General features: G+C 69.1%; 99 protein-coding genes, 1 tRNA gene and 2 pseudogenes (2 of these 102 running past the window's edge). 62 read left to right on the plus strand and 40 right to left on the minus strand.

Annotated features, from left to right (window positions below):
* Positions 1 to 1037, plus strand: the 3' portion of a protein-coding gene (gene guaA / locus HGG74_RS03905; protein ID WP_168485192.1) for a glutamine-hydrolyzing GMP synthase. 529 nt of this gene lie to the left of the window's left edge; 1037 of the gene's 1566 nt are visible here — the last part of the coding sequence; its start codon lies off the left edge, out of view; its stop codon occupies positions 1035 to 1037.
* Positions 1038 to 1134: 97 nt separating this feature from the next.
* Positions 1135 to 5298, plus strand: a complete 4164-nt coding sequence (locus HGG74_RS03910; RefSeq protein WP_168485025.1) for a DUF4011 domain-containing protein — start codon at positions 1135 to 1137, stop codon at positions 5296 to 5298.
* A gap of 8 nt (positions 5299 to 5306) precedes the next feature.
* Here HGG74_RS03910 and cpaB read toward each other — a convergent pair whose 3' ends face one another.
* From cpaB to HGG74_RS03925, 3 genes are all read right to left on the minus strand, one after another.
* A complete protein-coding gene (gene cpaB, locus HGG74_RS03915) occupies positions 5307 to 5972 on the minus strand; it encodes a Flp pilus assembly protein CpaB (RefSeq protein ID WP_168485026.1) in 666 nt (221 codons plus the stop codon).
* Positions 5973 to 6163: 191 nt separating this feature from the next.
* A complete protein-coding gene (locus HGG74_RS03920) occupies positions 6164 to 6445 on the minus strand; it encodes an FmdB family zinc ribbon protein (protein WP_168485027.1) in 282 nt (93 codons plus the stop codon).
* 105 nt (positions 6446 to 6550) lie between these two features.
* The gene (locus tag HGG74_RS03925) at positions 6551 to 7180 is read right to left on the minus strand and encodes a 5-formyltetrahydrofolate cyclo-ligase (protein WP_168485028.1); all 630 of its coding nucleotides are present in this window, start codon (positions 7178 to 7180) and stop codon (positions 6551 to 6553) included.
* A 138-nt stretch (positions 7181 to 7318) separates the two neighbouring features.
* Here HGG74_RS03925 and galU point away from each other — a divergent pair, with 138 nt between their 5' ends.
* The 3 genes from galU to HGG74_RS03940 all read left to right on the plus strand — a co-directional run bounded on the left by galU (position 7319) and on the right by HGG74_RS03940 (position 9883).
* Positions 7319 to 8221, plus strand: a complete 903-nt coding sequence (gene galU / locus HGG74_RS03930; protein ID WP_168485029.1) for a UTP--glucose-1-phosphate uridylyltransferase GalU — start codon at positions 7319 to 7321, stop codon at positions 8219 to 8221.
* Between the two features lie 11 nt (positions 8222 to 8232).
* Positions 8233 to 8871 (plus strand): GNAT family N-acetyltransferase, encoded by a 639-nt coding sequence (locus tag HGG74_RS03935; RefSeq protein ID WP_205761263.1) that lies wholly within the window; start codon positions 8233 to 8235, stop codon positions 8869 to 8871.
* 262 nt (positions 8872 to 9133) lie between these two features.
* Complete coding sequence (locus tag HGG74_RS03940) at positions 9134 to 9883, plus strand: hypothetical protein (protein WP_168485030.1); 750 nt, start codon at positions 9134 to 9136, stop codon at positions 9881 to 9883.
* A 43-nt stretch (positions 9884 to 9926) separates the two neighbouring features.
* Here HGG74_RS03940 and HGG74_RS03945 read toward each other — a convergent pair whose 3' ends face one another.
* Positions 9927 to 11645: a tetratricopeptide repeat protein gene (locus tag HGG74_RS03945; RefSeq protein ID WP_168485031.1), complete on the minus strand. Its 1719-nt coding sequence runs from the start codon at positions 11643 to 11645 to the stop codon at positions 9927 to 9929.
* A 289-nt stretch (positions 11646 to 11934) separates the two neighbouring features.
* Between HGG74_RS03945 and HGG74_RS03950 the strand changes: the two genes are divergently transcribed.
* The 7 genes from HGG74_RS03950 to HGG74_RS03980 all read left to right on the plus strand — a co-directional run bounded on the left by HGG74_RS03950 (position 11935) and on the right by HGG74_RS03980 (position 18253).
* Positions 11935 to 12363 carry an NUDIX hydrolase gene (locus tag HGG74_RS03950; protein ID WP_205761265.1) on the plus strand — a complete coding sequence of 143 codons (429 nt, stop codon included), beginning with the start codon at positions 11935 to 11937 and terminating at the stop codon, positions 12361 to 12363.
* A gap of 242 nt (positions 12364 to 12605) precedes the next feature.
* Positions 12606 to 13667 carry an ABC transporter ATP-binding protein gene (locus HGG74_RS03955; RefSeq protein WP_168485195.1) on the plus strand — a complete coding sequence of 354 codons (1062 nt, stop codon included), beginning with the start codon at positions 12606 to 12608 and terminating at the stop codon, positions 13665 to 13667.
* Positions 13667 to 14377, plus strand: coding sequence for an ABC transporter permease (locus HGG74_RS03960; protein ID WP_168485032.1), 711 nt, complete (start codon positions 13667 to 13669; stop codon positions 14375 to 14377). Before HGG74_RS03955 ends, HGG74_RS03960 begins: the two co-directional genes overlap by 1 nt.
* Positions 14374 to 15093: an ABC transporter permease gene (locus HGG74_RS03965; protein ID WP_168485033.1), complete on the plus strand. Its 720-nt coding sequence runs from the start codon at positions 14374 to 14376 to the stop codon at positions 15091 to 15093. The genes HGG74_RS03960 and HGG74_RS03965 overlap by 4 nt, the downstream gene beginning before the upstream one ends.
* Positions 15094 to 15103: 10 nt before the next feature.
* Positions 15104 to 16090, plus strand: a complete 987-nt coding sequence (locus tag HGG74_RS03970; protein WP_168485034.1) for an ABC transporter substrate-binding protein — start codon at positions 15104 to 15106, stop codon at positions 16088 to 16090.
* 46 nt (positions 16091 to 16136) lie between these two features.
* Entirely contained in the window at positions 16137 to 17351 is a 1215-nt protein-coding gene (locus tag HGG74_RS03975) for a pyridoxal phosphate-dependent aminotransferase (RefSeq protein ID WP_168485035.1), read from the plus strand.
* 50 nt (positions 17352 to 17401) lie between these two features.
* Positions 17402 to 18253: a PPK2 family polyphosphate kinase gene (locus tag HGG74_RS03980; RefSeq protein ID WP_168485036.1), complete on the plus strand. Its 852-nt coding sequence runs from the start codon at positions 17402 to 17404 to the stop codon at positions 18251 to 18253.
* Between the two features lie 27 nt (positions 18254 to 18280).
* Here HGG74_RS03980 and HGG74_RS03985 read toward each other — a convergent pair whose 3' ends face one another.
* A complete protein-coding gene (locus HGG74_RS03985; protein WP_168485037.1) occupies positions 18281 to 18529 on the minus strand; it encodes an exodeoxyribonuclease VII small subunit in 249 nt (82 codons plus the stop codon).
* Between the two features lie 98 nt (positions 18530 to 18627).
* Positions 18628 to 19908 (minus strand): exodeoxyribonuclease VII large subunit, encoded by a 1281-nt coding sequence (gene xseA, locus HGG74_RS03990; protein ID WP_168485038.1) that lies wholly within the window; start codon positions 19906 to 19908, stop codon positions 18628 to 18630.
* Positions 19909 to 20134: 226 nt separating this feature from the next.
* Here xseA and HGG74_RS03995 point away from each other — a divergent pair, with 226 nt between their 5' ends.
* Positions 20135 to 20968 (plus strand): hypothetical protein, encoded by an 834-nt coding sequence (locus HGG74_RS03995; RefSeq protein WP_168485039.1) that lies wholly within the window; start codon positions 20135 to 20137, stop codon positions 20966 to 20968.
* A gap of 9 nt (positions 20969 to 20977) precedes the next feature.
* Complete coding sequence (locus HGG74_RS04000; protein ID WP_168485040.1) at positions 20978 to 22063, plus strand: 4-hydroxy-3-methylbut-2-enyl diphosphate reductase; 1086 nt, start codon at positions 20978 to 20980, stop codon at positions 22061 to 22063.
* 9 nt (positions 22064 to 22072) lie between these two features.
* Here the strand turns inward: HGG74_RS04000 and HGG74_RS04005 are convergent, their stop codons facing one another.
* On the minus strand, positions 22073 to 23320 hold the full coding sequence (locus tag HGG74_RS04005; RefSeq protein WP_168485041.1) for a DNA recombination protein RmuC: 1248 nt from the start codon (positions 23318 to 23320) through the stop codon (positions 22073 to 22075).
* Between the two features lie 99 nt (positions 23321 to 23419).
* Between HGG74_RS04005 and ychF the strand changes: the two genes are divergently transcribed.
* Complete coding sequence (gene ychF / locus HGG74_RS04010; protein WP_168485042.1) at positions 23420 to 24505, plus strand: redox-regulated ATPase YchF; 1086 nt, start codon at positions 23420 to 23422, stop codon at positions 24503 to 24505.
* Positions 24506 to 24628: 123 nt separating this feature from the next.
* On the opposite strand, the pseudogene HGG74_RS04015 reads toward ychF, so the two are convergent.
* Positions 24629 to 25179: pseudogene (locus HGG74_RS04015) on the minus strand (protein kinase family protein).
* Positions 25179 to 25727: pseudogene (locus tag HGG74_RS04020) on the minus strand (Rv2134c family protein). The pseudogenes HGG74_RS04015 and HGG74_RS04020 overlap by 1 nt, the downstream one beginning before the upstream one ends.
* Before the next feature lie 430 nt (positions 25728 to 26157).
* Here HGG74_RS04020 and HGG74_RS04025 point away from each other — a divergent pair.
* Positions 26158 to 26607 carry a rhodanese-like domain-containing protein gene (locus HGG74_RS04025; RefSeq protein ID WP_312856727.1) on the plus strand — a complete coding sequence of 150 codons (450 nt, stop codon included), beginning with the start codon at positions 26158 to 26160 and terminating at the stop codon, positions 26605 to 26607.
* Between the two features lie 14 nt (positions 26608 to 26621).
* Here HGG74_RS04025 and HGG74_RS04030 read toward each other — a convergent pair whose 3' ends face one another.
* On the minus strand, positions 26622 to 26945 hold the full coding sequence (locus HGG74_RS04030) for a hypothetical protein (protein ID WP_168485043.1): 324 nt from the start codon (positions 26943 to 26945) through the stop codon (positions 26622 to 26624).
* A gap of 249 nt (positions 26946 to 27194) precedes the next feature.
* Complete coding sequence (gene arfB / locus HGG74_RS04035) at positions 27195 to 27635, minus strand: alternative ribosome rescue aminoacyl-tRNA hydrolase ArfB (protein ID WP_168485044.1); 441 nt, start codon at positions 27633 to 27635, stop codon at positions 27195 to 27197.
* Between the two features lie 330 nt (positions 27636 to 27965).
* Here arfB and fdh point away from each other — a divergent pair, with 330 nt between their 5' ends.
* From fdh to nrfD, 3 genes are read left to right on the plus strand one after another with little or no spacing between them, the layout of a single operon-like run.
* Positions 27966 to 31262 (plus strand): formate dehydrogenase, encoded by a 3297-nt coding sequence (gene fdh, locus HGG74_RS04045; RefSeq protein ID WP_246262610.1) that lies wholly within the window; start codon positions 27966 to 27968, stop codon positions 31260 to 31262.
* A complete protein-coding gene (locus HGG74_RS04050; RefSeq protein ID WP_168485047.1) occupies positions 31263 to 32258 on the plus strand; it encodes a 4Fe-4S dicluster domain-containing protein in 996 nt (331 codons plus the stop codon). It abuts the gene before it with no gap.
* Complete coding sequence (nrfD, locus tag HGG74_RS04055) at positions 32255 to 33337, plus strand: NrfD/PsrC family molybdoenzyme membrane anchor subunit (protein WP_168485048.1); 1083 nt, start codon at positions 32255 to 32257, stop codon at positions 33335 to 33337. The genes HGG74_RS04050 and nrfD overlap by 4 nt, the downstream gene beginning before the upstream one ends.
* Positions 33338 to 33411: 74 nt before the next feature.
* Here nrfD and selD read toward each other — a convergent pair whose 3' ends face one another.
* Positions 33412 to 34425 (minus strand): selenide, water dikinase SelD, encoded by a 1014-nt coding sequence (gene selD, locus HGG74_RS04060; protein WP_168485049.1) that lies wholly within the window; start codon positions 34423 to 34425, stop codon positions 33412 to 33414.
* A gap of 99 nt (positions 34426 to 34524) precedes the next feature.
* Here selD and HGG74_RS04065 point away from each other — a divergent pair.
* The 7 genes from HGG74_RS04065 (at position 34525) to HGG74_RS04095 (ending at position 43308) form a co-directional block, all read left to right on the plus strand.
* Positions 34525 to 34619, plus strand: a tRNA-Sec gene (locus HGG74_RS04065).
* 36 nt (positions 34620 to 34655) lie between these two features.
* Positions 34656 to 35981 carry an L-seryl-tRNA(Sec) selenium transferase gene (gene selA, locus HGG74_RS04070; protein ID WP_168485050.1) on the plus strand — a complete coding sequence of 442 codons (1326 nt, stop codon included), beginning with the start codon at positions 34656 to 34658 and terminating at the stop codon, positions 35979 to 35981.
* A 2-nt stretch (positions 35982 to 35983) separates the two neighbouring features.
* Positions 35984 to 37771 carry a selenocysteine-specific translation elongation factor gene (gene selB, locus HGG74_RS04075; protein WP_168485051.1) on the plus strand — a complete coding sequence of 596 codons (1788 nt, stop codon included), beginning with the start codon at positions 35984 to 35986 and terminating at the stop codon, positions 37769 to 37771.
* 146 nt (positions 37772 to 37917) lie between these two features.
* The gene (locus HGG74_RS04080; RefSeq protein WP_168485052.1) at positions 37918 to 38382 is read left to right on the plus strand and encodes a VOC family protein; all 465 of its coding nucleotides are present in this window, start codon (positions 37918 to 37920) and stop codon (positions 38380 to 38382) included.
* Positions 38383 to 38666: 284 nt separating this feature from the next.
* A complete protein-coding gene (locus HGG74_RS04085) occupies positions 38667 to 40469 on the plus strand; it encodes an ABC transporter family substrate-binding protein (RefSeq protein WP_168485053.1) in 1803 nt (600 codons plus the stop codon).
* A gap of 197 nt (positions 40470 to 40666) precedes the next feature.
* Positions 40667 to 42202, plus strand: a complete 1536-nt coding sequence (locus HGG74_RS04090; protein ID WP_168485054.1) for an ABC transporter permease — start codon at positions 40667 to 40669, stop codon at positions 42200 to 42202.
* Positions 42199 to 43308: an ABC transporter permease gene (locus HGG74_RS04095; protein ID WP_168485055.1), complete on the plus strand. Its 1110-nt coding sequence runs from the start codon at positions 42199 to 42201 to the stop codon at positions 43306 to 43308. Before HGG74_RS04090 ends, HGG74_RS04095 begins: the two co-directional genes overlap by 4 nt.
* A 10-nt stretch (positions 43309 to 43318) precedes the next feature.
* Here HGG74_RS04095 and HGG74_RS04100 read toward each other — a convergent pair whose 3' ends face one another.
* The gene (locus HGG74_RS04100) at positions 43319 to 43933 is read right to left on the minus strand and encodes a PH domain-containing protein (RefSeq protein WP_168485056.1); all 615 of its coding nucleotides are present in this window, start codon (positions 43931 to 43933) and stop codon (positions 43319 to 43321) included.
* 68 nt (positions 43934 to 44001) lie between these two features.
* On the opposite strand from HGG74_RS04100, the gene HGG74_RS04105 reads away from it, so the two are divergent.
* The 3 genes from HGG74_RS04105 (at position 44002) to HGG74_RS04115 (ending at position 48476) form a co-directional block, all read left to right on the plus strand.
* Positions 44002 to 45852 (plus strand): ABC transporter ATP-binding protein, encoded by a 1851-nt coding sequence (locus HGG74_RS04105; RefSeq protein ID WP_168485057.1) that lies wholly within the window; start codon positions 44002 to 44004, stop codon positions 45850 to 45852.
* A 159-nt stretch (positions 45853 to 46011) separates the two neighbouring features.
* Complete coding sequence (gene typA / locus HGG74_RS04110) at positions 46012 to 47934, plus strand: translational GTPase TypA (RefSeq protein ID WP_168485058.1); 1923 nt, start codon at positions 46012 to 46014, stop codon at positions 47932 to 47934.
* A 62-nt stretch (positions 47935 to 47996) separates the two neighbouring features.
* Positions 47997 to 48476, plus strand: a complete 480-nt coding sequence (locus tag HGG74_RS04115) for a hypothetical protein (protein WP_168485059.1) — start codon at positions 47997 to 47999, stop codon at positions 48474 to 48476.
* A 53-nt stretch (positions 48477 to 48529) separates the two neighbouring features.
* On the opposite strand, the gene HGG74_RS04120 is transcribed toward HGG74_RS04115, so the two are convergent.
* A complete protein-coding gene (locus HGG74_RS04120) occupies positions 48530 to 48757 on the minus strand; it encodes a putative acetyltransferase (protein ID WP_168485060.1) in 228 nt (75 codons plus the stop codon).
* An 89-nt stretch (positions 48758 to 48846) separates the two neighbouring features.
* Here HGG74_RS04120 and fdxA point away from each other — a divergent pair, with 89 nt between their 5' ends.
* The 3 genes from fdxA (at position 48847) to HGG74_RS04135 (ending at position 51767) form a co-directional block, all read left to right on the plus strand.
* Positions 48847 to 49170 carry a ferredoxin gene (fdxA, locus tag HGG74_RS04125; RefSeq protein ID WP_168485061.1) on the plus strand — a complete coding sequence of 108 codons (324 nt, stop codon included), beginning with the start codon at positions 48847 to 48849 and terminating at the stop codon, positions 49168 to 49170.
* A gap of 2 nt (positions 49171 to 49172) precedes the next feature.
* A complete protein-coding gene (gene dapC, locus HGG74_RS04130; RefSeq protein ID WP_168485062.1) occupies positions 49173 to 50300 on the plus strand; it encodes a succinyldiaminopimelate transaminase in 1128 nt (375 codons plus the stop codon).
* 183 nt (positions 50301 to 50483) lie between these two features.
* Positions 50484 to 51767: a citrate synthase gene (locus HGG74_RS04135; RefSeq protein ID WP_168485063.1), complete on the plus strand. Its 1284-nt coding sequence runs from the start codon at positions 50484 to 50486 to the stop codon at positions 51765 to 51767.
* A gap of 94 nt (positions 51768 to 51861) precedes the next feature.
* Here HGG74_RS04135 and galE read toward each other — a convergent pair whose 3' ends face one another.
* Positions 51862 to 52875 (minus strand): UDP-glucose 4-epimerase GalE, encoded by a 1014-nt coding sequence (gene galE, locus HGG74_RS04140; RefSeq protein ID WP_168485064.1) that lies wholly within the window; start codon positions 52873 to 52875, stop codon positions 51862 to 51864.
* A gap of 161 nt (positions 52876 to 53036) precedes the next feature.
* Here galE and HGG74_RS04145 point away from each other — a divergent pair, with 161 nt between their 5' ends.
* The gene (locus HGG74_RS04145; protein WP_168485065.1) at positions 53037 to 53648 is read left to right on the plus strand and encodes a hypothetical protein; all 612 of its coding nucleotides are present in this window, start codon (positions 53037 to 53039) and stop codon (positions 53646 to 53648) included.
* A 49-nt stretch (positions 53649 to 53697) separates the two neighbouring features.
* On the opposite strand, the gene HGG74_RS04150 is transcribed toward HGG74_RS04145, so the two are convergent.
* Entirely contained in the window at positions 53698 to 54558 is an 861-nt protein-coding gene (locus HGG74_RS04150; protein WP_168485066.1) for a hypothetical protein, read from the minus strand.
* Positions 54559 to 54564: 6 nt separating this feature from the next.
* The gene (gene dapD, locus HGG74_RS04155; protein WP_168485067.1) at positions 54565 to 55536 is read right to left on the minus strand and encodes a 2,3,4,5-tetrahydropyridine-2,6-dicarboxylate N-succinyltransferase; all 972 of its coding nucleotides are present in this window, start codon (positions 55534 to 55536) and stop codon (positions 54565 to 54567) included.
* Between the two features lie 69 nt (positions 55537 to 55605).
* Between dapD and dapE the strand changes: the two genes are divergently transcribed.
* Positions 55606 to 56697: a succinyl-diaminopimelate desuccinylase gene (gene dapE / locus HGG74_RS04160; RefSeq protein WP_168485068.1), complete on the plus strand. Its 1092-nt coding sequence runs from the start codon at positions 55606 to 55608 to the stop codon at positions 56695 to 56697.
* A gap of 56 nt (positions 56698 to 56753) precedes the next feature.
* Here the strand turns inward: dapE and HGG74_RS04165 are convergent, their stop codons facing one another.
* The 4 genes from HGG74_RS04165 to HGG74_RS04180 all read right to left on the minus strand — a co-directional run bounded on the left by HGG74_RS04165 (position 56754) and on the right by HGG74_RS04180 (position 60153).
* A complete protein-coding gene (locus tag HGG74_RS04165) occupies positions 56754 to 57653 on the minus strand; it encodes an amino acid ABC transporter permease (RefSeq protein ID WP_168485069.1) in 900 nt (299 codons plus the stop codon).
* Positions 57650 to 58324: an amino acid ABC transporter permease gene (locus HGG74_RS04170; protein WP_168485070.1), complete on the minus strand. Its 675-nt coding sequence runs from the start codon at positions 58322 to 58324 to the stop codon at positions 57650 to 57652. The genes HGG74_RS04165 and HGG74_RS04170 overlap by 4 nt, the downstream gene beginning before the upstream one ends.
* A 96-nt stretch (positions 58325 to 58420) precedes the next feature.
* Complete coding sequence (locus HGG74_RS04175; RefSeq protein ID WP_168485071.1) at positions 58421 to 59281, minus strand: glutamate ABC transporter substrate-binding protein; 861 nt, start codon at positions 59279 to 59281, stop codon at positions 58421 to 58423.
* A gap of 116 nt (positions 59282 to 59397) precedes the next feature.
* Positions 59398 to 60153 carry an amino acid ABC transporter ATP-binding protein gene (locus HGG74_RS04180; RefSeq protein ID WP_376766116.1) on the minus strand — a complete coding sequence of 252 codons (756 nt, stop codon included), beginning with the start codon at positions 60151 to 60153 and terminating at the stop codon, positions 59398 to 59400.
* A gap of 123 nt (positions 60154 to 60276) precedes the next feature.
* Here HGG74_RS04180 and HGG74_RS04185 point away from each other — a divergent pair, with 123 nt between their 5' ends.
* From HGG74_RS04185 to HGG74_RS04205, 5 genes are all read left to right on the plus strand, one after another.
* Positions 60277 to 61059 carry an LOG family protein gene (locus tag HGG74_RS04185; protein WP_168485072.1) on the plus strand — a complete coding sequence of 261 codons (783 nt, stop codon included), beginning with the start codon at positions 60277 to 60279 and terminating at the stop codon, positions 61057 to 61059.
* Positions 61060 to 61269: 210 nt separating this feature from the next.
* On the plus strand, positions 61270 to 61704 hold the full coding sequence (locus tag HGG74_RS04190; RefSeq protein WP_168485073.1) for a DivIVA domain-containing protein: 435 nt from the start codon (positions 61270 to 61272) through the stop codon (positions 61702 to 61704).
* On the plus strand, positions 61701 to 62936 hold the full coding sequence (locus HGG74_RS04195) for a putative hexosyltransferase (protein ID WP_168485074.1): 1236 nt from the start codon (positions 61701 to 61703) through the stop codon (positions 62934 to 62936). The genes HGG74_RS04190 and HGG74_RS04195 overlap by 4 nt, the downstream gene beginning before the upstream one ends.
* Positions 62937 to 63133: 197 nt before the next feature.
* A complete protein-coding gene (locus HGG74_RS04200; RefSeq protein ID WP_168485075.1) occupies positions 63134 to 63301 on the plus strand; it encodes a DUF3117 domain-containing protein in 168 nt (55 codons plus the stop codon).
* 12 nt (positions 63302 to 63313) lie between these two features.
* Positions 63314 to 64942 (plus strand): leucyl aminopeptidase family protein, encoded by a 1629-nt coding sequence (locus tag HGG74_RS04205; protein ID WP_312856728.1) that lies wholly within the window; start codon positions 63314 to 63316, stop codon positions 64940 to 64942.
* A gap of 2 nt (positions 64943 to 64944) precedes the next feature.
* Here HGG74_RS04205 and HGG74_RS04210 read toward each other — a convergent pair whose 3' ends face one another.
* Positions 64945 to 65577, minus strand: a complete 633-nt coding sequence (locus HGG74_RS04210; RefSeq protein ID WP_168485076.1) for an O-methyltransferase — start codon at positions 65575 to 65577, stop codon at positions 64945 to 64947.
* Positions 65578 to 65927: 350 nt separating this feature from the next.
* Here HGG74_RS04210 and sigE point away from each other — a divergent pair, with 350 nt between their 5' ends.
* From sigE to HGG74_RS04225, 3 genes are read left to right on the plus strand one after another with little or no spacing between them, the layout of a single operon-like run.
* The gene (gene sigE / locus HGG74_RS04215) at positions 65928 to 66542 is read left to right on the plus strand and encodes an RNA polymerase sigma factor SigE (RefSeq protein WP_168485077.1); all 615 of its coding nucleotides are present in this window, start codon (positions 65928 to 65930) and stop codon (positions 66540 to 66542) included.
* Positions 66543 to 66550: 8 nt separating this feature from the next.
* Positions 66551 to 67540: an anti-sigma factor family protein gene (locus HGG74_RS04220; RefSeq protein WP_168485078.1), complete on the plus strand. Its 990-nt coding sequence runs from the start codon at positions 66551 to 66553 to the stop codon at positions 67538 to 67540.
* A 14-nt stretch (positions 67541 to 67554) separates the two neighbouring features.
* The gene (locus HGG74_RS04225; protein ID WP_168485079.1) at positions 67555 to 67932 is read left to right on the plus strand and encodes a sec-independent translocase; all 378 of its coding nucleotides are present in this window, start codon (positions 67555 to 67557) and stop codon (positions 67930 to 67932) included.
* A gap of 12 nt (positions 67933 to 67944) precedes the next feature.
* On the opposite strand, the gene HGG74_RS04230 is transcribed toward HGG74_RS04225, so the two are convergent.
* Genes HGG74_RS04230 through HGG74_RS04240 form a run of 3 tightly spaced genes read right to left on the minus strand, consistent with a single transcriptional unit; the run spans position 67945 to position 70987 of the window.
* Positions 67945 to 69069 carry an Mrp/NBP35 family ATP-binding protein gene (locus HGG74_RS04230; RefSeq protein ID WP_312856729.1) on the minus strand — a complete coding sequence of 375 codons (1125 nt, stop codon included), beginning with the start codon at positions 69067 to 69069 and terminating at the stop codon, positions 67945 to 67947.
* A gap of 3 nt (positions 69070 to 69072) precedes the next feature.
* Positions 69073 to 69708: a DUF1003 domain-containing protein gene (locus tag HGG74_RS04235; protein ID WP_168485080.1), complete on the minus strand. Its 636-nt coding sequence runs from the start codon at positions 69706 to 69708 to the stop codon at positions 69073 to 69075.
* On the minus strand, positions 69701 to 70987 hold the full coding sequence (locus tag HGG74_RS04240) for a magnesium transporter MgtE N-terminal domain-containing protein (RefSeq protein WP_168485081.1): 1287 nt from the start codon (positions 70985 to 70987) through the stop codon (positions 69701 to 69703). The genes HGG74_RS04235 and HGG74_RS04240 overlap by 8 nt, the downstream gene beginning before the upstream one ends.
* A gap of 151 nt (positions 70988 to 71138) precedes the next feature.
* Between HGG74_RS04240 and HGG74_RS04245 the strand changes: the two genes are divergently transcribed.
* On the plus strand, positions 71139 to 71939 hold the full coding sequence (locus HGG74_RS04245) for a YflT domain-containing protein (protein ID WP_168485082.1): 801 nt from the start codon (positions 71139 to 71141) through the stop codon (positions 71937 to 71939).
* Between the two features lie 83 nt (positions 71940 to 72022).
* Here HGG74_RS04245 and HGG74_RS04250 read toward each other — a convergent pair whose 3' ends face one another.
* On the minus strand, positions 72023 to 73579 hold the full coding sequence (locus HGG74_RS04250) for an aminopeptidase P family protein (RefSeq protein WP_168485083.1): 1557 nt from the start codon (positions 73577 to 73579) through the stop codon (positions 72023 to 72025).
* Positions 73580 to 73614: 35 nt separating this feature from the next.
* Between HGG74_RS04250 and HGG74_RS04255 the strand changes: the two genes are divergently transcribed.
* Positions 73615 to 74481 carry a PHP domain-containing protein gene (locus HGG74_RS04255; protein WP_168485084.1) on the plus strand — a complete coding sequence of 289 codons (867 nt, stop codon included), beginning with the start codon at positions 73615 to 73617 and terminating at the stop codon, positions 74479 to 74481.
* Positions 74482 to 74681: 200 nt separating this feature from the next.
* Here the strand turns inward: HGG74_RS04255 and HGG74_RS04260 are convergent, their stop codons facing one another.
* The 3 genes from HGG74_RS04260 to HGG74_RS04270 form a co-directional block, all read right to left on the minus strand.
* Complete coding sequence (locus HGG74_RS04260) at positions 74682 to 75599, minus strand: DNA-methyltransferase (protein WP_168485085.1); 918 nt, start codon at positions 75597 to 75599, stop codon at positions 74682 to 74684.
* Complete coding sequence (locus HGG74_RS04265) at positions 75600 to 77264, minus strand: DEAD/DEAH box helicase (protein ID WP_246262611.1); 1665 nt, start codon at positions 77262 to 77264, stop codon at positions 75600 to 75602.
* Positions 77265 to 77558: 294 nt separating this feature from the next.
* Positions 77559 to 79043, minus strand: a complete 1485-nt coding sequence (locus tag HGG74_RS04270; RefSeq protein WP_168485087.1) for an RNB domain-containing ribonuclease — start codon at positions 79041 to 79043, stop codon at positions 77559 to 77561.
* 209 nt (positions 79044 to 79252) lie between these two features.
* Between HGG74_RS04270 and HGG74_RS04275 the strand changes: the two genes are divergently transcribed.
* Complete coding sequence (locus HGG74_RS04275) at positions 79253 to 79588, plus strand: 4a-hydroxytetrahydrobiopterin dehydratase (protein ID WP_168485088.1); 336 nt, start codon at positions 79253 to 79255, stop codon at positions 79586 to 79588.
* Positions 79589 to 79602: 14 nt separating this feature from the next.
* On the opposite strand, the gene HGG74_RS04280 is transcribed toward HGG74_RS04275, so the two are convergent.
* The 3 genes from HGG74_RS04280 to HGG74_RS04290 are packed head-to-tail and all read right to left on the minus strand — an operon-like array spanning position 79603 to position 80887.
* Positions 79603 to 79902: a hypothetical protein gene (locus tag HGG74_RS04280; RefSeq protein ID WP_168485089.1), complete on the minus strand. Its 300-nt coding sequence runs from the start codon at positions 79900 to 79902 to the stop codon at positions 79603 to 79605.
* A gap of 29 nt (positions 79903 to 79931) precedes the next feature.
* Positions 79932 to 80156 carry a DUF3107 domain-containing protein gene (locus tag HGG74_RS04285; RefSeq protein WP_168485090.1) on the minus strand — a complete coding sequence of 75 codons (225 nt, stop codon included), beginning with the start codon at positions 80154 to 80156 and terminating at the stop codon, positions 79932 to 79934.
* Positions 80157 to 80212: 56 nt separating this feature from the next.
* On the minus strand, positions 80213 to 80887 hold the full coding sequence (locus tag HGG74_RS04290) for a TetR/AcrR family transcriptional regulator (RefSeq protein ID WP_168485091.1): 675 nt from the start codon (positions 80885 to 80887) through the stop codon (positions 80213 to 80215).
* 131 nt (positions 80888 to 81018) lie between these two features.
* Between HGG74_RS04290 and moeB the strand changes: the two genes are divergently transcribed.
* A complete protein-coding gene (gene moeB, locus HGG74_RS04295) occupies positions 81019 to 82221 on the plus strand; it encodes a molybdopterin-synthase adenylyltransferase MoeB (RefSeq protein ID WP_168485092.1) in 1203 nt (400 codons plus the stop codon).
* A 115-nt stretch (positions 82222 to 82336) separates the two neighbouring features.
* Here the strand turns inward: moeB and HGG74_RS04300 are convergent, their stop codons facing one another.
* Positions 82337 to 83668 (minus strand): glutamyl-tRNA reductase, encoded by a 1332-nt coding sequence (locus tag HGG74_RS04300; protein ID WP_168485093.1) that lies wholly within the window; start codon positions 83666 to 83668, stop codon positions 82337 to 82339.
* 189 nt (positions 83669 to 83857) lie between these two features.
* On the opposite strand from HGG74_RS04300, the gene hemE reads away from it, so the two are divergent.
* The 8 genes from hemE (at position 83858) to hemL (ending at position 92907) form a co-directional block, all read left to right on the plus strand.
* Positions 83858 to 84919 carry a uroporphyrinogen decarboxylase gene (gene hemE / locus HGG74_RS04305; RefSeq protein WP_168485094.1) on the plus strand — a complete coding sequence of 354 codons (1062 nt, stop codon included), beginning with the start codon at positions 83858 to 83860 and terminating at the stop codon, positions 84917 to 84919.
* 2 nt (positions 84920 to 84921) lie between these two features.
* Positions 84922 to 86481, plus strand: coding sequence for a protoporphyrinogen oxidase (gene hemG / locus HGG74_RS04310; protein ID WP_168485095.1), 1560 nt, complete (start codon positions 84922 to 84924; stop codon positions 86479 to 86481).
* Positions 86482 to 86570: 89 nt separating this feature from the next.
* The gene (gene hemQ, locus HGG74_RS04315) at positions 86571 to 87266 is read left to right on the plus strand and encodes a hydrogen peroxide-dependent heme synthase (protein WP_168485096.1); all 696 of its coding nucleotides are present in this window, start codon (positions 86571 to 86573) and stop codon (positions 87264 to 87266) included.
* Between the two features lie 68 nt (positions 87267 to 87334).
* Positions 87335 to 88495 carry a ferrochelatase gene (locus HGG74_RS04320; protein WP_168485200.1) on the plus strand — a complete coding sequence of 387 codons (1161 nt, stop codon included), beginning with the start codon at positions 87335 to 87337 and terminating at the stop codon, positions 88493 to 88495.
* Positions 88492 to 89487 carry a hydroxymethylbilane synthase gene (gene hemC, locus HGG74_RS04325; protein WP_168485097.1) on the plus strand — a complete coding sequence of 332 codons (996 nt, stop codon included), beginning with the start codon at positions 88492 to 88494 and terminating at the stop codon, positions 89485 to 89487. The genes HGG74_RS04320 and hemC overlap by 4 nt, the downstream gene beginning before the upstream one ends.
* Positions 89488 to 89489: 2 nt before the next feature.
* A complete protein-coding gene (locus HGG74_RS04330; protein WP_168485098.1) occupies positions 89490 to 90449 on the plus strand; it encodes a uroporphyrinogen-III synthase in 960 nt (319 codons plus the stop codon).
* A gap of 64 nt (positions 90450 to 90513) precedes the next feature.
* Complete coding sequence (gene hemB / locus HGG74_RS04335) at positions 90514 to 91491, plus strand: porphobilinogen synthase (RefSeq protein WP_168485099.1); 978 nt, start codon at positions 90514 to 90516, stop codon at positions 91489 to 91491.
* Positions 91492 to 91566: 75 nt separating this feature from the next.
* Positions 91567 to 92907, plus strand: coding sequence for a glutamate-1-semialdehyde 2,1-aminomutase (gene hemL / locus HGG74_RS04340; RefSeq protein ID WP_168485100.1), 1341 nt, complete (start codon positions 91567 to 91569; stop codon positions 92905 to 92907).
* Between the two features lie 228 nt (positions 92908 to 93135).
* Here the strand turns inward: hemL and HGG74_RS04345 are convergent, their stop codons facing one another.
* From HGG74_RS04345 to HGG74_RS04360, 4 genes are all read right to left on the minus strand, one after another.
* The gene (locus HGG74_RS04345) at positions 93136 to 93975 is read right to left on the minus strand and encodes a MetQ/NlpA family ABC transporter substrate-binding protein (RefSeq protein WP_168485101.1); all 840 of its coding nucleotides are present in this window, start codon (positions 93973 to 93975) and stop codon (positions 93136 to 93138) included.
* A 159-nt stretch (positions 93976 to 94134) separates the two neighbouring features.
* Positions 94135 to 94878, minus strand: coding sequence for a methionine ABC transporter permease (locus tag HGG74_RS04350; protein WP_168485102.1), 744 nt, complete (start codon positions 94876 to 94878; stop codon positions 94135 to 94137).
* Positions 94875 to 95867: a methionine ABC transporter ATP-binding protein gene (locus HGG74_RS04355; protein WP_168485103.1), complete on the minus strand. Its 993-nt coding sequence runs from the start codon at positions 95865 to 95867 to the stop codon at positions 94875 to 94877. The genes HGG74_RS04350 and HGG74_RS04355 overlap by 4 nt, the downstream gene beginning before the upstream one ends.
* Before the next feature lie 79 nt (positions 95868 to 95946).
* Positions 95947 to 96651: a 3'-5' exonuclease gene (locus tag HGG74_RS04360; protein ID WP_168485104.1), complete on the minus strand. Its 705-nt coding sequence runs from the start codon at positions 96649 to 96651 to the stop codon at positions 95947 to 95949.
* 78 nt (positions 96652 to 96729) lie between these two features.
* Between HGG74_RS04360 and HGG74_RS04365 the strand changes: the two genes are divergently transcribed.
* From HGG74_RS04365 to HGG74_RS04375, 3 genes are read left to right on the plus strand one after another with little or no spacing between them, the layout of a single operon-like run.
* The gene (locus HGG74_RS04365) at positions 96730 to 97128 is read left to right on the plus strand and encodes an MGMT family protein (RefSeq protein ID WP_168485105.1); all 399 of its coding nucleotides are present in this window, start codon (positions 96730 to 96732) and stop codon (positions 97126 to 97128) included.
* Complete coding sequence (locus HGG74_RS04370) at positions 97125 to 100388, plus strand: ATP-dependent helicase (protein WP_376766117.1); 3264 nt, start codon at positions 97125 to 97127, stop codon at positions 100386 to 100388. Before HGG74_RS04365 ends, HGG74_RS04370 begins: the two co-directional genes overlap by 4 nt.
* Positions 100385 to 103774, plus strand: a complete 3390-nt coding sequence (locus HGG74_RS04375; RefSeq protein WP_168485106.1) for an ATP-dependent helicase — start codon at positions 100385 to 100387, stop codon at positions 103772 to 103774. The genes HGG74_RS04370 and HGG74_RS04375 overlap by 4 nt, the downstream gene beginning before the upstream one ends.
* Positions 103775 to 103892: 118 nt before the next feature.
* On the opposite strand, the gene HGG74_RS04380 is transcribed toward HGG74_RS04375, so the two are convergent.
* Positions 103893 to 105266 (minus strand): macrolide 2'-phosphotransferase, encoded by a 1374-nt coding sequence (locus HGG74_RS04380; RefSeq protein WP_168485107.1) that lies wholly within the window; start codon positions 105264 to 105266, stop codon positions 103893 to 103895.
* A 116-nt stretch (positions 105267 to 105382) separates the two neighbouring features.
* On the opposite strand from HGG74_RS04380, the gene nudC reads away from it, so the two are divergent.
* Both nudC and HGG74_RS04390 read left to right on the plus strand, forming a co-directional pair.
* Positions 105383 to 106345, plus strand: a complete 963-nt coding sequence (gene nudC, locus HGG74_RS04385) for an NAD(+) diphosphatase (protein WP_246262612.1) — start codon at positions 105383 to 105385, stop codon at positions 106343 to 106345.
* A 2-nt stretch (positions 106346 to 106347) separates the two neighbouring features.
* Complete coding sequence (locus HGG74_RS04390) at positions 106348 to 108480, plus strand: ATP-dependent DNA helicase UvrD2 (RefSeq protein ID WP_168485108.1); 2133 nt, start codon at positions 106348 to 106350, stop codon at positions 108478 to 108480.
* A gap of 36 nt (positions 108481 to 108516) precedes the next feature.
* Here the strand turns inward: HGG74_RS04390 and HGG74_RS04395 are convergent, their stop codons facing one another.
* A complete protein-coding gene (locus HGG74_RS04395) occupies positions 108517 to 109578 on the minus strand; it encodes a TOMM precursor leader peptide-binding protein (protein ID WP_168485109.1) in 1062 nt (353 codons plus the stop codon).
* A 237-nt stretch (positions 109579 to 109815) separates the two neighbouring features.
* Here HGG74_RS04395 and HGG74_RS04400 point away from each other — a divergent pair, with 237 nt between their 5' ends.
* Positions 109816 to 110448 carry a M48 metallopeptidase family protein gene (locus HGG74_RS04400; protein WP_312856731.1) on the plus strand — a complete coding sequence of 211 codons (633 nt, stop codon included), beginning with the start codon at positions 109816 to 109818 and terminating at the stop codon, positions 110446 to 110448.
* 2 nt (positions 110449 to 110450) lie between these two features.
* Here HGG74_RS04400 and HGG74_RS04405 read toward each other — a convergent pair whose 3' ends face one another.
* Positions 110451 to 111950 (minus strand): zinc-dependent metalloprotease, encoded by a 1500-nt coding sequence (locus tag HGG74_RS04405; protein WP_168485111.1) that lies wholly within the window; start codon positions 111948 to 111950, stop codon positions 110451 to 110453.
* A gap of 309 nt (positions 111951 to 112259) precedes the next feature.
* Here HGG74_RS04405 and HGG74_RS04410 point away from each other — a divergent pair, with 309 nt between their 5' ends.
* Both HGG74_RS04410 and HGG74_RS04415 read left to right on the plus strand, forming a co-directional pair.
* Positions 112260 to 113354 (plus strand): YlbL family protein, encoded by a 1095-nt coding sequence (locus HGG74_RS04410; RefSeq protein ID WP_246262613.1) that lies wholly within the window; start codon positions 112260 to 112262, stop codon positions 113352 to 113354.
* Between the two features lie 239 nt (positions 113355 to 113593).
* Positions 113594 to 114484, plus strand: the beginning of a protein-coding gene (locus tag HGG74_RS04415) for a UPF0182 family membrane protein (protein ID WP_168485204.1). The gene runs 2055 nt beyond the window's last position; only the first 891 of its 2946 coding nucleotides appear in the window; the start codon lies at positions 113594 to 113596; the stop codon falls past the right edge of the window.

Here is a 114484-nt window from a genome sequence, read left to right on the forward strand (position 1 = left end):
TCTTCGGCCAGACGGTGCTGGAGAACTTCCTGTTCAAGGGCGCCAAGCTGGAGCCGAACTGGACCACCGGCAACATCGTGGAGGAGCAGGTCGAGCGCATCCGCGCCCAGATCGGCAGCTCCCGGGTCATCTGCGGGCTCTCCGGCGGCGTGGATTCCGCCGTCGCTGCGGCCCTGGTGCAGCGGGCCGTCGGTGACCAGCTCACCTGTGTCTTCGTGGACCACGGGCTGCTGCGCGAGGGCGAGGCCGAGCAGGTCGAGCGCGATTTCGTGGCGGCCACCGGCGTCAAGCTGCACGTGGCCAACGAGCAGGAGCGCTTCCTGAAGGCCCTGGCCGGGGTCACCGATCCGGAGATCAAGCGCAAGATCATCGGCCGCGAGTTTATCCGTGCCTTCGAGGCCGCGGAGAAGGCTGTCCTGGCCGAGGCCGCTGCCGAGGGCGGACAGGTGAAGTTCCTGGTCCAGGGCACCCTCTACCCGGATGTGGTCGAGTCCGGCGGCGGCGAGGGTGCGGCGAACATCAAGAGCCACCACAACGTGGGCGGCCTGCCCGAGGATCTGCAGTTCGAACTGGTGGAGCCGCTGCGCACGCTGTTCAAGGACGAGGTGCGCGCCGTGGGCGCGCAGCTGGGACTGCCGGCGGAAATTGTCGGCCGCCAGCCGTTCCCGGGGCCCGGGCTGGGCATCCGGATCATCGGTGAGGTGACCGAGGACCGCCTGGCGCTGCTGCGCAAGGCCGACGCGATCGCCCGCGCCGAGCTGACCGCTGCCGGGCTCGACAACGAGGTCTGGCAGATGCCGGTAGTGCTGCTGGCCGACGTGCGCAGCGTGGGCGTGCAGGGCGACGGGCGGACCTACGGCCACCCGATCGTGCTGCGCCCGGTTTCCTCCGAGGACGCCATGACCGCCGACTGGTCCCGGCTGCCGTACGAGCTGCTGGCCCGCATTTCCAACCGGATCACCAACGAGGTCGACGGCGTCAACCGCGTGGTGCTCGACGTGACGAGCAAGCCCCCGGGCACCATCGAGTGGGAGTAGCCGGTCGGGAGACCGCAGCTGTGCGGGGCCGGGCAATTTGGCCCCGCCAGTGTTGCGGTCTCCCGATTGGCATTTGCGATCGGCTAGTTTGAAAGACATGCCTATCTGGTCGAGGTTCTTATCCGCGAGTGACGAAAAGGGGGCTGCCGTGCCGGATCCACAGGGCGGGGTCGCCGAGGATGCCCTGACACCCTGGCTTAGGCAGCTCGGCCGCTATGCCGGCTCCGATACGCTCCTGCAGTTCGCCCCGACGCCGACCAACAGCATCGACCTTACGCACGCCCACCCGTCCGGGCTCACCCAGCTGCTGACCACCCGGCGCACCCGCCTGTCCACGCTGCTGCGCGAGCCTGGCCAGTATGCGGCGGCGATGAAGACCGCCCGCAGGCTCCGGGCCAAGATCCTTGAACTGGGCGCCGAACGCGGTATCGACGTCGGCTATCTGGCCGCCGGCACGGCCACCTGGCGGGTCGCCGGTGCCGGACGTTCCGAGGCGCTCACCGCGCCGGTCATGCTGGCGCCCGTGGCGCTGACCGTGCGCCCGAGCCAGGATGACTACGAACTGCAGCTGACCGAACGGGCCAGGCTCAACCCCGCCCTGGTCCGGCATTTGAAGACCGAGCAGGGCCTGGTCTTCGACGCCGGCGCGGTGGCGCGGCTGGCCTACAGTACCGCGCGCTTCGACCCGCATCCGGTGCTCGAGCGCCTGCGCCAGCTCACCGCCGGCGTGCGCGGGATGAACATCGAGCACCACCTGCTGGTGTCCACCTTCGCCGACCTGGCCGATGTTTCCGAGGCAGTGGGCCGGCGGTCGGACCATCCCGTGCTCAACGCCCTGATCGCCGCCGACCTTGACCCCGAAGGCCCCGGCCAGGTTCCGGCACCGGAAGTGAAGCTCCCGCCGCTCGACGAGCGCGCCCCGGAGGATGAGTTCCTGGTCCTGGACGCCGATGCCGCCCAGCAGGACGTGCTGGATCTGGTCCAGGCCGGCCATTCCCTGGTGGTTTCCGCGCCGCCGGGTACCGGCCAGACCCAGACGGCCATCAACGCCGCGGCAGCGCTGGCCCGCGAAGGCAGGAATGTCCTGGTGGTCGCCGAGCGGCGGGCGACCCTGAACCAGTTCGTCCAGCAGCTGGATGCGCTCAAGCTCGGTTCCCTCGTGCTGCAGCTGAATGCGAACATCACCAGCACGCAGCTGCGGGACCAGCTGATCCGGGCCATCTCGCGCAACGAGAAGGCAACCAAGCCGGAGCTGCAGAAGCTGCACGACACCCTGTCCGAGCACCGCCACAAGCTGCTGGACCATGTGAAGTCCCTGCACAACGTCCGCCGGCGCTGGAACTGCTCCCCGTACCAGGCCATGCAGTCCCTGGCCGGGCTCACCGCCCTGGACCCGGCCCCGGCGACGACCGTGCGGCTGAAGCGCTCGGTCCTGGACAGCATCCGGGACCGCGCCGAACTCGCCGGGCGGCTGCAGCGCGCCGCCGAGCTCGGCAGCTTCAGCAAGGCCTCCACGACCAGCCCCTGGTACGGTTCCAAGCTGCTCAACCGCAAGGAAACCGAGGACGCGCACCAGCTGGCCGTGGACCTGGAGCGGGATCTTCCGAAGCTGCGCGAGCGGATGGCCACCGTGGCCGAGCACTCCCAGATTGCCCTGGGTTCCACCTTCGCGCAGTGGGGTGAACAGCTTGAGCTGCTGGTGGCCGTGCGCGAAAGCCTGGACAAGTTCACCCCGGATATCTTCGACCGTCCGGTCACGGACCTGATTTCGGCCACCGCCCCGTCCATCTGGCGCCGCGAGCGGGGGATCGAGATGAGCTCTATCACCCGGTCGCGCCTGCGCCGGGTAGCCAAGGAGTACGTCCGCCCCGGGGTGCATATTGCCGACCTGCACGAGTCCCTGGCCCAGGTGCAGGTGCAGCGCGCCAAGTGGAGCGACTACGCGACGACGCAGCGCCATCCGTCGGTCCCGACAGGCCTCGCCGACCTGAACAGCTTCTACCGGAACGTGCACCGGAAGCTGCGCAAGCTCTCCGGGGTACTGGCGGCGCAGCCTCCCGGGCAGTCGCTGGCGGAACTGGAGTACGAAGTCCTGCTCGAGCGCCTGAAGACGCTGGTCAAGGACAAGCAGACTTTGGTGACCCTGCCCGAACGCACGCTGCTGCTGGAGCAAATGCGCGGGCACGGCCTGGGCGAACTGCTTGATGACCTGGCGGCCCGGGAAGTCGGCGCCGACCGCGTGGGCCCGGAACTGGAACTGGCCTGGTGGCAGTCGACCCTCGAAGCCATGATCAGCGGCGACGACTACCTGGCGATGACCGACGGCACCAACCTGCGCAAGATCGAGGCCGTGTACCGGCTGGCCGACAATGCGCACGTCGCCTCCGGCGCGGCCCGGCTGCGGTGGGAACTGGCCGAGAACTGGCGGCGCTCGATCCGGAAGCATGCGGCGGCCGCAGAAGGCCTGAAGGCCCTGCTGAAGACCGGCGAGCCGACCCTGAAGACCCTGTCCGAACAGTCCGGGGCACTGGTCCCGGCGGTGATGCCGGTGTGGGCCGCCTCGCCGCTGGTGCTGTCCTCGGTGCTGCCCGACGACAGGACCTTCGATACCGTCATCATCCTGGACGCCGAGTCCATGAGCCTGCAGTCCGCCATCGGTGCGATCATCCGCGGGCAGCAGGTCGTTGCCTTTGGCGACGGCCGCCTGGCCGGGCCCCGGCCCTTCGAAGTCAACGTGGACCTGCCCCGCGCCCAGCAGGCCGGACCGGACGAGCCCGGGGAAGCGCTGACCAGTGCCTTCGACGCACTGGCCAGGGTCCTGCCGGTGAAGGCCCTGACCACCGCCTACCGGGCAGTGGACCTGGAGCTGACCAAGTACCTCAGTGCGGAATTCTACGACGGCGCCCTGACCCGCCTGCCGTCCGCGGCCGCGATCACCGGGACCAAAGCACTGACCGTGGAATACATCGAGGACGGAACCGGGCTTCCCGGTGCCGGCCACGAGGCGGTGGAGAGCGTTCCGGCGGAAATCGGCAGGGTGGTGGAGCTGGTCTTCGAGCACGCCCGCCTGCGGCCGGGCCGCTCGCTGGCCGTCATCACCGCGAACGCCCGGCATGCGGCCAAGGTAGCTGACGCCGTCCGGCAGCAGCTGGCCGCAGCCCCGGACGCCGCGGCGTTCTTTAGTCCCGGCCCGGAGTCCTTCCAGGTGGTTCCGGTGGAGCGGGCCGCCGGCCTGGTCCGCGACGACGTTGTGTTTTCCCTCGGTTACGGACGCACCCCGCACGGCCGGGCCGTCCACGATTTTGGTCCCATCTCCGGGCCCCAGGGCCGCAGTTACTTCCTGGCAGCCATGACCCGTGCCCGCCGGACCCTGCATGTGCTCACCTGTTTCCAGCCCGGCGACCTTGATCCCACCCGCCTGGGTAACGGTGCGGTGGATTTCTACCGTCTGATCAAGCAGGGACTGGGCAGTTCCTCCGGCTTCGCAAGCCTGCCGTCCCCGGGGTTCGACGACGCTCTCGTGTCCGATCTGGTGGAACGGGTGCGTGTCCGCGGGGCGCGGGTGCGCGACCGCTACGAAGGCGCCATCGACATCGTCGCCGCGCCGCTGCTGCCGGAGGAGGACCCGGCCCTGCCCGTGGCCCTGAATTCCGACGGCACCCGGCAGTACCTGCAGATGTCGGTCCGGGACCGCAGCCGCCTCAGGCCGCAGTTCCTTGAGCGGCTTGGCTGGCGGCCGCTGACGCTGTGGACCATCGAAGTGTTCACTGACCCCGATAAGTGCGCCGATCTGATTGGAGGCTACTTGGGACTGAACGAACCCGGCAGGACGGGCGAAGCCGCCCCGGCGCGGCCGGAAGCACGCGGACCGGCAGCCGGCGCGGTGTCCGGCCGGGTGTCCGCGGAGCGTCCGCCCGAGGCACCGGCAGCGGCCTCCGTCCGGGACGCCGGTGCAGCGGCCGGGCGGCCGGCAGAAGCCGGGACCGGGGAAGCTGCCGGGACGGGTGCCGCCGAAGCCGCGGCACAGGACGAAGCCGCGGCACAGGACGAAGCTGAGGCACCGGAGCAGCCCGGCGCCCCGGCAGAGTCTCCGGACGCGGTTCCTGCCGGACAGGAAACCGGGCGGCGGGCCAAGTATTCGCTGCAGGCCGGGAGCGTGATTCCGTCCCGGGCTGCCGAGGATGACCCGCGCTCCTGGGGCGACGCGGGCGATGACCGCGATGCGTGGCTGAAGGAGCAGCGGCCGCCGCACTGGGGCTGAGCAGCGGCTCACCCGACCAGTACCAGGAACACTTGGCCCCTGCTGGAGGATCCGGCCAGGGCGGTGGCTTCGGCCGGAGATGCCGCGACGACCACCAGTCCTTCCGGCGACGTGCCGCCGAGCAGATCCCCGGCGCCGGCGCCGCCGTCGGCCTTCCAGAGCACCGCAACACTGCGGGCCAGCACCGTCGAGGCGGCAGGTTGCTCAAGGCCGTTGCCGCTGCTGAGCACGATATCCACGAGCTGGCCGGGGGCCACCAGCTGGACCGTGGAGGGGTCGGCCGGACGGACCGGCACGGCGACGGTGCCGGGCGGGCTGCCGGCGAGCAGGCCCGGGCCTACCAGGGATGTATCCAGCACCGGGGAGCCTGCCCGCAGGGCCGATGCCAGCCGCTGGCCGACCAGCCCGTCACGCACGGCAGAGGAGCCGGGAGGACCGGCGGAACCAGGGTACGGCTGCACGTCCAAATGGCCGGGGGCCAGAACCGTCCCGGCCGGCAGGTCGCCGCTGGCGACCACAACGGGGACTGTGGACAGCGGCGCAGGGGTCAGGGCCTGGACGGTCAAGCCGGCCGCGGCGCACAGCAGCAGCGCCGCCAGCAGCCGGTAATGCCGGCGCACCAGTCGCCTGAGGAGTGGGAGCGGGCCTGCCCGGCCCGCGGTCTGTACCTGCATGCAGCCACCCTAGGTGCCGCCACTGGCCGGCATGAAGCGGAGGCGGTCCGCCTGTGGACAGACCCGGGCCCGGACCCCCGGTGGAGGAAGGGAAGTAAGGTACCGGAGCCGCCAAGAGTCCCCGCGTTAAGCGGGCACAGCAGGCCTCCCCGCCTGCGGAGCGTGCGGGGAGGCCTGCTGCAATGGCGGTGCTAGCTGGCCGCGGCTGTGGGGGCAGGAGCCGCAGCCGCCGGGGCGGCAGCAGGTGCGGCGGGCGCCTCGGGCTTGGCAGCCGGAACCGTGCTGGTGCTCTTGGAATCGCGCGAATCGGTCCGGTAGAAACCGGAGCCCTTGAACACTACGCCGACGCTGTTGAACTTCTTGCGCAGGGCGCCGCTGCACTGCGGGCAGACGGTCAGCGAGTCATCGCTGAAGGACTGCTGGATATCGAAAGCATGGCCGCAGTCTTTGCAGGCGTAGGCATAGGTTGGCACTGTGGATCCTCCTCGACACTGATCCTCAAAACGATCACCGGGGGCCGCCCGGACCAGCCGCATGGCTGGCACTCTGCGACCCCGAGTGCTAATTCTACACTGTTTCTACTCGGCCCTGCCGGAATTTCTGCTGCCGAACCATGTCCAGCCCTCATCGGTGACCGCGCCGTCCAGCGGAACATCCAGCGGTGTGGATTCGAAACTGCCGGCGGGGACAAGCTCGTGCCGGTAAACCACGGCCACTGTCCGCGGCCGCGTTTCCGCGGCGGCGAGGGCCCCGAGGAAGCGGTCGTAGTACCCGCCGCCCTGGCCGAGCCGGTTGCCGGCGCCGTCGATGGCCAGCCCGGGGGCGAGGATCAGCGGCACGCGCGCCATGACCGACGCATCGAAACGTTCGCCGACGGGCTCATCCACCCACGCCCGGGGGCTGCGCACCAGTGGTACCCCCTCGTACCACCGGGTCCAGCTCAGCTGGTAGTCCGGTTCGCAGACCGGGACGACCACCTCATAGCCGGCCTCGGCCAGCCTGGGCAGCAGGACCGCCGTCGACGGCTCGGACCCCACGGAAAGATAGGCGGCCACCGTGGCACCAGGCTCGATCCCCAGGCCCGGCAGGGCCGGAACGACGACGTCGGCCAGGGCCGCGGCGGCGGCATGCCGTGCCGGCGCGTCCAGTGCAGCCCGCTGCTGCCGGAAGCGGGTGCGCGCCGTTTCCTTGTCCATTTGTGCTGTCATGCCATGTCCTCCCCGTCGCGGATCCGTCTCCGGAACACCTTCGAACCCATTCGACCACGGGGGTCCGGGCTGGAACCAATGCCGCGGAAAATACCCGGAACCGGGGAATCGGCGGAGCCCATGGGTACTCTTAGGTGTATGAAAACTGGACAAACCGTACGCAAGGCAGTCATTCCGGCTGCAGGACTGGGTACCCGTTTCCTCCCCGCCACCAAGGCGATGCCGAAGGAAATGCTCCCCCTGGTGGACAAGCCGGCCATCCAGTATGTGGTGGAGGAGGCCGTGCGGGCGGGCATCGACGACATCCTCATGATCACCGGACGCAACAAGCGCCCGCTGGAGGACCACTTCGACCGCGTGCCGTTCATGGAGCAGACGCTGGAGGAAAAGGGCGACTTCGACAAGCTGGCTGCGGTCCGGGAGGCCTCGTCGCTGGCGGACATCCATTACCTGCGGCAGGGAGACCCCAAGGGGCTCGGCCATGCGGTGCTGCGCGGCCGGCAGCATGTCGGCAACGAGCCGTTCGCGGTCCTGCTCGGCGACGACCTCATCGACCAGCAGGACGAACTGCTCACGGCGATGATGCAGGTCCAGGCGCAGACGGGCGGTTCCGTGGTCGCGCTCATGGAAGTGAATCCTTCCGAGATCAGCGCCTACGGCTGCGCCGACATTTCCCCGGCCGATGGCGGCGGCTTCGTCCGGATCAACGAACTGGTGGAGAAGCCATCCGCTGAGGAGGCCCCGTCCAATCTCGCCGTGATCGGCCGCTACGTCCTGCATCCGGCGGTCTTCGACGTGCTGGAACAGACACCGCCCGGACGCGGCGGCGAGATCCAGCTCACCGACGCCCTGCAGACCCTGGCTGCCCGGGACGGGGAAGGCGGCGGAGTGTACGGCGTGGTCTTCCGCGGCCGCCGCTTCGATACAGGCGACAAGCTCAGCTACCTCAAGGCCGTGGTGACCATTGCTGCCGAGCGTGAGGATATCGGCGAGGAATTGCGCCTGTGGCTGAAGGAATTCACCGCCGGCTCCGCTGACTGAACCAGGCCGCAATGGTGCTGGGTTCGGACTTCTGGCCGGTCACTATTGAATGCGGCGACCTGGTGCTTCGTCCCATCTCGCGCCGGGACAAGCGCGAGTGGGCGGAAGTCCGGCAGCTGAACGCCCAGTGGCTGGCGCCATGGGAAGCATCCAACCCGCTGCCCGGAGGCCGGCTGCCCTCCTTTGGCGAGATGGTGCATTCGCTCAATCAGCAGGCTCGCCAGGCCACTGCACTGCCCTGGCTGATCACCGAGCGCCGGCCCGGACTGGCCAAACCTGCCCTCGTGGGCCAGCTGACCGTTTCCGGGATCGTCTGGGGCTCGGCCATGATGGCGACCCTCGGCTACTGGGTCGACCGGCGCTGCGCCGGCCGGGGGATTGCCCCGACCGCCGTCGCCATGGCCACGGACCACTGCTTCGCCGTCCTGGGCCTGCACCGGATGGAAATCAACATCCGGCCGGAAAACGGCCCCAGCCTGCGGGTGGTCGAGAAGCTGGGGTTCCGCTCCGAGTGCCTGCGGCCGCGCTACCTGCATATCAACGGTGAATGGGCGGACCACCGAAGCTTCGCGCTGACGGCCGAGGAGGTGCCGGACGGGCTGCTGGCCCGCTGGCTGCGCGAGGGCGACCAGTCGGCCAAGGCACCATAGCAAGCAGCTGTAACATTCCCGTTATCCGACACGCCGTGGTGAATGCAGCTTCGTTACCGAAGCGGCTTCTACGGTTTGGAGAATGGACATCCAGAGCTCAGTGATCTTTGCGGTCATCATTGGGCTTTGGCTTGCCTGGGTAGCGCCGTACGTACTTCGCTTTCAGTTGGAAGCAGCCCCGGCCGAAGCAGCCGCAGGCCGGAGATCCTTACTCGAATCTGTACCCGCCGGCGGGCACACCGCCGGCTTCCAGGGGATGATCATGGACAACACAGCCCGTTCCGCGCACTCCGGACTCGCAGGGCCGGCAGTCCCGCTTGCCGCGCCCGAGGGAGCCTCGGTGTTCCGGATCAGATGGGGCCGGACCGTCCTCGCCTTGGTCGGAACCATGGCTGCCGCAGCGTTCGTGACCGGCACGCTGCTGGCGCTGTTCGGTGCGCTTCCGGCCGGTGTGCCCCTGGTGGCCCTGCTGGTGGTTGCCATCGTCGTCGCGACCCTGCGCGGCCTGGCCGTGCGGGACCGCAGGCTCCGGGCCAGGGCCCGCGCCGAGCGGGCCCTGGCCGAACCGGTGGAGCCGGAGGCGGAACCGGAGCGGCCGGCACGGCCGCGGGAAACCGTGCTCTTCAATGCTGACGCTGCCGCCGGCGGAGAGTCAGCGGCGGAACGGCCGGCCGCGCTGTCGGCCGAACAGCTGCGCGCCGAGGCACTGAAGGTCGCCGCCGAGGCCGACCGCAGGGCTGCCGTTTCCGGGCCGGGCACGGGAAGCGCCTGGCAGCCCGTCGAGCTGCCGAAGCCGACCTACGTCGACGCCGCGAAGGCCGAACGTCCGGCGCCCGAGCCGCTGCCGGCTCCCGAAGTCAAGAAGCCGACCGCCAAGACCTACCTCAAGCAGGATCCCGCGCTCAAGCCGGCCGCCGCGGCGGCGGAAACGCCGGCTGCGCAGGCTGCCCCGGCCCGTCCGCAGACGGCCAAGCTGAATCTGGACGCCGTCCTGCAGCGCCGCCGCGCCTGACGCTCCCAGGGGACATGGCCAGTCCGGCTGCTGCGGCGCGCGATCAGCCGTCGGCAGCTTCCTGGGCTGCCCGCCTGGCCCGGTCAGCCGCGCGCTTGCGGCCCAGCTCATCCAGCGCACCGGCCAGTCCAAGGTTCGCCGCGACCACCAGGGGCCTGCTGATTTCCGGCTGGTCCAGCACCATCCGGAAAATGGTTACCGCCGCCGAAGTCTGCCCGGTTTCGGCCAGCACGTGGGCGGCGAAGAGTTCGGCATTGCAGGCCGACCCCGGATCGTCCGCAGCGGCATACAGATCTGCAGCATGCAGGGCCGCGGCCACCGCGGCCTGGCCGCGCTCCAGCGCCCACAGGGCCCGGGCCCGGGTATCGCAGTAGTCGGCTTCATGCCAGCTGGCCCCGTACTCGCGTGCGAGCCGGATGGCCTCATCCAGCTGGGCCAGCCCGTCCGGATCCCCGGCCTCGCAGAGGGCATGGCCCAGGGCATGCAGGGCCTGGGGCAGGACGGTGTCGTCGTCCTTCGCCTTGCGTGCCGCGGCCACCGCAGCCTCCAGGCATACGATGGCATCGCTGCCGCGGTTCTCGCGGGACAGCAGCGTGCCGATGGCCAGCAGCGCCCGCGACGCTTCGGCATACTCTCCGGCCGCGTTGAATTCCGAGACGGCGTGGCGCCAGCATTCCAGCGCATCCGCGCTGCGCCCCCTGTGGCGGTGCGCATGGCCCAGGCTCATCAGGGTCCGGGCAATATCGGATGGACCCGAATTGGCGCGTTCCTGGCGTTCGAGCAGCTTCTCCAGCACTTCCCGGGCCAGTTCGTATTCCTCGGCCTCGAGCAGTTGGTTGCCCAGCGCGAGCCTCAAGGTCAGCTCCTCATGGACCTCGCCGCGCTCTGCCTGCTGGACGGCCACCCGCCAGGCCAGCACGGAGGTGCCTCCGTCGCCGGCTGCCGCAGAAAGCCGGGCGACGAGGACGGCGGCCGAGACGGCGCCCTTGCGCGCCCCGCAGGCGGCATAGAGCTCCAAGGCCGTGAGCGCGTAGTCCAAGGCCTGGTCGTCATGCTCCCCGCTGCCGGCGGCCAGGTTTGCCTTCAGCAGCCACATGGAGGCCAGCAGCGCACGGTTGGCCGGCAGGGACAGCAACCGGTCCGCCGTCGCGATGGCCCGGCGCGGGTGGTCGGTCACCACGTAGGTGTGCGCCAGGTACATCAGCGCCCCCGAGAGGCTGTCGGGCCGCCGGCCGGCGGCATAGCCCTGGACCGCCTGTTCCAGCAGTTTCAGCGCCTGCGGCTTGGTGCCGGTCCTGGAACGGGCGACGGCGACAGCGAGCTGCAGGTCCGCCAGGACTCCCGGCGGGGCCTTGGCCTCGGCCAGCTGCTCGAGGGCTGCCTCCAGCAGCGGCAGGTCCCTTTCCGTTGCCTCGCGGAACAGCAGGGTACCCAGGTCTTCTTCCACCGAGGCCTGCATCTCCTGCCCGGTTTCGCGCAGCAGCCGGATCCGTGCCGTCAGATAGCCGTCGGCATCGCTGTGCCTGCCGGCCAGCTGGCTGACGGCAATCAGTACAGAGTACAGCGCCAGGACCGTGTCGGTGTCGGCGCCGGCGGCACGTTCAAGCCCGGCACGGGCGAAGAACAGGGCACCCAGGTTGTCTTCGGCATAGGCAGCTTCGTAGGCGCGGTCCAGGCAGTCCCGGGCGCTGGCCGGAATGGTGCCGGGGTCGGGGGCAGCGGCGGTAAGGACTTCCCGGAGCCGGACCTCGGTATCAGGCATGGCGGTATCCCGCCCCTCCGGGGCCGTGTGCCCCCGGAGCGCAACTTGGCCTGGTCCCCATGGTTTCAGTTCTAGCCCTCAGCTCGGTGCCGTGCAATTAGCAGTTTTTCGTGCGGCCGGGGATGCTTTCTGGCGCGGATCCGTCCGCCGGTCTTGACACGTCGGACTATTTTATGCCGAATCAGCCCTGATGTGGCGTTCCGCCTTGACAGAAGACGAAAAGAAAAGCCCTGGCTGCCCCCGCACCGGGCCCTCCGGCCGCTTCCTGCCCGGTCCGTATGCTGGTTCCATGGACTTTGACACCAGGGTGGGCGCCTACGGCGTCATCATCCAGGACAACGCGCTGCTGCTGACCCGCTGGACCGAGTCCGGCGTCCCGCGCTGGACGCTGCCGGGCGGAGGCCTGGAACTGGGCGAGGACGCCGCAGCCGGTGCCGTGCGCGAAATCTATGAGGAAACCGGCTACACCGCCAACCTCAGCCGGCTGCTGGGCGTGGACAGCAAGCACATCCCGGCCGAACACAGGCTTCGCGGCACGCGGCCGCTGCACGCCCTGCGGGTCATCTACGAGGCCAGCATTACCGGCGGGGAACTGACGCACGAACTCAACGGCTCCACCGACGAGGCCCGCTGGGTGCCGCTCGACGAGGTGCCGTCACTGGAGCGCCTGGACCTGGTGGATGTCGGGCTGCGCCTCTATTTCGCCCGCCTGCCCTGAACCGGAGTCCCGACCGCCCGGCAAGCCGGCCGCGGCGGCTGCGGTCAGGGACCACCGGGGCCGCAGGCGCCGGCCGCCCGGGACCTGCCGCGGCACCGGGCCAGTGGCTAGACTCGGTTCAGAAGATGGCCCGGCACAGCGCCGCCGCAGACTCCGACGGAAGGCACCGCACCATGACCGAGTCCCCACCGGTGTCTGCGGCGACCGGGTCCGCCGCCGGCGGCACGGACAGCGCCGGACCCATGGTGCGCTTCAGCAACGTCTCGAAACGGTACGGCGGCGGGCACCTGGCAGTGGCCAGCCTGGACCTGGACATCGACCGCGGCGCGGTCACCGTCTTCGTCGGCCCCTCCGGCTGCGGCAAGACCACTTCTCTGCGGATGATTAACCGGATGGTGGAGCCGGACACCGGGACTGTCCTGGTGGACGGCACCGACGTCTCCCGGCGCCCCGCCGCGGCCCTGCGCCGCACCATGGGCTACGTGATGCAGTCCGGCGGCCTGCTGCCGCACCGCACGGTGCTGGACAACATCGCCACGGTGCCCCGGCTCAACGGCGTGCCCAAGGCACAGGCCCGGCGCCGGGCCCAGGAACTGCTCGACGTCGTCGGCCTGGACCAGGAGCTGGGCCGGCGCTATCCGGCCCAGCTCTCCGGCGGCCAGCAGCAGCGCGTGGGGGTGGCCCGCGCGCTCGCGGCGGACCCGCCGATCCTGCTGATGGACGAGCCGTTCAGTGCGGTGGACCCGGTGGTCCGGGCCGAGCTGCAGCAGGAACTGCTCCGGCTGCAGCGGCAGCTGGCCAAGACGATCGTGTTCGTGACCCACGATATCGACGAGGCCATGGTGCTCGGGGACAAAGTGGCGGTTTTCGCGTCCGGCGGCCGGCTGGCCCAGTACGCGCCGCCGGCCGAAATCCTGCGCGCGCCGGTGGATGACTTCGTGGCCGCCTTCGTCGGCCGGGACCGCGGCTTCCGCGCGCTCGGCTTCGAGTCCGCAGACGGGCTCCAGTTGGAACCGGCGGTCACGGTGCGGGCAGGGGAACCGGCCGGCGGTGCAGGCTGGCGGCTGCTGGTCGACGACGACGGCCGTCCGGCCGGCTGGCTGCCGCCCGGGGCGCGGGACCGACGGGGCATGGTCACCGGCGGATCCCTCTTTGTCCTGGGGTCCAGCCTGCGGCTGGCACTGGACTCGGCGCTCTCCTCTCCTTCGGGCAAGGGCGTAGCCGTGGACGCCGCCGGCACGGTAGCCGGGCTGGTGGACGCGGAGGCGGTGCTTCGGCTGATCGACGCGGGCCGGACCGGCTGATGCAGTGGTTCCTGGACAATGTCCCCTTCGTGGCGGAACTGGCCTGGCTGCACCTGTACCAGTCCGTGCTGCCGCTGCTGCTGGGCCTGGCCGTGTCCCTGCCGCTGGGCTGGCTGGCCTGGCGCGTCCGTCCCGTCCGCGGCGTGGTCCTCTCCGTCAGTTCGGTGCTCTACACGATTCCCTCGCTGGCCCTGTTCGTGATCCTGCCGGTGGTGCTGGGCACGCAGATCCTGGACACGGCCAACCTGATTGTGGCGCTGACTCTGTATGCCGTGGCACTGCTGGTGCGTTCGGTGGTGGACGCGCTCAACTCCATTGACGACGGCGTGCGCCAGTCGGCCCAGGCCCTGGGCTACCGCCCGCTGCGGCGCTTCCTCACCGTCGAGCTGCCGCTGGCACTGCCGGTGCTGTTCGCCGGCCTGCGCGTGGTGTCGGTGAGCAATATTTCCCTTGCCAGCGTCGGCGCGGTGATCGGGATCCGGAACCTGGGCGTGCTGTTCACCGACGGGTTGGTGCGCTCGTTCCTGGCCGAAATCCTCGTCGGGATCATCATGACGCTGGTCCTGGCACTGGTGATGGATGCAGTGCTGGTGCTCACCGAACGTCTGCTGACGCCCTGGCTGCGGCACAACCGCGGCCGGCAGGCCGTCCGTCCGTTCCGGGCCCGTCCCGTACGGCCGGATGCCGCGGAAGCGGCGGTGCTGCCATGAACCTGCTGGAACAGGTTGCCGCCTGGTTCGCGGACCCGGCCCACTGGGCCGGGCCCGAAGGGGTGCCGGCCCGGCTGGGCGAGCACCTGTATTACAGCGCGCTGACACTGGGGCTCGCCGCGGCCGTTGCGGTTCCGCTGGGCCTGTACGTGGGACACACCGGCCGGGGACGGGTCGCCGCCATCGCGGCGGCCGGCGCGTTGCGGGCCCTGCCCACGCTCGGGCTGCTGACCCTGTTCGTGATTCTGCTGGGCATCGGGTTGATGCCGCCGGTCTATGCCCTGGTCATCCTTACCATCCCCCCGCTGCTGGCTGGAACCTATGCCGGTATTGCCGCGGTGGACCGCCAGCTGGTGGACGCAGCCCGGGGACTGGGGATGACCGAATGGCAGATCCTGACCAAGGTCGAACTGCCCAACGCGCTGCCGGTGCTGCTGGGCGGGATCCGCGCCGCCGTCCTGCAGGTCATCGCCACCGTGGCCGTCGTCGCCTACATTAATCTCGGCGGGCTCGGCCGGTTCCTGATCGATGGGTTGGCGGTGCGCGACCCGGTCCGCCTGGTCGCCGGGGCCATCCTGATTGCGGTCCTGGCGCTGGCCGTGGACGGTTTGCTCGCCCTGGTCCAGCGGTTCGCGCTCCCGCCCGGACTGAAGACGTCCCGGTCCGGCCGGGACCGTGAAGCCATCGAAGCCGGCCCCCTGGCGCCGGCAGGTTAAGGAGAACCCTATGAAGAACGCGGTCCTTCACCGCTCCCGCCTGCAGGCCGCCGGCCGGCGGACCTTGGCCCTGCCGGCAGCACTGGCTGCGGCCACGTCGCTGGCACTGGCACTGGCCGGCTGCGGTGCGAATTCGAATCCGCTCGAGGACACCTCCTCGCAGCCGGCAGCCGGCGGCACCGCGCAGGCCCCGCTGGTGGTCGGCTCCAGCGGCAGCACCGAGAGCCAGACGATCGCCGAGATCTATGCAGGCGCGCTGCGTTCGGCCGGCTTCGAGGTGGAGACCAAGCCGGGCATCGGTTCCCGCGAGGTCTATGTCAAGGCCGTGGAGGAAGGGTCCGTGGACATCATCCCCGACTACAGCGGCAACCTGCTGCTGCACCTGGACGGCAACGCCACCGCCGCCTCGGCACCGGATGTGCTGGCGGCCCTGCCTGCCGCACTTCCCGAGGGGCTTAAGGTACTGGAGGCCGCGCCGGCCGAAAGCAAGGACGCGATGGTCGTGACCAAGGCCACCGCGGAAAAGTACCAGCTGTCCTCGATCGAGGACATGGCCAAGGTCTGCGGCGAATTGACCATTGGGGCCAATCCCGAATTCCGGGAGCGTGAGTACGGCCTGCCGGGCCTGGAGGCCAAGTACAACTGCGTGCCCAAGGACTTCGAGCCGATCAACGACTACGGCGGTCCCGCCACCCTCAAGGCCCTGCTCACGGACCAGATCCAGGTGGCCGACATCTACACCACCACCCCGTCCATCGAGGACAATGACCTGGTGGTCCTGGAAGACCCGAAGAACCTGTTCATCGCCCAGCAGGTCCTGCCCCTGGTCAAGGCGGACGCAGTAAGCCAGGACGCTGCCGCGGTGCTGGACAAGGTGTCGGCCGAACTGAGGACGGAGGATCTGGTCGATCTGAACCGGCAGGTCAGCGGGGACGAGAAGCGCAGCCCCGCGGACGCTGCCGCAGACTGGCTGGAGGCGGAAGGATTCGGGGCCTAGGCCGCGCCATCCGGAGCCGCCGGGACGGATATGGGAAACTGTGTAGATGGTTCAGTTCAAGCAGTCCAACAAGCTCCACAATGTCCTCTACGACATCCGCGGGCCGCTGCTTGAACATGCCCAGCGGATGGAGGCCGAAGGCCACCGCATCCTCAAGCTGAACATCGGCAACCCGGCCCCCTTCGGGTTCGAGGCCCCGGACGCCATCCTGGTGGACATGATCCGCAACCTGCCTACGGCCCAGGGCTACAGCGATTCCCGCGGCATCTTCTCCGCCCGCACCGCCGTCTCGCAGTACTACCAGACCCGCGGCATCCAGGACATCGGCGTCGACGACGTCTATCTGGGCAACGGGGTCAGCGAGCTGATCACGCTGAGCCTGCAGGCCCTGCTCAACAACGGGGACGAGGTGCTCATCCCGGCCCCGGACTACCCGCTCTGGACCGCCTCCGTCTCCCTGGCCGGCGGCCACCCGATCCACTACCAGTGCGTGGAGGAAGAAGGGTGGCTGCCGGACCTGGAAGACATCGAGCGCAACATCACGCCCAATACCAAGGGCCTGGTGATCATCAACCCCAACAATCCCACCGGCGCGGTATACCCGCGGCACATTCTCGAGGACATGCTGGAGCTGGCACGCCGGCACAACCTGGTGGTCTTCTCCGACGAAATCTACGAGAAGATCCTCTACGACGACGCCGTGCACATCAACAGCGCGCTGCTCTCCGACGACGTCCTGACCCTGACCTTCAGCGGCCTGTCCAAGGCCTACCGGGTGTGCGGCTTCCGCAGCGGCTGGATGGCCATCTCCGGGCCGAAGCATCTGGCAGCGGACTACATCGAGGGCATCAACCTGCTGACCAACATGCGCCTGTGCGCCAATGTGCCGGCCCAGCACGCCATCCAGACCGCGCTCGGCGGCTACCAGAGCATCAACGACCTGATCCTGCCGGGCGGGCGCCTGCTCGAACAGCGCAACCTGGCCTACAAGCTGCTCAACGAGATTCCGGGGGTGAGCACCCAGCAGGCCCGGGGCGCGCTCTACCTGTTCCCGAAGCTGGATCCGGAAATCTACCCGATCGCCGACGACGAGGCCTTTGCGCTGGACCTGCTCAAGCAGCAAAAGATCCTGATCTCCCACGGACGGGCCTTCAACTGGGGCAAGCCGGACCATTTCCGGCTCGTCACCCTGCCCAATGTGGAGCAGCTGGAGGAGGCCATCGGCCGCATCGCCGAGTTCCTGGAGGGCCAGCGGGCTTAGAATCCGTCCAGAAGCGGCCGTCCGGCCGCCCGGACAGGAGGACAGCCAGCATGCTTGACACGGGTTTTATCCACAGTCCGCACCAGATCCTCAGGGTGGGGGAGGGCTTTGACCTGGCCGCCGTCGATCCGGACTCCACGCCAGGGTTCGCAGGCACCAAGCAGGACGGCAGCCGGCTGCTCGCCGCCTGCGACGGGCAGCTCTCCCAGCTGCAGGAACGGCTCTTCGCCGCCTCCCGGTCCGGTGCACAGGACTCGGTGCTGCTGATCCTGCAGGGCATGGACACCTCCGGCAAGGGCGGGATCGTCAGGCACGTGATCGGCGCCGTCGACCCGCAGGGGGTCAAGCACCATGCCTTCAAGCAGCCGGCGGGCGAGGAACAGATGCACGACTTCCTGTGGCGGGTGGCCGTGCAGCTGCCCGGGTACGGCATGATCGGCTGCTTTGACCGGTCCCACTATGAGGACGTGCTCGTCCACCGGGTCCGCGGATTGAGCCCGGCCGCGGAAATCGAGGCCCGCTACGACAGGATCAACGGCTTCGAATCGCGCCTGGCCGGCGGCGGCATGCGCATCGTCAAGGTCATGCTGCACATCAGCCGGGAGGAAGGCCGGGCCCGGCTGCAGGAACGGCTGGACCGGCCGGACAAGTACTGGAAGTACAGCCCCGGCGATGTCGACGAGCGCCGGCTCTGGGACGAGTACATGCAGGCCTACCAGATTGCGCTCGAGCGCACCTCCACGGAGCACGCCCCGTGGTTCGTGGTGCCGGCGAACAGGAAGTGGTACGCCCGCCTGGCCGTCCAGCAGCTGCTGCTGCACGCCCTGCAGCAGGTTGGCCCGCAGTGGCCCGGCCCGCACTTCGACGTCGAGGTGGAGAAGCAGCGCCTGGCCGGCTCATGATCGGCCCCGGCCGGTAATTCGGAGCCCTTAGCTGCCGGGCTGTTCCTGGGCCGGACGCGCAGCCTCCAGCCGCTGGCGGGCGCCTTCGAGCCAGGCCTCGCAGCGCGCGGCCAGGGCCTCGCCGCGTTCCCACAGCGCCAGGGATTCTTCCAGGCTGGCGCCGCCGGTTTCCAGCGCGGTGACGACGGCGACCAGCGCCTCCCTGGCCTGCTCGTAGCTCATCGCTGCGATGTCGGCGTTGGCGGCGCTGCCGCCGGAGACTGGCTGTTCACTCATGGTTCCTCGGTTTCCGCCGCGTCCGCGGCCTTTTTAGTGGTTCGTCAGCGACTGGTGTGCTGGCTGCGGCGTCCGCAGTTTCGGGCAGCCGGCCGGACTCAGGGAACGACGTCGGCGGCCAGTTCGCCGGCCGCCACGCGTACCCGCAGCCGGGTTCCCGGCGGGGCATCCTGCGGGTCGCGCAGCACCGCGCCGCCGGGTACCTGGACGACGGCATAGCCGCGGTCCAAGGTGTTCTGCGGCGAGAGCGCGCGGACCTGCGCGCGCAGGTGAGCGATCCGGTCCCGGTCCCGGTCGACGGCGGCCCGGATGCAGCCGTAGGCGCGGGTGGAAAGTCGCTGCAGGTCGTCGGCACGGGCCTGGAGCATGCCCTGCGGGTTGGCCAGCACCGGCCTCGAGCGCATGGCGGCCAGCCGTTCGCTCTCGTGCCGGAGCATGGTTTCCACGCTGCGGGCCAGCAGGGCCCGCGCCCGGGCAATGCGGTCCAGCTCTTCGCCCACGTCCGGCACGATCCGTTTGGCGGCGTCGGTCGGCGTGGAGGCCCGCAGGTCGGCGACCTCGTCGAGCAGCGGGCGGTCCGCCTCATGGCCAATGGCGCTGACCACGGGGGTCTGCGCGGCGGCCACGGCGCGGACGAGGTCCTCGCTGCTGAAGGGCAGCAGGTCCTCCAGCGAGCCGCCGCCGCGGGCAATGACGATGACGTCCACCTCCGGCATGGCATCCAGTTCGGCCAGGGCCTGCATCACCTGGGCCACTGCGCTGACTCCCTGCACGGCCACTTCGCGCACTTCGAAGGCCACCGCCGGCCAGCGCAGCGAGGCATTGCGCATGACGTCCTTTTTGGCGTCCGAATCCCGGCCGGTGATCAAGCCGATCCGGTGCGGCAGCATCGGCAGCGGCTTCTTGCGCGCATCCGCGAACAGCCCCTCGGCGGCCAGGGCCTGGCGCAGCCGCTCCAGCCGCGCCAGCAGGTCACCCAGCCCCACGGGGCGGATGTCGCGGGTCTGCATGGAGAGCCTGCCGGTCTTGATATACAGGTCCGGCTTGATCTGGGCGACCACGCGGGAGCCCGGCTGCAGCGGCACGTCCAGGCGGGACATGACGCTGCCCCAGGCGACCAGGCTGAAGGAGGCTTCGGCATCCGTATCCCGCAGGGTCAGGTAGGTGACGCTGTTGCGGCGGTTCAGCTCGATGATCTGGCCTTCCACCCAGGTGGGCGGGACCCTGTCGATATGCGCCTTCAGCTTCTCCGAGAGCAGGCGCAGCGGCCAGGGATTCTCCGGCGAGGTGTCCGCGGCCGTCGGCGGAAGCGTGGTGCGCTGGGCCGGAGCCTCGGCGATTCCGGTCCCGTTTCCGGGCCATGGCTGGTCCTGGCTCATACAGGTCCCTTTCCGCCGCTGCCGGCAGTACTGCCCTCCGTCCGGTCCCCGCCCCGGTCTGTGCGGCCGGAGATGTGGTGCTGAACGATGGAAGCAGGTCGGCATATGTTCAAAGGTTCCATTCATTCTTACCAGCTGTGTCGGACAAACCGGATCTGGCCTATCGTGCTCTGGAGGGCGGGCGCGCCGCCCCGGCTCCGAACAGGCACACGGAAAGGACCAATCCATGCGCAGCCTCATCGCCGCCGCTCTGGGGCTCGTGGCCATCCTGCTGGCAGCCGCCGCGCTGCCGTCAGCGTGGCTGGAGCGGAACGTTTTCCGCGAGGCAGGCTGGGTTTCCCTGGCGGCGCCGATGGCCGAGGATCCGCAGTTCCGTTCGGCGCTCTCGGCCGCCGTGGTCGAGGATTTGGACGGCCGGCTGGACCTGCCGCCCGGATTCGAGTCCCTGGCCGTGCCCGTGATCGAACGGGCAGCGGACAGGCTGGCGGAGCTGGACGGCTTTGACCAGGCCTGGGAGGAGTCCCTGGCCGCCTCCCACCGCCTGAGCCTGCAGGACCGGCAGCACCCCGGCCTGGCCGTGGAACTGGCCCCGCTGGCCGACCTGGCCGCCCGCGACGTCGAGCAGTCGCTGGGCATCGAGGTGCCGGACGCCGGGAACATGGTGGTCCAGACCGGTGGCCCTGCGATCAACAGGTATGTGGCCGTGGCCGGACAGGCTGCCGCGGCATGGCCCTGGCTGGCCGCCGGTGCAGTGGTAACCGCCGCCGGGGCGGTGCTGGCGGCCCGGCGCCGGGCCGCGGCAGCCTTCTGGCTGGGCCTGAGTGCTGTTGCCGCAGGAGCCGTGCTGTGGCTGGCGGCCGGAAACCTGCCGGTGCTGGCCCGCCAGGTTTCCGCCGATGCCTTGGCGGACGCCTTTGCCGGCAGGCTGGCAGAACTGGCCATGCAGGACTTCCAGCCGTGGGCTGCCGCACTGGCCGTGGCCGGACTCGCCGCCGCGGCGGCCGGCCTGCTGCTCCTCCTGGTCGGGCGCCGGACCGGAGGCCCCGGTCCGAGCCGATAACATGGAGGTATGAGTAGTACCGCCGTGTCCGTTCCCATGCCCACCGTGCCGCGCAAGCGGCGCAGCCCGGAAGAGATCGCCGCGGCGGCCCCCGTGGCCGGGCCCCGCCGGGTGCTGCTGGCGGCCCCGCGCGGCTACTGTGCCGGCGTGGACCGGGCGGTGATCGCAGTGGAAAAGGCGCTGGAGCATTACGGCGCCCCGGTATATGTGCGCAAGCAGATCGTCCACAACCGCCACGTCGTCAGCACCTTGGAGGAGCGCGGGGCGATCTTCGTCGAGGAGACCGACGAGGTCCCCGAGGGCGAGTTGGTGATCTTCTCGGCACACGGCGTCTCGCCCGCCGTCGTCCGCTCCGCCGAGGAGCGCGGGCTGCGGACCATCGACGCGACCTGCCCGCTGGTGACGAAGGTCCACCGTGAAGCCGTCCGCTTCGCCAAGGACGACTACGAGATCCTGCTCATCGGGCACGAGGGCCATGAAGAGGTCGAAGGCACTTACGGCGAGGCTCCGGAGCACACGCAGATCGTCAACAACCCCGACGAGGCGGACACCATCCAGGTGCGCGACCCGGACAAGCTGATCTGGCTGTCGCAGACCACGCTGTCCGTCGACGAGACCATGGAGATCGTCCGACGGCTGCGCGAGCGGTTCCCGAACCTGCAGGACCCGCCCAGCGACGACATCTGCTACGCCACCTCCAACCGGCAGGCGGCGATCAAGAAGATCGCCCCGCAGGCGGACCTGGTGATCGTGGTCGGTTCGGCCAACTCCTCCAATTCCGTCCGGCTGGTGGAGGTCGCCCTGGAGTACGGCGCGAAGGCCTCCTACCGGGTGGACTTTGCCAGCCAGGTGGACGAGTCCTGGTTCGAAGGCGTCGCCACCGTCGGCGTGACCTCCGGGGCCTCGGTGCCCGAGGTGCTGGTGCGCGACGTGCTGTCGCTGCTGGCCCAGTACGGCTATGACCAGGTGGACGAGGTGGTCACCGCCGAGGAGGACATCCTCTTCTCGCTGCCGAAGGAGCTGCGCGCAACCCTGAAGGAGAAGGGCGACTCCTCGCGCGGTCTCGGCGGCCGGGGCGCCCGCCCCGCCCGCTAAGGCGTTCAATCAGGCGGACCGCTCGTGCAGCGACTCCTCCGGTCCGTCCGCCATCCCGGCAATGAGTTCGGGGGCCGCCAGCAGCCGCGGCGTGGTCTCCAGCGGCTCCGGTGCCTTGGCATTGTCCAGCGAGGTGGGATCGAAGGCGTTGATCCGGCGCGCAGTCGGGAGCACGCGGGACTCCAGCGTGCCCACGAACGCGTTGTACTTTTCCACCGACCCCTTCAGCGAACTGCCCAGCTTGGCCACATGCTCCCCGAGCGTGCCCAGACGTTCGTAGAGCTGACGGGAGAGGTCGAAGATCTCCCGGGCGTTGGCTGTCAGCAGGTCCTGGCGCCAGGCGAAGGCCACTGACTTGAGCGCCGCCAGCAGCGACACGGGGGAGACCAGGCCCACATTGCGGGCGAAGGCATAGTCCAGCAGGCCCGGATCGGCCTGCAGGGCCGCCGCGAGCATGGATTCGGCGGGCAGGAAGCACAGCACCAGCTCCGGTGAACCGGCGGTGGCGTCCCAGTACTTTTTGTTGGCCAGCGCGTCCACGTGCGCCTTGACGGCCTTCGCATGGTCGGCCAGCAGCCGCGCCCGCTCCGGCGAACTCCCGCCCGTCTCGGCAGCGGTGTCCAGCGGCAGTTCGTTGGCCTGCAGATAGGCCCGCAGTGGTACCTTCGCGTCGACTACCAGTTCCTTGCCGCCGGGAAGGTGCACCAGCATGTCCGGCCGGAAGGTGCGGTCCCCGCCGGCCAGGTGCACCTGTTCGGCGAAGTCCACGTGGGCGAGCATTCCTGCCGCCTCCACCACGCGGCGCAGCTGGACCTCGCCCCACTGCCCCCGGGCGGAACTGGACTGCATTGCTGCCGCCAGGGTACGGGTCGAGCGCAGCAGTGCCTCGTCCGAGGCCTGGGCCGCACGCAGCTGCTCGGCCAGCTGGCCGAACTGTTCCACCCGGTCCCGTTCCAGCAGGCCCACCTGGTTCTGCACCTGCCTCAGCTTCTCGCCCACCGGGGCGAGCGCGCGCAGCACCGCATTGTCCCGGTCCTCCAGCACGCTGAGCTCACGGTTCTGCCGTGCCAGCAGCCGGCTTTCGGCCTCGGCCGCCGCCAGCCGCGCCGCCGCCTCGCCCAACCGGTCCCCGGCATCGTCGAGCTCGGCGGTCAGGGCCGCCACCCGGCGGCGGTAGGGCACGGCGGCAGCGGCCGCTCCCGCGGCCAGGCCGACAACGAGCAGCAGCAGCGACAGCACGATCGCAAAGGCATCCATGCCTCCACCATGCCAGCCGGACCCGACAAAATCCGGCAGCTTCCGGTCCGTGCCGGACGAATCGTGGCGCCGGCTGATCCAGCGGTATCCTTGAATACCGTGGCTCTTACTATTGGCATCGTCGGACTGCCCAACGTCGGCAAATCAACCCTCTTCAATGCACTGACCCGCAACCAGGTCCTGGCCGCGAACTACCCGTTCGCCACCATCGAGCCGAACGTGGGCGTCGTGCCGCTGCCGGACCCCCGGCTGGACCGGCTGGCCGAAATCTTCGGCTCGGCGCGCATCCTGCCGGCCACCGTCTCCTTCGTGGACATCGCCGGGATCGTCCGCGGCGCCTCCGAAGGCGAAGGCCTGGGCAACCAGTTCCTGGCCAATATCCGCGAGGCCCAGGCCATCGCCCAGGTCATCCGGGTCTTCGACGACCCGGACGTGGTCCATGTCGAGGGCAAGGTGGACCCGCGCTCGGATATGGAGACGATCCACACCGAGCTCATCCTGGCCGACCTGCAGACGCTGGAGAAGGCGCTGCCGCGGGTGGAGAAGGAAGTGAAGATCAAGAAGCGCGAGGCGGCCGAGCTGGCCGCCCTGCAGGCCGCCCAGGCGGTGCTCGAACGCGGCGAGACCATCTTCGCTGCGGCGGCCAGCGGCGAGCTGGACCTGGAGCACCTGCGTGAGCTGAACCTGCTCACGGCCAAGCCGTTCATCTACGTCTTCAACGCCGACGACTCCGTGCTGGGCGATCCGGCGAAGCAGGAGGAACTGCGTGCCATGGTGGCCCCGGCGGACTGCGTCTTCCTCGATGCCAAGCTCGAGGCGGACCTCGTGGAGCTGTCCGAGGAGGAAGCCCGCGAAATGCTGGAGATGAACGGGCAGAAGGAGTCCGGCCTGGACCAGCTGGCGCGCGTCGGCTTCCACACCCTGGGCCTGCAGACCTACCTGACCGCCGGACCCAAGGAAGCCCGCGCCTGGACCATCAACCAGGGCGACACTGCCCCGCAGGCAGCCGGAGTGATCCACTCGGATTTCCAGCGCGGCTTCATCAAGGCCGAAGTGGTGTCCTTTGCGGACCTGTCCGAGGCCGGATCCATGGCCGAAGCGAAGGCACGCGGCAAGGTGCGCATCGAGGGCAAGGACTACGTGATGGCCGACGGCGACGTCGTGGAGTTCCGCTTCAACGTATAGTTCCTGACCCCGGAGACCCATTGCGATGGCCGCCAAGAGCACATGTTCTTGGCGGCCATGCGCTTTTACGGCCACCCGTTGCCAAGTCGAAATGATGCCGGCCCCATTTTGCTTCATAACGAATTAGAACAGCGCCCAAGGCACCGCAGACATCTCACCGCTCGGAGGAGGAAACCGCCCGGCCAAGCGCAACCCGGCACAGCGCGCGGCGAGCGATGCGATTTCTTCGACGGCGGGCAAGCCCGCCAGGTTCTGCCCAGCCCGCCGTGCAGTCCTTCGCTGACAGGGTCTATGCCGTCGCGTTCCTCGGCGGTTGGAGCGTCTCCCAGCCATCCCCACAGCACCGTGGGCAGCTTGTGGTCACGGTGAAAAGTCAGCCCATGGTCCACGCCGTGCCGGTGTCCGTCCGTCATGGCAGGAATGTGATCGCCTTGACCATCGCACAGCCAGGTCTGCGGTACGACGTCCCAGCCGGAGGCCTGCGAGACCAGATAGGCGGCCGCCTGCCGGTGAGCCAGGGTGCCGTGGGGAAAATCCCGCAGCGGACTTTCGCCTGCTATCGGCTTATAGACGACCGTCACGTCGCCGATGCTGCCCGGAAATGTCGCGTTTGAAGCCGTCGTGATGCGGCCGGTGAGCGTCAGCTCGGCGGTCACCAGGTCCGGCGCTGGCATCAGGCCTCGGGAAGGGTGCAGGTGTGCCCGTCGGCGTCTATGGGGTAACCGCAGAGCGGGCACGTCGGACGTCCGGCGCCCACAATCTCACGGGTGCGCTTGGCGAATGCGCGGGCGGTGCCCACCGGCATTCGCACCAGCAGCATTTCGGCCGCGTCAGCCCCGCCCTCATCAAGCGATTCGTCGTCGGCATCGACCTCGGTGATGGCGTAGGCCTCTTACACGACCTGCGCCGTCGTCGGGTCCCAACCTAAGCTCATGGAGCCGGTGCGGAACTGCTCTTGAACTGGCTCGAGCTGGTCATTGTCGACAAGTTCAATGGGAATGCTCGTGGGAACGCTGAAGGGGTTGCCCTCAATGGTGATGAGCTGGTCGAGAATTTCGTCGATCTTCTCCGCGAGCAGAGCTGACTGCTGCTTCTCCAGGGCAATACTCACGATCTGCGTCCCCGCACGCACCTGCAAATAGAACGTACGCGCCCCGGGAAGGCCAATGGTGCCAACGACGACCCGATCAGGCCAGGCATACTCGTGAACACGTGTAGGCATGTGAGTATTTTAGGCGCATGAGGTTCAGGGCGCCTGTCAGGTTATTCGGTTACAGAACGTGGTGGAGTTCCGCTTCAACGTATAGCCGCGTCCGGCTTGAGCTATGGCTCGCGTCCGCTGAACTGCGGACGCGTTGGGGCACACCGGTCCGTGTGATCGGTGTGCCCCAACGCTTTATGCGCACAAGTGCAGGCTGTCGTCCTCTTCGGCCGTTCCCATGAGTCCCTCTTAGCGGGAGTGCCCATGGGAAGTTCGGGCTTCGAGGGCAATGGAGTCACCAAAGAACCTTAGGTGGCGGTGCCCAACCTGGAGTCTCGATCGCATCTCCCGTTGACCTGACTCCCTCCAACCCTTGAAATTGACGACCAAAGTAGCTCATCATTTCGCTTCATAGTGGAACGACCGATCAGCAGGCAAAGCGAGGAAAACGGTGAAGCAGTGCCATATCTCCGACGACGGCGCCGCGACCTGCCAACGCAGCTTAGATCACCGCGATTCCCCCGGGACTCTTACGATCAACCAATTACTACTTGAGAGCCGCATCGGGCTCGAGCGTGTTCACGCTTCGGATCTTGAGCGGGAGATGGCAGCGGGCGCACTTGTTGTTGACACACGGCCGGTCGATCAGCGGGAACGCGACGGTGATCTTCCGGGAGCGGTCGTCATTGACCGGAACGTTCTCGAGTGGCGGCTCGATCCTTCCAGCCCCCACCGGCTCCCGATCGCTGGCGACCCCGCTCGGCGGATTGTGGTCGTCTGCAATGAGGGCTACAGCTCCAGCCTCGCTGCACACACCCTGCAACGGCTGGGGCTGACCCGTGCGACCGACCTTATCGGCGGTTTCCAAGCCTGGGCAGCACTGCGCAAGCAGTCCGGCTAAATAACTTGCCTGCGCTAGCTGTACTCAGACAGCAGGTCGGCTCCGAGGATCTTGAATGTGCTCCCGACATGGCCTAGTGGAATCGAGCCGCTTTCTGACTGTGGTTCGCCATCTCTCTTGGCTTGCGCCCACTTCTTCAAAAGCTTTTTGTCCGGAGGCGAAGTGATCTCGACGATGCCGCGGCGTCCCTTCGCGCCCGCACTGGCCCAAGCGGCATCAGGTTTCTTGTTGCCCGCGCCTGCGTCCGCGAGGTGGATGTCGACTCCGAGGACGGCCTCCATGATGAGGAACGCGATCTCTTCCTCATGGCGGGCCTTGGCTCCGACTGCATTGCTCATTCTTGAACTGTAGTGAGGCTCGAACGCCGAACTACTGGCGTGCACGCTCAAGCAGCTGTGCAGATGTTGAGGGACTTGTCTGGAAGACCGAGATGTGCCGCTATTCAAATTTAAGTGGGATTCCGACGGACGAACCACTGATGAGCGCCGACCACTGATCGCCGCGACAGGTTGGTATGTGCGGCGACGTGGGTGGAGTTCAGGTTTAGCGTCTGAGCGAGAGCCCGGCGATCCGCGCAAGCAGGCAGGTCATTCGGGCCATGGGGGCCTGCGGTTGCGCTTGGTCTCGGAGCGCCTAGATTTTCCTTCGAGCCGACGACGTCGCGAGCCATTCGTTGGCCGGCTTGATCGCCGGACGACGGGGGGAACTACTGCATCTCGCAGGACTGCGGCGAGGCGTTGCCTCGCCGCAGTCCTGTTACGCCGCTGGGAGCGGTGCTCGGAGGCGCTGATGGTAAGCATCGTGCCCGAGAGTCTCTCGGCGAGCCGGCAGAGGGCGCGTTCGCGTTGGACCTCGCTCAGGGCTGTTGTCGTGCCTAGGTCGAGACTCAGTTGCACACGTGAGTCGGCGGTGTTGACGCTCTGGCCGCCAGGGCCGGAGGATCGGGAGAATTGCTCGACCAGCTCTCCCGCCGGTACCCGGAGGCCGCGGGGCGCGCCGGGTCCCGGGGGCACATTCAGGTCGTCCACACGATTATTGTCCCGCAACGCCGACGCGGGTGCCGCGATCAGTACCGGTCGGAAGCAGCCAAAGCTGGATGCCAGGCTTCGCACATGACAGTGTGTACGAACCCAAGGTTGCCCGGCTACGGAACGTGGTGGAGTTCCGCTTCAACGTCTATGTTTTTCTTACGATGAGGGGCTGCTCCCGCAGGTAATGCTGCGGGGGCAGCCCCTCGTCTTTTGCCTAAAAGTTGAACGAACACCGCAACTTGAGCCGCCTGTACATCCACGTCGAAAGCTTGATGAAACGCGTGCGCCCCCTATTGCCGGGGAGGGGCGATGGGCTATGGTGGGCGCATGTCGCGGTTCAGCTTCCTAGGATGGCCGGTGGTGCGGCAATTCCGGTCGGGCGATCCACTCGGCCGCGGCGAAGCCGTGACCTCGCCGAGGACCCGCGCGATCACGCCGCGGACGACAACTGCGGACCGGGTGGTTCAGAGCGTCTGCCCCTACTGCGCCGTCGGATGCGGCCAGCGTGTCTTTGTCAAGGACGAAAAGGTCGTCCAAATCGAAGGGGACCCGGATTCACCAATTTCCCGGGGGAGGCTCTGCCCCAAAGGATCGGCCAGCGAGCAACTGGTCAACGCGCCCGGCAGGCAGACAAAGGTGCTTTATCGGGCACCCTACGCCAAGGACTGGCAGCAGTTGGACCTGGACACCGCCATCGAGATGGTGGCGGACAGATTCCTCGAGGCGCGCCGGAACAAGTGGCAGCAGACCGATGGGCAGGGCCGGCCGCTGCGCCGCACCATGGGCATTGCCGGCCTGGGCGGGGCAACGCTGGACAATGAAGAGAACTACCTGATCAAGAAGCTCTTCACCGCCGCCGGCGCCATCCAGCTGGAGAACCAGGCCCGCATTTGACACTCCGCCACGGTTCCCAGTTTGGGAACCTCATTTGGGCGGGGCGGCGCCACACAACCGCTCCAGGACATGGCCAATGCCGACTGCATCGTCATCCAGGGCTCGAACATGGCCGAATGCCATCCCGTGGGCTACCAGTGGGTGACGGAGGCCAGGGCGCGGGGCGCGAAGGTCATCCATGTTGACCCGCGGTTCACCCGCACCAGCGCGGTGGCCGACAAGCATGTGCCCATCCGCGCCGGATCGGACGTCGTGCTGCTTGGCGCCCTGATCAACTATGTGATCAGCAACGAGCTGTGGTTCAAGGAGTATGTGCTCGCCTACACCAACGCGGCGACGCTGGTCGGCGAAGACTTCCGTGACACCGAGGACCTGGACGGACTGTTCTCCGGATACGACCCCGGGACCGGGCAGTACGACCTGACTTCCTGGGCCTATGAGCGGAAGGAGGGGGCGGAAGCAACCGGCGGGTACGAGCACGGCGCCGATACCGCGGCGCGGGCGGCGGGCCACCAGTACGGCAGCGGCGGCCCGCCGATAGGAAACCCCCGGTTCGAACAGGACCGCACGCTGGAGCATCCGCGGAGCGTGTTCCAGATCCTCAAGCGGCACTATGCGCGCTACACCCCGGAGATGGTCCGCGAGGCCTGCGGCATTTCCCCCGAGGACTTCGACTATCTGGCCCGGACGATCACGGAGAACTCCGGAAGGGACCGGACCACGTGCTTCGCGTACGCCGTCGGATGGACGCAGCACACCCTGGGCGCCCAATTCATCCGGACCGCGGCGATCCTGCAACTGCTGCTGGGCAATGTGGGACGGCCCGGCGGGGGCGTCATGGCGCTGCGCGGCCATGCCAGCATCCAGGGTTCCACCGACATCCCGACCCTGTTCAACCTGCTGCCCGGCTATCTCCCGATGCCCAACGCCGGGATGGAGACCCTGCAGCAGTACCTGGATGCCATCGCCTCGCCGACCCAGAAGGGATACTGGGCGGCTGCCGACACCTACACCATCAGTCTGCTCAAGGCCTGGTGGGGCGACGCGGCCAACGAGGACTCGGAATGGGGCTACCAGTACCTGCCCCGGATCACCGGCGCCCACGGCACGTATGAGACGGTCATGAGCATGCTCGATGACGAGGTCGAGGGCTACTTCCTCTTCGGCCAGAACCCTGCCGTCGGTTCGGCCCACGGGCGCATGCAGCGGCTGGGCATGTCCCACCTGAAATGGCTGGTCGTGCGGGACCTGAACCTGATCGAATCGGCGACGTGGTGGAAGGATGGTCCGGAGATCGCCTCGGGCGAACTCAAGACCGAAGACATAGCCACCGAAGTCTTCTTCCTGCCCGCAGCCACCCATGTGGAGAAAGCCGGTTCCTTCACGCAGACGCAGCGGATGCTCCAATGGCGCCACCAGGCGGTCCGGCCGCCGGGCGATTGCCAGAGCGAACTGGAGTTCTTCTATGAACTGGGCAAACGCATCCGCGCGAAGCTTGCGGATTCGACCGATGAGCGGGACCGGCCGCTGCTGGACCTGACGTGGGACTATCCCGTCGATGAGCACGGCGAGCCCGACGCCGAGGCGGTGCTCGCGGAAATCAACGGCAGGCATCTGACCGGGCCGCAGGCCGGCCGGCCTCTTTCGTCCTACACGGAAATGCGCGCCGACGGGTCGACGTCGGGCGGGTGCTGGATCTACACCGGAGTCTACGCGGACGGTATCAACCATGCCGCTGATCGGAAACCGCAGCAGGAGCAAGGCCTGGTCGCCCCCGAATGGGGCTGGGTGTGGCCCTCGAACCGCAGGATTCTCTACAACCGGGCATCGGCGGACCCGGACGGCAAACCGTGGAGCGAACGCAAGAAGTACATTTGGTGGGACCCGGAGCAGAACCGGTGGACCGGAGATGACGTGCCGGACTTCCCCGTGGACCTCGCACCGGGGACTCCTTCGGATCTCGACGCCGGCGGGGCCGCGGCGCTCGCCGGCGACGATCCGTTCATCATGCAATCGGACGGCAAGGGATGGCTGTTCGCGCCGAAGGGCATGGTGGACGGACCCCTGCCAACGCACTACGAGCCCCAGGAGTCCCCGGTCGCCAACCCGCTCTACCGGCAGCAGCAGAACCCTGCCCGGCTGACCTATCCGCGCGCGGACAACCTCAGCGCGCCCAGCGCAGGCGAGCCCGGTTCCGAGGTCTACCCGTACGTGTTCACCACGTACCGCCTGACCGAGCATCACACGGCCGGTGGGATGAGCCGATGGCTGCCCTACCTCTCCGAACTCCAACCGGAACTGTTCTGCGAAGTGTCTCCGGAACTGGCAGCTGAACGAGGACTGGAACCCTACGGGTGGGCCACCATCATCTCGCCCCGGTCGGCGATCGAGGCCAGAGTGCTGGTGACCGAACGGGTGAAACCGCTGGTCGTGAGCGGGCGGACCTTCCACCAGATCGGGTTGCCCTACCACTGGGGCGTCGGGCAGGACGCCGTGGTTTCCGGCGACGCGGTCAACGACCTGCTCGGCGTGACACTCGATCCGAACGTGCAGATCCAGGAGTCCAAGGCCGGGTCGTGCGACATCATCCCGGGGCGGCGGCCGCGTGGCGCCGCGCTCCTCTCGCTGATCGCCGAATACCAGACCCGTGCGGGGGTAACACCGGAGACCGGCAACCAGAAGCTCACCGGTCCCGGCCGGGCATCAGGCCATGAGACGAAGGAGAACTGAATGAACCGGCTGACCGAATCTCCGGACCATTTCAGGCACACCGGGCATCCTCGGAAGGGCTTCTTCACCGATACCTCGATCTGTATCGGGTGCAAGGCCTGCGAGGTCGCCTGCAAGGAATGGAACCGCAACCCCCACGACTCGGAATACGAACTGCTCGAGTCTTCCTATGACAACACCGGGTCTCTCGGAGCGGACACCTGGCGCCACGTCGCGTTCATCGAGCAGGACCGGGAGCAGATCGGCCGGGCCCGCGAATCCGGTCGGGCTCTTGTCAGTCTTGGCATGCCCAGCGTCGGCCCACCGGGGCAGGATCAGGCGTCGAACCTGGCCGGTGCGGACACAACGCCGCCGGACACCCCCGACTTCCGGTGGCTCATGTCCTCCGATGTGTGCAAGCACTGCACCAACGCCGGGTGCCTCGACGTCTGTCCCACCGGTGCCTTGTTCCGCACGGAGCACGGAACCGTCGTCGTGCAGGACGATGTGTGCAACGGCTGCGGAACCTGCGTGGCGGGGTGCCCGTTCGGGGTGATCGAGCGGCGCCGCGACGGCACGGCAGGGCCGAAGACCGAGCGCGACTTCACTCCGGGGGAACAGGCCCCGACGCACAACGTCGGCGTCGCCCAGAAGTGCACCTTGTGCTACGACCGGATCGTTGACGGCCAGACGCCCGCGTGCGCCCAGACGTGCCCCACGACGTCGATCAAATACGGCGAGCGCGAGGACATGGTAGCCACCGCGAGGGAACGGGTGGCCGAGCTGCATGCGCAGGGGCTGACCGAGGCACGACTCTACGGAGCCAATGATTCCGACGGCGTCGGCGGCACCGGGTCCGTCTTCCTGCTGCTGGACGAACCGGAGGTGTACGGGCTGCCGCCGGACCCCCGGGTGCCCACAGCAGACCTGCCGCGCATGTTCAAGCGGGCGGGCATTGCCGCCGCCGGCATGCTGGCCGCCGCCACCGCGGCCTTCCTGGCTGGAGGCCGGGCTTGACGGTCTCCGACTTCGACGACTACCGCCCGGCCGAACCGCCGCGGCGGCGCAAGCGGGGCGGCAAGCGCCGTCGCGCCGGCGGGGGCGAGGGCCGCGGCGAAGTGCCGGTGGTCCCCGAGGCGGAATTCACTTCCTATTACGGCCGGCCGGTCGTCAAGCCGCCGCCGTGGGGAGACCCGATAGCCGTCTACCTCTTCCTGGGGGGAGTGGCCGGCGGCTCGGCGCTGCTCGGTGTCGGCGGGCAGATGACCGGCAAGCCGATACTGTGCCGCAACAGCCGCCTGGCTGCGCTCGCTGCCATCGGGGTGGGAGCTGTGGCGCTGGTGGAGGACCTGGGCCGCCCCGAGCGGTTCCTCAACATGCTGCGCACCATCAAGCCCACATCGCCGATGAGCCTGGGCTCGTGGATTCTGACGGCCTTCAGCGCCGGTGCCGGAGTCTCAGCGGTTTCCGAGATCGACCGTATGACCGGCTCGCGACTGCCGCTCGGGCCGCTGCGCCGGCTGCTGCGGGGGCTTGAGGGGCCGGCGGGGGTGGAAGCCGCCGTGTTCGCGGCCCCGTTGTCCGCCTACACCGCGGTCCTGCTGTCGGACACCGCGAATCCAACGTGGAACGCCGCGCGGGAGGATCTGCCCTTCGTCTTCGTCAGTTCTGCCAGTCTCGCCGCGGCGGGCCTGGCCATGATCACCACCCCGGTCAAGGAGACCGGGCCGGCCCGGGCACTGGCGGTGCTCGGAGTCGCCGGCGAGTTGATCGCGACCCGGTTCATGGAGAAGAACATGGACCCGGTCGCGGCCGAGCCCCTGCACCTGGACGGGCCGGGGCGGATGCTCGCCTGGAGTGAACGGCTGGCCATCGCCGGCGGCATCGGCGCGCTGGTCGGCGGCCGGCACAGGCTTACCGCGGCAATATCGGGGGCGGTGCTGCTCGGCGCCTCGGCCCTGACCCGGTTCGGGATCCTGCGCGCCGGCATCCGCTCCGCTGAAAATCCCCGTTACACGATTGAACCGCAGAAGAACCGGCTCGCCGCACGCCGCCGGGCAGGCATCATCCACGATTCGATCACGACCACCGAATGAGCCGGCCAGCGGCCGCCCAGCTAGCGCCGAGGGTCCCGCCGCGAGCGAAGCGAGCGGTGCGAAGGCGCGACGCGCTAGCGCACCTCGATTCCCGGGCCCTCGGTCGTGTGTCCCACGACGGGGTGCCCGGGCAGTTCGCCCACCACGAGCAAGCCGCCGGAGGTCTGGGCATCGGCGAGCATCAGCAGGTCCTCCTCGGAAACCCCCGGCCCCGGCCGCAGATGGGGACGGACCCATTCCAGATTGCGCCGCGTTCCCCCGGAGATGAAGCCGTCCCGCAGCGCTTCGCGGGCGCCGGAGACCAGGGGCACCGCGCTTCGGTCGATGACCGCGCCGACGCCGGATGCCCGGCACATCTTGTACAGATGGCCCAGCAGGCCGAAACCGGTGACATCTGTTGCGGCCCGGAGACCGCGCTGCACGGCTGCCTCGGCGGCCTCGCGGTTCAACTGCACCATCGTCGCGATGGCCTCGGCGAAGACCTCGCCGGTTTGCTTGTGCCGGTTGTTCAGCAAGCCCAGGCCGATTGGCTTGGTCAGCGTGAGCGGCAGCCCGGGCCGGGCAGCATCGTTGCGAAGCAGCTTGCCGGGGTCGGCGACGCCGGTCACCGCCATTCCGTATTTGGGCTCCGGGTCATCGACTGAGTGCCCTCCCGTCACCGGGCAGCCAGCTTCGGCGGCCACTGCCAGCCCGCCGCGCAGAACCTCGGCCAGCAACTCCATCGGCAGTACGTCCCGCGGCCAGCCGACAAGATTGATGGCGCTGACGGGACGTCCGCCCATGGCATAGATATCGGAAATGGCGTTCGCTGCCGCGATCCGGCCCCAGTCGTAGGCGTCATCGACCACTGGAGTGAAGAAATCCGCCGTCGAGAGCACCGCGAGGTCGTCGCCGACCAGCACGGCCGAGGCATCATCACCGTCGTCGAGCCCCACCAGAACGTCCGGGTGGGTCTGTCCGGCCAGGCCACGGACAGCATCCTCGAGCTCCCCGGGGGGAATCTTGCAGGCGCATCCTCCGCCATGCGCATAGCCGGTGAGCCGGACCGCTCCGGACTGTTCTTGATTTACGGCCATGATCCCGTCCATGGCCCTCAGTCTAGGAGCCGAGGGCCCCGCTGCGAAGCGAAGCGAGCAGCGGCAGGCGACGACGACGCTAGGAAAGTCGGGCAGTGTTAGCATCCTTTTGGAGGCGTCCGGGTCCTGGTGGGCCCCCCGGTCTTCAAAACCGGTGAGGCCGAGTAGCTCGGTCTGGCGGGTTCGATTCCCGTCCGCCTCCGCCAACTGCCGCAGCTGAAGGCGATCCCCAAAGGAGGGCCGTGGGCACAAACGACCCGCGCAGACTTATTCCGCGCACGGATCGGCTGCTCGCACACCCGGAGCTTCGACGCGCCCGGGGGCGCCTCGGCGATGAGGTGATCCGCTCCATCGTCCAGGACATCCAGGACCAGGCACGCTCCGGCGAGCTCGCGCCCGAGGACGTCGAACCGGAGATCCTGGCCGCGGTATCATCCCGCGCGGCCACATCATTGCGGCCGGTGCTCAACGCCACCGGCGTCATCGTGCACACCAATCTGGGACGTGCCCCGCTGTCGGAGTCCGCCCGGCGGGCCTTGCTCACGGCGGCCGGTTATGTCGACGTCGAAATGGACTTGCCGTCCGGGACGCGCTCCCGGCGCGGGGCCGGAGCGCGTCAGGCACTGATGCGGACCTGTCCCGCTGCCGAGGACGCGCTGGCAGTGAACAACGGCGCGGCCGCCCTGCTACTGGCCACCACCGCCCTGGCCGGAACCGGCGAGGTGGTCGTCAGCCGCGGGGAGCTTGTCGAAATTGGCGCGGGCTTCAGGCTTCCCGAACTGATCGAATCGACCGGTGCCCGTTTGCGGGAAGTGGGCACCACCAACCGGACGCACCTGAGCGACTACGAGTCCGCCATAGGGGCACAGACCGGCTGTCTGCTCAAGGTCCACCCGAGCAATTTCCGGATCAGCGGCTTCACCTCCGGCGTCGGCGTGAGTGAACTCCGGTCTCTGGCCGATGAACATGATGTCCCCTTGGTGGTGGACCTGGGCAGCGGTCTGCTCGCCCCGGACCCCGTGCTGCCCGAGGAACCCGATGTCGCAAGTGCGCTGGTATCCGGTGCCGACGTCGTCATTGCCAGCGGTGACAAACTCCTGGGCGGCCCGCAGGCGGGGCTCCTGCTGGGCCGCGCCGAAGTGATTGCCAGGCTGGCGCGCCATCCGCTGGCCCGGGCGCTGCGGGCGGACAAACTGGCGCTGGCCGCGCTGGAAGCGACCGTCTCCGGGGAGGCTCCGCCGGTGACCGCCGCCCTGCACGCCGACCCGGTGCGGCTCCGCGGGCGCACCGAGGCGCTCGCGGAGGCCGTGGGCTGCGCCGTCGTCGAGCACGACGGCAGGGTCGGGGGTGGGGGAGCGCCAGGCGTGCCGCTGCCCGGTTGGGCCGTCCGGCTCCCCGAGGGCGCGGCCCGGTTGCTGCGCACGGGCAGTCCGGCGGTGCTGCCCCGGGTCCACGGCGGCGCCTGCCTGGTGGATCTGCGGTGCATCCCGGAGGACGAGGATGAACGGCTGGCCGACGCTGTGCGGGCAGCCCTGGCGCACCAACCGCTCGGAACCGAAGGCAGCTGAAGATGTTCGTGGTGGCCACCGCCGGGCATGTCGATCACGGCAAGAGCACCCTGGTGCGCGCGCTGACCGGGATGGAGCCCGACCGGTGGGCCGAGGAGCGCCGCCGCGGACTGACGATTGACTTGGGGTTCGCGTGGACCAGGCTGGCATCGGGCCGGGATGTGGCGTTCGTGGACGTCCCCGGGCATGAACGGTTCCTCGGCAACATGCTGGCCGGGCTGGGGCCGGCGCCCGCCGTGTGTTTCGTCGTCGCCGCCGACGAAGGCTGGCAGGCCCAGTCCAGCGACCATCGCGACGCCGTCGCAGCCCTGGGGATCAGCCACGGGATCGTGGTGCTGACCCGCAGCGACCGCGCACCCGGCGGCGCTGGCGAGGTACTCGCGCGGGTGCGGGCCGAACTTGCGGGCACCGGGTTGCGCGACGCGCCGGCCGTCGCCGTGTCCGCGGTCGACGGGACCGGGCTCGACGAGCTGCGCAGTGCACTGGATGACATGCTGGCGTCCTTGCCCGCGCCGGAGCCGGACGCCCGCGTCCGGTTGTGGATCGACCGGTCGTTCACCATCAGCGGCGCCGGAACGGTGGTGACCGGAACCTTGACGGCCGGCACGCTCGCCCAGGGCGACCGTTTGCTGCTCGTCGGCCACGCCGGCGCCAGACCGGTGTCGGTTCGGGCCCTGCACAGCTGCAACCTGGCCGCTGGCTCCATCGGCCCCACCAGCCGTGTCGCGGTCAACCTCCGGTCCGGGCCGTCCGCAGACGCCATCCACCGCGGCGACGTTCTCCTCGCCGAGGACAGCTGGCCGGTGGTGGACACCGTCGACGTCCGGCGCACCATGGGTGCCTCTTTCGCAGACGCGCCCGGGCAGCTGCTCGTCCACATCGGCAGCGCCGCCGTGCCGGGCCGGATGCGCCCGTTCGGTGCGGACCACGCCCGCCTGACCCTCGACCGTCCGGTTCCCCTCGAACTGGGCGACCGTCTGGTGCTGCGGGCGACCGGTAGCCGGTCGGTCCTGGCCGGGGCGCAGATTCTCGACGTCGAACCGCCCGCGCTCGACCGCCGCGGCGACAGCAGCCGGCGGGCCGCAGTCCTCGCAGCCATGTCGCCCCGCGGGGACGCACTGGCGGAAGTGGCTCGCCGGGGCGCGGTCCGTGTCGAACAATTGCGCCGGATGGGGGTTTCCGGTCTGGCCCGGGTGCCCGACGGGGTGAGGGTTTTCGGCGAGTGGTGGGTGCACGAACCGGTCTTCGACGCGTGGCGACGGCGGCTGCGCAGCGCCGTGGAGCAACTCGGCGAGCAGGACCCGCTGGCGGCCGGGCTCTCCCGCGGAGCCGCCATGGACCTGATCGGACCGGCTGGCGGCGCGCTGTTGGAAGCGGTCGTCCGGGAATCGGGACTGGAGTACCGTGCGGGCTTCATCAATCTCCCAGGGCAGCGCCAGGACCTCGGCGCGGCCGAGGCCGGGATCGGCGCGCTGGAGAAACGGCTGAAGATTGCGCCGTTCGCCGCCCCCGAAGCCCACGACCTGACCGCCCTCGGCCTGGGCGCCCGCGAACTGGCGGCAGCTGAGCGCAGCGGCCGTCTGCTGAGGCTCGGCGACGGCGTCGTCCTGCTGCCGCGGGCACCTGCCCTGGCCATGCGCGAGCTCGCCGCCTTGCCACAGCCGTTCACAACCAGTGAGGCGCGTAAGGCGTTGGGCACCACCCGGCGGGTCGCGATCCCGCTACTGGAGTACCTCGACAGCCGAGGGTGGACCCGGCGACTCGACGCGACCCGGCGCACCATCGCCTGAGGTTGGAAGCGGGGACGGGCGCGGTGATGGCACTTCTCCGCTGCGGAACGCAGTCGGGTTCCGGTTCAATGTCCAGCGCTAATGACGCGGCGCGTGGCCGGCAGGGGGCTTCTGTTCTGCACTCCCGGCTCGTTAGCATGTCGCGCATGGCCATCAAACTTGAGAACGTCGGTATCGCCGTTCGCGACCTCGACGCAACGATCGCCTTTTTCACCGACCTCGGTCTTACGGTTGTCGGCCGTGACACGGTCAGCGGAGAGTGGACCGACACCGCTGTCGGACTTGACTGCAACCACGCCAACATCGCGATGCTCCAGACCCCGGACGGTCACGGTCGACTCGAGCTCTTCGAATACATCCACCCTGAAGCGATCGAGACGGAACCCACCCGCCCCAACGAGATTGGCATGCACCGCGTCGCCTTCTCGGTCGATGATTTGGACAAGGCCCTTGAGATAGCCGCGAAACATGGCTGCCGTCCGCTTCGCGGCGTGGCGACCTATGAGGACCTCTACAGGCTCACATACGTCCGCGGTCCCAGCGGCATCATCGTGATGCTCGCTGAGGAACTGAAGGGAGAAATGACGGCTGATCGGCCGTCCTCTGGCTGAGGGGGAGTTCGCCCGTCGCTGGCGGGGCATGGACAAGGTCATGGTGTCCTCGACCATGACGGGCGAAGAGCTCACTTCGGACTGGTTTTTCGTTGCAGCTGCATAACGATCCGTTTTTGAAACGACCCTTTGATACCCGCTGGTTCCTGCCGGGGGCTACTCTCTTAGGCATGTGAGGCGCGCCACTGGCGGCAGGCCGCCGGCCGGCAGCTACTATGAAGGCGAGCCAGTCCTTCCGCGCAAGCGTTTGGGACACTTTCTACACTCATGATCAAGGAGGCGGAATGCGTTTCGGACGTACTTCCAAGGCTATTGGTGTCGCGGCGGCAGCAGTCCTGGCATTGAGCGCCTGCGCAACTGCCGGAGGTGGTTCCGAGGAAACCGGGACAGCCGGCGGTTCCCAAGCCGGCGGGTCCATCAGCGTTGCTGAAACCAATGCGTTCAGCTCGTTCAATTCGGAGTCCGCCCAGGGCAATGTCGATATCAACGGCAAGATCGCCTACATGACGCGCGGCGGTTTCTACCATATCGACAACGAGCTTAACGTCGTCCGGAATGAAGAGTTCGGCACCTACGAGAAAGTCTCCGACGATCCGCTGGTCGTGAAGTACACCGTCAACGAAGGCGTCACCTGGTCCGACGGCACGCCCGTCGACGCCGGTGACCTGCTGCTGACCTGGCTCATCGAATCGGGCTACGCGAACGACGCCAAGACCAACGAGGATGGCAAAGTCACCAGCGGAACCTCCTACTTCGACTACGCCGGCGACACCAGCGGCCTGGCCCTCACCGACCAGCCCGAGGTTGGCGACGACGGGCGCTCGATCACGCTGACCTATTCCAAGCCCTATGCCGACTGGGAAATCGCCTTCGGCGGCCTGAGCGACGGCGGCATCGGCGCGCCGGCCCATGTGGTGGCCGAAAAGGCGGGCCTGGCCGACGAACAGGCCCTGGTCGACCTCATCCAAGGCCTGAAGCGCGGCGACCCCGACAGCCCCGCTGAGGCGAACGATCAGCTGCAGAAGGTCGCCGATTTCTGGAACACCGGCTTCGATACCAAGTCCCTGCCCAGCGACACCTCGCTCTATCTCTCCAGCGGCCCGTTCGTCGTCGACAGCATCACTCCCGACCAGTCCATCACCTTGGTACGCAACGACTCCTATACCTGGGGGCCGGATCCGAAGGTCGACGAAATTACCGTCCGCTTCATCGGCGCTGCCCCCGACCAGGTGCAGGCGCTCAAGAACGGCGAGGTGGACATCATCGCCCCGCAGCCCTCGGCGGACACCGTCGAGCTGCTTCAGGCCATCGACGGCGTGAACGTGGACGTCGACGACCAGCTGGCCTACGACCACATCGACCTGAACTACTCGGGCGTCTTCGCCGACCCGGACGTCCGCCAGGCGTTCATGAAGGTGGTGCCCCGCCAGGCGATCGTGGACCGCATCGTCAAGCCGCTGAAGGACGACGCTGCTCCGCTGAACTCGCAGTTCTTCGTGCCTGCCCAGGATGCCTACGCCGAATCGGCGGAGAACAACGGTTCCTCCGCCTACGACAAGGTGGATATCGACGGCGCCCGGCAGCTGCTGGACGGCCGTGAGCCCGAGGTCCGGATCATGTACAACAAGGACAACCCCAACCGCGCCGACGCCTATGCGCTGATCCAGGAGTCCGCCGAGAAGGCCGGGTTCAAGATCGTCGACGGCGGCCTGGGCGCCTCCGACTGGAGCGCAGCGCTGGGTGACGGCACCTACGACGCCACCATCTTCGGCTGGACCAACCCCGGCGTGGGCGTCTCGGGCGTTCCGCAGATCTTCAAGACCGGCGCCGGCTCCAACTTCAATGGCTTCTCCAACAAAAAAGCCGACGAACTGATGGACGAGCTGATCGTCACCACCGACAAGGCCAAGCAGGACGAGATCATCATGCAGATCGACAAGATCGTGTGGGATTCCTACTACGGCCTGCCGCTCTTCCAGTCCGTGGGCCTGGACGCCTACAACAGCAACCGCATCGAGGGCGTGAAGTACCAGCCCAACCAGACCGGTGTCTTCTGGAACTTCTGGGAGTGGGGGGTCAAGGAGTAGGGCACGGGCAGGCCGCAGGCACACTCCGTTCCGTACCGGAGGACCCAATGATTCCCTGAACCGCAAGGCAAGGCGCCGGGACCGCGAGCACCATGGTCCCGGCGCCTTGCGCCATCCCGGCCCGATGCAACCTGCTCTACCTTCGCGGCCCTGCCGGATCCGGCGGTTCCGCACAGAACCGATTGGGGTCATAGACCATGCTGACCTATATCGCGCGGCGGCTGGTGACCGCCGTCCTGATCCTCCTCGGAGCGTCGTTCGTCGTTTACCAGCTGACAGCGCTCTCCGGCGACCCCCTGCATGACCTGCGGGCGTCCAATGCTCCGAACAAGGACCAGCTCATCCAGCAGCGGATCGACCTGCTGAACCTGGACGTTCCCGCACCGGTGCGCTACTTCCAGTGGCTGGGCGGGGCCGTCCGGTGCGTCATCCCCACCCAGTGCGACCTGGGCTATGCCATCAACGGCCAGCCGGTCACCGAAGCCCTGGGCCGGGCGATGGGCATGACCATCCTGCTGGTCAGCGCTGCCGCGGTGCTGGCCATCGTCATCGGCGTTGCCCTCGGCATTGTGACCGCGCTGCGCCAGTACAGCACGCTGGACTACGGTGTGACGTTCATGGCCTTCCTGTTCTTCTCCCTGCCGGTGTTCTGGGTCGCGGTCCTGCTCAAGGAATTTGCCGCCATCGGCTTCAACAACTTCCTGCGCGACCCGCACATCCCCCTGCAGACCATCCTGCTCATCGGCCTGGTCAGCGCCGTCGTCTGGTTTGTCTGTGCCGCCGGCACGCTGCCGCGCCGGTTCGGCGCAGCCGCCATCGGTTTCGTGCTGGCCGCCGCGGTGATGTGGGTCCTCTCGGCCACCGGCTGGTTCGCTACCCCGGGACTGGGGCTGGCGGTCATCGCGCTGACCGGCACCGCCATCGCCTTCGGCACCACCCTGCTGGCTGCCGGCCTGAGGAACCGCCGGGCCCTCTATGCGGCGCTGGCCAGTGCCGGCGCCGGCGTCGTCCTGTACTTTCCCATCCAGCCGCTGCTGGCGCAGGCCACGGGGCTGATGATCTTCCTGCTGGCCGTGGCCACCGTGCTGGCCGGCCTGGCCGCCGGCTACCTGATGGGCGGCTACGACCGCCGCCAGAACATGTCCGCGGCCGCGATCACCGCCTTCCTGACCGGCGGGCTTATCCTGCTGGACAGGTACATGCAGGCCTGGCCCGCCTACATGGACAATTCGCGCATCAACGGCCGCCCGATCGCCACCATCGGATCCCAGACCCCGAACCTGCGGGGCGATTTCTGGATCCACGGCCTCGATACGTTCACCCACCTGCTGCTGCCCACCATTGCGCTGCTGCTGATCTCGCTGGCCTCCTACAGCCGCTACGCCCGCTCCTCCATGCTCGAGATCATGAACATGGACTACATCCGCACCGCGCGGGCCAAAGGCCTGAGCGAGCGCACCGTGGTGATGCGCCACGCCTTCCGGAACGCGCTGATTCCGATCGCCACCATCGTGGCCTTCGACATCGGCGGCCTGATCGGCGGTGCAGTGATCACGGAGAACGTCTTCGCCTTCGCCGGTATGGGGCAGCTGTTCATCAAGTCGCTGGAGCGGGTCGATCCCAATCCGGTGATGGGCGTCTTCCTGGTCACGGGCATCGTGGCCCTGGTGTTCAACCTGATCGCGGACCTGGTCTACTCCGCGCTGGATCCGCGGGTAAGGGTAAAGGCATGACAACCACCACGAAGACAGTCAAGGCGCTGAAGCCGGGGAAGGCGCCGAAGGTGTCCCGGCCGGGCAAGGCCGGCAGGGCCGCTGCGCGTCGGCAGGCCGGGCTGAGCCAGGGCCAGCTGGTCCGCAGGCGATTCCTGGGCAATACCGCGGCCGTCGCCAGCCTCGTGCTGTTCGTCCTGATCCTGGTGCTCGCCTACAGCGCCGGCGGGTTCCTCGGCCTGCCCGGCTGGTGGAAGTACACGCACAACGAGGTCACCGATGTGCTCAACGGCGGGGTGCCGACGCTGCAGCTGCTCCCGTTCAGCCTCGGCGAGCACCCCTTCGGCCAGGACCGGCTGGGCCGCGACACCTTCGCGCAGACCATGCGCGGGGTCCAGATCTCCGTGGCCGTCATGGCCATCATCGGCCTGGTCGGCGGGTTCATCGGGGTCGTCATCGGCGCCGCTGCCGGCTACTTCCGCGGCTGGGTGGAGACGCTGCTGATGCGGCTGACGGACATCGTGATCATCATCCCGCTGATCATCCTGGCCGCGGTGCTGGGCCAGGTGGCCAGCCGGAGCGTGCCGGCCGGCGTGCAGCCGTACTTCCTCGGGCTCTTCGTCGGCACGGTGGTCTGGACCGGGCTGGCCCGGCTGGTGCGCGCCGAGTTCCTCTCGCTGCGCGAGCGCGAGTTCGTCGACGCCGCGCGGATCGCCGGGGCCTCCAGTGCGCGGATCATTTTCAAGCACATCCTGCCCAACGCGGTCGGCGTCATCATCGTCAGCGTCACGCTGAGCATGTCCGCGGCCATCCTGCTCGAAACCAGCCTGTCCTACATCGGCATGGGCGTGAAGGCCCCGGACGTGTCCCTGGGGTTGCTGATCAGCCAGAACCAGGAGGCCTTCTCGACCCGGCCCTGGCTGTTCTGGTGGCCGGGCCTGTTCATTGTGGCCATCTGCCTGTGCGTGAATTTCATTGGCGACGGCCTGCGCGACGCCTTCGACCCGCGGCAGAAGAAGTTCAATGCCCGGCGGGCCAAGGAGGCACCGGTGCCCCCGGCTGCCGTTGGGTCCGGCCACCCCGGCAGCGGCCGGGATCTGGCCGGCACGGACGGCAGCGATGACTAGGGCCGTCCCGTCACAGCAGGAGCGCGCCGGCGGCCAGCACCACGGCCACGGTAACCGGGAGCCAGTTTGGCCGCACGGTCACCGCGGCGGTGCCGGCGGCGCCGGCGTCGACCGTGCCGCCGTCGAGCAGCTCGCTCCAGCGTTTGCGCACCAGGTAGGCGGCGGCGCCCGAGTCGGAGTTGGACAGGTCGCCCGGCCGGATGGAGCCGGCCGGGCCGTAGGTGGTCTCGGGCAGGCCGGCGGCGTGTTCGGCCCTCGCCCGGTGGACGCCGAAAATTCCCGGCGCCGGTGCCGCCCAGGCCGAATACTTCCGCCGTACTGTGACCAGCGTCAGGGCATACCGGGTGTCCACGGTGACCAGGGCCTCCCACGGGACCGTGATGGTGGCCAGCGGATTGCGCAGCGTCACCTCCATTTCCCCGACGACGACGGCGGGGTACCACGCCAGCCACCACGCCAGGTACGCCAGGACCAGCCAGGGCACGGACGCCGGCAGCCCGGCTGCCCCGTAGGTGGCGGCGGACACGACCAGGCCGATGGCCGCCAGCAGCCACACGCTGCCGGTCAGCCAGGGTGCCGAGCGCGGGCGGAAGATCGTGCGTGCTTCAGGTCGGGGGGCAGTCATGCCTCCATCGTTTCAGGATTCTCGTACCGGGGGCATGGCCGGTACCAGGTGGAAGGAAATGTGCAGCCATGAGCGAGCTCTTCGACGATGCCGGTCCCGCAGCTCCGCCCCTGGCCGGCACCGGGCCGGCCCCGGTGCTGGAAGTCCGCGGCCTGTGCGTGGATTTCGGAGTGGACAAGGAATGGGTGCCGGCAGCAATCGACCTGGACTATGAGGTGAACGCCGGCGAGGTGCTGGCCATCGTAGGGGAGTCCGGATCAGGCAAGAGCGCCAGCTCCATGGCGCTGCTGGGCCTGCTGCCGTCCAACAGCCGCGTGCGCGGCAGCGTGAAGCTCAACGGCCGGGAAATCCTGCACCTGAGCCCGGCCAAGCTCCGCCAGCTGCGCGGCAACGACGTGGCCGTGATCTTCCAGGAGCCAATGACGGCGATGAATCCCGTCTACACCATCGGCTTCCAGATCGTGGAGACCATCCGGCTGCACCGCGCAGTTTCCCCCGGGGCGGCCAGGGACCATGCCCTGCGGCTGCTGGAGCTGGTGGAAATGCCGGATCCGGAAAAGGCCTTCCGGTCCTATCCGCACCAGCTCTCCGGCGGCCAGCGGCAGCGGGCCATGATCGCCCAGTCCCTCTCCTGCGACCCCAAGCTGCTCATTGCCGACGAACCGACCACCGCCCTGGACGTGACGGTGCAGGCCGAAATCCTCGACCTGATGCGCAACCTGCGCACCAAGCTGGACAGCGCCATCGTGCTCATCACCCATGACATGGGCGTGGTGGCGGACCTGGCCGACCGGATCGCGGTAATGCGCCGCGGCCGCATCGTGGAAAACGGCACGTCCCTGCAGATCTTCAACAACCCGCAGCACGAATACACCCGGGCGCTGCTGGCAGCGGTACCGCACCTGGGCACTGCCAAGGACGGCGGCAGCGTCGGCGGCGGTGCCGGCGGCGGGGAAGTGGATATCAATGCGGCGCTGGCGGCGGCCACCGGCGCCAGCTTGGAGGCAGTGGATGGGGCCGAACTGCTCCGCCGGGAACAGGAGAACGCCGAGGCCCTGGCCCATGCGGGCCCGGACAGGCCGGCGGGCGCACCCGTCCTGGAACTGTCCGGCGTCGCCATCGAGTACCCGAAGCAGGGCCGGGTGCCCGCCTTCCGCGCGGTGGAGGGGGCGAGCCTGGCCATCCACGAGGGCCAGGTCCTGGGCCTCGTCGGCGAATCCGGGTCGGGCAAGACCACCATCGGCCGCGCCGCCGTCGGGCTGCTGCCGGTGGCGGAGGGATCACTGAAGGTAGCCGGGCTGGAAATCGCCGGCGCGAAGCGCCGGCAGCTGCAGGCCCTGCGCCGGCAGGTGGGGATGGTGTTCCAGGACCCTTCTTCTTCACTGAATCCCCGGCTGCCCATTGGCGAGAGCATTGGCGAGCCCATGTACCTGGCCGGCATGGCCAAGGGGGCGGCGCTGCAGCAGCGGATCGAGACGCTGCTGGACCAGGTGGAGCTGCCGCGGTCCTACCGCAACCGGTATCCGCACGAGCTCTCCGGCGGGCAGAAGCAGCGCGTGGGGATTGCCCGGGCCCTGTCGCTGCGGCCCAAGCTGATGGTGGCGGACGAGCCTACCTCGGCGCTGGACGTGTCGGTGCAGGCTACGGTGCTCCAGCTGTTCCGGAACCTGCAGCAGGAACTGGGTTTTGCCTGCCTGTTCGTCACCCACGACCTGGCGGTGATCGACGTCCTGGCCGACCATATCTGCGTGATGCGCCGCGGCCGGATTGTGGAGCAGGGCACCCGTGACCAGATCCTGCGCAACCCACAGGAGCCGTACACCCGGCGGCTGCTGGCGGCCGTGCCGCTGCCGGACCCGGAAAAGCAGCGCGAACGCCGCGAACTGCGTTCCCAGCTGCTGGCCGCGGAGTCTTCCTGACCCCTGGGGGACCCGGGCCCGGGACCCTTTTAGGTCAATTGCGGGGCGCGGCCGTAGAATGGAGTGCCTACCCGCATCCGGGAGGCGCTGGCAGACTGCATTCGAGTCACCACCCGCAGGCCCCAGGAACCCAAGCAAACCACGGAAGAGTAATACCGCATGTCTGAAATGACCGCGTCGACGCAGAGCGCCGTCCGCAGCGACCTTCGCAATGTCGCTATCGTTGCCCACGTCGACCACGGTAAGACCACGCTGGTTGACGCCATGCTGCGCCAGACCGGCGCCTTCTCCACCCACGGCGAGGTGGAAGAGCGCGTCATGGACTCCGGCGACCTGGAGCGCGAAAAGGGCATCACCATCCTCGCCAAGAACACCACCGTGTTCTACTCCGGTCCCTCCGCCAACGGCGGGAACATCACCATCAACGTGATCGACACCCCCGGCCACGCCGACTTCGGCGGCGAGGTCGAGCGCGGCCTGTCGATGGTCGACGGCGTGGTGCTGCTGGTGGACGCCTCGGAGGGTCCGCTGCCGCAGACCCGCTTCGTGCTGCGCAAGGCGCTGGCAGCCAAGCTGCCGGTGATCCTGGTGGTCAACAAGACGGACCGCCCCGACGCCCGCATCGACGGCGTCGTCGCCGATTCCATGGACCTGCTGCTGGGCCTGGCCTCGGACCTGGCCGACGAGGTGCCTGACCTGGACCTGGACAGCGTGCTCGATGTCCCGGTGGTCTACGCCTCCGGCCGCGAAGGCCGTGCCTCCCTGGACCAGCCGGCCGACGGCACCGTACCGGACAGCGAGAACCTGGAGCCGCTGTTCAGCACCATCCTCGAGCACATCCCGGCTCCGTCCTTCGACGAGGGCGAAGTGCTGCAGGCGCATGTGACCAACCTCGACGCTTCTCCGTTCCTGGGCCGCCTGGCCCTGCTGCGCATTTTCAACGGCACCCTGCGCAAGGGCCAGCAGGTGGCCTGGGCCCGCCAGGACGGGCAGCTCAAGACCGTCAAGATCACCGAACTGCTGGCCACCAAGGGCTTGGAGCGGGTGCCGGCCGAATCCGCCGGCCCGGGCGAAATCGTCGCCGTCGCCGGCATCGAGGACATCATGATCGGCGAGACGCTCACCGACGTCGAGAACCCCAAGCCGCTGCCGCTGATCACCGTGGACGACCCGGCGATCTCCATGACCGTGGGCATCAACACCTCGCCGCTGGCCGGCAAGGTCAAGGGGGCCAAGGTCACCGCCCGCCAGGTCAAGGACCGGCTGGACAAGGAACTGATCGGCAACGTGTCGCTGAAGGTCCTGCCGACCGAACGCCCGGACGCCTGGGAGGTGCAGGGCCGCGGCGAGCTGGCCCTGGCCATCCTGGTCGAGCAGATGCGCCGCGAAGGCTTCGAGCTGACCGTGGGCAAGCCTCAGGTGGTTACCAAGAAGATCGACGGCAAGCTCCACGAGCCGATCGAGCACATGACCATCGACGTTCCGGAGGAATTCCTCGGCGCCGTCACCCAGCTGATGGCTTCGCGCAAGGGCCGCATGACCAACATGGCCAACCACGGCACCGGCTGGGTCAGGATGGAGTTCACCGTCCCCGCCCGCGGCCTGATCGGTTTCCGCACCAGGTTCCTGACCGAAACCCGCGGCGCCGGCATTGCCTCCTCCTACGCCGGCGGCTACGAGCCGTGGGCCGGGGAGATCGAGTACCGCACCAACGGCTCGCTGGTCGCCGACCGTGCCGGGGTGGCCACCCCGTTTGCCATGATCAACCTGCAGGAGCGCGGGACCTTCTTCATCGAGCCCACCTCCGAGGTGTACGAGGGCATGATCGTCGGCGAGAACTCCCGCGCCGACGACATGGACGTGAACATCACCAAGGAAAAGAAGCTCACCAACATGCGTTCCTCCACCGCGGACACCTTCGAGGGCCTGACCCCGCCGAAGAAGCTGACCCTGGAGGAGTGCCTGGAGTTCGCCCGCGAGGACGAGTGCGTGGAGATCACCCCGGAGGCCATCCGCATCCGCAAGGTGATCCTGGACGCCAACGAGCGCCTGAAGGCCAACCGCGCCCGCGCCAAAGCCTGATCTCCTCCCTGCGTTCGAAACAAGTTTCGGCCGCGGGTCCCTCGGAGATTAGGCTGGAAGCCATGAGCGAACAGAGGCAGCCTGCCGGATATGGAGCCGGCGGGCTGCCTCCGGCCGTTAACCCGGCCGGACGGCACCGGCACCGTACCCGCGCAGGACTGGGTACCGCCGTCGTCAGCGGTATGGTCGCCGCGGTGCTCGGCACCAGCCTGCACGGCCGGGTGCTGTACCTGGACGGCGCCGGCTACCCCTGGGGAGCGGTGGCGGCGCTGGTCTTTGCCGTAGCCCTGCTGGTCTGGGCCGGGGTGAGGGCGCGCAACGTGCTCATGAGCGGTGTCGCAGGCATGGTGGCCTATGTGCTGGTGGGGCTGATGGTCACCGGCATGGGCCAGGAACCGCTGATCATCACCGATACCACGGCGGAACCGGAGCTCACCGTGGCAGTGGCCGGCCGGATCTGGGTCGTGGGACTGGCTGCCGCCACGGTGGCGGCCATCGCCGTCTGCGCCTGGGCGCTGAAGCCGGGCCGCGCACTGCGGTAGCCCGGCCTGCCTGCGCCCGCCGTGGCAGTTCCGGGCGGACGGGCGGACGGAGGTCAGTGCCGGCCGGCAGCCCGGCGCGGCGGTGCGGGGGGAACCTGCTTGGCCGCGACTACCTGCGCCAGCGGCACGGTGACGTCGCCGCGGCGGGTGCGCACCACGCAGTCGGCCGGACCAGCATGTACCAGTTCCCCGAGGGCATCGGTGAAACCTCCCTCGATCCGGTAACGGACCACTACGCGGGTGCCCGGAGGCAGGTCACAGAGCAGCGCGGAAGGTCTCATCTCTTCATGGTACGTTCGTCCGCTCCGACTGCGGGATAATGGGGGAGGCGCCGCCGGCGGCGCAGAACGCTGAGGAAAGGTACAGGTCCGTGACGTACGTAATCGCGCAGCCATGCGTGGACGTGAAAGACAAGGCATGTATTGAAGAGTGCCCCGTTGATTGCATCTACGAAGGCGAACGCTCCCTCTACATCCATCCGGATGAGTGCGTTGACTGCGGTGCCTGCGAACCCGTCTGTCCGGTGGAGGCCATCTACTACGAGGATGACGTCCCCGAAGAATGGGCAGATTACTACAAGGCCAACGTGGAGTTCTTCGATGACCTGGGGTCCCCGGGCGGTGCCGCCAAAGTCGGCAATACCGGCAAGGACCACCCGATCATCGCCACCTTGCCGCCGCAGAACCAGGACTGAGGATGAGGGAGTTCGGCCTGCAGCTGCCCGACTATCCGTGGAATGCCATGCAGCCCTTTGCCCTGAAGGCATCCCGGCACCCCGGTGGCGTGGTCAACCTGTCCATCGGGACACCCGTTGACCCCACCCCGGAAGTGGTCCAGGAGGCACTGAAGGCGGCAGCGGATGCCCCCGGCTACCCGACCACCCACGGCACGCCGGCACTGCGCGAGGCCATCGCCGCCTGGTACGACCGGCGGCGCGGCGTCCCGGACCTGGATCCGGAGGCGATTATGCCCACCGTCGGTTCCAAGGAGCTGGTCGCCTGGCTGCCGCTGCTGCTGGGCCTGGGCGCCGGCGACGTCGTCGTCCGCCCGCGGGTGGCCTACCCGACCTACGACATCGGCGCGCAGCTGGCCGGGGCCCGGCCGGTGGCTGCCGACGACCTGGATGAGCTGGACCCGGACGTGCGGGCCAAGGTCCGCCTGGTCTGGGTGAATTCGCCGGCCAACCCCACCGGCAGCGTCCGCGGCCAGGACTCCCTGCGCCGGATCGTGGAGCAGGCCAGGCAGCTCGGCGCCGTGGTGGCCTCGGACGAGTGCTATGCGGAACTGGGCTGGGGCCCGTGGGATCCGGCCCGGGGCGGCGAAACCGTGCCTGGCGTGCTGGACCCCAAGGTCGCCCAGGGCAGCCACGAGGGGCTGCTCTCCGTCTATTCGCTGAGCAAGCAGTCCAACCTTGCCGGCTACCGGGCGGCTTTCGTCGCCGGCGACGAAGCGCTCATGGCCAACCTGGTCAACAGCCGCAAGCATGCCGGCATGATCGTTCCGTATCCGGTCCAGGCCGCGATGGCTGCTGCCCTGGCCGATGACGCCCATGTACAGGCGCAGAAGGACCTTTACCGCGCCCGGCGCGAGCGCCTGCTGCCGGCGCTGGAGAAGTTCGGCCTGCAGATCCGCGACTCCGAAGCGGGGCTGTACCTGTGGGGTACCGCGGGGGAGGACACCTGGGCCACGGTGGACCGTTTCGCGGAGCAGGGAATCGTTGTCGGACCGGGCGTTTTCTACGGCGAGCACGGCCAGGGCTTCGTCCGCGTGGCCCTGACCGGCACCGACGAGCGCATCGACGCTGCAGCGGAACGGTTGGGCTGAGCCGGCCGCGTCCGGCGGCGGTACAGGCACCGGGGGATCCCTCGTCCGTGACCTGATGGTGACTTACCGATTAGTTAACTTGCACGGGATGCGGGTAGCGTTTTACCGAGTGTGCACGGGCCGCGGCTCCGATCGGGCCGCTGCGTGCGCAGTTGGTTTCGAACACCTCCTGAAGGGGATTCAATGACTGAGCAAACCGGTGCCACCCTGCACTACCCGGGCGGCACACTGGAACTCCCGCGGCTGAAGGCGGCCGAAGGCAACGACGGCTACGACGTTTCGAAGCTGCTGAAGCAGACCGGTGCGGTCACGTTCGACCCCGGGTTCATGAACACCGCGGCCACCGCTTCGGCCATCACCTACATCGACGGCGACGCCGGCGTGCTGCGCTACCGCGGCTACCCGATCGAGCAGCTGGCCGAGCACTCCAACTTCCTTGAGGTGTCCTACCTGCTGATCTACGGCAACCTGCCGACGCCGTCCGAACTGGAGGCTTTCGACCACCGGATCCGCCGCCACACCCTGCTGCACGAGGAGCTCAAGGGCTTCTTCAACGGCTTCCCGCGCGACGCCCACCCGATGCCGGTGCTGTCATCCGCCGTGAGCGCCCTGTCGACCTTCTACCAGGACTCGCTGGACCCCTTCGACGACGAGCAGGTGGAGCTGTCCACCATCCGTCTGATGGCCAAGCTGCCGGTCATCGCCGCCTACGCGCACAAGAAGTCGATCGGCCAGGCGCTGCTGTACCCGGACAACTCCATGAACCTGGTGGAGAACTTCCTGCGCCTGAGCTTCGGCCTGGCCGCCGAGCCGTACGAGCTGGACCCGACGGTGGTCAAGGCGCTGGACCTGCTGCTGATCCTGCACGCGGACCACGAGCAGAACTGCTCGACTTCCACCGTCCGCCTCGTGGGCAGCTCCAACGCGAACATGTTCGCCTCCATCTCCGCCGGCATCAATGCGCTCTTCGGCCCGCTGCACGGTGGCGCCAACGAGGCAGTGCTGAACATGCTCCGCCAGATCCAGGCCACCGGCCAGACGCCGGAGCAGTTCATGGAGAAGGTGAAGAACAAGGAAGAGGGTGTCCGCCTGATGGGCTTCGGGCACCGGGTCTACAAGAACTACGATCCGCGCGCCCGCCTGGTCAAGTACACCGCCCACGAAATCCTGGACAAGCTCGGCGGCAACGACGAGCTGCTGGACATTGCCCTGCGCCTGGAGGAAAAGGCCCTGGCGGACGACTACTTCATCGAGCGCAAGCTGTACCCGAACGTGGACTTCTACACCGGCCTGATCTACAAGGCCATGGGCTTCCCGGAAAAGATGTTCACGGTCCTTTTCGCCATCGGCCGCCTGCCGGGGTGGATTGCCCAGTGGCGCGAGATGATCAAGGACCCGCAGACCAAGATCGGCCGCCCGCGCCAGCTGTACGTTGGCGAGCACGAGCGCAACTACCCGGTCCGCTAGCGGCACGTCCCGCCGTCCCCGCAGGACGACGACGGCGGAACGCCCCGGATGCACGAAGGCCCCGGAGGATTCCGGGGCCTTCGTGCATCCGTGGTCAGTCCGCGTAGCCGTTGGGGTTGTTCTTCTGCCAGCGCCAGTGGTCCGCGCACATCGTGTCCAGGTCCCGCGTGGCCGCCCAGCCCAGCTCCGCCAGTGCCGCGGACGGGTCCGCATAGCTGACGGCCGCGTCCCCCGGCCGCCGGTCGGCCAGCTCGTAGGGGACCGGCGCTCCGCAGGCCCGGCCGAAGGCGGCGAGCACCTCCAGCACGGAGGAACCCTTGCCGGTGCCCAGATTCCAGCGGCCCACGCCCGGATGGGCCACGATGTATTCCAGGGCGGCCAGGTGCCCGGCGGCCAGGTCCACCACATGGATGTAGTCGCGCACGCCAGTGCCGTCCGGGGTGGGGTAGTCGCTGCCGAAGACGCGGACCTTCTCGCGCCGCCCGACGGCCACCTGGGCCACGAACGGCAGCAGGTTGTTCGGCACGCCCGTCGGATCCTCGCCGATCCGGCCGGAGGCGTGGGCACCCACCGGGTTGAAGTACCGCAGCAGTGCGATCCGCCAGCGGCTGTCCGCGGCCCCCAGATCGGACAGGATGTCCTCGATCTGTTCCTTGGTCCGCCCGTAGGGATTGGTGGCATCCAGCGGCATCTTCTCAGTCAGCGGCACCTCTTCGGAGGCACCGTACACGGTGGCCGAGGAACTGAACACCAGGGTGCGCACCTCGTGCGCTTCCATGCAGCGCAGCAGGTTCAGCGTCCCGCCGACGTTGTTGTGGTAGTAGCGCAGCGGCTGGGACACCGATTCACCCACGGCCTTCAGCCCCGCGAAGTGGATCACTGCTTCCACCTGTTCCGCCGCGAATACCGCGTCCAGCGCGGCTTCGTCGAGCAGGTCGACCTGGTGGAAACGCGCCGTCCTGCCGGCCAGCTCCTCCACCCGGCGCAGCGCTTCAATGCTGGAGTTGGACAGATTGTCCACAACGACGACGTCGTGGCCGGCTTCGAGCAGGGCAAGCGTGGTGTGGGAACCGATGTAGCCGGTTCCCCCGGTGACCAATATTTTCATGATTCCCAGCCTATCTGCCGAGGGCCCCGCCCCGAGCGTAGCGAGGGGTGGGAGGCAGACAGGCGCTGTCGTCAGGCAGCCGCCGGCAACTGTAGCTGCCCCCGGCGGCAAGGACTACAGTGGATCTATCACCGCACTGGCGCGAAAGGACTCCTGCGACCATGCATCAGACCGGCGGACCGGGCTGGCGGATTACCGCCGATACGTCCGGGCAAATGCTCATCGCCTTGTATCTGAAAGACGTGGCCGGGTTGGCAGGAGCCGGAACTCCGGCGCTGTGCCCCGCCAGGCCCGAGGTGCGCCTGGCGGATCCGCGCCAGCTCACCGCCCACGTGGGCGGGCTGCCGGCGCTGCGGACCCAGTGGGAGCAGTGGTGGTCCCTGCTGCTGGCCGAGGACCGGAAAACCATGTCCGCCCTGGCACCGCCGTCGTTCCCCGCCTTCGCGGACAGCCCGGCACTCCAGAAGCTGCTCCAGGCCCACTTCGGCGCGGCCATGACCTGGGCGCGTGAGCGGATCAGCGACTACAACCTCCTGGCCCAGGAACGCGAAGCCAACGGGCGGGACAAGCTCATCGGCCAGCTGGTCCAGGACCGGGAAATGGAACTGGGCCGCGGCGCCCGCAGCTTCGAGCTGAAGCTGATCGAGCTGCCGCTGAGCGAGCCGCGCGCCTGGTACGTGGAGCCTGACCGGGTGCTGCTGTGCCAGACACTGCTCGACGACGAGCAGGACTTCCGCAGCTACATCCAGCCGATCATCGAACTGCTGGTTTAGCGCGCCGCACCTTCCCACTGCTCGCAAGCTCGCAGCAGGGCCCGCGGTGCTAGCTGCCGGCCGCGGGCTGGCCGGCGAGCGTAATGACCACGCTTCCGTTTTCCACGTCCGCCGGTTCCCAGCCACCGGACCGGTTCCAGCCCATGCCCGCGTAGGACACGGCATCAATGTGGAGCTCATCGGCTGTGGCCACGGCCCACTGCGCCACTGCCCAGCCGGTCGTACCCCCGGCAGCGACCGCCAAGGTGCGGCCGCCGGCCTCGGCCTCCAGCCCCGGGTGCGAGGCGGCCAAATGCGCCTGCACCGCAGCAGGATCGCCGGCTGCCGAAGCCCGCTTGAGCACGCAGTCCAGCGCGGCAGGGGAGTGCCCGGTCAGGGCCGAGGCGAAGGCTTTGCCCTCGGCTTCATGATCGGCGTAGGCATCGGGATAGGCGCTGCGCTGGACCCGCTGGGCGGCCTCGGTGACAGCCATCTCCTCATAGCCGTCGACCTTCTCCAGCTCGGCGTAGAACCTGTTGGCCGCATAGACCGGGTCCATGACTTCCGCTTCGGTGCCCCAGCCCTGCGACGGGCGCTGCTGGAACAGCCCCCGCGAGTCCGGCCCCGCTTTGTCGCCATGGTCCAGATTGCGCAGCTTGGACTCCTGGATGGCAGTAGCCAGCGCAATCGAGGCGGCCCGTGCGGGCAGGCCGCGCTGGACGGCGATGCCTGTGATCAGGGCGGCATTGGCCGCTTGGTCGGGAGCCAGATCGTAGTTTTCGGCACCGGCGGAGGCGGTGCAGCGCTCACGGACCAAGGTCTGCGACTGCTCAAGATACTGCGTGGCCGCATAGGTTCCCCCGGCGGCCAGCACGAGGCACAGCGGCAGCGCGATGACGCCGCGCCGCCGCCGTGCCGGTACCACTGCCATTAGCGGCTAGTTGGCGTGCAGGGCCGCATTCAGCTCGACGGTCTGGCCCTGGCGCGCCAGGGCCTCGACGACGCCGGTGGCGGAGTTGCGGCGGAAGAGCAGGTTGGACACGCCCGACAGTTCCACCGCCTTGACCTGGCGGGTCTCGCTGCCGGAGGCATCCGCCAGGGACACCCGGGTACCTGCGGTGACGTACAGCCCGGCCTCGACTACGCAGTCGTCCCCGATGCTGATGCCCACGCCGGAATTGGCCCCGAGCAGCACACGCTCGCCGATGGTGATGCGTTCCTTGCCGCCGCCGGAGAGGGTGCCCATGATCGAGGCGCCGCCGCCGACGTCGGAGCCGTCACCCACCACGACGCCGGCGGAAATGCGGCCTTCGACCATGGAGGTGCCCAGAGTTCCGGCATTGAAATTGACGAAGCCTTCGTGCATGACGGTGGTGCCGGCTGCCAGGTGGGCGCCGAGCCGGACCCGGTCGGCGTCGGCAATCCGCACGCCTGAGGGAATGACGTAGTCCACCATCCGCGGGAACTTGTCCACGCCGTAGACGGTGACCGGGCCGCGGGGGCGCAGCCGCAGGCGGACCGTCTCGAAGTCATCGGCCGCGCACGGGCCGTGGTTGGTCCACACCACGTTGGCCAGCAGACCGAAGATGCCGTCCATATTCATCGTGTTGGGGGCGGTGAGCCGGTGGGAGAGCAGGTGCAGGCGCAGGTAGGCATCGGCGGTGTCTGCCGGCGGGGCATCGAGGTCGATGCTCCGGCTGACGACCTCCTGCCGGGTGCCGCGGGCACTGTCCTCGCCCTCGGCGGCCAGGGTGGCCAATTCGGCCGCGGTGCCGTCCTCGGCGGGCGCGGTGCCTAGCCCCGGATTCGGATACCAGACATCGAGGATGGTGCCGTTCGCGGCAACGGTGGCCAGGCCGGTGCCGTAGGCGGTACGGGAACGTGCGTCAGCGGTGGTGCTCTCAGTCATGCGCTCCAGTCTAATGCCAGTGGCCGGGTGACCCGCCGCGAACGGGGAGGCACTGGGTACCCTAGGGGGGTGACTATTTCCCTGCCGCGCCTGGACCTGCACGTCGACGTCGCCGAGCTGGCCGCCGCCTTGATCGACATCGAGAGCGTTTCCGGCCACGAGACGGTCCTGGCCGACGCCGTCGAAACCGCGCTGCGTTCCCTGGGGCACTTGACGGTGCTCCGGGACGGGGACGCCGTCATTGCCCGGACCAGCCTCGGCCGGGCCGAACGGGTCATCCTGGCCGGCCACCTGGATACAGTGCCGCTGCCGACGGCGCCGCATGCGCGGGGTACGGTGCCGTCCAGCTGGCAGGACGGAACGCTCTACGGCCGGGGGGCCACCGACATGAAGGGCGGCGTCGCCGTGCAGCTGGCGCTGGCCGCCGCACTGGCCCGACCCACCCGGGATGTCACCTATGTCTTCTACGACCATGAGGAAGTCGAGGCCTCGCTCAGCGGCCTGGGCCGGCTGGTCCGCAACCACCCTGAACAGCTGCAGGGAGACTTTGCCATCCTGCTGGAGCCGACGGACGGCACCGTGGAGGGCGGTTGCAACGGCACCATCCGGCTTGAGGCGAGCACCGTGGGAAAGGCGGCGCACTCGGCCAGGGCCTGGATGGGGCAGAACGCCATCCACGCCGCGGCCGAGATCCTGGTCCGGCTCCGCGACCACGAGCCGGCCACCGTCACCGTGGACGGGCTGGACTACCGCGAGAGCCTCAATGCCGTGAAGATCCGTGGTGGCACCGCCGGCAACGTGATTCCGGACCACGCCGTGGTCGAAATCAACTACCGCTTCGCCCCGGACAAGACCCCGGACGACGCCGAGGCCTACGTCCGTGAGCTGCTCGAAGGATTCGCCGTCGTCCGCACGGACGCCGCAGCCGGCGCCCGGCCGGGCCTGGAACATCCGGCCGCGGCGGACTTCATCCGCGCCGTTGGCGCGGCTCCGAAGCCCAAGTACGGCTGGACCGACGTCGCCCGCTTCAGCGAGCTGGGCATCCCGGCGGTGAACTTCGGCCCCGGCGACGCGCTGCTGGCGCACACCGACAACGAACATGTCAGCGCCGACGCCATCCGCACCTGCCTGGCCGCACTGCGCACCTGGCTGACCAGCTAGCCGCGGGAAGGTGCGCCGCGCTGGCTCGCACTAAGCCGGCTCCCAGTCGCTCCGGCTCAGGGCCGCTTTGCGGGTTCCGCCGTGTCCTCGCCCGGCAGCAGGTTTGGAGTCGGCGAGACCTGGGCGGTCCGGCTGGCCGTCCGGGAGCTGAGGTACCGGGAAAGCCGGTGGGCCAGCGCGGTCAGGGCGAAGTTGATCACGATGAAGATCAGCGCGGTGACCAGCAGCGCGGGCACCATGTTGCCCTCGGCCGAGCCGAGCCTGCGGCCTTCGTTGAGCAGCTCGACGTAGGTGATGATTGCGCCGAGCGCCGAATCCTTCAGGATCACCACGAACTGGCTCAGCAGCGCAGGCAGCATAGCCACCAGTGCCTGCGGGATTTCGACATTGCGCAGGGACTGCTGGCGGGTCATCCCGATGGCCAGGGCCGCCTCGCGCTGGCCCTTGGGCAGCGAGTGCACGCCGGAACGGACCAGTTCCGCGATGACCGCGCCGTTGTAGAGCGTCAGTGCGGTGACGACGGCGATGAAGGGGACATCCTGGGGCGGGAAGATGCGCACATTGGCCAGGCCGATCCACAAAAAGATCATCATCAGCAGGACCGGCACCGCGCGGAAGAACTCCACGACGATCGAACAGAACCAGCGCAGCGGCGCCAGGTGGGAGAGCCTGCCTACCCCGAAGAGGAACCCGAAGACCACCGAGGTGACGATGGCTACGGCCGCAGCCCTGAGCGTGGCCATCAGCCCGGGCAGCATGAAGTTCAGCCAGGTATCGGCCTGCAGGAACGGGGACCACTTGCCGGCGTCGAGCTGGCCCTGTTCGGCGAAGCGGATCAGGACCACGGCCAGGATTGCCGCGACAAGCAGGATGCCGACGACATTCGCGATCAGGATCCGCCGCCGGGCACGCGGTCCCGGTGCATCGAACAGGACTGTCTGCCTGTGCGCACTCATCGCGCCACCGCCAGTTTCTTCGACAGCCAGGTTGTGGCCAGGCCGATTGGGATCACGATGATGACGAAGCCCACCGCGAAGATCAGGAAGATCAGCAGGGCGATGTCCCCGTTGAACTCGAGCATGGTCCGCATCAGCCCCGACGTTTCGGCTACGGAACCGGCCGTTGCCACCGTGGAGTTCTTGGTCAGCGCGATCAGCACGTTGCCCAGCGGCGCAACGGCCCCGCGCAGCGCCTGCGGCAGGATGATCAGCCAGGCGGCCGGAAAGAAGCTCAGTCCGATCGCCCGGGCCGCCTCTGCCTGGCCCAGGGGCACCGTGTTGACGCCGCTGCGGATGGCCTCGCAGACGAAGGCCGCGTGGTAGACGGTCAGCCCCACGATGGCCAGCATGAAGAAATTCAGGTTGAAGTTCTCGTTCAGCTGTACCTGCAGCTGGCTGTAGAGGCCCAGCACGCCGAAGACGATGATGATGGTCAGGGGCGTGTTCCGGAAAATGTTGACATACGAGGCGCCGACCCATTGGAAGCTCGGTACCGGGGAAATGCGCATCAGGGCCAGGATGGTCCCGAGGACAAAGGACCCCAGTGCCGCCCAGAAGGTCAGCTGGATATTCGCCCAGAACGCTCCCAGGATGTCGTAGTCCTGGAAAAGCGAGAGGAAGCGATCCACGAGTCACCTCTTCCGCGTTGATGGTGGTCCGGCTGGGTCCGGGAGGAAGCCGGGGGCCTGGTGGCTCCGGATTCCTCCCGGACGGTGCCGGGTTGGCTAGGCGCAGGGCGCAGGAGTGGGGGGATTCAGCTCCGCATTGGGCTCGTAGCCGGTGCCCTCGGTGTTCTTGGCCAGCGCGTCCTTCCATGCGCTCTCATCGATCATCTTCGTGATCGCGGCATTGATGTCCTCGCACAGCTCGCTGCCCTTGGGCAGGCCCACGCCGTAGTTCTCCTCGGAGAACGTGTTGCCGACCACCTTGAACTTGCCGGAGTAGGCAGGCTGGGCCGCCAGGCCGGCGAGGATGATGTCGTCGGTGGTGACTGCGTCGATCTGGCCGCCCTCCATGGCCGTGACGCACTCGGCGTAGCCCGGCTGCTCGAGCAGGTTCACCCCGGAGGCGAACTCTTCCTTGACGCGCTGGGCGGATGTGGAGCCGGTGACCGAACACAGGTTCTTGCCGTTGAGGCTGTCCGGGCCGGTGATGTCGGTGCTGTCGGCCGGCACCAGCAGGTCCTGGCCCGCCACGAAGTACGGGCCGGCGAAGTCCACGACTTCCTTCCGCGTGTCGGTGATGGAATAGGTGGCGAAGATCATGTCCACCTGGCCGTTCTGCAGCATCGTCTCGCGCTGTGCGGACGGGGCCGAGACCCATTCGATCTGGTCCTCGCTGTACCCCAGCTCGTTGGCCACGTACTTGGCCACGTCGACGTCGAAGCCGGTGTAGTTGTCGCCGTCCTTGAAGCCGAGCCCGGGCTGGTCGAACTTGATGCCGATCCGGATGCTCTCCCCGGCGGCGCCGGTTCCTTGCGTCCCTCCGCCGCCGGCGCCTCCGCCGCCTCCGTCTCCTCCACAGGCCGAAAGAGCCAGCGCGGCGATGGCGGCCGTGGCAGCCAGAGCGATGCGGGGTTTTCGCATATTTCCTCCTCGCGTGGTGGTTCCTCCGGTTGAAGAACCTTGGTTGGTCTGTTCGGGGGAGCAGGGCAGCCGGTCCTCGCGGGCGCGTCTGCGGCGCACTGTGACGGCCCCGCTCCCTAGTGCTCCAGGATCTTGCCGAGGAAGTCCTTCGCCCGCTCGCTGCGCGGATTGGTGAAGAATTCCTCCGGGGTGGCCTGCTCGACGATCTGGCCGTCGGCCATGAAGATGACCCGGTCGGCAGCCTTGCGGGCAAAACCCATTTCGTGGGTGATGACGATCATGGTCATGCCTTCCCTGGCCAGTTCGACCATCGTGTCCAGCACCTCGTTGATCATTTCCGGATCCAGCGCGGAGGTGGGCTCGTCGAAGAGCATGACTTTGGGTTTCATGGCCAGGGCGCGCGCGATGGCCACGCGCTGCTGCTGGCCGCCGGAGAGCTGGGCGGGCAGTTTCTGTGCCTGGTTGGCGACGCCGACGCGTTCCAGCAGCCCCATGGCCAGGTCCTTGGCAGCATCCGGCTTCATTTTCTTGACCTTGACCGGGCCGAGCGTGACGTTTTCCAGGATTGACTTGTGGGCGAAGAGGTTGAAGGACTGGAAGACCATGCCCACGTCCGCGCGCAGTGCGGCCAGCCCCTTGCCCTCGGACGGCAGCCGCTTGCCGTCGATGAGGATTTCACCGGTGTCGATGGTTTCCAGCCGGTTGATGGCCCGGCACAGAGTCGACTTGCCGGAACCGGACGGGCCGATGACGACGACGACCTCTCCCTTGGTCACTTCCAGGTTGATGTTCTGCAGCACGTGCAGGGCACCAAAGTGCTTGTTGACGTTCTTCAGCTCCACCAGCGGGCGGACTGCCGGTTCAGTTGCCATGGACTGAATCTAGCGAGGACTGGACCCGGGCACCATCCCCCGCGGTGGCTGCGGGCGGCAATCGTGACTCAAGCGCAACCTGCCCTGCGTGGCTCAACTTGCGGCGGTGAGTAGCCTTGGGACATGAGTAATCAGTCAGGAATACCGCTGCCGTCCGAGCTGCCGACGGCGCTGAAGACGCGGTACAAGGGTGCGGTGGAACTGCGCCGTGCACAGGCGGACATTCCGCAGGCTGACCAGTATCTGCTCGATACCCGTGACCAGGCCGGCTTCACGCATACCGATCCGTGGCGGGTGCTGCGGATCCAAAGTGAGTTCGTGGAAGGGTTTGGCACGCTGGCTGACCTGGGTCCGGCCATCAGTGTGTTCGGATCGGCCAGGACCAAGCGCGGCACCGAGCATTATGCGATCGCCGAGGCAGTAGGCAGGTTGCTGGTCCAGTGCAACTTCGCGGTGATCACCGGCGGCGGGCCGGGCTCCATGGAGGCGGCCAACAAGGGTGCCAGCGAGGCCGGAGGCCTGTCGGTAGGGCTCGGGATCGAGCTGCCGTTCGAGCAGGGGCTCAATGAGTGGGTCGATCTGGGCATCAACTTCCGCTACTTCTTCGCGCGCAAGACGATGTTCGTCAAGTATGCACAGGGCTTCGTGGTGCTGCCCGGCGGACTGGGCACCATGGACGAACTCTTCGAAGCGATGGTGCTGGTCCAGACCGAAAAGGTCACTTCGTTCCCGATCGTCCTGGTCGGCACGGCCTTTTGGACGCCGCTGATGGACTGGGTGCGCTCTACGCTGCTGGGTGAGGGCATGATTTCCGAACGGGACTTGTCCCTGGTGCATGTGGTGGACTCCGCGGAGGAAGCAGTCGAGAAGATCGTCGCCGGCGTCGGCTCCCTGCCCCGCCCGTGAAGGGCACCGCGGGACCGCCCCAATAGTGGGTTCCGGGGGTCCCCGCGTAAGAGAACGGCCAGGGCTCCCCGTGCGCGAAGCGTGCGGGGTGGCCGTGAACGGGAGCCGGCACATGGGGAGGAACCCAAAATAGAGTGGGTTCCGAGGGGTCCCCGCGTGGCGGCGGAGCCGGCACATGGGGAGGAACCCAATCTCTGGCACGATGGTTCCGTGAGCTTTTTCCTTGTCTTCCTCGCCATAGCCGTTGCCGGCGTTGCCGCGGCAGCGGCTGTGGGCAAGCTGCCGGGAAGGTTCCAGTGGCTGCTTGAGGGACGGGGCCGCGGTGCCTTGCCGCCGGCCGCCCCCGTACCGGCGCCCGACGCCCCCGAGGCTGACTGGCGGCGCGGCCAGGTGGCGGCACTGGAAGGATTGAGCGAGCATGAAGCGAGGCTGCCGGCGGTCCTGCTGCCGGAGCACCCGCGGTCCGAGGACATTGACAGCATCAGGTTTTCGACGGCGTTGCGCGGCTACCGGATGGACCAGGTGGACCAGGTGCTGGATGCCCTGCGCGCCGAATTGGCCGCCAAGGAGGCCCTGATCCGGACGCTGGCCAGGTCCGGAAACGGTTCCGGCAGGCATGCTGCGGTGGAGGAACAGGGGCAATGACCGGAACCGGACAGCGTCCGGCTGGCCTGCACGCGCTGCTGGCCTCCGGCGTGCAGGACTGGCGGCTGCGTGCTGCCCGCTGGCCCTGGTGGGTGCAGGTGTGCGGCATCTATGCGCTGGCCAGGGTTTTCTCCCTGCTGGTTTTCACTGCTGTAGCCAGACAGCAGGGCCCGAGCCCGTGGGGTCCGGCGCGGCCGGATTACCTGGACTTCATCGGGATCTGGGACAGCGCCTGGTATGAGCGGATCTACCGCGAGGGGTATCCGGACCAGGTGCCGCGCGGTCCCGACGGGCGGGCGCTGGAAAACCAATGGGCCTTCTATGCGCTGTTCCCGGCCCTGGTCCGGGCAGCGAATGCCCTCACCGGGCTGGAATGGCGCATACTGGCTCCGCTGCTGGCCACGGCCGCAGGATTTGCGGCCGTGCTGCTGGCCTACAAGCTCTTCCGGCAGTTCGCCGGGCACCCCGCGGCCCTCTGGGGCGTGGTCTTCGTTTCGTCCTTTCCGGTCTCGCCCATCCTCCAGGTGCCCTATGCCGAGTCTTTGAACCTGGCACTGCTGGCCGCCGGCCTGTACCTGATGGTGCGGGGCCGCTACTTGGCAGCCCTGCCCGTCGTCGTGCTGATGTGCCTGTCCCGCCCGGTCGGGGTGCCTTTCGCGGCAATGGCGGGCCTGTATCTGCTGTGGCGGATCCACCGGCGCGGACGGAATCCACTGCCGGCCGCGGAGTTTGCCCGGCTGGCCGTGCTGGTCCTGGTCAGCGGCGTGGCCGCGCTGGCCTGGCCGGTGCTGGCCTGGGCGGTGACCGGGGAGATGCGCGCTTATACGGACACCGAAATGGCTTGGCGCGGCCGGGACCTGGTGCTGTTCCAGCCGTGGTTCGAGATGGGGGCCAGGCTGTTCGGTCCCGTAAGCGGGTTCCTGGCGCCGCTGGTGCTGGCAGCGGCAGCGCTGCTGTGCCTGATGTCCCGGCCCGTGCGGCGGCTGGGGCCGGTACTGCGGCTCTGGTGCGCCTGTTACGGCCTCTACCTCTTCGCCTTCCTGCATCCCCAGACCAGTACGTTCCGGATGATGCTGCCGTTGTTTCCGCTGGCGCTGGCAGCGGCCTTGGTCTCGGACAGCCGGGCCTACCGGGTGTGCCTGCTGCTGATGTTCCTGTCGGGCCAGGTCGTCTGGGTGACCTGGCTCTGGTCCTGGGCCGAACTGCCCGGTGGCGGTGACTATCCGCCGTGACCTGCGGGAATGTCCGGCCCGGCACGTTGCGTGTGATTGCGCACAATTCCACCGAATGTGTGATGTGGGCGATAATGTGGAACGGTGAAGGCACGGCCAAGGGCTAGCCCCCGGGCCGTGCCCGTGATGTTGACGGGCTTGGCTGGCCGCGGTTGTGCCGCGGCCGGCCTGGTCCACGGCGGAAAGGGATATTCCACATGGCTGCGATGAAACCGCGTACGGGTGACGGACCCATGGAAGTCACCAAGGAGGGGCGCAGCCTGATCCTGCGTGTGCCCATTGACGGCGGCGGGCGCCTGGTGCTGGAAATGAACGCCGAGGAAGCCGGGCACCTTAAGGACTGCCTGCTGGACGTCACACAGTAGGGGCCGCAGCCGGTGACCCTGCATGCCGCAACACCCGGGGAGCGGACCGGGCAAGCCCTCGAGGAGGCGGTCGCAGCGCCGCTGCCCACCCGGCTGTCCGCTCTGCCTGCACTGCCCAGGGGCGCCTCGCTGGCCGACGGCGCCGCGTCGGTGTCCGCGGTCGTGGTGCCCGTGGCGGCCGTCGCCGACGACGCCGACTCCGGCCCCGGCCGCCGGGTGCCCCAGCCGCGGCGCGGCGCGGCGGAAGCGGCTGTGAGCTTCGGGGCGGACGTTGCAGCCTGGGCCGAAGTCAGTTCCGTCACCGGCAAGGCCGGGGACGTCCTCGCCGTGGCGGCCTCCGGCGGCCGGGAGGGCACCGGACGCGGCACATTGCCGCAGCGGCTCATTTTCCTCGGCGTCGGCGACGAGTCGGCCCGCGGCCTGCGCGCCGCCGGTGCCGCGCTGGCCAAGGCCACTGCCGGGCTGGATGTGGTGCGCTCGAGCGTGGTTGACGGCCTCGCCGGGCCGCTGCAGGCGGCCTTCGCCGAGGGATTCCTGCTCGGCGGCTACCGGCCGCCCCGGGCGGGCCGGAACAGCGGCCCGAAGCCAATGGCCTCAGTACTGGAGTTGACAGGTGCCTCCGCCGACGTGCTGCGGCGGGCGGCGGCCACGGCGCAGGCCGTCTGGCTGGCGCGGAACCTGGCGAATATGCCCTCGAACGTGAAGAACCCGGCGTGGATGGCAGCGCAGGCTGCCCGGCTGGCTGACGGTTCCGGGCTGCAGATCAGGATCCGGGACGCACAGGACCTGGCCCGCGAAGGTTTCGGCGGCCTGCTCGCGGTCGGTTCCGGATCGGCCAGCGAACCACGCCTGGTCGAACTGTCCTATACCCCGGCCACTCCGGCTCCGGCCGGCAGTCGCCATATCGTCCTGGCCGGCAAGGGCATCACCTTTGACAGCGGCGGCGTGTCGCTGAAGCCGCGCGAGGCCATGGTGCCGATGAAGACGGACATGGCAGGTGCCGGCGTCGTCCTGGCTGTGCTGTCGGCGGCCGCCGAACTGGGAGTGGGGCACCGCGTGACCGGCCTGCTGCCGCTGGCCGAAAACGCCATTGGTGCCGGATCCTACCGCCCCGGCGACGTCGTGGAGGTCTACGGCGGCACGACGGTGGAAATCGGCAATACCGACGCCGAGGGCCGGATGGTCCTCGCGGACGTGCTGGCCTACGCAGCTGCGGAACTGCGGCCGGACGTACTGGTGGACATTGCCACCCTGACCGGCGCCGCCTCGCTCGGTCTGGGCCGGAGGCACGCCGCCTTGTACTCCAATAGGCCGGACCTCGTGCCGGTCTTCGAGACGGCCTCCGCGGAGTCGGGGGAGCGGATCTGGCACATGCCCCTGGCCGAAGTTCAGGAGGAATACGGTTTTGCGCTTGAGTCCTCCGTGGCGGATTTGTCGCACATCGCCTCTGCCGCCTCCAAAGTGGGCGGCGGGTCCATCACGGCCGCGCTGTTCCTGAAGGAATTCGTTGGGGACACCCCCTGGGTCCATCTGGACATCGCCGGTCCGGCACGCGCCGACGCGGACGAGGCCGAGGTGGCCAAGGGGGCTACCGGCTATGGGACGCGGCTGCTGCTGGCGTTCCTGCGCGGCGTCGCCTGACGCTACTTCTTGACCGCGACGAGCAGACCGCTGCCGGTCGGCAGCATGGCCGAGACCAGCTGCTTGTTCGCGCGCACCGCCTTGCCCACCTTGCGCAGCGTCGTGGTGGTCTCGTCGCGGATGGCCGGATCGGAGACGCGGTCCTGGTCGAGGGCGTCGTTGATGATCAGCGTCCCGCCGCGCTTGAGCAGCCGCACCGCCTGCTCCACATAGTTCAAATAGGACGGCTTGTCGGCGTCAATGAAGACCAGGTCGTAGGCATTGTCGGTCAGCCGCGGCAGGACGTCCGCCGCCCGCCCGGAGATGGTGCGGGTCCGGTTGCCGGGAATGCCGGCATCGTGGAAGGCCTCCCGGGCCGCGCGCAGGTGGTCCACGTCGGAGTCGATGGTGGTCAGCACCGCTGTTTCCGGCAGCCCGCGGAGCAGGCAGACCCCGGAGACCCCGGCCCCGGAGCCGATTTCGACGGCGGTCTGGGCCTTGGTGGCGGCTGCCAGCACCGTCAGGGCGGCGGCGACGCCGGGGCTGACGGTGGCGACGCCGAGCTCGAAGGAACGTTCGCGGGCGCGCAGCAGGACCTCGTCCTCGGTGGGCAGGCCCTCCGTGTAGGACCAGCTGGTCTGCTTGTCGGCGCTCATGCGGCGTCGCTCCCTCCACTAACTGCTGACTGGACTGCCGGCCGCGGCTGCATGCCTGTGGCAGCAGCCCGCGGCTCCGGCCGGCGCTTGCGGCCCTGGACAGCCCCGGGGCCGTCCCGGCAAAGGACACGGCAAAAGACATTGTCCAGCCTACTGCCTGGGAGCCCGCAATCCTGCCCGTATCCGCCTGTGCCCTTGCCGACAGCACCTGCCAGGACGCAAGATGCCAGTAGAAGCGTTTATGCAGCTGGTATCCAGAGTTCTCACAGCTTGCTGGGGGAGGATTGGGTTCCAAACAACATATCGGCTGCCGTCTTGAGTCGGTGGCGGCAGCTTGGAGGGGAGTGCCGATGTCACAGCTGCGCCAGCGAGCCGGGCGGAAAGTTCCCGCCGGCGGCGACCAGGACTGGGTCAGGCCCAGCTGGGAAGAAGTCGTGGCCGAGCACTCGGCAAAGGTCTACCGCCTCGCGTTCCGGCTCACCGGCAACCGGCATGACGCCGAGGACCTGACGCAGGAAGTTTTTGTGCGCGTCTTCCGTGCCCTGGACAACTTCAAGCCCGGCACCTTGGACGGCTGGCTGCACCGCATCACCACCAACCTGTTCCTGGACCAGGCCCGGCGGCGGAACAGGATCCGCTTCGACGGCTTCAGCGAGGACGCGGAATCGCGCATTCCCGGCAAGGAGCCTGGACCCGAGCGCAGCTTCGAGTTCAACAACCTCGATGTGGACATCCAGGCCGCGCTGGAGGAACTGCCGCCGGACTTCCGGGCCGCCGTCGTACTGTGCGACCTGGAGGGCCTCTCCTACGACGAAGTGGCCGAAGCGCTGGACGTCAAGCTGGGCACCGTGCGGTCGCGGATCCACCGGGGGCGGACCATGCTTCGCGAGAAGCTCGCCCACCGCGACCCTGCCGCCAGGCGCGCCCCCCGGTTGAAACTACCCCGTGTGGCCGGTGCACACTAAGACCCAAAATGCGCCATCCAGTACGTGAGTTAGGTGAGTTCCTGGACGGTGAGCTGCCGGACAGCCGGCGGCTCATGCTGGAACGGCACCTGGAAAGATGCGCCCGCTGCCGGGAGATCGTCGCCGGGCAGCGCCATGTGCAGGAACGGCTCCGGTCACTGGATGTGCCGCCGCCCCGCCCGGACCTGGCCAACCGCATTCTGCGTGAAAGCGTGCTGGCTTCGGGAGGGGCGAGTCCGCAGGTTGCGCCGGACGTTCCGGCCGCAGCCCCGGCCTCCGCAGCCAGCGGAGTGCGGCGCCGGGTGGCCGCGGCGGCCTCGGTCGCGCTGGCCGGCATCCTCACCCTGACCTTGGCCGGGGCCTGGCTGCTCGGCGGGGAGGAAGAGCTGTTGGCCGGCCGCGAGCCGTCCCTGGCCTCCGTCTGGAACTCCGCGGACGGGATCAGGCCGGCCGGGGGCGCAGCCACCGCCGCTGCCCTGGACCAGGAAGACCTGCGCAAGCTGCGCAGCGAGGGCTGGAACTGTCCGCAGCTTGGCGCCCTGGGCTATCGGCTGGTGTCGGCCACGGGGACCGCGGTGGACGGCCATCCGGCCGTGCAGATCAAGCTGAGCAACGGCACGGACTCCATCGTGGTGGTCGAGGAGCGCCGCGGCATCGAGGATATGGCCGGCGCCGAACTGGATGTTGTCTCCGGCGAGGAACCGGTCAACGGCCTGACCGGCCGTACCGTGTCGGCGGACGGCTTCTGGCAGGTGGACGGCATGGACCGGCAGATGTGGGTGCGGGCATCGGACACGTGGACGGTGGTATTGGATTCGAACCATGTCACCTACACCGTGTGGTCGGACCTGCCGGTCTCCGAGCTGCCCGACACCGTGAACCACGTGGTGGTGACCGAGAAGTCCCGGCTCATGCTGCCGCGGCCGCAGGAGGACAATGACCCGGTCAGCCGGATTGTGCGCGGCCTGGGCATGATGATCCAGCCGGCACGGCCGTGAGGTAATCTTCAAGGGTGTTCGGAATTAATGGATCGGAACTGATCATTCTTGCGGTCCTGGCCGTAATTGTGCTCGGTCCCGAGCGGCTGCCCGAATATGCCGCCCAGCTGGGCCGCTTCGTGAGGCAGCTGCGCGCCATGGCCGCGGGGGCGAAGGAACAGCTGCGCGAGGAAGTCGGCGACGAGATCGTGGACATGGACTGGCGCAAGCTGGACCCCCGGCAGTACGACCCGCGCCGGATCATCCGCGAGGCCCTGATGGACGACGACGTCGCCCCGGCGCCGCCGGCCGCCGCTGCCGCAGGTGCTGCGGCCGTGGCAGCGAAGCCCGTCCGCGAGGTGCAACGCCTCGCACCCGGCCGGCCGGCTCCCTTCGATCCCGAAGCCACCTGACTCCCGGCCGGGTCAGCTGCGCGGGGTGACCCCGAGCGGGCGGCCGGCCAGGCCGCGGGGGCGGGCCGCCAGGGCATTCGCGATTCCTCGCAGGGCCCCGGCGGCGGCCGAATCCTCCGCGGAGAGCACTATCGGCCGGCCGCTGTCGCCGCCTTCGCGCAGCCGCGGCTCCAGCGGGATGCTGCCGAGCAGCGGGACCGGCGCCCCGAGGGCGGTGCCGAGCCGTTCCGCCACCGCTGCGCCGCCGCCGGAGCCGAAGATCTCCATCCGGGAGCCGTCTTCCAGTTCGAGCCAGGACATGTTCTCGATCACCCCGGCTACCTGCTGGCCCGTCTGCGCGGCGATGGAACCGGCCCGCTCGGCAACCTCCGCCGCGGCGGCCTGCGGCGTGGTGACCACCAGGATTTCCGACGACGGCAGCAGCTGCGCGACCGAGATGGCCACGTCCCCGGTGCCGGGCGGCAGGTCCAGGAACAATGCGTCCAGGTCGCCGAAGTACACATCGGTGAGGAACTGCTCCAGGGCGCGGTGCAGCATCGGTCCGCGCCAGGCGACCGGCTGGTTGCCGGTGACGAACATGCCGATCGAAATCGCCTTGACCCCGTAGGCCACCGGCGGCAGGATCATCTCGTCCACCCGTGTGGGAGCCTGCGAGATGCCCAGCAGCCCGGGCACCGAGAAGCCGTGGACGTCGGCATCGATGACGCCCACCCGCAGTCCGCGGGCCGCCATCGCGCAGGCCAGGTTCACCGTGATGCTGGACTTGCCGACGCCGCCCTTGCCGCTGGCCACCGCGTACACCCGCGTCAGGGACGACGGCTGGTTGAACGGGATGCCCCGTGCGGCCCCCGGACCGCGCAGCCGGTCCTTGAGTTCCTGGCGCTGCTGCGCGCTCATTACCTCCAGCTGCACGGACACGTCGGCTGTGCCGGGAACGGCACCGAGGGCCCGTTCGACGTCGGCGGTAATGGTTTCCCGCAACGGGCACCCGGCAATGGTCAGCAGCACCTCGACGCGGACGTTGCCCGCGCCGTCGATCTGCACGTCCTTGAGCATGCCGAGCTCGGTGATCGGCCGCCGCAGTTCCGGGTCCATGACCGTGCCCAGCGCCGCACGCACGGATTTCTCGTCGACCACCGGCTACTGCTCCGATCCTGCGGTTTGCCCGGACGCGTCCCGCCGGCCGGACCGCCGGTCCTGCTGGGCGGGCGCGGTGATCCGGGGCAGGCTCACGGTGGTCTCCGGCAGCTTCTTCCTCCTCCGGCGCACCGGACGCTGCTCGCGGTCCTCCTCGAGGAGCTCTTCCAGCACGCTGCGCAGCTCGCTGCGGACAAAGTCCCGGGTGGCGACTTCGCGCAGCGCGATCCGCAGGGCGGCCAGTTCGCGGGTGAGGTATTCGGTGTCGGCGAGGTTGCGTTCGGCCCGCTGGCGGTCCTGCTGCAGTGCCACCTTGTCCCGGTCGTCCTGCCGGTTCTGCGCCAGCAGCAGCAGCGGCGCGGCGTAGGAGGCCTGCAGCGAGAGCATCAGGGTCAGCGCGGTGAAGCCCAGCGCTGCGCTGTCGAAGCGCAGTGCCTCGGGGCCGAAGGTGTTCCAGGCCAGCCACACCAGGCAGAAGACGGTCATCCACATCAGGAACTGCGGCGTGCCCATGAAGCGGGCGAACTTCTCGGTGGCCTTGCCAAAGGCATCAGGGTTGGGAGTCAGCCGCGGCAGCAGCCTGGCACGCGCCTCGCGCGGGGTATCCAAGCCTCCGGTCTTGACCTTGGTTTCAGCCACGGCGCGCACCTCCAGTCATGCTCTGCGGGGGTTCTTCCTCCTGGGCCCGCCAGTCTTCAGGCAGCAGCTGGTCCAGCACATCGTCCACCGTCACCGCGCCGACCAGCCGGCCGGCGTCGTTGACCACGGCCACCGCGTTGAGGTTGTAAGTGGCCAGCATCCTGGCCACTTCGCTGACCGCCGCGTGGTCGGAGACGGGTTCCAGGTCCGTATCCACGATATTGCCCAGGGCCTCCGGCGGCGGGTAGCGCAGCAGCTGCTGGATATGCACCACGCCGAGGTACCGGCCCGTCGGCGTCTCCAGCGGCGGCCGGCAGACAAAAATGGCTGAAGCCAGCGCCGGGGTCAGTTCCTCGCGCCGCACGTGCGCCAGTGCTTCGGCCACCGTCGCCTCCGGAGGGAGGATGACCGGGACCGGCGTCATGATGGACCCGGCAGTGTTCTCCTCGTACTCCATCAGCCGGCGGACATCCTCCGCCTCTTCCGGTTCCATCAGCTGCAGCAGCTGTTCCTTCTGCTCCTCCGGCAGTTCCGCGAGCAGGTCGGCCGCGTCGTCGGGGTCCATCTCCTCGAGCACGTCCGCGGCGCGTTCCAGGTCCAGCGAGGAGAGGATCTGGACCTGGTCATCGTCCGGCAGTTCCTGGAGCACGTCGGCCAGCCGCTCGTCCTGCAGCTCGCTGGCCACCTCGAGCCGGCGCTTGTCGTTCATCTCGTGCAGTGCCTCGGCGAAGTCCGCAGGCTTAAGGTCTTCATGGCTGGCCACGAAGGTTGTGGCGGACTGGGGCTCGTTCCGGCCGCCTTGGTATACCTCGTTCCAGTCCACGATCAGGGTTTCGTTCCGCCGCAGGCTGCGCAGCGGGGACATCGAGTGGCCGCGCCGGACGAACAGCTGGGAGACGTACCAGTCCCCGTTGCGGGCCTGTTCCATGCCAATATCCTCGATCGTGGCGCTGCCGCTGCCGTCTGCCAGGATGACGCGGCGGTCGAACATTTCGGCCACGACCAGCATTTCGGCACCGCGCTGCTCGAAGCGGCGCAGATTGACCAGCCCGGTGCAGATAATCTGTCCGGCTTCCATGGAAGTCACCCGCGTCATGGGCACGAAGACGCGCTTTTTGCCGGGGACCTCAACCACGAGGCCCACCACCAGCGGCGGCTTCGCGGGCCCGCGGTCCAGTACCACGACGTCGCGCAGCCGGCCTAGGCGGTCGCCCAAGGGGTCGAAAACATCCAGACCCAGCAGGCGCGCAACGAAGACCCGGGTTGAATTTGTGCTCACCCCTTTAGGCTACGTTGTTCCGCCCGTGTACGCTCGCCGGACGTGCCAAGCCGGCCGCGGGCCTGCCCGGCAGGGGAGCACCGCTGTTCACCCGCAGCGATACGCGGCCCGCTGCCCGGTGCGGCCTGCGGGAATGGTGGAGAATAAGGATATGTCTAGCATGCTTGGCCGTTCCGATGCACGAGATTTGGGCCGCACGCTGCCGCAGGGGCAGCTGATCGGCAATTACCGATCCTATCTTGACGCCCAGAAAGTGGTGGACTACCTGGCGGACCAGAACTTTCCCGTCCAGCACGTGTCCATCATCGGCAACGACCTCAAGACCGTGGAACGGGTCACCGGCCGGTTGAGCTATCCCCGGGTGGCGCTCTCCGGCGCGGCCACGGGAGCGTGGTTCGGGCTCTTCGTCGGTCTGCTGCTGATGCTGTTCGGCAGCGGCCAGACCTACGGCCTGGTGCTCTCGTCCATGGCCATGGGCGCGGCCTTCTGGATGCTCTTCGGCATCATCAGCTACGCCTTCCAGCGCGGAAAGCGCGACTTCACCTCGACCAACCAGGTCATTGCCACCAGCTACGACGTGATCGTGGCCCCGGAAGTAGCCTACGAGGCCCGCCGGCTGGCCGCCCAGGTCGCGGTGGCCGGCACCGCGGGATTTGGACAGCACCCGCAGGCCTACGGCCAGCGGCCGCAGGGCCCCGAGCGACCCCCACAGTGGGGCGAGGACCCGTTCGGCCGGAACGGGCAGGCTCCGGGGGCGGGACCGCAGGGAAACGGTACCCCGGCACCGCCGGCCCCGCGCGGGGTGCCGGTGCGCGGCAGCTACCCGGACCTGCCGGACGGCCGTCCGCAGTTCGGCGTGCGGCTCCCGCCGCAGCAGCAGGCGCCGGAGGCTTCACCGGAGCAGCAGCCCGGACCGGCCAACGGGGACGAACCGCGCCGACAGGGCGACTGACCACCGGCACGCACACCGGCCACGGACACAGCAGAGGGGCCCGCCAACCGGCGGGCCCCCCGCTGCTGACTGCCGGCCTGCCGCTAACTGCCGGCGTAGATGCCTGCCATCCAGGATTCGACATCGTCCGGGGTACGGGGCAGGGCAGCGCTGAGGTTCACCGGGCCGTCGGCGGTCATCAGGATGTCGTCCTCGATCCGCACCCCGATGCCGCGGTATTCCTCGGGCACGGCCAGGTCCTCGGCTTTGAAGTACAGTCCCGGCTCGATCGTAAAGACCATGCCCTCTTCCAGCAGTCCGTCCAGGTACAGTTCGCGCCGGGCCTGCGCGCAGTCGTGCACGTCCAGGCCCAGATGGTGGCTGGTACCGTGCGGCATCCAGCGGCGGTGGTGCTGGCCGTCGGGGGAGAGGGCCACTTCAAGGGGCACCGGCAGCAGGCCCCACTCGTCCAGCCGCTCGGCGAGGACCTTGACCGCGGCGCTGTGCACGTCGCGGAACTTGGCTCCGGGCCGGGCGGCAGCAAAGCCGGCATCAGCCGCGTCCAGGACCGCCTGGTAGATCCTGCGCTGGACCGGCGTGAAGCTGCCGTTGACCGGAATGGTGCGGGTGACGTCGGCGGTGTAGAGCGAATCGGCCTCGACGCCGGCGTCCAGCAGCAGCAGGTCCCCGGAACGGACCCGGCCGTTGTTGCGGATCCAGTGCAGGACGGTGGCGTTGTTGCCGGCGGCAGCGATCGTGTCGTAGCCCAGGTCGTTGCCTTCCTCGCGGGCACGGGAGAAGAAGGCGCCTTCCACCACGCGTTCGCCGCGCTCGTGGGCCATGGCGCGCGGCAGCACCTTGACCACCTCGTGGAAGCCGTTGACCGTGGCGGCGACGGCTTTCTTCAGCTCGCCGACCTCCCACTCATCCTTGCGCAGGCGCAGTTCGGAGAGCGCTTCGGCAAGTTCGGCGTCCAGGTTGTCGGATTCCTCCAGGTCCACGCCGGTATTGATCCGGGACGTATCCACCAGGGCGTCGACGTTCAGGTCCACCTCCCGCAGCAGGCGGATGCGCAGCCCGCCGATGGCGACGACGCCGGCGTCCTTGGTTACGGCAGTCTCCAGTTCCTCCAGCGTGGCCGTGGGCAGGTCCAGGTGCTGCTGCAGGACGGCAAGTGTCGGGCGCGGGCCGATCCAGAATTCGCCGTAGCGGGCGTTGGCGTAGAATTCCGGCGATTCCCTCCCGGACGGGGGGCGGAAGTACAAGGTGGCGTGGTGGTTGCCGCCGTGGTCCCCTGTGCCCGGGTCTACCGGTTCCAGCACCAGCACGGCATCGGGCTCGTGGTCCAGCCCCAGTCCGGTCAGGTGGGCAAAGCCCGAGTGCGGGCGGAAGCGATAGTCGGTGTCGTTGGACCGGACCTTCAGCGGGCCGGCCGGAACCACCAGCCGCTCGCCGGGGAACTTCCGCGAGATGGCGAGCCGGCGCCGGGCCGCATACCCGGCCACCTCGGCCCGGGACACTTCCGGTGACGCGGAGGGCCCCCACGCCGAAGCCATGAATTCCTTGAATGCCTGGGACTCGGGCCGCTGCGAGCGGTTGTTCACCCGGTCCCCGAGCGGCTGCACCCCTGCCTGGCTGTCCTTGTTCTGCTCTCTGCTCACCCGTACATAGTCTCACGGGGGCGTACATTGGGGGTGTGAGGATTGACCTGCATACGCATTCGAAGATCTCGGACGGCACCGAGGAGCCGGCCGACGTCATCCGGGCCGCCGCCGATGCCGGCCTCGACGTGGTTGCGCTGACCGACCACGACACCACCGGCGGCTGGGAGCAGGCCGCCGCGGCTGCGCGCCGGATCGGTATCGGCTTCGTCCCCGGGATGGAAATTTCCTGCCGGACCGTCGAAGGCATCAGCGTGCATGTGCTCTCCTACCTGCACGATCCGCAGTACCCGGACCTGCTGGCGGAAATCTCCAAGGCCCGCGACGCGCGGCTGACCCGTGCCGAGCGCATGGTGGAACTGCTGGCCGAGGATTTCCCGATTACCTGGGAGGACGTGCACGCCCACGTCGGTCACGGGGCCACCGTCGGCCGCCCGCACATTGCGGACGCGCTGGTGGCCGCAGGTGTGGTGGCGGACCGTACCGAGGCCTTCGCCAATATCCTCACCTCGCACTCGCGCTATTACGTCACGCACTATGCACCGGACCCGGTGCTCGCCGTCGAACTGGTCCGGCAGGCCGGCGGGGTGCCGGTCTTCGCGCACCCGGTGGCCAGTGCCCGCGGCCGGGTGGTGGCTGAGGACGTCTTCCGCCAGATGGTCGACGCCGGTCTGGCCGGCGTCGAGGCGGACCACCGGGACAACCCGCCGGAGGGGCAGGCCTGGCTGCGCCGGTTCGCCATTGAGAACGGACTGTTCCTCACCGGCTCGAGCGACTACCACGGCACCGGCAAGCCGAACCGGCTGGGCGAGAACGTCACCGCCGAGGAAGTGCTGTACCGCATCCTCGACGAGGGCAGCGGGGCCGAAGCCTTCCTGCCCGGACACACCACCGCCAGCTAGCGCCGAGGGCCCCGCTGCGAGCGAAGCGAGCAGGGGGAAGGCGCGACGCGCTAGCGCCGAGGGCCCCGCCGCGGGCGCAGCGAGCTAAGAGAGCGGCCCGGGGTTCCCGCATGCGGAGCATGTGGGCAGGCCGCGAACGGGGAGGGTGCGACGCGCCGGCGCCGGCCGTCCGCGACAAGCAGGCGCCGAAGCCGCCGGTGCTACACCGGGCCTGCCTGCTGCAGCGCCGGCTCGAACGCGGCGACGGTGGCATGGCCGCCGAGCCGGCGGCGCATGATCTCGATGGCCTGGGGGTTCTGGTCCACGCACACGAAGCGGCGGCCCAGCCCGGCGGCGACGGCGCCGAGGGTGCCGGAGCCGGCGAAGAAATCGAGCACCCAGTCGCCCTCGCGGCTGCTGGCTGCCACGATCCGGCGCAGCAGGCCCTCGGGCTTCTGCGTTGGGTAGCCGGTCTTTTCCCGGCCGGTGGGCGAGACAATGGTGTGCCACCAGACATCGGTGGGCAGCTTGCCGCGGGCGGCCTTCTCCGGGGTCACCAGCCCGGGAGCCATGTACGGCTCGCGGTCCACTGCGGCACTGTCGAAGTGGTACTTGGCCGGATTCTTCACGTACACCAGGATGTTGTCGTGCTTCGTCGGCCACCGGCGCCTGGCCCGCGCCCCGTAGTCGTAGGCCCAGATGATCTCGTTCAGGAAGCACTCCCTGCCGAACAGTGCGTCCAGCAGCACCTTGGCGTAGTGCACCTCCCGGTAGTCCAGGTGCAGGTACAACGTGCCGTCCTCGGCCAGCAGCCGCCAGGCCTCGGCCAGCCGCGGCTCCAGGAAGGACCAGTAGTCCTCGAAGGCGTCGTCGTAACTGGCGAGCATGCCCCGGATGGTCCGGTAGGAGCGGCCCTTGAACCCGACACGGTCCCCTTCGCCGTCGGCGCTGCGGACCATTGACGTCTGTTGCCGGCGCTGGCTCCGGCCAGTGTTGAACGGCGGGTCCACGTAGATGAGCGTGAAGGCCCCGTCGGGCAGGGTCGGCAGGTAGCCGGCGTTGTCCGCCTCCACTACCAGCGAGCTGCCCGACGGCGACCACAGCGGGCCGGCCGGTCCGCCTTCACCACCGGCAGCCATTTATTCGGCTGAACCCTGGCGGCTCTGGACCACCTCGCCGTTGCGGCGGCGGGTGCGCGTGCGGCTCCGCCGTGCCGGCGCTGCGGCGTCGGTGCCGGCCTGCGCATCGGCAGGTGCGGCAGCGGCAGCCGGCTCGGCAGCTTCGGCAGCAGAGCTGCGGCGGGTCCGCCGCCGGCCGGCGCCTTCGGCCTGCTCGCGTTCCTGTCCGCCCCGTTCGCCGCGGGGCCTGCCGCCGCGTTCCTGGCCGCCGGAGCGTCCGCTGCCGCGTCCGCCGCGCTTGCCGGTTTCGCCCAGGTCCTCGAGCTTTTCGGCGTCGATGCCGGCCAGCTTGCGCTGGCTGCGCGGCAGCCGTCCCTTGGTGCCCTGGGGAATGTCCAGGTCGGTGTACAGGTGCGGGGAGGAGGAATAGGTTTCCCGCGGCTCCGGCACATCCAGGCCGAGGGCCTTGTTGATCAGGCCCCAGCGCGGCACGTCTTCCCAGTCCACGAAGGTGACCGCGGTGCCTTTGTTCCCGGCACGGCCGGTGCGGCCGACCCGGTGCAGGTAGGTCTTTTCGTCCTCCGGGCACTGGTAGTTGATCACATGGGTAACGTCCTCGACGTCGATGCCGCGGGCGGCGACGTCGGTGGCCACGAGCACATCGACCTTCTCGTTGCGGAAGGCACGCAGCGCCTGCTCGCGGGCACCCTGGCCCAGGTCGCCGTGGATCGCCGCGGCGGCGAAGCCGCGGTCGACCAGCTCTTCGGAGACCTTGGCCGCCGTGCGCTTGGTCTTGGTGAAAATGATGCTCCGGCCACGGCCCGTGGACTGCAGGATCCGGGCGACCACTTCGGTCTTGTCCAGACTGTGCGCCCGGTAGATGACCTGCCGGATGTCCTTCTTCGTGATGCCTTCGTCGTCCGGGTCCGCGGCGCGGATGTGGGTGGGCTGGGTCATGTACCGGCGGGCCATGGCAATCACCGGGCCGGGCATGGTGGCGGAGAAGAGCATGGTCTGGCGGACGGCCGGCGTGGCGCCGAGCAGGGTCTCCACGTCCGGCAGGAAGCCCAGGTCCAGCATTTCGTCGGCCTCGTCGAGGACCACGATGCGTACATTCTTCAGGCTCAGGTGCCGCTGCCGGTGCAGGTCGATCAGGCGGCCGGGGGTGCCCACCACCACTTCCACGCCTTCCTGCAGCGCCTCGACCTGGGGTTCGTAGGCGCGGCCGCCGTAGATGACGGCAATCCGGGCATTGCGCTGCCGGGAAGCGGTCTCCAGGTCGCGGGCCACCTGCACTGCCAGTTCGCGCGTGGGCACGACCACCAGGGCCTGCGGGGCGCCGGGCACGGGCAGCTTGTCGAAGCCCTCGTCGTCGCGGCCGATGACGCGCTGCAGCACGGGGATGCCGAAGCCCAAGGTCTTGCCGGTACCGGTCTTGGCCTGGCCGATGATGTCATGGCCGGACAGGGCCACCGGCAGGGTCATGGCCTGGATCGGGAACGGGTGGGTGATCCCGGCGTCGAAGAGGGACCTGACGATGTCGGCGCGCACCTCGAAATCCGCGAAGGTCTGCTGCGGCAGTTCGTGCGGGCGCTCGTCGGAGGAAAGCGAAGCCTCGATTTCGATCTCTTCGCTGCTGTTGTCCGCGTGCAGGCTGTGCTCCGCGGGGAGATTCTCTGTCTTCAAGTACATACCGTTCAATCAGGCGCCTTGGGCCGCGGTGCTCGACGAGCCCGCCACATGTTGTGGCAGCGCGGAACACGGCGGAGGCGTGGCGCATCCAGTGGAAGCCGATCGCGGGCTAACAACTGCGTGCCGGTCATGTCCGTGGCGGAACAGTCGCGGCGGTTCAAGATCGCGTAGGTGCGGATCAGCTGATTGTGTGTTTTTCCAGCAAAATTCACGAATAATCAACGACCGGGCATCCATTACTACGTTCTCCAGTCTACCGGCAAGTGCAAATCGGCCGTCACCGCAGGTTTATCCGGCAGCACCGTCGAGTTCGAACCGGATTGTGCGCGCCGCAATGTCCGCCTCGATCAGCCGGGCCCGGACGGTCGTCCCGGTCTCGAGCGTCCCGTAGCAGCGGGCGGTGACGGCCGGACTGCGCAGCTGGATCATGCCCGACGGCCCGGCGCCGTTGCTGCCGTTGCTGTTGCCGTTGGCGTGCCCGTTGCCGGGGCGGCTGCCGGAGATGACGACGGCGTCGAACACCTCGCCGACGCGGTGGCTCAGCAGCGCCGCTTGGACGGCCTCAAAGGCCGCCCGGTCCACTCTGGCGGCGAGCTGGTCGGAGGCCGCCATCAGCCGGGGCAGTTCCGGCAGGGCGTCGCGGGCCCATTGCGGGATGCCGGTGCCGGCACATTGTGCCTCGCAGATGACCAGCACGAACCTGTCCACCAGCCGGCGCAGCGGTGCCGTCGTGTGCGCGTACGGGGCGGCAATGGCCGACTGGAGCCTTGCCTCAGGCAGGGCGCCGTCGAACGGGGTATAACCGGCGCCGCGGAAGAGCGAGGCCGCCGCGTGCAGCAGGGCCAGCTGCCGGGGGTCCGATGCGTTCAGGCCGCGCAGGTATTCGCCGTATGGCATGTCCTCGGGCCAGGGATGGTCGAGTGCGCAGGTCTGGCGGCGGAAATGTGCCACGGCCTCGGCGTCAGGGGCAGGCATGGTCCGCAGGATGCCGACGCCGGCCTCGATCATGAGCTGGGCCGCGGCCATGCCCGTCATCAGCGATATCTGCGCATTCCAGTCCTCCACCGGCAGCGGCGGGCTGGAGACGATGAAGTAATGGCGTCCGTCGTGCGCGATTTCCTGGTCCGGGATGTTCAGGCTGGCCCCGCCCCTGCTGCGCTCCAGTTCGATGCGTTTCAGGCCGATCTCCCTGAGCAGCATCAGGTACTCGGGAGCGTCGCCGGAATCGATATCCTGCTGCACCTCGGCGTAGCTCAGCTTCGCCTGGCTGCGCACGGTGGCCCGGCGCAGCCCCACCGACTGCACGTTGGCCTGCGCATCCAGCCCGAATTCCCATACGTAGGCGGAGCGGTCCTGGTCCGGCAGCAAGCTGCCGGCGTCCTCGCTGATGAGTTCCGGATGCAGTGGGATTCGTCCGTCCGGGACATAGATCGTCTGCCCGCGGCGGCGGGTTTCCGCATCCAGCACGCTGCCCGGGGCCACGAAGGACGGCACGTCGGCGATCGCGTACCAGACCCGGTAGCCTTCTCCCTCGCGCTCCAGGTACATGGCCTGGTCCAGGTCGGTGGATCCTGGCGGGTCGATGGTGATGAAGGGCAGTCCGGTGAGGTCCGTCGGCGGCAGGACAAGTCCGGATACCGCCTTCTCGGCCTCGGCGACCACCGCGGCCGGGAAATGCCGGGGCAGCTCGAACTGGATCCGCAGCTGTCCGAGCACCTGGGCCAGCAGGTGCTGGGACTCATGCACCTTCGCGTCCAGACGTGAATGCTTCACCTGCTAAGCGTAGCCGCCGAGGGGCCCGCCGCGAGTGTGCGAGCGGTGGGAGGCGGTTACGCGGTAGCCGCCGAGGCCCCCGCCCGCGCAGGCAGTCCGAGCCTTCAAACCGGAACGTATCCTCGCTACGCTGGCGGCACGGCCACGCGCCCCGGCCTGCCGCCATGATGTCCGCAGGCTGCGGCTGCGCATCGACGAGCGGAGATGACATGCCTGAAGCCAAAGACACCCTGACCCGCGAGCAGATTGAGGCGGAACTGCGCGGGCTGACCCAGTGGACCTACCGGGATGGGGGGCTGGTCACCGTGTACAAGCTGGAGAACGCCCGGCAGGCGCTGGACCTGATCGCCGCCATTGGTGACATCGCCGAGGAAGCCAACCACCATCCGGATCTGGACTGGCGCTATAACCGGGTGTTCCTGCGCTTCTCGTCGCACGATGCCGGCGGGCAGGTCACCACCCGGGATGTCTCGGCAGCGGCCACGGTCAGCGTGCTCGCCGAACGGCTGGGGGCGGCGGCGGAACCGGAGAAGTATCCGGGGTGATGTCCTGGCGGCGGTCAGCGCAGGATTGCCGTCAGCCGGGCGAGGTCCGCTGCTGCCCGGCGGCGGCCGATGAACCAGGCGGCCGCCGCCGCCGCCACAATGGCGGCGGCGGCGGGCAGCAGCCAGGTCAAAAAGCCCGGTCCCGTCCCGAAGCCCACTCCGGCGGACAGCAGGACCACCCGCAGCAGCACGGCGGCGACCACGGCGGCGGCGGGCATGAGCAGCACGCCGTAGCTGGCACGGTTGCGGTCCACCGCCCAGACCACGAACCCTGCTGCGGCGGCCCCAAGGGCCACCAGGATGAACTCAACCATGAGGGGCTTCGGTTCCGGCGGCCAGTCCGCTAGATGGCGCCGAAACCCACGCGCCGGGTTTCCTCGGCGCCGATTTCGACGTAGCCGAGCACATTGGACGGAATGATGACGAGGCGGCCCTTGCTGTCCTTCAGGCGCAGTTCGGCACCGCCGTTCATGGCGCGGCTGACAAGTTCGGCAACGGCATCGGCAGGTTCGGCCGACTCAAAAACAATCTCCCGGCCCACGTTCTGAATGCCGATCTTGATTTCCACGCTATTGCCTCCTGGGTATGACAGTACTTCCGTGTCGAAATGTATCGGAATTTTCCCTAGGGTTCCTTCGGGAAGCGGGAAATTCCGCGCCAAGCTAAACGATAGATGAGCTCGCACGCGGCGTCGCGGTCCAGGCCGCCCCCGCCGGACTGGACCCAGTAGCGGGCGCTCACCTGCGCCATGCCGGCCAGGGCCCGGCCCAGCAGCGTCGCTTCCGCGGTGGAAAGGTTGGTTTCTTCGGCCAGGACCTCGGCGATGGACCCGGCCAGCCGGGTGTTGAACCCTTCCAGCCGGGCGGAGACCTCCGGATCATTGGCCAGGTCCGATTCGAAGACGATCCGGTGCGCCTGGCTTTCCTCCGCAATGAAGCGGTAGTAGGCGCCGATGGTGGCGTGGACCCGCGCCTTGTTGTCGGTGGTGGACTTCAGGGCGTCCGACAGCATGGCGGTCAGTGACTGCAGGTGGTGGTCCAGCAGGGCCAGGTAGAGATCCCGCTTGCCGGGAAAGTGCTGGTAGAGGACGGGCTTGCTGACCCGTGCGGCGACGGCGATTTCGTCCATGGCCGCACCGTGGTAGCCATTGGCAACGAAGACTTCGTGTGCGGCCTGCAGGAGCTGCCGGCGGCGTTCGTCGCGGGGGAGCCGGATCGGTTTGGCAGGCCTGGACTCACTGCTCACAGTCTGGACTCGCTGGTTCGGCTCACGGTTGTTGGAACTCCATCTCGTGTACATCGTGTCGGGCGCGGCACGGTGTCGCTGTCCGGCGCGGCGGCTTCTAGCCAGTTTACGTGGCAGTTGCGGGTCAGCGGGCGCGGGCGGGAAACGGACGGACACGCACCGCCTCCGTGGCGTAGATTGGCAATATGGCTAGCGATACGAGATCGGACACCCTCCCGGACCTTCTGCCGCCGCTGGTGGAGCCGGCCGGGTCCCTGACACCGGAGGAAATCCAGCGCTATTCCCGGCATCTGATCATCCCCGAAGTGGGCATGGAAGGGCAGCTGCGGCTGAAGAATGCCCGCGTGCTGGTCATTGGTGCCGGCGGGCTGGGATCGCCGGCCCTGCTGTACCTGGCGGCGGCGGGCGTGGGTACCCTCGGCATCGTGGACGACGACGTCGTCGAAGCCAGCAACCTGCAGCGCCAGGTGGTCCACGGGGTCTCGGACGTGGGCCGGACAAAGGCCGCATCCGCGCGCGACAGCATCCGGGAGCTCAACCCTGCCGTCGATGTCGTCCTCCACGAAGTGCGCCTGGACGCCTCCAATGCGCTGGAGATTTTTGCCGGCTACGACCTGATCCTGGACGGCACCGACAATTTCGCCACGCGCTACCTCGTCAACGACGCCGCGGCGCTGCTGGGCAAGCCTTATGTCTGGGGCTCGATCCTGCGCTTCGACGGGCAGGTCAGCGTCTTCTGGGACGCCCACGGCCCGAATTACCGCGATCTGTATCCCGAGGCGCCGCCGGCGGGTTCGGTGCCCTCCTGCGCCGAGGGCGGGGTGCTCGGGGTGCTCTGCGCCCAGATCGGCTCGGTCATGGTCAACGAGGCGGTCAAGCTCATCACCGGGATTGGCCGTACCCTGCTGGGCCGGGTTCTGATCTTCGACGCCCTCGAGATGAGCTGGCGCGAACTGCGGGTCCGCAAGGACCCGGACGCAGCCCCGATCACCGGCCTGGCCGACTATGAGGCGTTCTGCGGGGTGGCCCCTGCACCTGGCAGCGAAGCCGGGGCCCCGGCCGTCTCCGCCGTCGAACTGGCCGGCATGCTGGCCGCCCGGCAGCCCGGGGACAGCGGGTTCGAGCTGATCGACGTGCGTGAACCTGGTGAGTACGGCATTGTCAGCATCCCCGGGGCGCGGCTGGTACCCAAGGGCCGGATCCTCTCCGGCGAGGCGCTGGCCGAACTGCCGCGGGACAAGGACCTGGTCCTGCATTGCAAGTCGGGCGCGCGCTCCGCCGCGGTCCTGGCCTACCTGCAGCAGGAAGGCTATACCCGGGTGAAGCATCTGGACGGCGGCATCCTGGCCTGGATCCGGCAGGTGGAACCGGACAAGCCCGTGTACTAAGGCGCCTGCTGCCCCGTCCTGCCGTGCCCGGCGTCACGATGGATGCCGGGCACGGCAGGACGGGGCTTTCGATGACCTCCGGAGATCCGTCAGCTCACCTGACGGAGGACAGGCCTCAGGCGGATTCGGCGACGGAAGCGTCGTGCGGCACCGGGCAGCCATCCTGCGCCCGGGAAGCAGTTTCCTCAGCCGGGGGTTCGACGGCGATGCCGTAGAGCGCGTCCAGGGCCGCGATGTAGTCGTCCTGCCGGCCGGCAGCGGCCAGCTCGCGGGCCCGGACGGTCGGCAGGTGGAGCAGCTGCTTGACCATGCGGCGCATGGCGAATTCCACTTCCTGTGCCGGGCCGGTGCAGCCGTGCTGGTTGCGGACCTTTTCCAGTTCCTTCTCCAGCACCTGCATGGTGTGCCGCCGCAAAGCCACGATGGCCGAATCGATCGACCGTTCCTGCTGCTGGTCCTCGAACGCCCGGGCTGCCTGGACGACAATCTCCTCGGCCTGCCGGACGGATTCGGCCTGCTCTTCCGGCGCGGCCAGGCGCACGGATTCGAGTGTGATCAGTTCCACCCCGTCCAGCCCGGCCACCGCCGGGTCGAAATCGTGGGTCAGCGCCAGGTCGATCATGATCAGCGGTTTGCCGGAACCTGCACGCAGCTGTTCCACCTCGTCCGCTCCGACCCGGCTGTCACTGCCGCTGCAGCCGATGACGACATCCGCGGCCGCCAGTGCGGCGCCCAGGGTCTCGCCGGTCAGCGGAGTTCCGCCCCGCGTGGCGGTGAAGGTCGCGGCCCGCCCCGACGGGGAGTACACCGAAATATTGGCGCAGCCGCGCTCGCGCAGCAGGGCCATGGTCGCTCCGGCATAGGCGCCGGTACCGAAAACCACGACGTTCTTCGCCGCCCAGCGGCGGTCCTCGGACAGGTCGGTGGCCAGGTCCAGGGCGACGGACACGATGGACAGGCCGCGGCCGCCGAGGGCGGTCCGGGCGCCGACGTCCTTGGCGGTGCGGGAAGCTGCCTGGAAGAGCCGGACCAGGGCGGCGCTGGCGGTTCCCTGGTCCTGGGCCTGGATCAGCGCCCGCCGTACCTGTCCGGCAATTTCGCGTTCACCGACGACGGCGGAGTCCAGCCCTGCGCCGACGGCGAAGAGGTGCCGGGTAACGTCCGCTCCGGTCTTGGTGTCGAAGTAGCGGGACACCAGCGGCTCGGGCAGGCCGGTGGCGCCGCTGATGGCAGCCACCACCTCGGCGCGGGCCCTTTCGAGGTGGGCTTCGGACTCGGCTTCGCAGTAGATTTCGAGGCGGTTGCAGGTCGACAGGACCACCGCACCGGAGACTGCCTTGCCTTCCTCGAGCACACCGGCAGCGACCTGGGAGGAGCCGGCGCTGAGGCGGGCCACGGTTTCCAGGTCTACGTCTGAGTGCGATGCAACGAGAGAAAGTAAAACCACAACCCCTCCATAGTAGCCGCTGGGCCGGAACTGAACCTATTAGGTATACCTACCCCGCCGGGGCTGGGGATTCCTTGTGTCTCCGGTCACCCTGCCTGCGTCAGCGGCGCCGGGAAGCCGGGCAGTGGGCCGCTGCCGGAGAGTGTCCGGTTGGCAATCGGCGGCGCAACTGGAGCAGAATCTATAAACATGACATTGAATGCCTCCCACCCGCTGCTGGACGGCCGCACGGCGGATTCGCCGCTGATCACTGCCTACCGGGGAGGGAAGCCGGAGCGGCGCCCCGTGTGGTTCATGCGCCAGGCCGGGCGGTCACTGCCCGAGTACCGCGAGGCGCGCAAGGGCATCGCCATGCTGGATGCCTGCCTGACGCCGGACCTTGCGGCGGAGATCACCTTGCAGCCGGTCCGCCGGCATGACGTGGACGCCGGCATTTTCTTCTCCGACATCGTCATTCCGCTCAAGCTGGCCGGGGTGGATGTGGACATCGTTCCCGGTGTCGGTCCGGTCCTGGGGGCCCCGGTGCGCACCGCCGCCGACGTGGCCCGGTTGCCGAAGCTCACCGAGGAGGCGCTGGAGCCGGTCCGCGAAGCGGTCAAGCTGACCGTGGCCGAGCTGGGCAAAAAGCCGCTGATCGGCTTTGCCGGCGCACCGTTCACGCTCGCGGCCTACATGGTCGAGGGCAGGCCCTCGCGGGACCACCTGGGGCCGCGCACCATGATGCATGCGGACCCGCAGACCTGGAACGCGCTGGCAGCCTGGGCGGCGGACGCGTCCGGAATGTTCATGCGCGCCCAGCTGGAAGCCGGCGCCAGCGCTGCGCAGCTGTTCGACTCCTGGGCCGGTTCGCTGGGCCTGGCGGACTACCGCCGGCACGTCGCGCCGGCATCCGCCAGGGCCCTGGACCACGTACGCGGGCTTGGGGCGCCGCTGGTGCATTTCGGCACCGGGACCTCCGAGCTGCTGGTGGCCATGCGCGATGTCGGCGTGGACGTGATCGGCGTGGACTACCGCCTCCCGCTGGATGAGGCGAACCGGCGGCTGGGCGGCACCACTCCGCTGCAGGGAAACATCGACCCGGCGCTGCTGGCCGCCCCGTGGGAGGTGCTGGAGGCCCACGTGCGCGAGGTGATTGCCGCCGGCGCGGCCGCCCCCGGGCATGTGCTCAACCTCGGCCACGGTGTGCCGCCGGAAGCCGACCCCGATGTGCTCACCCGCGTGGTGAAGCTGATCCACTCGGTGGAGCCGTAGCCATGCCGCACCGCGAGCGCCACCCTGTCACCGCCGCGCTGCAGAAGGTCGCAGCCCAGCAGAAGACACAGCACAAAGCAGCCCAGCAGAAGTCCCACCAGCCGGCGCAGCCCCGTGCCGTCGTCGTCGGCGGCGGCGTGGCCGGGCTGGTGGCCGCCCGTGAACTGGCCCGGCAGGGCCTGGACGTGGCGGTGCTGGAGGCTTCCGCCGCCTTTGGCGGCTGCGTCGCGCGGCACGAAGTGGCCGGGCTGATGCTCGATGCCGGGGCCGAGTCCTTCGCCACCCGTTCGTCCGTGGTCGCCGACCTGGCCGGCGAGCTGGGGCTGGGCGGAAGCATCGTCGCGCCGAATCCGGCCGGAGCCTGGCTCCAGCTGCCGGAATCGGCCCAGCCGCTGCCGAAGACGTCGGTGGTGGGCATCCCCGCGGATCCCGCGGGGGCGGACATCGTCAAGGCCATCGGCCGGCGGGCCTCGCTGCGGGCAGCGGCGGACAAGGTCCTGCCGCTGGGAACTCTGCTGCGCAAGGAGCCGCTCAGCCTGGGCGAGCTGGTGCGCACCCGGATGGGCTCGGCGGTGCTCGAACGGCTGGTCACCCCGGTGGCCGCCGGCGTGTACTCGGCGGATCCGGATGTGCTGGATGTGGACTCGGTGGTTCCCGGGCTGCGGGCTGCGGTCGTCAGGCACGGTTCGCTGGGGGCGGCCGTGGGCGCCCTGCGCGGGGCCGCGCCGGCGGGGGCCGCCGTGGCCGGCATTGCCGGCGGCATGGGGCTGCTCGTGGAGCATCTGGTCAAGGACCTGAAGGACCGCGGGGTGCGCCTGTACACGGATGCGAAGGTGTCCGGCCTCGAACGCCGCGACGGCGGCTGGCGGGTCGCCTCCGCGGCCGGAGACTTTTCCCCGGCCGGTCTGGTGGTGGCCACCGACGGCGTGTCCGCCGTCCGGCTGCTGGCCGGTTCCCTTCCCGGACTCGAAGCAGCCGAGCCCGCGCCGGGTCCGGCCGTGGCGCTGGTGACCCTGGTAGTGGACCTGCCCGAGCTTGATGCCGCCCCGCGCGGTACCGGCCTGCTGGTGGCACCGGGTGTGGCAGGGGTACGGGCCAAGGCGCTGACGCACGCCACTGCCAAATGGCCGTGGCTGGCAGCCGAAGCCGGCCCCGGCAACCACGTGCTGCGTCTGTCCTACGGCCGGGCCGCCGGCCAACACGCTCCGGAGGCCGAGGCTTTCGAAGACTTCACCAGCTGGCCGGACGAGCAGCTCTGCGCGCAGGCGCTCGCGGACGCGTCGGTGCTGCTGGGCCTGCCCATCGGCGAGGACGACGTGCTGGGCCGGAAGGTGGTCCGCTGGGTTGGCGCCCTGCCGTCGGCGACGCTGGGCCACCGGGCCCGGGTGGCCGAGGTCCGGCGGCTGGCCAGCGGGCAGCATGGGCTGCAGCTGGCCGGCGCCTGGCTGGCCGGTACCGGGCTGGCCGCGGTGGTCGGGGATGCCCGGCAGCGGGCCCGGCTGCTGGCCGAGGATCTTGGCGCCGGAACCGCACCCGAGGGCGCGCCTGCGGATAGCCCGTAACCGGGGTCCCTTCTACAATATGTAGAAGAAGCTCCGAGGCCATACTGTACTTTCGATATAACCCCAACCAAGAAGGCAGACTGTTGAGCATGACTGAAACGTCCGTATCGGAATCCGCCGCCCCCGCCGCCGAGGAGCAGTACTACACCCTGTGGACCGTGTTCAAGCGGTCCGGCGCCCTGATCCAGGACTCTGCCCTGACGGATTTCGAGGCCGCCATCGCCAAGCTGGCCGAAGCCGGTGTCACCCTGCGGGGCGCCTACGACGTCTCGGCCATGCGCGAGGACGCCGACGTGATGATCTGGCTGCACGGCTCCAAGCCGGAGGAGCTGCAGGCCGCCGTGCGCACCATCCGCCGCACCGCGCTGTTCGAGGACACCGACATCGTCTGGTCCGCCATGGGTGTGCACCGCCCCGCGGAATTCGCCCGGGACCACGTGCCGTCCTTCGCCCGCGGCATCGAGCCGAGCACCTGGGTCTGCGTCTACCCGTTCGTGCGCTCCTACGAGTGGTACCTGCTGCCGGCCGCCGAGCGCGGCCGGATGCTGCGCGACCACGGCATGCTCGGCCGCGACTTCCCGCAGGTGCTCTCCAATACCGTCTCCTCCTTCGCCCTGGGCGACTGGGAATGGATCCTCGCCCTGGAAGCACCGGAGCTGGTGGACCTGGTCGACCTGATGCGCCACCTGCGCGCCACCGACGCCCGCAACCACGTCCGCGAAGAGATCCCGTTCTACACCGGCCGCCGCATCAGCGTGGCCGAAATCGCCGAGGTGCTGCGGTGACCAGCTCCGGCAGCGCTGCCGGCGGGTTCAGCTTCGACCCCCGGCAGGGCTACGACGAGAACGGGCTCATGGCCCCCAAGCCCTACGATGCGGTCCTGCTGGCCTCCTTCGGCGGGCCCGAGGGGCAGGACGACGTCATCCCGTTCCTGCGCAACGTCACCCGCGGCCGCGGCATCCCGGACGAACGGCTCGAAGAGGTCGCCACCCACTACCGCGCCAACGGCGGGATCAGCCCGATCAACGCGCAGAACCGCGCGCTGAAGGCGGCCATGGAGGCCGAGCTGTCCGCCCGCGGGATCGGGCTGCCGGTCTACTGGGGCAACCGCAACTGGGCGCCCTACATCCAGCCGGTGCTGCAGCAGATGTACGAGGACGGCCACCGCCGCGTGCTGATGTTCTCCACCAGCGCCTACGCCGGCTATTCCAGCTGCCGGCAGTACCGCGAGGACCTCGGCGTCGCGCTGCGGGAAACCGGCCTGGAGGGCAAGTTGGAGGTGGACAAGGTCCGCCAGTACTTCGACCATCCGGGCTTCATCGAGCCGTTCGTCGACGGCGTGGCCGCCGGCCTGGCCGACGTGCGCGCGCAGCTGGCCGACGCGGACGCGCCGGTGCGGATCGTGTTCACCACGCACTCCATCCCGGTCTCCGACGCCGAGGCCGCCGGCCCTCGCGACCTGGCCGCCCGGCTGGCAGCCCAATGGCACGTGGATGTCTACACCGCCCAGCACCTGTCCGTGGCGCGCGCCATCCTGGCACGCATCCCCGAGGCCGCCGGCCTCGAATGGTCGCTGGTGTTCCAGTCCCGCTCCGGTGCCCCGCACATCCCGTGGCTGGAACCGGACATCAACGACGCCCTTGCCGACTACGCCGCCGCCGGTACCCGCGGTGTCGTCGTGGTCCCGATCGGCTTCGTCAGCGACCACATGGAGGTCGTCTGGGACCTGGACACCGAAGCCAGGAACACCTGCGCCGAACTGGGCCTGGCTTTCCACCGGGTCCCCACGGCCGGAACCCATGCCCGGTTCGTCGGCGGCATCGTGGACCTGATCTCCGAACGCCTGGCCGGCCCCGGCGGGCAGGCGCTGCTGCCGGGCCGGGCCAGCGCCGCGGAACTGGGTCCCTGGTACGACGTGTGCCGGCCGAACTGCTGCGTCAAGGTGATGCGCGACGGCACCGTCCGGCCCACCATCGCCGCCGTCGATTCCGAAGTAGGTGTTCCGCAGCCATGAGCCAGGCTCCTGCCTCCACCGCGACCTTCCGGGTAGGCACCCGCGGCAGCGCACTGGCGGTCACCCAGACCACCACCGTGGCCGAAGCACTGGCAGCGGCCAGCGGCCATCCGTACGAGCTCGTGCGGGTCAAGACCGAGGGGGACGTCACCAGCGGCCCGCTGTCCCAGCTCGGCGGCACCGGAGTGTTTGCCGCCGCCCTGCGGCTGGCCCTGCTGGAGGGGGAGTGCGACGTGGCCGTGCACTCGCTCAAGGACCTGCCCAGCGCCCAGCCCCAGGGCCTGGTCATTGCCGCCACCCCGGCCCGCGTGGACGTCCGCGATGCCCTCTGCGCCCGCGACGGGTTGACGCTGGCCGCCCTTCCGCCGGGCGCCAAGGTGGGCACCGGCTCGCCGCGCCGGGGCGCACAGCTGCTGGCCGCCCGCCCCGATCTGCAGATCGTGGACATCCGCGGCAACGTAGGCACCAGGCTGGGCCGGGTCGCCGGCAAGGCGCCGGCTGCCGACGACGGCGGTGTCGGCCGCGGCGTCCAGGGCGACCTGGATGCCGTCGTGCTGGCCGCCGCCGGACTGGCGCGCCTGGGCTTTGAGGAGCACATCACCGAATATCTGGACCCGGCCGTCATGCTGCCGGCCCCCGGCCAGGGCGCGCTGGCGGTCGAATGCCGGCCCGAAACCGCAGCCGACGGCGTAATCGCCGGCGCGCTGGCCGCCCTGGACGATCTCCCCACCCGGCTGGCGGTGACGGCAGAACGTGCATTGCTGTCCCGCCTGGAGGCAGGTTGCGCCGCGCCGGTGGGGGCCCTGGCCTCGCTGCAGAATGGCGGCCTGCGGCTGGAGGCGGTGGTCTGCAGCACCGACGGCACGCGCCTGCTGCGCCGCAGCCTGGCCGGCGAAGCCACTGCCGGCGCGGCCGCCGGCCTGGGGGTGCGGCTGGCCGAGCAGCTGCTGGCGGACGGCGCCGCCGAACTGGCCGCCCTGGCCGGGCACTGACCATGGTCCCGGACCTGCCGCCACGCATGTCCCCGGCCGCGCCGCCGCTGGCCGGGCTCGTCGTCGTACTGCCGCGCAGCGCCGACCGGGCCGCGGGCATGGCGGACGAGCTGGCCGCACGCGGTGCGGTGCCCAGGCTCATGCCCCTGATCGACTTCGAGGAACCGGAATCCCCCCGCGAGCTCGACGAGGCCCTGGTCCTGCTCGGCCGCGGCGGCTTCGAGTGGCTGGTGGTCACCAGCATCACCACCGTGCGGGCGCTCAAGCAGCGTGCCGCGCTGCTCGGCACCTCACTGGCAGAGCTGACCCGGGGCACCAAGCTGGCGGCCGTCGGCTCGGCCAGCGCCCGCGTGCTGGCGGCGGAGGGCCTGGACGTCAGCCTGGTGCCGGAGGCCAGCATGGACGCCGTCGGACTGGTCGCGGCGTGGCCGGAGCGCACCACACCCGCACAGTCCGTCCCGGCACAGGACGGCACCGGGAAGGTGCTGCTGCCGCAGGCGGATATCGCCGCTGCGACCCTGGCGGACGGCCTGGCGGCCAAAGGCTGGCAGGTCCGTCCCGTGGTGGCCTACCGCACCGTGGACTATCCGGCCCGGCCGGACCGGCGGCTTACCGCGGTCCTGGCGGCGGCATCCGCCGGATCGCCGGGGGCGGACAGCGCAGGGACGGCCGGGGCGGCGGAAATTTCCGTGGCGGACTTCAACCGGGCCGCGGCCGACGGCGGCATCGGCGCCGTCGTTCTGACCTCACCGAGCCTGGTCCGCCGGCTTCACGCCGTGGCGCCCGGGCTGCCCGCCGGCGTGCTGCTGGTGGCGATCGGCAACAGCACCGCCCGCGAGGCCGCCCGGCTGGAGCTCCGCATTGCCGCCGTCGCGGCCGCCCCCACACCGGCAGGTGTCGCCGACGCCTTGGCCGCTGCACTGGCAGCGGCGCCGGGGAACGCTGTCTCCGGACATCCTTGACCAACCAGTCCAGACCACCAGCCGGGCCGCCAGGCAGGCCCGCAGAATCGAGCAGAGGATCACGATGAGCTTCCCCCTCCACCGCCCGCGCCGGCTCCGCGCCACTGCCGCGCTGCGCCGCCTGACCGCCGAGACCAGCCTCCAGGCATCGCAGCTGATCCTGCCGGCCTTCATCCGCGAGGGCATCAGCGAGCCGGTGTCGCTGCAGTCCATGCCCGGTGTCGTCCAGCACACCACTGACACGCTGAAGCGGGCCTCGGTGGAGGCCGCGGAGCTGGGACTCGGCGGCATTATGCTCTTCGGTATCCCGGCCACCCGCGATGCCACCGGCACGGCCGGCCTGGACCCGGACGGCGTGCTCAACAAGGCCATCCGGGACGTCAAGGCCGAGGTGGGCGATGACTTGGTGGTCATGGGAGACGTCTGCCTGGACGAATTCACCGACCACGGCCACTGCGGCGTGCTGGCCGCCGACGGCAGCGTGGACAACGACGCCACCTTGGACATCTACGCCCGCATGGCTGTGGCCCAGGCCGAAGCCGGTGCCAATGTGCTCGGGCCCTCCGGCATGATGGACGGGCAGGTAGCAGTGATCCGGCAGGCGCTGGACGCGGCCGGGTACCAGCAGACCTCGGTGCTGGCCTACGCCGCCAAGTACTCCTCGGCGTTCTACGGACCCTTCCGCGAGGCCGTGGACTCGCAGCTGACCGGGGACCGCCGCACCTACCAGATGGACCCGGCCAACCGCCGCGAGGCGCTGCTGGAAGTCGAACTGGACCTCGGCGAGGGGGCGGACATGATCATGGTCAAGCCCGCCATGAGCTACCTGGACATCGTGGCCGACGTGGCGGCCATGTCCCCGGTGCCGGTGGCCGCCTACCAGATTTCCGGCGAGTACGCGATGATCGAGGCGGCTGCCGCCAACGGCTGGATCGACCGGAAGGCGGCAGTGCTGGAATCGGTGCTTGGCATCCGCCGTGCCGGCGCGGACCTGGTGCTCACGTACTGGGCCGCCGAAATCGCCCGCTGGATCAAGGCCTGAAGGCCTGCTGCACCGTCCGGGGCGGCAAGCCTTTCCGGCCCGTTTCTACCTGAGTCTTCCCTGAAAGGATCTTTCGTGACTTCCTCCGCAGAGCTGTTCGAGCGAGCCCGGGCCCTGATGCCGGGCGGGGTCAATTCACCCGTGCGGGCCTTCGGGTCCGTGGGCGGCACCCCGCCGTTCATGGTCTCCGGCCGCGGCCCGTACCTGACGGACGCCGATGGCCGCGAATATGTCGACCTCGTCTGCTCCTGGGGCCCGGCCCTGCTCGGCCATGCCCACCCCGAGGTGCTCGCCGCCGTCCACGCAGCCGTGGACCGCGGCCTGTCCTTCGGCGCGTCCACTCCTGCCGAATCCGAATTGGCCGAGCTGGTCATGGGCCGGGTCGGTGCGGTCGAGCGCCTGCGCATGGTTTCCACCGGTACCGAGGCGACGATGACGGCGGTGCGGCTGGCCCGCGGCTTCACCGGACGCAACCTGGTGATCAAGTTTGCCGGCTGCTACCACGGCCACCTGGACGGGCTGCTGGCGTCGGCCGGCTCCGGTGTGGCCACGCTGGCGCTGCCCGGTTCCGCAGGTGTCACCGAGGCCACGGCCGCGGAGACCCTGGTGCTGCCGTACAACGACCTCGCCGCTGTCGAGGAAGCCTTTGCCGTCCGCGGACAGGAAATCGCCGCGGTGATCACCGAGGCGGCGCCGGCGAACATGGGCGTGGTCGAGCCGCAGCCGGGCTTCAACGCCGCGCTGGCCCGGATCACCGCCGCCAATGGCGCGCTGCTGATCTTCGACGAGGTGCTCACCGGATTCCGCACCGGCTACGCCGGCTACTGGGGCCTGACCGGCGGAGCGGCGGACTCGGACGCGCCGTTTGTTCCGGACCTGCTGACCTTCGGCAAGGTCATCGGCGGAGGCCTGCCGGTGGCGGCCCTCGGCGGACGCGCCGAGGTGATGGACCATCTGGCTCCGGTGGGCCCGGTCTACCAGGCCGGCACGCTCTCGGGGAACCCGGTCGCGATGGCGGCAGGCGTGGCCACGCTGACCCACGCTACGCACGAGGTCTACGAGCACATCGACGCGCGTTCGGCACAGCTCTCCGCCGCCGTCTCCGAGGCACTGTCTGCCGCCGGGGTGGACCACAGCATCCAGCGGGCCGGCAACCTCTTCAGCGTCGCCTTCGGCACCTCCGCCGCCGGGGTGCGCAACTATGCCGACGCGCAGGCGCAGGAAGCCTTCCGCTACGGCCCGTTCTTCCATGCGATGCTCGACGCCGGCGTTTACCTGCCGCCGTCGGTCTTCGAGGCCTGGTTCCTGTCGTCCGCCCACGACGACACCGCCATGGACCGGATCCTGGCAGCGCTGCCGGCAGCTGCCAAGGCCGCCGCGGCCGCTGCAGCGCCCGCCGCCTGGCCGGCAGTCTAACGGCAGGGGTCCCCGCCCCGAGCGCAGCGAGGGGTGGGGGAGCTGTTGGACGCTAACGGCAGGGGTCCCCGCGCGCGGAGCGCGTGGGGCAGGCGGCGAACGGGGAGGCCTGCTGGGCGCTCGGAGCCGGCCAGCACGGCCCAAACCGGCGCACGCACAGACAGGAAGCCCGGAGGCCTTCCCTTGAGGGGAAGGCCTCCGGGCTTCGCTGTGTCGGGCCGGAAGCCGTCAGAAGGCCGGGGTCACGTCACCGTTGGGCCAGGTCTTGGTGATGTACTCCTTGACCTCGGGGGAGTGCAGCAGTTCGTCCAGCTTGGCGATGGCCGGGGTGCCTTCGCCCTCGCGCCAGACCAGGAAGTTGGCGTAGGGGTTGTCCTCGACGGACTCGACCACCAGCGCCTCCTCGGTGCTCAGGCCCGCCTGCAGGATGAAGTTGCCGTTGATCAGCGCAAGGTCGATCTTCGGGTCCTCCACCAGCGGAAGCAGGATCTCGGGCTGGTTCTCCTCGAACTTCAGCTTCTTCGGGTTCTGCTCGTCGGTCAGGTTCAGCACCGAGGAATCGTCCTCGATGTTCTTGAGCAGGCCTGCGGCTTCCAGCACCTTCAGTGCGCGGGGCTGGTTGGCCGGGTCATTGGTGATGGCAATGGTGCCGCCGTCGGGAATGTCGGCGATGTCCTTGTGCCTGGCGGAGAAGCCGGCATACGGTTCGATGTGCACGCCCGCGCCGTGCTCGAACTTGTAGCCCTTGGACTGCTCCTGCTCCTCGAGGAAGGGCAGGTGCTGATAGTAGTTCGCATCCAGCGAGCCGTCGCTCAGGGCGATGTTCGGCGTCTGGTAGTCGTCGAACTCCTCGATGGTCAGATCGATGCCGGCCTCCTTGGCCAGGTTCTGGTCGATGAACTCAAGGATCTTGGCCTGCGGCACCGGGCTGGCGCCGACGGTGACGGTCACCGGCTGCGCCGGGTCCAGGGAGGTTTCGGCGCTGGGGGTGGATTCTCCTCCACCGCAAGCCGTCAGCGCCAAGGCAGCGGCGAGGCCGGTGCCCAGCAGGGTGAGTGCTTTACGCATCCGTGTGCGTTCCTTTCGAATAACCCGGACCATCGTAGTGGCGCGGCCCGGACCTGGTGCAGCTAGCGGCTACTGGCTGCATTGTTCCGTCCAGGCCGTTTCGGCCAGCCGGACGGAAAAGCGGGGAAATCTCGGAAATACTCAAGACCGTGTGCCGGGTCAGACGCCGATGGTCGTGTCCGGCTCATGCCGGCGCACCTTGCGCACACCTGCCGTGGCGGCGGTGCGGTGGTCCACCCGGCGGACGGCGGCATCCCCGATCCACTGGATGGCCTGTACCAGGATGACCATGATGACGATCGTCACGATCATGACGGTGGTGTCGAAGCGTTGGAACCCGTAGTTGTAGGCCAGCCGGCCCAAGCCGCCGCCGCCGATGATGCCGGCCATGGCGGAGTAGCCAACCAAGGTGACCATCGTCGTCGTCAGTGCCGCCACCAGGCCGGGCATGGCCTCCGGGACCAGGACCTTGCCGATGACCTGCATCCGCGTGGACCCCATCACCAGTGCGGCATCGATCTTGCCTGCGTTGACATCGCGCAGCGCGGCTTCGACCAGGCGCGCGAAGAACGGCACCGTGCCGATGGTCAGCGAAACGGAGGCGGCGATCGGTCCGATCGAGGATCCGGTGATCAGCCTGGCCAGGGGAATCAGGGACACCATCAGGATGGCGAAGGGGATCGAGCGCGTGATGTTGACGATGACGTCCGAGACAATGCGGTTCGCCACCGGCATCGGGCGCAGCCCGCCCGGCGCGCTGACATGCAGGAAAATGCCCAGTGGCAGCCCGATCAGCAGCGTGAAAAAGCCGGAGATCGCGATCATCTGCAGGGTTTCGAGGATGGCCTCGGGCAGCGCCCGCGTAATGCCGGGATTGGTCGTCAGGTCTTCGATGAAGTTCATGCGGCGTCCTTTCCGGCGGCCCGGACCGACACACCTTGGTCTTCGAGGTAGGCCGCCAGCGGCGCCGGGTCGGCGCCGTCGGGCAGCTGGATACGCAGGTGGCCGAACTGCGTCCCGGCCAGTGTCTCGACGCTGCCGGCCAGGACGTTCAGATCCAGGTCGAACCGGCGCGCGGCGGAGGTCAGCATCGGTTCCGAGGCCCGGTCGCCCGAGTACAGGATTTCCAGGACGGCGCCGGAGCCCAGCGGTTCCGCCGCGGGCAGGGGCAGCAGCGTCCGGGAGAGTTCGCTGCCCAGGTTGGCCGCGACATCGCGCAGCTTGCCGTGCTCGACGATCCGGCCGCCGGCCAGCAGGGACACCGAGTCGCAGATGCGCTTCACGACATGCATCTCGTGGGTGATGACCAGCACCGTCAGGCCCAGCCGCGCGGTGAGGTCCTTGATCAGGGCCAGGATCTCGTCGGTGGTCTTCGGATCCAGGGCGGAGGTCGGCTCGTCGCAGAGCAGCACGTCAGGGTCCGAGGCCAGGGCGCGGGCGATGCCCACGCGCTGCTTCTGGCCGCCGGAGAGCTGGGACGGGTACGCGTTTTCGAAGCCGGCCAGGCCGACCAGCTTCAGCAGTTCGGCGGCCCTGGTCCGGATCCGGTCCTTCGGGGTCTTGACGATCTCCAGCGGGTGCGCCACATTCTGCACGGCCGTGCGCGAATCCATCAGGTTCGCATGCTGGAAGATCATTCCGATCCGCCGCCTCGCCGCGCGCAGGTCCTGGTGCCCGGCGGAACTGAGCTCCGCGCCATTGATGCTCACCGACCCGGACGTCGGGGCGTCCAGCAGGGTCAGGCAGCGGACCAGGGTCGACTTGCCGGCGCCGGAGTGGCCGACGATCCCGTGGATGGATCCCTTCGGTACCTCGAGGCTGACGCCGTCGAGGGCCACGACCTCGCGGTTGCCTTGGCGGTAGACCTTGCGCAGGTCGGTGACAGTGATCATGAATCCTCGGTTGGGTGGGCGGCAGGGCATGTCCGGACATACAGCCGCACGCGCGATAGCACAAGGGCTGGGTCCGGTGTTAAGTATGACAGCCGCCGGCCGGCTGCCGAACCGGCCACACGCCGTCCACGACCGCATCCGGCTGCTTCCGGCGCAGCCATTCCTGGAACGACGCTGCCTGGGCGGCGGCCCAGCCGACCTGTGAGTCGTGCAGCTGTCCGGGCTCCATCCGCAGGGTTCCGTATTTGCGGGCCAGGGCATCGGCCACGCCGATGGTGGCCAGGGCGTCCGCGGCGGAGGTGTGCGCCGCGTCCAGCCCGACCTGGTAGAGCTCGCTCAGCGCCACCAGGGTGCGCTTGCCGCGGCGGTAACGGTCCATCTGCTTGTCCAGGATGTACGGGTCGATCACCGGGCGAGGGGCCGGCGCGGCCAGGCCGCGGCGGCGGCATTCGGCGGCCAGCACGGTGAAGTCGTAGGCGGCATTGAACGCCATCACCGGGATGCCGGCGGCGAAGTAGCCGGCGAGTGTCCCGGCGATCTGCGCCACCGCTTCGGCGGCATCCTGGCCTTCCTTCCGGGCGCGTTCGGTGGTGATGCCGTGGATCGCGGCAGCTTCTTCCGGAATGGGCACGCCGGGATTGACCAGCCATTCGTGCTGCTGCAGGGGCGCGCCCCGGCCGTTGACCAGCACGATGGAGGCGGTCACGATCCGCGCTTCGTGCGGATCGCGGCCGGTGGTTTCGACGTCGAAGGCAGCGCGGGGGAGTTCATGCCAGCTGTTCATGCCTACAACGCTACCGGCCGGCGCGGACGGTATCGTACACGGCCGGCCGCCTCCGGTCGTGCCCGTAGAGTGGACGCCATGCGCGAGGAGTTGGTCGACGCCGTCCTGCAGGTCGCCGCCCTGGTGCCGGCGGGCAAGGTCCTCTCCTACGGGGACATCGCCGAATTGCTGGGCGCTGCCGGTCCGCGGCAGGTCGGCCGGGTGATGGCCCTGCATGGCGGGGCAGTGTCCTGGTGGCGGGTCGTCCGGTCGGATGGTTCCCTGCCTGCTGTCCTGATGTGGCAGGCCTTGGAGCACTACCGGCATGAGGGTACCGGTCTTCTCTTCCCGTCCGCAGCTGCCCGGCCGGCCCTGCCGAAGGTGCGGATGGCCCAGGCACGCTGGGTTCCTGCAGAACGTGATTTCGCACGCATCGACGGCATCGCCGCGGACCTCCGGACGAAACTGTCGGCGGCAACTGGTGGAATAGACGCGTGAGCGATCCCGTGCTGAGTGTCCCGGTACCCAATGTCCCGGAGCTGCGGCTGGCCCCGCCCGAAAGGCTCCGGTCCGAAGTACCGGTTCCCAGTCCGGACCAGGCCCCGGTGATCGGCCTGCCCGCCGGCTGCGGTCCCGTCCTGGTCCTCGGCGGGCCGGGGACCGGCAAGTCCACCGTGCTGGTCGAGCACGCGGTCCGGCGGGTCGACGCCGGACTGGACCCGGCGGGGATCCTCATGCTGGCGCCCACGCGCCTGGCCGCCGGCCGGCTGCGCGATGAGCTCACCGCCCGCCTGGACCGGAGCCTGAGCACGTCACCGGCCAGGACCTGGTCCGCCTACGCGTTCGACCTCATCCACCGGGCCCGCGCCGAGGGGCGCCTGCCGCTGCTGGAGCGTGCACCGCGGCTGCTTTCCGGCCCGGAGCAGGACCAGATGATCGCGGACCTGCTCGCCGGGCACGGCTCCGGGTTCGGGGCGGCCATTGACTGGCCGGAAGACCTTTCCGAGGCCTTGAAGACGCGCGGGTTCCGGCAGGAAGTCCGCCAGCTCTTCGACCGGGTGATCGAATACGGCGGCACGGCCGAACAGCTGGAGGAGCTGGGGCGGCTGTGCTCGCGGCAGGACTGGTGTGCCGCCGCGGCCCTCTACCGGGAATACCGGGACCTGATTGACCTGCGCATGCCGGAGGCGTTCGATCCGGCCGGCATCATCACCTCGGCCCGGCAGCTGCTGCTGGAGGACGAGGACTTCCTGGCCCGGGAACGGCGCCGGCTGGAGCTGATCCTGGTGGACGACCTGCAGGAAGCCAACCCCGCTGTCTACGAACTGCTGGCGGTGCTGGCCGCCGGCAAGGACGCGCTCATGGCAGCTTCCCCGGACACTGTCGTCCAAGGTTTCCGCGGCGCGCGCCCGGACCTGCTGGCGGAGCTGCCGAAGCTGGTCGGCACGGACACCGTTCCGCTCCAGACTGTCACCCTGCGCACCTCGCACCGCATGGCGGGCCCGGTGGCCGCTGCCTGGCAGTCGGTCGCCTCGCGGATCTCACAGGTCGCCGGCGGCCACCGCGCCCGCGAACTGCATCCGGCCGCCACTGCCGGGGATGCTTCCGGGCCCGGCCCTGCCGCTTCTGCCCACGTCGTGGCATCGGCCGTCCACGAGCAGCGCTACGTGGCCCAGCGGATCCTCGAAGCGACACTGTTCGGCGGCTACCGGCTGGGCGAGATCGGCGTCGTCGTGCGCACCGGCGGACAGCTCTCGGAGCTGGCCCGTTACCTGACCGGCCAGGGCATTGCCGTCAAGGTGCCGGTGGCCGAGACGCCGGTGCGGGACGAGGCGGCTGTCCGTCCGCTGCTGGACGCGCTGGCCCTGGTCCTGGACCCGGAGTCCCTGAGCCCGGAAGCGGCCGTAAAGCTGCTGACCTCGCGCATCGGCGGTGCGACCGCGATCGATCTGCGCCGGCTGCGCCAGTCGTTGCGGCGCGAGGAACTGCTCGGGGGCGGCGGCCGTGCCAGCGACGCGCTGCTGGTCGAGGCCCTGCAGGATCCTGCCCGGCTGCAGACCCTGGGCCGGGAGGCCGGGCCCGCCCGGCGTGTCGCCGCCATGCTCAAGGCCGGGCGGGAAGCTGCGGCCGAGCCGGGGGCCAACGCGGAGACGGTCCTGTGGGCGCTCTGGTCGACCGCCGGGCTGGCGGACCGGTGGTCCGCCCTGGCGCTGCAGGGCGGACCCGCCGGGGTCCGGGCAGACCGTGACCTGGACGCCATGATGGCCCTCTTCCAGACGGCCGAACGTTATGTGGACCAGCTGCCTGGTTCCACGCCGGGCCAGTTCCTTGACTACCTGCTCAACCAGGAGCTGCCCATGGACAACCTGGCCCCGCGTGCACAGCTGCGCGAGGCCGTGGAGCTGATGACTCCCGCCTCCGCGGCCGGCCGCGGCTGGCCGCTGGTGATCGTCGCCGGGGTCCAGGACGGGGTCTGGCCCAACACGCGGCTGCGCGGCGAACTGCTGGGCAGCACGCAGTATGTGCAGGTCCTGGAACACGGAGTCGAAGCGGCGCGGCGCAGCGACCCGGCCGCCCGGCTGCGCGAAACCCGCTACGACGAGCTGCGCAGCTTCGCCACGGCCGTATCCCGGGCAGAACGCGAGCTGATCTGCGTGGCCGTCCAGTCCGAGGACGCCCAACCCTCGCCTTTCCTGGATCTGGTGGACCCCTGGCTGGATCCGGAGCAGCCGCGGCCCGCCACCGAGGTGCTGCGGCCCAGGACGCTGCGCGCGCTCGCGGCCGAGTTGCGCCAGTGGGCCCAGCAGGCCGGGCAGCAGCCGGCCGAAGCTGCGGAAGCGGCGGCGGTACTGGCTTTGCTGGCTGCCAGCGAGGTGCCCGTCCCGGGCGCGCACCCGGACCAGTGGTGGGGGCTGCTGCCGCTCAGCTCGGACGCTCCTGTGGTGCCCGAGGGCGAGCCGGTCCCGGTCTCGCCTTCGCGGGTGGAGGCGGTGCGCAAGTCGCCGCTGGACTGGTTCGTGCAGGCGGCAGGGGGAGAAGCGGCGACGGATTTCGCCCGCAGCCTGGGCACCCTCGTGCACTCGATCGCCCAGGACATGCCGGACGCCACCGGCAGCGAATATGCCGCGGAACTGGTCCGGCGCTGGCCCAGCCTGGGCATGAAGGACAACTGGGAGGGGCGGCTGGATTTCCAACGGGCCGAAGGCATGGTCCGGCGGCTGGCCCAGTATGTGCTGCTAATGCGCCGGGAGGGGCGCCGGCTGCTGGCCGTGGAACGGGACTTTTCGGTGGACCTGCGCGGACCGGAGCGGGTGGCACGGCTGCGCGGCCAGGTGGACCGGCTGGAAATCGACGCGGACGGGCGGCTGGTGGTCATCGATCTGAAGACCGGCAAATCCGCACCGGCAGGCCGTGACGTGCAAGGGCATCCGCAGCTGGCCAGCTATCAGGCCGCCGTCCAGGCCGGTGCCTTCGACGACGTGCCGGGGTTGGCCGGGGACGGCGGCCGGCCGCCATCGGGCGGTGCGGCGCTGGTCCAGCTGGGCCAGGATCTCAAGTCCGTCAAGGTCCAGCACCAGGACGGGCTGGCCGACGGGGACGAATGGGCCGCGGAGATGATCCACGAGGCTGCCGTGCTGATGTCCGGGAGCACCTTTGAAGCGCGCCATGATCCGCAGCAGGCCGGTCATGGGGCGCAGGGTTGCCGGGCCCCGCAGATCTGTCCGCTGTGCGCCGAAGGAAAGCAGGTTACCGAATGAGCAGCGGCCAGGCCGCCACCGGGCAGGCAGTTGCCGTCCATACCCCCGAAGAACTGGCGGTGCTGCTGGGCCAGCACCAGCCGACGCCGGAGCAGTCGGCGATCATCAGTTCGCCGCTGGCGCCGCTGCTGGTCATTGCCGGTGCGGGCTCGGGCAAGACTGCCACCATGGCGGACAGGGTCGTCTGGCTGGTGGCCAACGGCCTGGTGCGGCCGGAGGAAATCCTTGGTGTCACCTTCACCCGCAAGGCTGCCGGGGAACTGGCTGCACGGATCCGCGCCCAGCTGGCCAAGCTGGACCGCCGCGGGCTGCTGCCGGTGGACGGGGACGATGCGGCCGGAATGCTGGAGCCGAAGGTGTCCACCTACCACTCCTATGCCAACGGGCTGGTGTCGGATTACGGGCTGCGGCTGGGAATCGAGCGCGACGTCGTGTTGCTGGGCAGCGCCCAGTCCTGGCAGCTGGCCAGCCAGGTGGTGGAGGCCTGGGACGGGGACACGGACCACCTGGTGGCGGCCAAGTCCACGCTGGTCAAGGCCGTCATGCAGTTTGCCGGCGAATGCTCCGAGCACCTGGCGGCCCCCGGCGAGGCCCGGAGCTGGCTGGAAGCCGAGGTGGCCCGCGTGGAGGCCCTCCCGTATGTGCAGGGCAGCACTAAAACGGCGAAGAAGGCCGTCGTGGACCTGCTGAACCGGCTGCGCACCCGGACCACGGTCGCCGAACTGGCCGCCGGCTATACCCGGGCCAAGCGGGAACGCGGCGTGCTGGACTACGGGGACCTGGTGTCGCTGGCCGCGCGGATCGCCAGCGAGGTCCCGCAGGCGCGTGAACTGGAGCGCAGCCGCTACAAGGTAGTGCTCCTGGACGAGTTCCAGGACACCTCGCATGCCCAGATGGTTCTCTTCTCCAAGCTGTTCGGCCAAGGCCATGCCGTTACCGCCGTCGGGGACCCGAACCAGTCCATCTACGGGTTCCGCGGCGCTTCCGCCGGCCAGCTCTTTGCCTTCCGCCAGCATTTCCCGCATGTGTCCGCAGACGGCAGCCGTGCCCCGGCGCCGGCCGCCTTCCTGACCACCGCCTGGCGCAACGCCGCCAATATTCTGTCCATGGCCAACGCGATTGCCGCGCCGCTGAACCGGGTGGACCCGAACCGGCCGGACCCGGCACGGCTCGAGGTGCCGCCGTTGCGGCCCCGGCCCCAGGCAGCCGACGGCAAGGTGGTCCTGGCCCGCTACCGCACGGACCTCGAAGAAGCCGGGCAGTTGGCCCGGCAGGTCGCCGCCGCCCGCCGGACGGTCTATGAACGCGATCCCGAAACCGGGGCGGCCGAACCCGTCTCGGCGGCTGTGCTGTGCCGGCGGCGGGCACAGATCCCCGTCATCGCCAAGGCTTTGGAGGCCGCCGGCGTGCCCTGCGAGGTGGTCGGCCTGGCCGGCCTGCTCAGCCAGCCGGAAATCGTGGACCTGGTCTCGACCCTGCGCGTGCTGGCCGACCCCGGGCGCTCGGACGCCCTGATGCGCCTGCTGGCAGGGGCCAGATGGCGCCTTGGACCCGCAGACCTGATGGCGTTCGCCGACTGGTCACGCTTCCTCGAGAGCCAGCGCCGGCGGGCGGCCGCCGGCCGGGAAGAGGCTGACCTGGACAGCAACGAAGCCGATCCGGGGCCCGTCGTTGAAAGCGACGTCGCCGAGGCCGCCTCCCTGGTCGAGGCACTGGACCGGCTGCCGAAACCGGGCTGGACGTCGCGCCACGGGCGCTCCCTGACCGCCGAGGCGCTGCGGCGCCTGGAACTGCTCGCGGAGGAAATCCGCCAGCTGCGCACCTTTGCCGGCGACGATTTGACCCTGCTGCTGGGTGAGGTGGAGCGCGCCATGCTGCTGGACATCGAGGTCGCCTCCAAGCCGGGGGTCTCCATCCACCAGGCCAGGCGGCATCTGGATGCGTTCCACGACGCCGCGGCAGGCTTCGTGCAGACGGCGCAGCGCGTGGACCTGCTCGCCTTCCTGGGCTGGCTCGAAGCTGCCGCCGCCGAAGAGGACGGACTGGACATCACCCAGGTGGAAGTCAGCAAGGACGCGGTCCAGCTGCTGACCGTCCACGCTTCCAAGGGGCTGGAATGGGACGTGGTGTTCGTACCCGGACTGAACGAGGGAGCCTTCCCCAGCGGCTCGGACAACCGCTGGAGCAGCGGTTCCGAGGCGCTGCCCTGGCCGTTGCGCGGGGACCGGCACGATCTGCCGCACTGGGACACCGACCAGCCGGACCAGCTTTCGTGGTTCAATGCCGAGTCCGAGTTCAAGGATGCTGTCCAGGCCCATGGCGAGCAGGAGGAACGCCGCCTGGCCTACGTCGCCTATACCCGGGCCAAGCACCTGCTGGTCTGCAGTTCCTCGGGCTGGTCCGGGACCAGGACGAAGCCGGCTGCCCCGTCGGTTTTCCTGACCGAACTCCACGAGCTCGTCGGCGGGCAGCCGGCCGGACAGGGTCCGGGGGCTGGCGTCGGCACCTGGCTCTCGGACGATGAGCTGGGGGAGGAGAACCCCGTCCGCGCCCAAGTGGAAACGGCCGTGTGGCCCTACGATCCGCTCGAGGGTCCGCGCGTGGTCCGCGGCGGCGAGGCCGAACCGGCCCGTCCCGGCCGGCGGGCCGCCATGGAAGCGGCGGCACGGGCAGTCCTCGACGCCATGGCGGCCGGACAACTGCCGGCGCCGGAGAAGGCCTGGGCGAGGGAAGCCGAGCTGCTGCTGCGGCGCCATAACGCCGTCCGGCAGGTCAGCGAGGTGGAACTGCCCCCGCACATCTCGGCATCGATGCTGGTGAGCCTGACCGAGGATCCGGCCGCGGTGACCCGGGCCCTGCGCCGGCCGGTCCCGCGCCGTCCCGGCATGGCGGCGCGGAAGGGAACGGCGTTCCACAGCTGGATCGAGGAGTATTTCGGTACCAGCGGCATGCTGGATCTGGACGAGTATGTGGAGCCCGCGGACGCCTATGTGGACGAGGCCTACGACCTGGCCGCCATGATGGAGACCTTCAAGGCCTCCGAGTTCGCGGACAAGGTTCCCGAGGCGGTCGAGGTGCCGGTGGAAACCCGCATCGACGAGGTAGTGGTCCGCGGGCGTATCGATGCAGTCTTCCGCGGGCCGGACGGCCGGTGGGAACTGGTCGATTGGAAGACCGGAACGCCGCCGTCCGGGGAGAAGCTGAAAATCCGTGCGGTCCAGCTGGCGGCCTACCGGCTGGCCTGGGCACGGCTGAAGGACGTGCCGGTGCAGCAGGTGTCCGCGGCCTTCTACTACGTTGCCGCGGATAAGATCGTCCGGCCGCATGACCTGGCCGGGGAAGCCGAGCTGGAAGCAGTCGTCCGCCGAGCCTACGGCGCTAAGTGAAGCGGCCGGGGCCCCTCCTGAGCTTGCGAAGGAAGGGGCAGCCGCGGAACGGGGTGGTGCCGGCCGGCCGGCCGGACCGCCGCAGGCAGGCAGGTAGGCCTGTTCCGGGTCGGGGACGTTAGTCGCCGGGCCGGGGCAGGACCGGAATCGAGCTCGTGCTGGCATCCTCCGCCGCGGACCGCTCTTCCGGCCCGGCCTCGCCAGCGGCGGAGCCAGGCTCGGCAGCCTTGCCGGTGTTCTTCGTGCCGGTTTCCTCCCCGGCCGCTGCATCTTCGGCAGCTTCCGGTGCCGGTTCCGCGGCAGCATCGGCCACCGGCTTCGGGCCGGAACCGGGGGCTTCGGGCAGGAGCGCGGCTGCAGTGGAGTTCACCAGCACCACCTTGGGATCCTCGCGGACAGGTTTTGGAGCCTCCGCCGGCTTGGGCGGAACCACCGCCGGTCCTGCGGCGGGCTCTGCGGGGCCAAGCAGGACCACCCGCGGCTTCTGGGCAGCCCCGCCGGCAGCTGCCGGCCCGGCTCCCGGCGCCGGAGCCTGCCGCAGCGGCACCGGCGGTTCCTCGACACTGATCTGCTGGCCTCCGTGCTCGCGGATATCGGCTTCGAGCTCACCGAGCATCTCCTGCGCCTCCGCCACCATGGATTCATCCCCGGCAGCCAGGCCGCGGACCAGCCACTGGGCCAGGGCGAATTCCGCAGCCAGCGCGGCACGGCGCATCAAGTGCGGATCGACCGGCTCCTTGCGGTACTCGTTGTAGGCTTCGAGGACCACCTCGGCGAAGGCCTGCTCGTGGACGGCGATCAGCCAGGCGAAGTCGTCGGCAGGGTCTCCGATCCGCAGGTCGGTCCAGCCGGCCACCGAGGTGACATGGCCCTCGGAGATGAGCAGGTTGTCCTCGTGCAGGTCGCCGTGGACCACGCACGGGTTGAACTTCCACAGCGAGACATCCTCGAGGGCATGCTCCCAGCGGCGCAGCAGTGCCGGCGGGATTTTTCCGGTCGTCGCCGCCTGGTCGAGTTCGTTGAGCTTGCGCTGCCGGAACTCGTCGGCCGTGTAGCTGGGCAGGTCCGCCCGGTCCACCATGGACTGGGGCAGGTCGTGGATGCCGGCCATGGCCCGGCCGATCTCCGTCGGCACGCGGCCGCCTTCGGCAACCAGGGATTCCAGGTCCAGAGGCATGCCCGGGACATGGTTGTAGACAAAGGTCCGCAGGTCGCCCTGCCGGACCGTGCCGGCCACCGACGGGACCTGGAACGGCAGCTCGGCCCGGATCGCCGGAGTGAAGGTGCGCAGGACCAGCAGCTCGGTTTCCAGCCTGATGCTTGCTTCCGGATGGCGCGGGGACCGGACCCGCCACTGTTTGCCGGCGTCGTCAAGCAGGACAGCGGACGTGAAGTCCGCGGCATCGTCCGGTACGCCGGCGACGCCCGTGGGACTCAGCCCCGGCACGGCCGCACTGGCGATGGCTGCCAGTTCCATAGGTGTCCTTCTCACCTACACCACGGTAGTTGCAAGCGCATGCATCGACACAGGATGTCTGCGGCGAGTCGCTGGATGCGTCGCAACGGTCCGAAATATAAATTGCCGGTGCGACTTAGTACGGTAGAGGCATGAGTATCCTGACCGAGTCCGAAGGCCTTCCACCGCTTGGCGAACTGGCGCTGGCACGGACCAGGATGGACCGGGGATGCGACCGCCGCGCCCGTCCGGGGCTGCTGGAGGAAATCTGGGGCGCCGCCACCACCAGCGTGATGCTGATGTCCAGTGCGCGGACCCTGGTCCGCGGGAACAAGATCGTCCTGCTGCCCTCGGAGGGGCGGCCGCTGCCGGCGTCGGCGGTGTACCTCGGCCGGGCGGTGCCGGGTGCCGACGTGCCGGCCGGGACCGATATCGTGCTGGAAATCCTGGAGGCACCGGAGGAAGCCGGCCTGTCGGCCGCGGACGACGGCGACTGGCTGGGCCTGCGCGAGGTGGCAGCCGATGTTTCGGCCCAGGACGCGGGCCTGTTCGTGGAGGCCGCAGCCATCTCCAACTGGCACGCCAGCCACACGCACTGCCCGCTGTGCGGCACTCCTACCAGGCCCGAGCAGGGCGGCTGGGTCCGGCGCTGTCCGTCGGACAACTCCGAGCACTTCCCGCGCACCGACCCGGCAATCATTGTCTCGGTGCTGGACGAGCAGGACCGGATCCTGCTCGGACACAACAAGTCCTGGCCGGTGGGCCGCTATTCCACCCTCGCGGGCTTCGTGGAGCCCGGCGAGTCCCTGGAGGCAGCAGTGATCCGCGAGGTCGAGGAAGAATCCGGCGTGCTGGTGCAGTCGCCGCAGTACATGGGGTCGCAGCCCTGGCCGTTCCCCGCCTCGCTCATGCTCGGGTTCACCGCCACGGCCGTGCGGACCGACCTCACGCCGGACGGTGTAGAAATCTCGGACGTCCGCTGGTTCAGCCGCGAGGAGCTGGCCGACGGCATTGAAAGCGGAGAGGTGCGGGTGGCCCCGGGGATCTCCATCGCCCGGGCCCTGATCGAGCATTGGTACGGCGGGCCGCTGCCGGAGCCGCGGGCCTGGCAGTGACCATGCCGGCGCAGACCAGTTCTTCGGCGGCCGGGAGCCTGGAGGAGCGGATCCTGGGCGGGCTCGACGACGAGCAGCGGCAGGTCGCCGCCACGCTGGCCGGCCCGATGTGCGTGCTGGCCGGGGCAGGCACCGGCAAGACGCGGGCCATCACCCACCGCATCGCCTATGGTGTCCATTCCGGCATCTACACTCCGCAGCGGGTGCTCGCGGTGACGTTCACCGCCCGGGCTGCCGCCGAGATGCGCACCCGGCTGCGGGACCTGGGCGTCGGCGGGGTGCAGGCCCGGACCTTCCACGCGGCCGCACTGCGGCAGCTGCAGTACTTCTGGCCGCAGGCAGTCGGCGGTCCGCTTCCCGGACTGCTGGACCATAAGGCCAACGTGATTGCCGAGGCGGCCCGCCGCCTGCGGCTGAATGCCGACCGGGCGGCGATCAGGGACCTGGCCGCGGAGATCGAATGGGCCAAGGTATCCATGCTGACCCCTGATTCCTACGCCAAGGCTGCCGCCGGACGGGCCGAACCTGCCGGGTTCGACCTGGTCACTGTGGCGCGGCTCTTCCAGTCCTATGAGGACGTCAAGACGGACCGGAACGTTATCGATTTCGAGGACGTCCTGCTGATCACGGTCGGCATCCTGCAGGAAGACCCGAAGGTCGCCGCCGAGGTACGGGCACAGTACCGGCACTTCGTCGTGGATGAGTACCAGGACGTTTCCCCGCTGCAGCAGCGGCTGCTGGACCTGTGGCTGGGGGAGCGCTCGGACCTGTGCGTGGTCGGGGACGCCAGCCAGACCATCTATTCCTTTACCGGCGCGACGTCACGCCACCTGCTGCAGTTCACCAAACGCTTTCCGGAGGCCACGGTGGTCAAGCTGGTGCGGGACTACCGCTCCACGCCCCAGGTAGTGCAGCTGGCCAACTCGCTGCTGTCGGCCAGGACCCGGCAGCCGTGGCGCGGTGCCGGCCCGGATCCCTGGCCGGCACCGCTGGAACTGGTCGCGCAGCGCCCGGCGGGTCCGGCGCCGAGCTTCACCGAATGCGCCGACGACGAGGCCGAGGCGGCCCTGGTTGCCGCCCGGATCCGGGAACTGCTGGACGCCGGCGTGCCTGCGAGCGAAATTGCCATTCTGTTCCGGACCAACGGCCAGTCCGAGGCCTACGAACAGGCACTGGCCTCGGCCGGCATCGGCTACCAGTTGCGCGGAGGGGAACGTTTCTTCGGCCGCCGCGAGGTGCGGGACGCTCTGCTCCAGCTGCGGGCCTCGGCGCGGGCCGCAGGCCCCGAGCCGGTGCCCCAGCTGGCCCGGGATGTGCTCTCCAACCTGGGCTACACACCCCAGGCCCCGCAGTCCTCCGGGGCGGTGCGGGAACGCTGGGAGTCCCTGGCAGCCCTGGTCGCCCTCGCGGACGAGCTGGACGCGGCCCGCGGCGAAGCCGCCGGCGGGGTATTCACCATGCAGGATTTTGTCGCGGAGCTGGAGGAGCGCGCCGCCGCCCAGCACGCGCCGACGGTGCAGGGCGTCACCTTGGCATCGCTGCACTCGGCCAAGGGCCTGGAGTGGGACGCGGTTTTCCTGGTTGGCCTGAGCGAGGGACTGATGCCGATCTCCTTCGCGGATACTGACGAGGCGGTGGACGAGGAGCGGCGGCTGCTTTACGTAGGCATTACCCGGGCACGGGAGCATCTTGCTCTGTCGTGGTCCCTGGCACGCACCCCGGGCGGGCGGGCCAACCGCAAACCGTCGCGTTTCCTGGACGGTCTGCGCCCGGCCTCGGCGTCGCGCGTGGGCGCACGGCCTGCCGAACGCAGCGGCCGGCGGCAGGCCGGACCAGTCCACTGCCGGGTATGCGGAACCTTGCTGACCAGCGGGGCCGAACGCAAGGTGGGGCGCTGCTCGAACTGCCCGCCCGGCTATGACGAGCACACCTTTGAAGCACTGCGTGCCTGGCGCAAGGAGGTCGCCCAGGAGGCGTCCATGCCTGCCTTTGTGATCTTTACGGACGCCACGCTGGTGGCGATCGCCGAGGCCCGGCCAGGTTCGCTGCAGGAACTGTCCAAACTGGCCGGTGTCGGCCCGGCGAAGCTGGAGCGCTACGGCCAGGACGTCCTGCGGGTGCTGGCCGCCCACTGAGGCCGGGACCGTCGCGCCCCACGCCGTCGCGGCCGGTCAGCATGGCTGCAGGCTGCAGCCGCAGCCCGGATGCGGAGGATACGCATGCCGGACCACGGTACCGTCCGCCGGCCGCAGCTGCAGCACCGCGGACCACGCGGCGGGTTGGTTCCTGCCGTCCACGTACAGCAGCGCCTGCAAGGCAGCCAGGCCGGCCGCCGCCACGGACAGCGAGACCTCGTCGACGGGGGTGCCCGTCTTCTGGGCTGCCAGGTCCGCGCCGAGGCTGTACCAGTCCGGATCCGCGTCACCGTGGTGCCGGTTCAGGCATTCCAGGCACGCGGACTGGCCGGGCACCACCAGCGGGCCGACCAGTGCGTCCTGCTCACGGGACAGCACCGGCAAATGTGGGTGCCCCCGGCTCATCAGGGCGGCACCGATGTTGCCATCCGGCACGTCCGCGGCGGTGCAGACGGCCAGGTCCAGCATCCGGGGCAGCCCGGACCCCGGTTCGTTGGCCGTGCCGGTACCGCTGACCAGATGGCATGCCACCGTAGGGTCGATCTGGTGCACCAGCCGGCGCAGCGCCTGCGCCCGGTTCAGCCCGATGTCCGCCAGCCGGAAGGCCCCGGCCCCGACATCCGCAGGGGACACCGGCAGCGGATCCTCCAGCAGCAGGGTGCCGACCCCGGCCGCCGCGAGCGCGCAGGAGAGGGCGGCCCCGGTCCGGCCCAGGCCCAGGACCAGCACGACGGCGCTGCTGCGGCCGGCGAGGATGCTGCCGCCGTCGCCGCCGTACACGGCGGACCAGGCATTGCGGTCAGGTGCGAGCCGGTCCGTCCGCAGGCCGTTGGTTCCCGGGTCTTGTCCGGAACCGGCCACCAGCACTGGTTCCAGGGCCGTCAGCAGTTCCTCGGTGCGCGTCCTGCTGATCCGGCAGGAGGCGGCCGCAGCAGCAAGTCCGGTGTCGTCCAGGCCCTCGCGCAGCCGGGCGATGAAGGCCAGGTCGGCCTCGCAAGTGCCGTCCAGCAGGACACCACCGGGGCCCAGACCGACCTGGAGGGACCCTGAGGCCCGGAGCAGGATACGCAATCCGGGGTTGATCCGCAGGTGTGCCACGCTGTCTCCTTCCGGCTTCACGGGACGGATCCCGGGTGGGTCCATGCTGGCACGTCCGTCGGTGCGGGACGTAAGTTATCCACAGCTGCCGCCGGACTGGTGTGCAGGTAGTTGGAGGGCCGGGGTAACGTCGAGGACATGCGGCGAGGACAGTACCCGGCAGCTGCCGGCGGGAGACAAAACGGACCAGAGTGTGAGGCAGGGGGCGCCGGCTCGGGCGGAACACCGGAGGACGAGGTGCTGGGTGCACTGCCGTCCACCACCCGGGACGGGGTCCCGGTGGTGGTCAAGCGGTCCCACCGGCGGCGCCGCACGGTTTCGGCCGCCTGGCGGGACGGCACGGCAGTGATCTCCATTCCCGGTCATTTCACCAGGACCCAGGAGCAGTTGTGGGTCCGGCGGATGCTGGAAAAGCTGCAGGCCCGTCCGGCGGGGGCCGGCGCACCGCGCAGTGACGAAGAGTTGCTGCGGCGGTCCCTGGATCTTTCCCGCCGCTTCCTGGGCGGGCAGGCCCGGCCGGCGTCCATCCGCTGGGTATCCAACCAGAACGGCCGTTGGGGATCGGCCACACCGGCACGGGGGACCATCAGGATCTCGGACAAGATCGGCGGCATGCCGGCCTGGGTGGTGGACTATGTGATCCTGCACGAGCTGGCACACCTGCTGGAGGCCGGGCACGGTCCCAGGTTCTGGCAGTTGCTCGCCGGCTACCCGCAGCTGGAGCGGGCCAAGGCCTTCCTCGAAGGGGCCGCGTACGCGATGGGCCGCGGCCTTGGCGATGATCCACTGGATGGGGATCCGGACGACGGGGAACCGGCAGAGCCCGGCGCCGGAGATCCGGCGAACCGCGGTCCGGTCCCTGCCCGCTGAGCTTACCGGTCTTCCCGCCCGGTTCCGCCCTCGTCCGTTTCCGGCCCCGGAGTTCCCGGCTGCGTCCCGCCTTCCCGGGCCGTTCCCTCGTCTGGCGAGCCGGCCGTCGCGTCACCGGGCCCGGTGCCCGGCCCGGTTTCCTTCGCTGGCGCCGCAGTACCCGGTGCCGGGGTGTCGAAGCCGCCGGCCAGCAGTTTCTGCAGGGCTTCGTCGACCTCGGAGTCCCTGGCCTCGACCTGCTGCCTCCGGGCGGAGAACCCGGCCGGATCGTCCAGGTCCTCGAGGGTGGGCAGCAGGTCCGGATGCTGCCAGATCGCGTCCCGGCCGGCAATGCCACGTTCCTTGCCCAGCGCCGCCCACAGGGCTGCCGCCTCGCGCAGCCGGCGCGGGCGCAACTCCAGTCCCACCAGCGCCGAGAAGGCATGTTCGGCCGGGCCGCCGGTAGCCCGGCGGCGGCGGACCATCTCGCGCAGGGCTCCGGCCGAGGGCAGGTTGACGGCGGCGGCGGCCGTCAGCTCGTCCACCCAGCCTTCGACCAGCGCCAGCACGGTCTCCAGCTTGGCCAGGGCCGCATCCTGTTCGGGCGTGCGGGCCGGCATGAAGACGCCCTGCGAGAGGGCATCCTGCAGCGACTGGGGATTGGCCGGGTCGATGTCCCGGGCGGCTTCCTCGATCCGTGACATGTCGATGTGGATGCCGCGGGCGTAGCCTTCGATGGCGCCCAGCAGGTGCGCCCCCAGCCACGGCACGTGGGTGAAGAGCCGGGAGTGGCAGGCCTCCCGCAGCGCGAGGAAGAGCATGACGTCCTGCCGGGGAATGTCCAGGCCCTCGCCGAACGCCCTGACATTCGCCGGCAGCAGCGCCATCTTTCCCGGGGCCAGTGGGATGCCGATGTCGGTGGAACTGACCACTTCCTTGGACAAGGCGCCCACAGCCTGGCCCAGCTGCATGCCGAACAGGGCCCCGCCCATGTTCTGCAGCATGGAGCGGGCCCCGCCCATCATCTGCTTCATCTCCTCCGGCACCTGCTCGGTCAGGGCCGAGGTCAGGGCGAAGGCGATGCTGTTGGCCACCGGCTCCGTCATCCGCTTCCAGGTTGGCAGGGTGGCCTCGACCCATTCGGCCCGTGCCCAGGCCTTGCCCATGAGGCCGGTGCCGCCGAAGTCGGTGACCGGGTCCAGCCAGAGCTCGGCCAGGCGCAGTGCTTCATCCACCTCGCGCGCCTCGGCGGCGCCAACCGAGGGGTCCCCGTCCGCGGCCGCGGCACGGCGGGCGTTTTCGTGGGCCAGCTTCCAGTTGACCGGCCCTTCGTTCCCGGCGCTCATCATCGCCTGGACCTGCTGGAACATCTGGGCCAGCAGGTTCGGATCCGCCGGCAGGCCGGCTGCCTTCGCGATTTCGGCAGGATCCATGCCCGGACCCTGGCCGCCGAACAGCTTGGCGAACATCTCGGACAGCGGGTCCTGCTGGTCGTCGCCGTCGTTCGGTCGGTTGGAAGTCATCTGTACCACCGCTTCTCGTGGGGCTTGTCTGCGGGCAACGGGTGCACCCGGACGGGCCGCAGGCCGGTGCCGGGAATCAACGCCTATAGCTCCACGTTACCGGCAGTAAATCTGCGTTGTCGCCGCCGTGGGGCCCCGTTCGCTGTCGGCGTTGGCCTGGCTGGCGGTCCCGGCCCGCCCCTGCAGCCGTTCCCAGCATCTGCCCAGTGCGACGGCGTAGGCTGGTTCCTGCGCCGCCACCTGCCGGTGCGGCTGCGGCGTGGCCCTGACGACGGCGGCCGAGGAGAACCCAGGGAAGAGGAAACCGGATTGGTCCAGCCCATTGCCCCCGAGGAACGCCCGGCTCCCACGCGCCGCCGTGCCGGCCGGCGCCGGACCGTGCTGATCGGCGCGGGTGCCGTGGCCGGCCTGCTGGGCCTGGTGTCGCTGGTGCTGCCGGCACCGTACGTGGTGGAGTCCCCGGGACCGACGTTCAACACCATCGGGGAGCTGCAGAACAAGCCGCTGATCGAGGTCGCGGGGGAGCGGACCTATCCTGTGTCAGGGGCGCTGGACCTGACCACCGTCTACCTCAGCGGCGGCCCGAACGCTCCGGTCAACATGCTCGAAGTCCTGACCGGCTGGCTGGATCCATCCCGGAGTGTCTCGCCGGTGGAGCTCGTCTATCCGCCGGGCACCACGGGTCAGCAGATCAGCGAGCAGAACACGGCCGCCATGGTCTCCTCGCAGGAGTCGTCCGTGGCTGCGGCTTTGGGATACCTGGGCGTGGACTACGGACAGAAGCTGTCCGTAGCCGGGTTCGCTCCCGGTTCGGTCTCCGAGGGTGTGCTCCAGGTCGGCGATGTCATCGAGACCATCGACGGCAAAGCCGTGACGGACATCGAGGTCCTGCGCCGCGGACTGAACGCCAGCGGCGGCAGCACCGTGGAACTGGGCATACGCCGGGATGGGAGGCGCACCACTGAACGGATCGCACCCAAGGCCAACAGCGAGGGCGTGTACCAGCTTGGCGTGGGGCTGAACATCGACTACAGCTTTCCGTTCCGGGTCCGGATCGAGCTGGACAATGTCGGCGGGCCGAGCGCGGGGATGATGTTCGCCCTCGGCGTCGTCGACAAGCTCACCCCGGGACAGATGACCGGAGGAGTGCACTTCGCCGGGACCGGCACCATCGACTCATCGGGGGAGGTCGGGCCCATCGGCGGAATCACGCAGAAGATGCTGGGCGCCTCGCAAAGCGGGGCGACGGTCTTCCTGGCACCGGAGGACAACTGCGGCGACGTCGTCGGGCACGTCCCCGACGGCCTGCAGGTAGTCAAGGTGTCCACCCTGGAGGATGCCGTGGATGCCGTGACGCATATCGGACGAGGCAAGGACGCCGCGGCACTGCCCACCTGCAGCTGAAGAGTCAACCCGTTTGCGTCACAATCGGGACACAGATTTGCCGGTTCGGCCCGGCTTGGTGGCTCGAGGCCGCCAGCGCAAGGCAAAATGGCAGCAGGCGGAACCTCTGTGGCTGCTGGATCGTGGTTTAAACGGGGGACTCCCAGGCTGCGGGCCCGGGATCCGTCGCGCGTGTCAACCACCAGACAATGAGGTAACGAGTGACTTTCGGACCAGACCGGCAGTTCGACGAGCGGCCGATGCCGCCCACCAAACTTGGGCGGAAGCGTTCCGCTCTGGTGCCCACCTTGATTGTGGTGGCTGTGCTGGTGGTCGGATTTGTCTTTTTCTCCCAGGTCTACGCCGACATCCTCTGGTACGGCCAGCTCGGTTTCCTGGAAGTGTTCCTGAAGGAAAACGGCACGAAGATAGCGATTTTCCTGGCCGCCTTCCTGATCATGTCCGTGTCGGTGTACCTGAGCCTGCGCCTCGCCTACCGCTCCCGGCCGGTATATGCGCCGGACAGCTCGCTGCAGGAGAACCTGAACCGCTACCAGGCACAGCTGGAACCGGTCCGGAAGCTGCTGATGGTCGGTATCCCGGTCGTGCTCGGCGGGTTCGCCGGCACCGCGGCCGCCTCGGCCTGGCAGACGGTGCTGCTGTTCTTCAACCAGGGGCCGTTTGGTACCGCGGACCCGCAGTTCGGACTCGACTACAGCTTCTACCTCAACACCCTGCCGTTCATTGGCTTCATCACCGGCTTCCTGGTCAGCGTCGTGCTGATTGCCGGCATCGCCGGTCTGCTGACGCACTACCTGTACGGCGGGATCCGGCTGGAGGAGAAGGGCCTGTTCGCCTCGACCGCGGCGCGGATCCACATCGCCGTGTTCGCCGCCCTGTTCCTGGTCCTGCAGGGGGTCAACTACTGGCTTGACCGCTACAGCACGCTGCAGTCCGCGTCCGGCAAGTGGGCAGGTGCCCTGTACACGGACGTCAACGCCGTCATCCCCACGAAGGCGATCCTGGCCGTGGCCGCCATCATCGTGGCCATCCTCTTCATTGTGGCCATTTTCGTCGGCCGGTGGCGGCTGCCGCTCGTCGGCACGGCGATGCTGGTCATCACCGCCATCCTGGCCGGCGGCATCTACCCG

Source organism: Arthrobacter mobilis (genome assembly GCF_012395835.1).
In the GTDB taxonomy this organism is placed as follows: Bacteria; Actinomycetota; Actinomycetes; order Actinomycetales; family Micrococcaceae; genus Crystallibacter; species Crystallibacter mobilis.

Bases quoted from the DNA above. Each gene is read 5' to 3' on its own strand.
- HGG74_RS03910 (WP_168485025.1), top strand. From the start codon at position 1,135: ATGCCTATCTGGTCGAGGTTCTTATCCGCGAGTGACGAAAAGGGGGCT.
- cpaB (WP_168485026.1), bottom strand. From the start codon at position 5,972: ATGCAGGTACAGACCGCGGGCCGGGCAGGCCCGCTCCCACTCCTCAGG.
- HGG74_RS03925 (WP_168485028.1), bottom strand. From the start codon at position 7,180: ATGACAGCACAAATGGACAAGGAAACGGCGCGCACCCGCTTCCGGCAG.
- galU (WP_168485029.1), top strand. From the start codon at position 7,319: ATGAAAACTGGACAAACCGTACGCAAGGCAGTCATTCCGGCTGCAGGA.
- HGG74_RS03935 (WP_205761263.1), top strand. From the start codon at position 8,233: ATGGTGCTGGGTTCGGACTTCTGGCCGGTCACTATTGAATGCGGCGAC.
- HGG74_RS03940 (WP_168485030.1), top strand. From the start codon at position 9,134: ATGGACAACACAGCCCGTTCCGCGCACTCCGGACTCGCAGGGCCGGCA.
- HGG74_RS03945 (WP_168485031.1), bottom strand. From the start codon at position 11,645: ATGCCTGATACCGAGGTCCGGCTCCGGGAAGTCCTTACCGCCGCTGCC.
- HGG74_RS03950 (WP_205761265.1), top strand. From the start codon at position 11,935: ATGGACTTTGACACCAGGGTGGGCGCCTACGGCGTCATCATCCAGGAC.
- HGG74_RS03955 (WP_168485195.1), top strand. From the start codon at position 12,606: ATGGTGCGCTTCAGCAACGTCTCGAAACGGTACGGCGGCGGGCACCTG.
- HGG74_RS03960 (WP_168485032.1), top strand. From the start codon at position 13,667: ATGCAGTGGTTCCTGGACAATGTCCCCTTCGTGGCGGAACTGGCCTGG.
- HGG74_RS03965 (WP_168485033.1), top strand. From the start codon at position 14,374: ATGAACCTGCTGGAACAGGTTGCCGCCTGGTTCGCGGACCCGGCCCAC.
- HGG74_RS03970 (WP_168485034.1), top strand. From the start codon at position 15,104: ATGAAGAACGCGGTCCTTCACCGCTCCCGCCTGCAGGCCGCCGGCCGG.
- HGG74_RS03975 (WP_168485035.1), top strand. From the start codon at position 16,137: ATGGTTCAGTTCAAGCAGTCCAACAAGCTCCACAATGTCCTCTACGAC.
- HGG74_RS03980 (WP_168485036.1), top strand. From the start codon at position 17,402: ATGCTTGACACGGGTTTTATCCACAGTCCGCACCAGATCCTCAGGGTG.
- HGG74_RS03985 (WP_168485037.1), bottom strand. From the start codon at position 18,529: ATGAGTGAACAGCCAGTCTCCGGCGGCAGCGCCGCCAACGCCGACATC.
- xseA (WP_168485038.1), bottom strand. From the start codon at position 19,908: ATGAGCCAGGACCAGCCATGGCCCGGAAACGGGACCGGAATCGCCGAG.
- HGG74_RS03995 (WP_168485039.1), top strand. From the start codon at position 20,135: ATGCGCAGCCTCATCGCCGCCGCTCTGGGGCTCGTGGCCATCCTGCTG.
- HGG74_RS04000 (WP_168485040.1), top strand. From the start codon at position 20,978: ATGAGTAGTACCGCCGTGTCCGTTCCCATGCCCACCGTGCCGCGCAAG.
- HGG74_RS04005 (WP_168485041.1), bottom strand. From the start codon at position 23,320: ATGGATGCCTTTGCGATCGTGCTGTCGCTGCTGCTGCTCGTTGTCGGC.
- HGG74_RS04030 (WP_168485043.1), bottom strand. From the start codon at position 26,945: ATGAGCAATGCAGTCGGAGCCAAGGCCCGCCATGAGGAAGAGATCGCG.
- HGG74_RS04050 (WP_168485047.1), top strand. From the start codon at position 31,263: ATGAACCGGCTGACCGAATCTCCGGACCATTTCAGGCACACCGGGCAT.
- selD (WP_168485049.1), bottom strand. From the start codon at position 34,425: ATGGACGGGATCATGGCCGTAAATCAAGAACAGTCCGGAGCGGTCCGG.
- selB (WP_168485051.1), top strand. From the start codon at position 35,984: ATGTTCGTGGTGGCCACCGCCGGGCATGTCGATCACGGCAAGAGCACC.
- HGG74_RS04080 (WP_168485052.1), top strand. From the start codon at position 37,918: ATGGCCATCAAACTTGAGAACGTCGGTATCGCCGTTCGCGACCTCGAC.
- HGG74_RS04085 (WP_168485053.1), top strand. From the start codon at position 38,667: ATGCGTTTCGGACGTACTTCCAAGGCTATTGGTGTCGCGGCGGCAGCA.
- HGG74_RS04090 (WP_168485054.1), top strand. From the start codon at position 40,667: ATGCTGACCTATATCGCGCGGCGGCTGGTGACCGCCGTCCTGATCCTC.
- HGG74_RS04095 (WP_168485055.1), top strand. From the start codon at position 42,199: ATGACAACCACCACGAAGACAGTCAAGGCGCTGAAGCCGGGGAAGGCG.
- HGG74_RS04100 (WP_168485056.1), bottom strand. From the start codon at position 43,933: ATGACTGCCCCCCGACCTGAAGCACGCACGATCTTCCGCCCGCGCTCG.
- HGG74_RS04105 (WP_168485057.1), top strand. From the start codon at position 44,002: ATGAGCGAGCTCTTCGACGATGCCGGTCCCGCAGCTCCGCCCCTGGCC.
- typA (WP_168485058.1), top strand. From the start codon at position 46,012: ATGTCTGAAATGACCGCGTCGACGCAGAGCGCCGTCCGCAGCGACCTT.
- HGG74_RS04115 (WP_168485059.1), top strand. From the start codon at position 47,997: ATGAGCGAACAGAGGCAGCCTGCCGGATATGGAGCCGGCGGGCTGCCT.
- HGG74_RS04120 (WP_168485060.1), bottom strand. From the start codon at position 48,757: ATGAGACCTTCCGCGCTGCTCTGTGACCTGCCTCCGGGCACCCGCGTA.
- dapC (WP_168485062.1), top strand. From the start codon at position 49,173: ATGAGGGAGTTCGGCCTGCAGCTGCCCGACTATCCGTGGAATGCCATG.
- HGG74_RS04135 (WP_168485063.1), top strand. From the start codon at position 50,484: ATGACTGAGCAAACCGGTGCCACCCTGCACTACCCGGGCGGCACACTG.
- galE (WP_168485064.1), bottom strand. From the start codon at position 52,875: ATGAAAATATTGGTCACCGGGGGAACCGGCTACATCGGTTCCCACACC.
- HGG74_RS04145 (WP_168485065.1), top strand. From the start codon at position 53,037: ATGCATCAGACCGGCGGACCGGGCTGGCGGATTACCGCCGATACGTCC.
- HGG74_RS04150 (WP_168485066.1), bottom strand. From the start codon at position 54,558: ATGGCAGTGGTACCGGCACGGCGGCGGCGCGGCGTCATCGCGCTGCCG.
- dapD (WP_168485067.1), bottom strand. From the start codon at position 55,536: ATGACTGAGAGCACCACCGCTGACGCACGTTCCCGTACCGCCTACGGC.
- HGG74_RS04165 (WP_168485069.1), bottom strand. From the start codon at position 57,653: ATGAGTGCGCACAGGCAGACAGTCCTGTTCGATGCACCGGGACCGCGT.
- HGG74_RS04175 (WP_168485071.1), bottom strand. From the start codon at position 59,281: ATGCGAAAACCCCGCATCGCTCTGGCTGCCACGGCCGCCATCGCCGCG.
- HGG74_RS04180 (WP_376766116.1), bottom strand. From the start codon at position 60,153: ATGGCAACTGAACCGGCAGTCCGCCCGCTGGTGGAGCTGAAGAACGTC.
- HGG74_RS04185 (WP_168485072.1), top strand. From the start codon at position 60,277: ATGAGTAATCAGTCAGGAATACCGCTGCCGTCCGAGCTGCCGACGGCG.
- HGG74_RS04195 (WP_168485074.1), top strand. From the start codon at position 61,701: ATGACCGGAACCGGACAGCGTCCGGCTGGCCTGCACGCGCTGCTGGCC.
- HGG74_RS04200 (WP_168485075.1), top strand. From the start codon at position 63,134: ATGGCTGCGATGAAACCGCGTACGGGTGACGGACCCATGGAAGTCACC.
- HGG74_RS04210 (WP_168485076.1), bottom strand. From the start codon at position 65,577: ATGAGCGCCGACAAGCAGACCAGCTGGTCCTACACGGAGGGCCTGCCC.
- sigE (WP_168485077.1), top strand. From the start codon at position 65,928: ATGTCACAGCTGCGCCAGCGAGCCGGGCGGAAAGTTCCCGCCGGCGGC.
- HGG74_RS04220 (WP_168485078.1), top strand. From the start codon at position 66,551: ATGCGCCATCCAGTACGTGAGTTAGGTGAGTTCCTGGACGGTGAGCTG.
- HGG74_RS04245 (WP_168485082.1), top strand. From the start codon at position 71,139: ATGTCTAGCATGCTTGGCCGTTCCGATGCACGAGATTTGGGCCGCACG.
- HGG74_RS04260 (WP_168485085.1), bottom strand. From the start codon at position 75,599: ATGGCTGCCGGTGGTGAAGGCGGACCGGCCGGCCCGCTGTGGTCGCCG.
- HGG74_RS04275 (WP_168485088.1), top strand. From the start codon at position 79,253: ATGCCTGAAGCCAAAGACACCCTGACCCGCGAGCAGATTGAGGCGGAA.
- HGG74_RS04280 (WP_168485089.1), bottom strand. From the start codon at position 79,902: ATGGTTGAGTTCATCCTGGTGGCCCTTGGGGCCGCCGCAGCAGGGTTC.
- HGG74_RS04290 (WP_168485091.1), bottom strand. From the start codon at position 80,887: ATGTACACGAGATGGAGTTCCAACAACCGTGAGCCGAACCAGCGAGTC.
- moeB (WP_168485092.1), top strand. From the start codon at position 81,019: ATGGCTAGCGATACGAGATCGGACACCCTCCCGGACCTTCTGCCGCCG.
- hemE (WP_168485094.1), top strand. From the start codon at position 83,858: ATGACATTGAATGCCTCCCACCCGCTGCTGGACGGCCGCACGGCGGAT.
- hemG (WP_168485095.1), top strand. From the start codon at position 84,922: ATGCCGCACCGCGAGCGCCACCCTGTCACCGCCGCGCTGCAGAAGGTC.
- hemQ (WP_168485096.1), top strand. From the start codon at position 86,571: ATGACTGAAACGTCCGTATCGGAATCCGCCGCCCCCGCCGCCGAGGAG.
- HGG74_RS04320 (WP_168485200.1), top strand. From the start codon at position 87,335: ATGGCCCCCAAGCCCTACGATGCGGTCCTGCTGGCCTCCTTCGGCGGG.
- hemC (WP_168485097.1), top strand. From the start codon at position 88,492: ATGAGCCAGGCTCCTGCCTCCACCGCGACCTTCCGGGTAGGCACCCGC.
- HGG74_RS04330 (WP_168485098.1), top strand. From the start codon at position 89,490: ATGGTCCCGGACCTGCCGCCACGCATGTCCCCGGCCGCGCCGCCGCTG.
- hemB (WP_168485099.1), top strand. From the start codon at position 90,514: ATGAGCTTCCCCCTCCACCGCCCGCGCCGGCTCCGCGCCACTGCCGCG.
- HGG74_RS04345 (WP_168485101.1), bottom strand. From the start codon at position 93,975: ATGCGTAAAGCACTCACCCTGCTGGGCACCGGCCTCGCCGCTGCCTTG.
- HGG74_RS04350 (WP_168485102.1), bottom strand. From the start codon at position 94,878: ATGAACTTCATCGAAGACCTGACGACCAATCCCGGCATTACGCGGGCG.
- HGG74_RS04355 (WP_168485103.1), bottom strand. From the start codon at position 95,867: ATGATCACTGTCACCGACCTGCGCAAGGTCTACCGCCAAGGCAACCGC.
- HGG74_RS04360 (WP_168485104.1), bottom strand. From the start codon at position 96,651: ATGAACAGCTGGCATGAACTCCCCCGCGCTGCCTTCGACGTCGAAACC.
- HGG74_RS04365 (WP_168485105.1), top strand. From the start codon at position 96,730: ATGCGCGAGGAGTTGGTCGACGCCGTCCTGCAGGTCGCCGCCCTGGTG.
- HGG74_RS04375 (WP_168485106.1), top strand. From the start codon at position 100,385: ATGAGCAGCGGCCAGGCCGCCACCGGGCAGGCAGTTGCCGTCCATACC.
- nudC (WP_246262612.1), top strand. From the start codon at position 105,383: ATGAGTATCCTGACCGAGTCCGAAGGCCTTCCACCGCTTGGCGAACTG.
- HGG74_RS04390 (WP_168485108.1), top strand. From the start codon at position 106,348: ATGCCGGCGCAGACCAGTTCTTCGGCGGCCGGGAGCCTGGAGGAGCGG.
- HGG74_RS04405 (WP_168485111.1), bottom strand. From the start codon at position 111,950: ATGACTTCCAACCGACCGAACGACGGCGACGACCAGCAGGACCCGCTG.